A 115,343-nucleotide genomic window follows, 5' to 3' on the forward strand; every position below is an offset into this window, starting at 1 on the left:
GACCATCAGGTGGACCTCCGGGACCTACCGGGCCTGCCGGAGCGACCGGAGCGACCGGACTTACAGTATCTGGTTTATCTCAATATGCTTATATTTATAATACAGCAGCTCAAGTTGTTGCCTTAGAAGCACCTATTCTTTTCAATTCAAACGGTTTAATGACACCTGGTTTTACTCATACTCCTGGAACTTCTCAGATCATGGTTATTAATGCAGGAGATTATAAAATTTCTTTTTCTGTATCAGGAGTTCAGTCTAATCAATTTACGCTCTTTTTAAATAGTGCTCCAGTTACCAACGCAGTTTATGGATCAGGTGCAGGAACTCAACCAAACAACGGGCAAACAATCCTCACTTTAGCCGCAGGTGATATGCTTACCCTTAACAATCATACTTCCGCTGCTGCTGTTACTTTGCAGACTTTGGCAGGTGGAACACAAACAAATATAAATGCTTCGATTGTAATTGAAAAGTTAGATTAATTTTAAATGATGATATTCTCAAAAATAGTTAAATAATTTACTTTTTGAAGCCCCTTCAATAAATAATCTGAAGGGGTTTCTTGTTCAGTCTATATATACATTGATTTTTGTAAGTATTTCTATGACAAATTGAAGTTTTTATACGCTTTTACACACATTTAAAAATAAATTCATATGATATTACGTATTCCTCTCTTTTACAAAAAGGATCTTGGTCAGAAGAGCACTTTTACGAAGTGCTCTTTTCTCATGGAATAAAAACTTGTCACATTTAAACCTGACAAGCATACGTTATTGTATGGAGACTCTCCACTCATAGCAATCTACCTTTCAAAGAGCATACTTATTAGTGTGCTCTTTTCATTTGCTACTAAATAAGGATTTTGTAGTAATTACCACTCATCATGCATACGAATAATTTCTAGTTGTTCCTGCGTTATTTCCATATCAACCGGATCATAGTGTTTCTTAATAAATTCCACATCATTATTAAATGGAAGGCTTGCCATGAACTTATAAAAGTTTTGTACATCCTCTTCAGTTGGCTTTTTAAAATCTGTTTTTATGATGTGAAGAGCATCAGTGATTTCTTGTGTGTCTAAAAACTCATCGCTCCAGTCACCGCAATCCGGGCCATTACATAAGTAACGGTTTTCTTTATTTTTAGCTTTAAATACAATTGTTGGTATTTTCATTCTTCATTCCCCCTTTGTTCATATTTTTGTAACACCTGTACAAGAATTTGTGTGTTAAACTAAGCTCATTCGAAGAAGTCATTCGTTATTGGCCCGAAAATTCTTGATACCCTATCCCCTGCCCTAGCTCCCCTTGCTAGGGCTTTATTATTTTCCATTCAAATAACTATTTTATTAAGATTTTAAGTACCCAACTTCTCTTGCATACTCACGCATCTTTTTCATTTCTTCATCCGACCAACCCCAATGTGTACAATACAATCCACCGTATCCGTTGTTACCGTTCGAATTGTAATCACCATAAATAAAGTCGGTAAAATCTCTAATTAGCGCCCACATTGTTCCACCACTTGAGAAGTATCTTTCTTGCTTCTTGTTTTTATATGAGCTTCTTGTCATACGCATAGGAACATTTGAATAGTGGTCTACAAACCAAAGGTTTCTACCATCATGTTTAAAATGAGCTGTTCTATTTTCATCTTCATAACGGAAGAAATCTTTTTCGTGATCTGCTAAATAACTAATAAGTTTATTTACGATATCGATACGTTTTTGCTTGTCCATTTCCCGTTCCCCTTTACGAATAATCTTTTTTGTATTGCACATACTACCTGCAAGCCGATCTCTCCCCGGCTTCACTCTTTCAAAACGGAAAGCGCTCCTCCGTGTCATGCAGGAACATGGCAGGTAACTTAATCAGTTGCCTGCCGTTTTTACGTATAATCGTAAAAATCCTTGTCTATACTGTTTAGAGAAAACATCTTATGCCATTTGATGCGACCTCCAGCACAGGTTATTTGTACGGCCGTTCCGATAAAAGGAGCGGTCTTATTTATCTCCGTATTACTTTTCAACAAAATAACACTTTTATATAAAATTCGTACACATTTTTGACACATCGAACACCACAATTACTTGAAAATTCGTGATAATATTAATTCGTCGAATACGCCAAATTTCGACATAGTACGACAATAGCCTCTCCCCTCCGAGATCCCTGCCCCCGCAGGGATTTCTCCTTTTATTCATTAATTGTTCACTGAGTCTTCATCCTGAACAAAATTCAAAGTTTATTATTACCCCAATTTCCAACTTGTTTGAAGAAATAAAAGCTAGGCTAAATCAACTCTGATTCTCGTTTTTCAATACGAATTACTTTTTTATTCTTGTATATCAAGGACTGCTCACCATGGCCACTTATCGGCGGCTCTATTTGACGAACTTGTCCATCTTTCACGATATAAACCATATTTTCAGCTAAAGAAATTTCCGCTCTCATTTCTGCGATATCTTCTTTAATAATCGCCACATTCACCACTCCCATGATATAATTACTTTGTCGAAAGTAGTCGGGAGTATTCTCGGCTTTTTTATTTGCTTATAAATACTGCACAACATTCTCCGGAACAAATGATTGTTCCAAGGATAGATGAAGCCGTATTGGAATCGGCTCTTTGCTATCCCTTGCTCGCTTACATATCTCTTCAGCTTCTTCCCAATCAAACTGTTTATTCTCCACTCGCTTATAACGCCAAATCCCAATTGTATAATCTTCAAATAATTCATAACGATCATCTGGCGCTGTCGTTGGTTTTAATTCGTCAATCGCCTTTGCTTGGCGTGGTATTTGTACAACAACGTCAGCAAAACGTAGTTTAGAATTTAACCGATGAACATGAGCCTTCTTAGGATCAAATGACACAACTGGTTCCACATCAAAGATTGTTAGTTGCTTTGGCATCATTAGTTCCCTCCAATACTTGCAAGCTTACGATTAATATTCCCTCTAGCTGCGTTAACGTTAGTTGATCTAATGTTTGTCCGTTAATTTCAGCTAATCCTAATCCCAATAATTTACGAATGATTGCTAGTTTTCTACGTTCTACTTCCTGCCGTAATAACATGATTACGCCTCCTGTTGATGATTGAACTTTCTCTCTAAATTTACAAACTTACTAAACTCTTTAATGAATGCTAGTTCAACAACACCAACTGGACCATTTCTCTGTTTCGCTAAAATAATTTCCGTTATGTTTTTATTTTCTGTTTCACGGTCGTAATAATCTTCGCGATATAAGAAAGCAATCAAGTCCGCATCCTGCTCAATTTGACCATTTTCACGTAGGTCTGAGAGTAATGGCCTTTTATCTTGCCTACTTTCTACAGCACGACTTAACTGCGATAATGCAACCACACATACGTTTAATTCTCTTGCCATAAGTTTTAGCTTACGACTAATCTCACCAATCTCTTGCATACGATTTCCTTTGTGCTTTGGGTCACCTACAATAAGTTGCAAGTAATCAATCGCGATTAAAACCTTTTTATCAGGATACTTACGCTTTAATTTTCTGGCCTTAGCGTAAATCTCTTGCATCGTTACATTTGCTTTATCGTAAATTTCTAATGGTAAATCATTTATCAAGCCCATAGCCTGACTAATCTTTTCCCAATCCTTTAAATTACATAGCTTTTTAGGGTTCTTTAATTTCGTAGCATCTATATTTCCAGTACTTGAGATCATACGCTTAAGCAACTGTTCTTCGCCCATCTCTAGAGAAAAGACCCCTGTTGCTGTATGAGCGCTTGCTGCATGGAAAGCAACGTTTAATACAAATGCTGTTTTCCCCATTGAAGGACGGGCACCGATAATAATTAAATCACCTTCTTGCAATCCTGCGGTCATTCTGTTTAAGTCGTCATAACCAGTTGGTATACCGGTTAAATCACCTACATCAATTTGCATGTTCTTATACAGATTAACTAGGGTTTCCTTTAAATTAAATTCATCTGAATAACCCGTTTCCTCAATGGCGCTTAACTCGTCAATCGATGTACTAATAACGCTCATATCTCTTTCATGCTGAAGACGATTATATAAGTTACCAGCAACCTCCTGAGCATGTCGCATCTTCCACGCCTCAATTACTAAACCTTCATGATACGAAAAGTTTTTTGTTGTGGTAACAACTTCTGTCAGGTTTACAAAGAATCCAATTCCGCCAATTTGATTCATAAAGCTTTCATCGAATTTTCCCATGAGAGCGACAAGATCTATTGGGACCTCAGCATCTTCTAACTCTCTCATCGCTTTAAAAATCGCTTGATGTGTTGGATTAGAGAACTGCTTTGGCTTTAGTTGGCAATCTTTAATTAAATCACCTTCTTGAATAATACTACCTAAAACACTTTGTTCAGCTTCTGCGTTACGAATCATATCGTTACTCATTGAACAGCCCACCCATTTTGTTGATTAAATGCTGCAAGTTCTTCGTCTGTTGGAATGTTTTTCTCCCATGATTGTTGCTGCTGTATTACGTTCTTAGTAGATTCTGATAAGCCTTTTTGTTGATAAGGAGCTTGCATCGGCTGTTGCACCTTTGCTAATCGTTGAGTACGGAATGCTTTATCAGCTGCTTCAACATCTGCTACTGTTTTCAATCCTTTAAGATGCCAATCTCGTAAAATTGTATTTACGTAATTCATGTTTCTCGTATTCTTCTCTAAAGCAATTTCCATAGCTTTCACAACGAGCTCTGCATTTAAATCATCTATCCAAGCGTGAATACCATCTGCGATAAAAGGTGTAATGAATCCGAAGTTTTGCTCGTAAAAAGAAATTGGATTAACCTCAACAACTTCTTCCGCGCCTGCGCGTTCTTCTTGTTGTTGTTCTTTTTCTTTTTCTTCTTCTTTTTCTTCTTCCTTGCTAGGGTCTTGGAAGCCCCTTATAAGCCCCTCCAAACGTGCTGATAAATACTCCTTAATTCTTGGAATCTTAAAGTCTTGTTGCATTTCTAATTCCAAGCAAGTTTCATAGAAATCAACTAAAAAATCCTTATCCTTCACAGATTGAATTTCTTTTAAAACGCACTTTTCAATGTTCACATTTTTAATCGGATTGAATTTCAACCAGTTGATTAAGAACAACTCTTTTGTTTTTTGGTTGTAATTAATTTTCCCGTACTCTGCAAAACGTTCTAATAGCTTCATAACAGTTTCGCGGTTGTACCCTGTATCCGTTTCAATGATACGAAGTGGAAGTTCATAGATTCCTGATTGAGACGTTTTACCGTTTGTCATCAAATATAAGTAGAAATACTTTTCCTCCGGTGTAAGATCTAAAACAAATGAATCCTGCCAAAATGAAACATGTACTGGTCTATAAACTGCCATATTATTCATCCTCCCGTTTACATATCGCAAATCCGTCCTCTACACGTAATAAGCGATAATTCTCGTATCCTGTTTTGAGATATTGTTTTACTAAATAATTTAGGTGTTGATCTGATGTCGCTTGCTGAAGTATCTTAGGATTCAGCAACACTCTATGTAATGATTTGTCTAAAAGCATGCAACACACTCCGTTGTTATACGAATGCTAATTTGATATAATTAATTCAAATATTTTTTCCAAAGCTATTTATCTATCACTCTGCCAAGTGGTAGATTTTTTATTTTCTACGTGTTACTAAAGAGGCGTTAACCCCTCTTGCTCTTAAATCTTTAATCACTACACGATAACTCATCGATGCCTCATGTTCTTCTTTTGTATCACGAAGCATTTTAAATTCTTTCATACATCGTTCCAGTTCTTCTTCCCAATGATTTGATTCTTCGGCTGATTTTGCATAAAACATGTTATGAATACATGCAACCATACAGTTATGAAGTTTATTCGCAAATGAAAAGTCTCCTGGGAGAACTAGATCATGAAGACGATCGTATTTATGTGTCATGAATTACATCTCCTTTCTATTTGAGTTGATGCTGTACGCATCGTTACAACCAGAAAGGAACATTGTAGAGGTATTGGGAGGAACAATCCCTTTCTGGTCATAACGACAAGCACAACGCTTGTCTAATTACTAAAAATATCTAAAAATCTATTATTTTGGTATAATCTCCCATAGAGGGAGGTGTTACATATGAAAGACATTGTATTTACTTTAGAATTTGATGACGACATAGCTAACTCACGTGCCAATGATTATTTAGAACAAGGTTGGACGCTATTGCATGTTGGTACAAAGCTAATCGACATCTATAACGAGCAAGCATACTACAACACCACTTATGTTGTAGGTGCTAACCAAGAGCAATACGACAAGTACAAAAAAGAGTTAGAAGAAGATAACCTCAGTTTAATTTAATGATTTTTCACAAGAACTATTAATAATTCTTTTATAAAGCTCTTCATCTACCACATGAAGAGCTTTATTTACTTCCACATAACTCAAACTACTATTCAAACATGCCGTCTTAATTATCTCCAATAACTCGACCGCTCCTGATTTGAGATCTTCTCTCCTAACACTTGTTGGTTGTCCGTCTGTTAATTGAATCCTTTTCATCTTCACTTTCCTCCCTCATACAGTTTTGACTGATGCTGTACGCATCGTTACAACCAGAAAGACGTATTGTAAGGGGATGGGAGGAACAATCCCCTTCTGGTCATAACGACAAGCACAGTGCTTGTCCAAATGATTTATAAAATGTTATAATTGCTTTACAATATTTTTGTTAGAGCTACTGTTGTCTAGGCGGTAGCTTTTTCTTTTGCCCATTTATGTTTTAAAGTGAATGATGCCTCAATAATTTTGATTCGAATTCCCACTAACTTCTTCTCTTGCTTTAACTCACTGGACTTCTCATTATCACCAAATGTTTTAGCTATTTTTATTTCACCAGTTAACTTTGCATCATAACGAATTAGTTCCTTGTACTCTCCTAAGCTTGGATTCTTGTAATCTACTGTCATTTACACTTCCTCCTTTACAAAACTTTTGTTAAAGTCATCAAACTATCCACCGATTGAATAATAACGTTTTCCGCCATAGCCTTTCGCAACCAACTTCCTTGTATTTGTTCCATAATGCCAAAATGAACTTGCTCAAGAGCTTGTACTACACATTGAGTAGCTTGGATTGTATCGAAGATTTCTTTTGCATGAACTGCGTATTCATGTTTCTTCTTTTCATCAAACTTCCATGACCTTGTTGCAACTTGTAAGTTCATGATTTCCTTCGCTGCTAAAATCCCCTCTTCTGCTTGTTTTATATAGTTCATTAATTGTAGGTTCACATCTTGAGTTAATCGTGGATCTGTAGGCGGTAAACCAACACCATAAATATGTTTAATTGCTTGTTGATTTAACTTTGCTCCTGTTGCATGACACCAATCCATCGCAAGCTCAAATTCTGGTTTAGAAAGTCCAGATTCAATACGAGTTAAGCGTTCATGTGTAATGCCAAGGTACTTAGATAGTCCTTTCTTCGTTTTCAGCTGAACATTGTCACAACATTCTCTAGCATTCTGTAACAATTCCCCTATTGCTGAATTGCAGTATATGCTTGTTCCCATATCTGTTCGCCTCCATATTTAGTTTTCAAATGGTTACAATGAATCTAGTACATACGTAACTTGTCTATTATTCATGTAAAAAGAGAGGAACTAATCCTCAATGTTTTCTTTCACTTGCATTTCTTTGATGATGGCCCAACCAGCCTTGTAATATGCTTGAAGGATTTTATCAATATCCTTTTGCGATTTTGGCTCAGGAGCCACAACATGGACTTTCGTTTTTCCAAATTCATAAGTCGCTGCATATTCTTCTTGTTGGCTCATGGTGTCACCTCTTGAAGTACTTTTTATATGTTTATGCGACAGATCTGTTGGTACTGCCATTTGAGTTGATGACATTTTCACACCTCCTAGAAACGATTTGTTTCCTTTTAATCAAAAAATAGATCATCAATTGTGGTTTTATAGAAATCCGCTATTTTTTTAGCTAATTCTAACGAAGGTGTCCTATCACCCCTTTCAATCGCCCCTAACATCTGAGGTGTAATTATAAGCTTATGCGCAACTTTTATTCTCGATTGACCGTTTCTTAACTCAATCATTTTAATTCTTTGCTTATCCACTATATCCCCCCTTTATGGAAACGTTTCGTTTCCTTACACCTTCAATATATAGAAACATTTCGTTTCTGTCAATGTTTATTAGAAACTTTTCGTTTCCTTTGTGGATTTAGAAACTATACGTTTCTATAATTAAGAAAAAAGCTCCTACTCTTATTTAGAAAGAAGGAAAATTTATGCTTGGAAAAAAGATTGCTGAGCTTAGGAAGAATCAAAAACTAAGCCAATATGATCTTGCTGAGAGGTTGGGTTTTTCAAGAGGAAAATTGGCCAATTATGAGCAAGGTCAACGAGAACCTGACTACGATACTTTAAAAAAAATTGCAGACTACTTTGAAGTATCCACAGATTACCTTCTAGGTAGAGATATTATCAAAACCGAGGCTAACAATCCTTTAGCGGATCCAGAATTAGGTCTTTGGTTTAAGGATATTAAGGACGCGTCTCCTGATAAACAGGAAGAACTAAGACAATTTTGGGAATTTATTAAAAATAAAGAGAAAAATCGTAAGCCTGAGGATAAGCAAAAATAATACAAGTAAATCCATTTTCTGATTAATCTACATTTAAATATTATCTATTATCCAGAGCCCCTTCACGGGCTTTTATTTTTATAGTAAAATAAGAACACAAGTTCGATATTAAGGTAATGGAGTGAAATTATATGCATAAAACACAGACCTACTACACAACACAAATTGAAGACTATATTGAGAACCTTTTGCATTCCTTATCTATTTTTGGTCCAGAACAGCTTGATATGAGATTGATTGCTCAAAAGCTAGACATTTGGCTACATTTTGCTCCGTTTGGAAGTCGTTCTATTTGTAGAAATGATTTACCAAGCATTATTATTGATAATCGAAACACCGCTTTTCAGCAATGGGAGGACTTTAGTCATGAACTTTGTCATGTTCTATTCCATGTAGGAAATCAGCTAAACATGCCGAAATTATTTTTAGACTATCAAGAAGCAAAAGCGAACAAATTCATGTTGCACTTTTGCATTCCGACTTTTATGTTAAGGACACTAGAATTCCCCGAAACTAGAAAAGAATCGATACACCTCATCGCAAAAACTTTCAATGTTTCATTTCAAGTCGCAAATCAACGCTTATTACATTATGAAAATCAATTATTAGCTGCTCATTTACAAACTATTTTTCTGCGAACATGCTTAATTACATAATAAAAAACATACATATCATTTAGCTTGTTTTATGTAAAATACTTCAATATTTTTTTATAATTTATTCAAATTCATTTTTATATAATGGTTATTAATAAGAGGAGGAATTCCTATGAGAACCGCAATCTACCTACGTAAATCCCGTGCCGATCTCGAAGCCGAAGCACGCGGCGAAGGTGAAACTTTAGCAAAGCACCGCTCTACCCTGTTGAAAATTGCCAAGGAAATGAACTTAAATATTTTAGCTGTCCGTGAGGAAATTGTTTCTGGTGAGAGCTTAGTGAAACGCCCTGAAATGTTGGCGCTACTTGAAGAAATTGAAGATAACAAATATGATGCTGTTCTTTGCATGGATATGGACCGTTTAGGTCGTGGTGGTATGAAAGAGCAAGGAATCATTTTAGAGACGTTTAAACGCTCAAATACGAAGATTATGACACCTAGGAAGACTTATGACCTTAATGATGAGTGGGACGAAGAATACAGCGAATTTGAAGCGTTTATGGCACGTAAGGAGTTAAAGATTATTACACGCCGTATGCAACGCGGCCGTATCGCAAGTGTAGAGGCTGGAAATTATCTTGGTACACATCCACCATTCGGATATGATATCCATCGTTTAAATAAGCGAGAACGTACGTTAACGATTAATTCAGAAGAAGCTTCTGTTGTAAGAATGATATTTGATTGGTATGCAAATGAGGATATGGGTGCGAGTGCAATTAGGAATAAGTTAAATGATCTTGGCTACAAGAGTAAGTTAGGGAATGAATGGAATCCTTATAGTATCTTAGATATATTAAAGAACAATGTATACATCGGAAAAGTAACATGGCAAAAGCGAAAAGAAGTAAAACGTCCTGATGCCGTAAAAAGAAGTTGTGCACGTCAAGATAAATCAGATTGGATTGTTGCGGATGGCAAACATGAGCCTATCATACCCAAAAGTTTATTCGAACAAGTGCAAGATAAATTAAATTCAAGGTATCACGTTCCTTACAATACAAACGGAATCAAAAATCCACTGGCTGGTATTATTAAATGCGCTAAATGTGGTTACAGTATGGTCCAACGTTATCCGAAGAACCGAAAAGAAACCATGGATTGTAAACACCGTGGCTGTGAAAACAAATCAAGCTATACTGAATTAATTGAGAAGCGTTTACTCGAGGCTTTAAAAGAATGGTACGTCAATTATAAAGCTGATTTCGAAAAACATAAGCAAGATGACAAGTTAAAAGAAACACAAGTTATTCAAATGAATGAAGCTGCATTACGTAAGCTTGAAAAAGAATTAGTGGATGTCCAAAAACAAAAAAATAATTTACATGATTTATTAGAACGTGGCGTTTATACTGTCGATATGTTTTTAGAACGTTCGAATGTAGTTTCTAATCGCATTACTGAAATTACCTCCACGATGGAAAACTTAAATAAAGAAATTAAAACAGAAATTAAGAAGGAAAAAGTGAAGACAGATACAATACCTCAAGTGGAGCATGTTCTTGATTTGTACTTTAAAACAGATGATCCGAAAAAGAAAAACAGCCTCCTAAAATCAGTTTTAGAAAAGGCTGTTTATAAAAAGGAAAAGTGGCAAAGACTCGATGATTTCGAACTTGTGCTTTACCCTAAGCTCCCTCAAGATGGCGACATATAAGCGTTTGTACTTTGTCGTCACCTTGTTGGTGTAATTAGATTTACCCCATTAAGCCCCAACGCATCATTCGTCGAAACAGCTAACACGACAGGCTTTCCATTTCTAAGCGTCGCTTTTGCTGCCATTAATACTGGAGAATCTGTCATCGCATTCGCAAATTTACTCATCGAATTTCCAGTTAAAGGAGCAATTACCATACAATCTAGTGGGATTTTTGGTCCGAGTGGTTCTGCTCCGACAATTGAATTAATTGCTTTAAACCCTGTTATTTCTTCGATCTTTTTAATCCACTCTTCCCCTTCGCCAAATCTAGTATTTGTTGATTGGACAGTATAAGAAACAACGGGACGTACTTCTGCACCTTCTGCAATTAACTTCTCTAAATGTGGCATAACTTCTTCATACGTACAATGTGAGCCTGTAAATCCGAAACCAATTCGTTTCCCCTTCAAACTCATTTCTCATCCTCCTCCTTTGCGATTGCATCTGCTATTAATAACTGAGAAAGAACATTCGCTAATATTTGTCCTGCTGTTTTCGGTGCAACAATCCCAGGAAGACCAGGTGCTAATAGTGCCTTAACTCCACGCTTCTCCGCATAGCGAAAGTCCGTGCCACCTGGCTTAGAAGCTAAATCAATAACTAACGTGTGAGCTGGCATCCGCGAAATTACACTTGCTGTTACAACGAGATGTGGAATTGTGTTAATAACAATATCGATATTACCTACTTCTTTCTCTATGTCTTGCATATGAAAAGGAGAAAACATCATTTCTGTAATACGAGCAATATGTTCCGAACGTCTCGCTCCAACTTTGACATGTGCTCCTAATGATTGAAAGGCTCTTGCAACACTCATACCAGTTCTACCAAATCCTAAAACCATTACATTCGATCCATGAATTGTGTAATCAGTATGTTGAATAACCATCATTAGTGTACCTTCTACGGTCGGAATGGAGTTATAGATTGCAACATCATCACGATCAAATAATTTTACAAGTTTGCGATTTGTAGTAGATACGAGATTTTCCAAGTAAGGTGTACCAATACCTGAATATATAGTAAAGTTTTCTGGCGTCTTTTCAATTTGTTCTTTCGTTATGGAAACTTTTTCATTTGAAAAAATAGTATCTACTTCTCCTTTGGCATTCGTCCCTGCAACCGGCAAAATAATCGCATCTAAAGAAGTGAAATTTAAATCTTGTATACTTTCTTTTGCTGCCCCTGTGAAGCCATGATCTAACTGTTCAAACCCTATTAATGAAAGTTTCGCGTCCAGTTCGACTAGCTTGCGAATTACTTCTAGCTGCCGTGCATCTCCTCCTATGACAGCAATATGCATCTCAGTCAACATTCTCTAATTCACCTTCTTTTTCTTTCATTTATAAGAAAAATGCCTACTTTTTCTTTTTCCTCCACATCATATGTAATGTACGAGTTTGAGGTGATTGAAAAACAAAAAGCACACATGATTTATCTTCTTTATATAAAGATAAAAAAAGACAACCAAAATGGTCATCTTTCACTCCGATCTTGAATGGTTCGTAAGATCACAAAGTATCATATCATTTCCCATCTTCTTAATTTTGCTCCATTCTACTCTCACTTCTTGCTGTTCTCTTTTAAAACCTCCCCATTTCCCAGTAGGTATAATAAGCGCTTGTATTTGTCCATCTCTCTCATCAATTTCTAAATCTGCATGACCTAAAACTCCCATTTTTTCTGCTCTTTCTAAATCCACAATCTCTTTGCCACTTAATTCACTTAAACGCATTAAATCTCCCCCTATCCTACTTTTCATGAAGGTTATCCTATAATAAGTACCTATTCTGCATGTATAAAAAAAATAACCGTATCTCATATAAAAGAGATACGGTTATTTCCGAAAGCGAATGAATTACACAATCGATTAAAGTTTCATTCCTTTTGGCAGTTTTCCATCTGGACTAATAAGTGCCGCAGAGAATTCATCGGTAAACATATTGCGAATTAACTCGTCTACATTTTGCTTTGTTACAGTGTTTACACTTTCAATAATCTCATCAAGAGAACGATGTTTACGAAGAAGCAATTCGTTTTTACCATTACGGCTCATACGACTATTCGTACTTTCTAAACTTAACATCAAGTTTCCTTTTAATTGTTCTTTACTGTTAACAAGCTCTTTTTCTGTAATACCTGTATTTTTCAACGTATTTAACGTTTCTTGCATTGTTTCATACAGTGTATCTAACTGTTTGCTACCTGTTCCACCGTAAAGTGTTAACATTCCTGTATCTTCATAAGAAGAGTGATAAGAGAATACTGAGTACGCCAATCCACGTTGCTCACGTACTTCTTGGAATAAACGGCTACTCATACTACCGCCTAAAACATTATTTAATACAATTAAGTTATAAATATCTTCGTGTCCCATTTGCAAGCCTTTATATCCTAAACATAAATGAGCTTGTTCTGTTTCTTTCTTACGTGCTACTTTATTGAAATGGAAGATTGGGCTATGTACTTGTTCACGATTTGTTGTTCCTTCGTAATTACCAAAATATTGCTCTACAGTTTGTAAAAATGCTTCATCAATATTTCCTGCAATTGATACAACAACATTTTCAGGTGTGTAATGATCTTTCATATATTGACGTAACGTATCACCTGTAAATGTTTCAAGCGTTTCTTCTGTTCCTAAAATAGGATATCCAAGCGGATGCGTTTCATATGTTGCTTTCGTTAACATATCATGCACAATATCATCTGGCGCATCTTCGTACATTTTTATTTCTTCACATACAACATTCTTCTCTTTTTTCAGTTCTTCCTCATCAAATGTTGAATTAAAGAACATATCTGCTAAAACATCTAACGCGTATTTAGCATGCTCATCTAGCACTTTCGCGTAGTAACATGTATATTCTTTTGAAGTAAAAGCATTTACTTGTCCACCAATGCTATCAAATGATTCTGCAATCTCTCTTGCACTTCGCGTTTCTGTCCCTTTAAAGAACATATGTTCCAAAAAGTGTGAAACCCCATTATTTTTTTCATTTTCATTTCTTGAACCTGCGTGGATCCATATACCAATCGCAACCGAGCGTACAGTTGGTATATTCTCCATAACAATTCTTACACCATTTTTACACGTATATTTTTTAATCAAAAACTTTCCTCCTAATGCCAGTTTCTCTAAATAATTGCTATTATTTAATGATAACAAGTTTAGAGATGAATGTCATGCAAATGTATTTAATCCACACGTTTTTCATCTAGTAATTCTGTAATATTCCCCACTTTATATCCTTGTTCCTTTAAATTTTTAATCATAGTATCTAGCGCTTCTGTTGTAGATGAAGTAGGATGCATTAGCACAATAGCACCTGGATGTATTTTTCGCATTACTCTCTGCAATAACACACCCGGTTCTGGCCGCTTCCAATCAATTGTATCTACAGTCCACATAATCGTCCCCATTTGGAAATCATCCGCTATTTTTACTACCTCATCCCGAAAGCTTCCGCTTGGCGGAGCAAACCATCTCACTTTCTGATTTGTAGCTGCTTCTATCATTCGATTCGTTTTTTGTAATTGATCTCGTATTTCATCTGTAGACAGCGTTTTCATATCAGGGTGTGTGTAAGAATGATTTCCTACTTCTTGATTTGCATCGACAATCATTTTGGCAAATCGTAAGTTTTCTTTCACCCAGCGTCCTTCTAAAAAGAAAGTCGCCTTCACATCATGTTTTTTCAATACCTCTAATATACGTGGCAAATACTCATTACCCCAGGCCACATTAATTGTTAATCCCACCATTTTTTTATTTGGATGTCCTCGATAAATGGGAGCTGGTGGTAAATCTTCTAAGTGAACACTCGGTGATACTTCCTTAAATTCAAGTTGTTTTTGATCAAACTTCTTGATTTTCTTCATATTATTATAGGACGCTTCTATATCCACTTGTTTTCCATTATACCCAGGCGTCGCCTTCCAAATCTTATCAATCATCGCATTTTGCGGCATAATCTCGTACTGTTTTACATGCTTTTGAATTTCTTCATGCAAGTTATCCTGCGCAAAAACGGAATAAGAGCCAAAACCCACATATAAAGAAAATATAAATATGTACGCTAATATACGAGCTTTCATATAAACCCTCCCATTAACTATAAAAAAGAAACCATTTTCTTCTTATCTTTGTTAATTTGAGCGTTATGATGAAAACTATACCTATACTCACATAAAAATCTAAATGAATCACATTTTTTACATAACAAAAAAAGCCAGCTAAACTGGCTTTCACTTATTGTTGCTCTTGTGCGTTTTCTTCTTTAGCCACTTCTTCTTTAGCAGCTTCTTTTTCTTGCTCTTCTTTTAGCAATACTTTTCTAGATAAGTTTACACGACCTTGTTTGTCAATCTCGATAACTTTAACTGAAATCTCATCACCGATTTTCACAACGTCTTCTACCTTACCTACACGCTCAAGTGCAAGTTCAGAGATGTGAACAAGTCCATCTTTACCGCTAAATAATTCAACGAACGCACCGAATTTTTCAACACGTTTAACTTTTCCTAAGTAGATTTCGCCTACTTGTACTTCGCGAACGATATCTTCGATAATTTTCTTCGCTTTTTCATTCATCTCTTGATTAATTGATGAAATGAATACTGTACCATCTTGCTCGATGTCAATTTTAACGCCAGTTTCTTCAATGATTTTATTAATCTGTTTACCACTTGGTCCAATAACATCACGAATTTTATCTGGGTTAATTGCCATTGTAATAATCTTCGGAGCATACGCAGATAACTCAATGCGAGGTTCAGCGATAACAGATAACATGTGATCTAGAATGTGCATACGACCAACTTTCGCTTGTTGTAATGCTTCTTCTAAAATCTCACGAGATAAACCATCGATTTTAATGTCCATTTGTAGTGCAGTTACACCTTTTGCAGTACCTGCTACTTTAAAGTCCATATCACCTAAATGATCTTCCATTCCTTGAATATCTGTTAAAATTGTGTAATGCTCACCAGATTTCACTAGACCCATTGCAATACCAGCAACTGGCGCTTTAAGTGGTACACCCGCATCCATCATCGCTAATGTACTACCGCAAATACTCGCTTGTGAAGTTGAACCATTTGATTCTAATACTTCAGATACAAGACGAACTGTATATGGGAAATCCTTTTCAGATGGAAGTACAGGTTCAAGAGCACGTTCTCCTAGTGCACCGTGACCAATTTCACGACGACCTGGTCCACGCATTGGTCTTGTTTCACCAACACTAAATGAAGGGAAATTATAATGGTGCATAAAGCGTTTTGACTCTTCTACACCTAGACCATCTAAAATTTGCACATCGCCTAATGCACCTAATGTACAAATACTTAATGCTTGCGTTTGTCCACGTGTGAATAGACCAGAACCATGTGTACGAGATAAAATGCCAACCTCTGATGCTAAAGGACGAATTTCGTCACCTTTACGACCATCTGGGCGGATTTTTTCAACTGTAATAAGACGACGTACTTCTTCTTTTACAATTTTATATAAAATCTCACTTACTTGTCCTAATGTATCAGCATCAGCTTCCTCAGCTTCGTAATGCTCAATTACACGCTTTTTCACTACGCTAATTGCATCTTCACGTGCATGTTTTTCGTGCACTTGAATTGCAGAATGCATATCTGTCTCAGCCATTTCACGTACAGCTTGGTTCAAATCAGCATCCACTTCATAAAGTTTCACTGCTGTTTTCTCTTTACCGACAGCTTGTACAATCTCTTCTTGGAATGCAATTAGACGTTTAATTTCATCGTGTCCAAACATAATTGCTTCTAACATTGTTTCTTCAGGTACTTGATCCGCTCCTGCTTCAACCATGTTAATTGCATCTTTCGTACCAGCTACAACAAGGTGCATATCACTTTGTTCTTGCTGTTCTACTGTTGGATTAATAACGAACTCGCCATTAATACGACCAACTGTCGCGCCTGCGATTGGACCTTCAAATGGAATATCTGAAATAGATAATGCTAATGAAGAACCAAGCATAGCTGCCATCTCAGAAGAACAGTCTTGATCAACACTCATTACGATGCTGACAACTTGTACTTCATTACGGAAACCATCTGCGAAAAGTGGACGGATTGGACGGTCAATTAAACGACTTGCTAAAATTGCTTTTTCACTTGGACGGCCTTCGCGCTTAATAAAACCGCCTGGGATTTTTCCGACTGCATATAAACGCTCTTCATAGTTTACTGTAAGCGGGAAGAAATCTACATTTTTTGGCTCTTTTGATGCAGTTGCTGTAGATAGAACTGCTGTGTCGCCATATCTTACTAATACTGCTCCGTTTGCTTGTTTTGCAAGCTGACTTGTTTCAATTGTTAGCTGACGACCAGCTAAATCTATCGAGAAGACTTGCTTTTCCTGACTCATTTAAGTACCCCTCTCAATTTAAAATATTCAATTCTTCTATGTAAATGGATAGTATATCACAATATTCTTTCCTCTAGTATTGCCGAAAATTAAGTAAGCTATAAAGAGTAGAAGATATATTTTTACCTAACAAAAAAGCGGGAATATTCCCGCTTCTTTGACTATCGACGTAAGCCAAGCTTTGTGATTAATTCACGGTAACGTGTGATATCGCTATTACGAAGGTAAGTAAGTAAGTTACGACGTTTACCAACCATCTTTAATAGACCACGACGTGAATGATGATCCTTCTTGTGAGTACGTAAGTGCTCGTTTAGAGTGTTAATTTGCTCCGTTAGGACAGCAATTTGAACCTCTGGAGAACCAGTATCAGTCTCATGAGTTCTAAATTGTGCAATGATTTCATTTTTACGCTCTTGTGTTAAAGCCATCCTATTTCACCTCCTAATAATTAAACCCCCAGTTACCTAGCAAGCATCGGTGAGTCGCAATGCCAAGTAATGGTTGTCATAAAGTACATAACATAGAATACTACTTTTCATTTGAAAAAGCAAGTATATTCTTTACGCTCGCAAAATATTCTTGGGCAACCTTTTTATCTTGAGCGATTTGCGTAACTAACTCATCAATTCCATTAAACTTTTTTTCTTCTCTTATACGCATGTGCCACTCCACTGTAACACTTTGATCGTATATGTCTTTATTAAATTCAAATAGATGCACTTCAATAGATAATTGACGCTCATTCTCTTTGAAAGTTGGTTTATACCCGATATTACATACACCATCATGCCATTCATCATGAACCTTCAACCTTACCGCATATACACCTACAGATGGCAACAGGTATTCATCACTTAAACCTACATTTGCAGTTGGAAAACCAATTTGACGTCCACGCTTATCACCGTGTACAACTGTTCCTTCTACCGTGTAAGCTCTCCCTAAAATAGATGGAATTTGTTCCATTTCACCGTTTCGAATTAACTTTCGTAATGAAGTAGAACTTACTTTTTCTTCTTGATATTCAACTTTTTCGATCACGGTTTGTGTAAACTCCCCTCTTGCATGAAATGGTAAAGTCTCCATCTTCCCTTTTCCTAAACGTCCATATGAATAATCAAAGCCTGCTACTACATGCTTTACATTTAAACCGATAATATACTCATCGACAAACTGTTGTGGCAATAATCCAGCAAATGGCTCATCGAATTTCACCACATATAAGATATCAATTCCTAAACTTGCGATGATTTCTTCTTTAAGACGCATCGGTGTAATATACTCCACATGCGCTTCTTTTTTCCCTAATACAACAGATGGGTGTGGATGGAACGTCATGACAGCACTTTTACATCCTCTTTCATCCGCTATTTTTTTCGCTGTTCGAATCACACGTTGATGTCCTAAATGAATGCCATCAAAATATCCTAATGCCATTACAGTAGGTGGTAATTCTATTTTATTTTGTTCATGTGGATGAGTTAAATGAATAAGTTTCACGCTTGAATTCACCTTTTTCTGTAATAATCCTTCCAATAATTCATTATAGCTTTAGTTCTTGATTATTCACAAGTACTTTCATTGGCTTTAGCATGCCAGGGTGTTTTGGGTGATGCTCATAAATTGCTAAGCAACGATCGTTTTTGTCAAATACTGTAATAAATGGTGCTGTTGTTTCTAATTCATTCTTTAAGAACATACCGTTCTTTATTTTTTCAGCTTGCTTTTCATCTACAACCATTTTTGGAAACTTACTTAGTGCCTCATCAATTGAGATGAAAATAGACTCTACTGTTCCATTTTGCACGTTTTCTTCAATTTCTTCAAATGATATGCAATCTTCTAGTAAAAATTCACCAGATGCTGTTCTTACAAGGTGAGACATATGTGATGGAAATCCAAGTTTTTCACCAATCATTACTGCTAGTGTTCTTACATATGTTCCTTTACTACACGTTACATGGAAACGAAATGAAATGTTTTCTCCTTCAAAAACTTCACGTTCATCAAGTAATACAAATTCATGAATTGTAATTGTACGAACTGGACGTTCAACTTCTTGTCCTGCCCTTGCATATTCGTATAGTTTTTTTCCGTTAACTTTTACAGCTGAGAACATCGGTGGCATTTGTTCAATTGTCCCTGTTAGTTCCGCTAGTACCTCTTCTACTTCTTTACGTGTAATGACACGATTTACATCTTGTTTCTCCACAACTTCACCAGAAGCATCTTCTGTTGTTGTTGAAAACCCTAATGTCACTTCACCTTCGTATGTTTTTGTTTCACTTGTTAAAAATTGCGCAATTTTTGTTGCACGCCCAACGCAAATAGGTAATACTCCTGTTACATCTGGATCCAGTGTCCCTGTATGACCAATTCGTTTCTCACGTAATATCTTTCTTAATTTGAACACACAATCATGTGATGTCATTCCTTTTGGCTTATGTAATAATACTACACCTTCCATATATTCACCTCATCGTTATTCTTTTATAGTAATTGCAATTATGCAAAACTTATTTTACATTGAAAAAATGGATAGACAAATGTCTATCCATTATTCTTCACGTTTACCGTCTTTATTAATTTCATGTAAAAGTGTATCAATTCGATGACCATATCCGATAGACTCATCAAACTCAAAGGTAATTTCTGGTGTTTTACGAAGACGAATACGTTGGCCAATTTCTGAACGAATAAAGCCTTTTGCCTTCGCTAAACCTTTTAATGTATTTTCTTTCTGTTCTTCGTCACCTAAAACAGAAATGTATACTTTAGCAATTTGTAAATCTCCACTTACTTGTACATCTGTTACTGTAACAAATCCAATACGTGGGTCTTTAATTTTACGACTGATAATGTCGCCTAATTCTTTTTTCATTTGCTCGCCCACACGGTTCGCACGTAATTTCATAACTCTTCACCTCATTCAATACCATTCCAAATGTGTTATCGTACGTTCAATTTCAGGAAATGAATCGATATACTCAAGTACACGATTCATTTCTTTTTCACAGACAACACGATTTGAGGATACGGAAACAATTGCAATTTCTGTACGTTGCCATACATCTTGATGCCCAACTTCAGAAACAGCTACATTATAGCGCTGTTTCACACGAGTTAACACACGTTGTAAAATTGCTCGTTTCTCTTTTAAAGAATGCACATCGTAAATCATACACTCGAATGAGAGTGAAGCGATAATCATCGCTTCACTTCTTCCATAACGTATGCTTCAATGATGTCCCCTTCTTTAAGATCATTATATCTCTCAATTGTAATACCACACTCATAGTTTTGTGCAACTTCTTTTACGTCGTCTTTGAAACGTTTTAACGTATCAAGTTTTCCTTCGAAGACTACTACGCCATCACGGATAATACGAACGCCACTATCACGTGTAATTTTACCGTCTATTACGTAACAACCTGCGATTGTTCCAACTTTTGTTACTTTGAATGTTTGACGAACTTCCGCTTGACCGATTACTTTTTCTTCGAATTCTGGATCCAGCATACCTTGCATTGCTGATTCAATTTCTTCGATTACTTTATAGATAATACGGTGTAAACGAACATCAACTTTCTCTAATTCAGCTGTACGCTTCGCATTCACATCAGGGCGTACGTTAAATCCAATTACAATTGCATTAGATGCAGAAGCTAAAATAACATCAGATTCTGTAATCGCACCTACGCCTGTATGAATAATTTTCACTTTTACGCCTTCAACATCAATTTTACGAAGTGATGCTGCCATTGCTTCTACAGAACCTTGTACGTCTGCTTTCACAATTAAGTTAATTTCTTTTACATCGCCCTCTTGGATTTGTTGGAATAAATCTTCTAGGCTGAATTTAGATTTCTCACCACGTTGTGCAACTAACGCTTCTTGTGCACGTGATTCACCGATTTGACGAGCTTTCTTCTCATCAGCGAATGCCATGAAACGATCTCCCGCTTGTGGCACTTCATTTAAACCTGTAATTTCAACAGGAGTTGATGGACCAGCAACTTTTACACGACGACCAATATCACTTACCATTGCACGAACACGACCGAATGATGTTCCAACAACAATTGGATCTCCAACTCGAAGTGTACCGTTTTGAACAAGTAATGTCGCGATAGTTCCTTTACCTTTATCAAGCTGTGCTTCAATTACAGTACCAGCTGCATAGCGATTTGGATTTGCTTTATATTCTTCTACTTCACTCACAAGAAGGATCATTTCTAGTAAGTTGTCAATTCCCTCGCCTTGAATCGCAGAAATTGGTACGAAAATCGTGTCTCCGCCCCAAGCTTCTGGAACTAATTCATATTCTGTTAATTCTTGCATTACACGATCAGGATTTGCCGCTGGTTTATCCATTTTATTCACAGCAACAATAATTGGTACTCCAGCTGCTTTCGCATGGCTAATCGCTTCAACTGTTTGTGGCATAACACCGTCATCAGCTGCAACAACAAGAATTGTAATATCTGTTACTTGTGCACCACGAGCACGCATTGTTGTAAATGCCGCGTGACCTGGTGTATCTAAGAACGTAATTTTCTTATCATTTACATCAACTTGGTATGCACCGATATGCTGAGTAATTCCACCAGCTTCGCCAGCAGTTACTTTTGAATTACGGATAGAGTCAAGCAATGTTGTTTTACCATGGTCAACGTGTCCCATAATTGTAACAACAGCTGGACGTTCTTTTAAGTTTTCTTCATCATCTTGCTCATCGATGAATGTTTCAAATTCAGTTTCACTTACAACTACTTCTTCTTCTACTTCAATACCGTAATCAGTTGCAATTAACTCAATTGTATCTTTATCTAAGTCTTGGTTAATTGTTGCCATAATTCCTAGCATGAAGAGCTTTTTAATAATTTCAGATGGCTCTTTGCTTAACTTTTTAGCAAGGTCACCTACTGTAAGGCTTCCAGAGAAAGTGATTTTATCTGGCGTTTCTACTATTTGTGTTTGTTGTCTTCCAGCAAAGTTATCTTGACGTTTGTCTTCATTTGCTTTGCCTTTTTTCTTATTCTTATTGCTGTTCTTTTTACTGCGAACAACTTTCTCTTCTACTTCAAACTCATCTGCAACAGAAGGTTTTTCCGCTCCAGTGTTATATTGATTATCTAATTTGTTTACTACTTCATCTTCTAACATTGTCATATGATTCGAAACCTCGATATTCATCTCTTTTAGTTTTGTCATAAGATCTTTACTTGAGATATTATTTTTTTTTGCATATTCATGTACTCGAATTTTACTCATACCTTCACCCCCGGTAATTTGTATCGAGCATGCTACGTAGCTTTTTCGCAAAGCCTTCATCTAAAATAGCTACAACGACTCGCTCGTCTCTCCCAATCGCATGCCCTAATTGTTGTCGATTTTCGACTTTTCTCATTGGTATGTTGTAGTACGTGGTTTTATCAATGATGCGTTTTGTAGTGTTCGCTGACGCATCTTCAGAAAGCAATACTAGCTTTGCTTTGCCACTTCGTACTTCTTTTAAAACGAGTTCTTCACCCGAAATAATTTTTCGAGCGCGGTTTGCTAGTCCTAAAAATGATTTCCAATCAGACACTTATTTCGACTCCTTCTCAACAAGCTCAAGAAGCTCTTCGTACAGAGAACTGTCGATTTTCGCTTTTAGATGATGTTCCAAAATGTTTTTCTTTTGGGCTTGAATAATGCTTTCTTTATCTTTTGATAAATATGCACCTCGTCCTGATTTTTTTCCTGATAAATCAATAGACACTTCGCCCTCTTTGGAACGAACAATGCGAACTAGCTCTCGTTTTGATTTCATCTCTTGCGTCGCAATACATTTTCGTAACGGAACTTTTCGATTGCTCATACTCATCACCTCTATTCGATTTCGTCTTCAGCTGAATCGAATCCGAATGCGATTACGTTATCTTCTTCTGTCACAATACCAAGTTGTTTCGCATCAGACTCACTTTTAATATCAATTTTCCAGCCTGTTAATTTAGCTGCAAGACGCGCATTTTGTCCACGCTTACCAATCGCTAATGAAAGCTGGTGATCTGGAACAACAACAGTTGTTGCTTTCTCTGCTTCATCTACAAGTACTTTAACAACCTGTGATGGACTTAAAGCATTTGCAACATATTCAACTGGGTCATTCGACCAGCGAACGATGTCAATCTTTTCACCTTTTAGTTCATCTACAACGCGTTGTACACGTTGTCCTTTCGGTCCTACACAAGAACCTACTGGATCAACATCGATATTCTCTGCATATACAGAAATTTTAGAACGGTCGCCTGCTTCACGTGCTACAGAGCGAATTTCTACAGTTCCATCATAAATTTCTGGAACTTCCATTTCGAATAAACGTTTTAAAAGACCAGGATGTGTACGTGATACGTAAATTTGTGGTCCTTTTGTTGTCTTTTCTACTTTTGTAATAAATACGCGAATACGATCATGTGGTTTATATTGCTCATTTGGCATTTGCTCACTTACAGGTAATAAAGCTTCTACTTTACCTAAGCTTACATAGATGAAACGAGCATCTTGGCGCTGTACAATACCAACCATAATGTCTTCTTCACGATCACTAAATTCCGAATAAATAACACCACGTTCCGCCTCACGAACTCGCTGTGTTACAACTTGTTTTGCAGTTTGCGCTGCAATACGACCAAAATCTTTTGGCGTTACTTCAATTTCTAGTACATCGCCATCTTGGTAGTTTGGATTAATTTGTCTTGCCTCTTCTACAGAGATTTCAAGACGTGGATCAAATACATTATCCACAACGTCCTTACGTGCTAAAACTTGAATTGTTCCCACTTCTGGGTTAAAACTCACACGAACGTTTTGTGCTTGGTTGAAATTGCGTTTATAAGCAGAGATTAATGCTGCTTCAATCGCATCAATAATAATATCTTTACTAATACCTTTTTCTGACTCTAATACGAGCAAAGCATCTAACAACTCAGTGCTCATGAAGATCCCCCTTCTTACTAAAACGTAACAGCAAGTCGCGCATTCGCAACTTTATCCATTGGAATTTGGATTTCTTTTTTACGTGTTTTAATTGTTAATAGTAGTGTAATTGTAGTACCGTCGTAGGAAAGTAGCTTTCCTTCAAACATCTTCTCACCATCAATCGGCTCATATGTTTTAATTGCCACTTGTTTTCCTATCGCTTGCTGGAAGTCTTTCTCTTTCTTTAATGGGCGTTCCGCTCCAGGAGATGATACATCCAAAAAGTAAAGATGAGGAATTGGATCCTCTTTATCTAAAGCTTCGCTTAAACGTTCACTTACCGCACCGCATTCTTCAATGTCGACTCCCTTTTCAGAATCGATGAATACGCGTAAGAACCAGTCTTGTCCTTCTTGCACATACTCTACATCTACAAGTTCAAGATTTAACTCTTCAACGATTGGCTGCGCAAATGCTTCTACAACTTCTGTGACTTTCTTATCCATAAACAGCCTCCTTCCTGCCGCCATGTACCATTTACAAGAAAAGATCCCGTTCATAAAGACGGTCTATCTTATTCTTTCTCGTTAGCTAACAAAAGCCCCTGCCGTTAAGCAGGGAATATCTGTCTTAGTATTACCAAATTTAAGAAGTAAAACTTGTAACAAAATATGTATATACGACAGAAATATCTTTACTATCTACATGAACAAAATGTAGATAGTAACACGAAAGAGTGGGTTTCCCCACTCTCTTTTTCACAAAATATACATGACATGGTTATCTCGATTTACAGTATACCATAGCAAATGTTGATTTGCAAAGACTTTTCCTACCTATTAGAACAGTGACAATTGGTTTTGATCCGGTAAATCTCCTAGACAACCTTGACCATCTAAATACTCAATAATTGTTTTAGAAACCTTACTGCGCTGCTGTAAGTCTTCTTTTGATAAGAAATCACCATTTTTACGAGCTTCAACAATACTGAAAGCTGCGTTTGTACCAAGACCAGGCACTGCATTAAATGGAGGAATTAAAGTATCCCCATCAATTATAAATTCAGTTGCATGCGAGCGGTATAAATCAACCTTTTGGAATGAATAACCACGCTCACACATTTCAAGTGTCATTTCTAGTACCGTTAATAAACTCTTCTCTTTCGGTGCTGCATCCAATCCTTTTTGTGCAATTTCATCAATTTTTACACGTATGGATGCTGAACCTTTCGCCATCGCCTCTACATCAAAGTCATCTGCACGAACTGTAAAATATGCCGCATAGAATAAAAGCGCGAAATGTACTTTAAAGTATGCGATACGTACAGCCATAAGTACGTAAGCAGCCGCATGGGCTTTAGGGAACATGTACTTAATCTTCTTACATGAATCAATATACCAACCTGGTACATTGTTATTTCTCATTTCCTCTTCCCATTCTTCTGGTACACCTTTACCTTTACGCACCGACTCCATGATTTTGAAGGCTAATGATGGATCCAAGCCTTGATAAATTAAATATACCATGATGTCATCACGACAACCGATAACTTCACTCAGTGTACACGTACCGTTATAAATTAATTCATTCGCATTACCTAACCATACATCTGTACCATGGGACAGTCCAGAAATTTGGACAAGCTCTGAAAACGTCGTTGGTTTCGTTTCTTCTAACATTTGTCTTACGAATTTCGTACCAAACTCTGGTATACCAAGTGTACCTGTTTTACAGTTAATTTGTTCTTCCGTTACCCCTAAAGATTCTGGACCAGAGAAAATCTTCATTACTTCTGGATCATCCGTTGGGATTGTTTTCGGGTCAATACCACTTAAATCTTGAAGCATACGAATAACAGTCGGATCATCGTGTCCTAATATATCAAGTTTCAATAAATTATCATGAATTGAGTGGAAGTCAAAGTGCGTTGTTCTCCACTCAGCACCTATTGAATCAGCAGGAAACTGAATTGGTGAAAAGTCAAAAATATCCATGTAATCTGGTACAACGATAATACCACCTGGATGCTGTCCGGTTGTACGCTTTACACCTGTACATCCCGCAACTAAGCGATCAATCTCTGCATTTCGAATTGTTAAGTTATGATCATTAGCATAACCTTTCACATACCCATAAGCGGTTTTTTCCGCAACCGTACCAATTGTTCCTGCGCGGTATACATAATCTTCACCGAACAATACTTTCGTATAGTTATGGGCGCGTGGTTGGTATTCTCCGGAGAAATTCAAATCGATATCGGGTACCTTATCCCCTTTAAATCCAAGGAACGTTTCGAAAGGAATGTCATGTCCATCTTTCACATATGGCACATTACATGTTGGGCATTCTTTATCTGGCAAATCAAAACCAGAACCTACAGAACCGTCATTAAAGAACTCTGATTGTTTACACTCTGGACATACATAGTGCGGTGGTAATGGGTTTACTTCTGTAATTTCCATCATCGTTGCAACAAATGATGAACCTACCGATCCACGCGAACCTACTAAATAACCGTCTACTAACGATTTTTTCACAAGCTTATGTGAAATTAAATAAATAACGGCGAATCCATGTCCAATAATACTTTTCAATTCTTTTTCCAAACGAGCTTCTACAATTTCCGGTAGTTCATCTCCATAGATACTTCGTGCCATTACATAGCTCATATCACGTGTTTCATCATCGGCACCTTCAATTTTCGGTGTATATAAATCATCTTTTACTGGATGAACATCACCAATTAATGATGCAATCTTGTGTGTATTTGTCACAACAATTTCTTTTGCTTTGTCTTCACCTAAAAATGAAAAACAATCTAGCATTTCATTTGTTGTACGGAAATGTACAGGCGGTAATGAATGGCGATTTAACGGATTAGCTCCGCCCTGCGAACTGACTAAAATTTTCCGATATATCGCGTCCTCTGGATCTAAATAATGCACATTCCCAGTAGCAACAACTGGCTTATCTAACGTCTCACCTAGTTTTACTAGGTTAGAAATTATTGTTTTTAACTGTCCTTCATCTCGAACAAGTTCACGTTCTACTAAATGACGTAACACTTCTGGAGGCATGACCTCAATATAATCGTAGAACTGCGCAATTTCTTCTACTTCTTCAGGCGCTTTTTGCATCATAGCTTCAAACACTTCACCTTTGTCACAAGCTGTTCCTACTATAATGCCTTCACGATATTTTTTTAATAGTGATCGTGGTACACGTGGTACACGATAAAAGTAATTCAAGTGAGAATATGAAACAAGTTTATATAAATTTTTCAACCCAACATCTGATGTGGCAAGTAATGTCATATGACTTGGACGCCCACGTTTATATGCATCCCCTTGTCCCATACTATCGTTTAGTTGATCGTGATATTCAAATCCCTTTTCAATCACATCTTTTAACATCTTCACAAGTAAATATCCCGTTGCTTCTGTATCATAAATCGCACGATGATGTTGCGTTAATTCAATATCAAGCTTTTTACACATCGTATTTAATCGATGATTTTTCATTTCTGGGAATAAGAACCGTGCAAGTTCTAACGTATCAATAACTGGATTTTTCGTTTTTTCTATCCCAGCCTTTTTAAAACCTACGTTAATAAAGCCCATATCGAAGCTTGCGTTATGAGCAACAAGCGTATGGTCACCCATCCATTCCTCAAACTTTTTAAACACTTCGTCCACTTCTGGTGCATCAGTTAACATATCATCTGTAATACCTGTTAGTTCAATAATCGTTGCCGATAATGGTTGATGAGGATTTGCGAAAGATTCAAAGCGATCAATAATTTCGCCACCTTTTATCTTTACAGCAGCTAACTCAATGACTGTATCATATACAGCAGATAGCCCTGTTGTCTCAACGTCAAAGACAACATATGTTTCTTCTGCAAGTAGACGATGTGCTTCGTTATACGCTATTGGCACACCATCATTAACTAAATTCGCTTCTACACCATATAGAACTTTAACTCCAGCCTTTTTACCAGCAGAATATGCTTCTGGGAATGACTGTGCAACAGCATGGTCTGTAACTGCAATAGCCTCATGCCCCCATTTTCCTGCTTGGGCAACGAGCTTAGAAACAGAAGTAACAGCATCCATTTGACTCATTGGAGTATGAAGATGAAGTTCTACTCTTTTTTCCCCTTCTTTTGCTTTATCTTTACGAGAAGGCCCCGTTATTTCATTTATATCATTTGCGATCATAACTAAATCACGCACGAATGTATCATTTTGAACTGAACCACGCGCTTTTACCCACGTTCCTTTTTTCAAGGATTGTAACATCGGGATGTCTTCTTTATCACGTGAGAACATCTTAATCATAATAGAGTTCGTATAGTCCGTTATCTTTAAAGTTAATAGCGTACGTCCACTACGAAGTTCTTTCGTCTCTACATGGAAAACATACCCTTGAACGGTTTTTCTTCTTTCTTCATCTTGAATTTCACGCAGCGGCGTAATCTCTTCATCTGGCTTAATAAGATAACCAAGCACAACTGGTCCTTCATGAACAACATCACTTTCTTCAGCTTGCTTTTTAGCCATCTCTTCCATAGCCTGTATAACTCGTTGACGATCTTCTTCCTGTGTTTGCTCACGAAACTTTTGCATTTCTTCTGCATTTTGCTTTATATGTGTGTCTAACTGAAAACGTGGGAATCCAAAAGCTTCGTATTGATCACCTACTGGTTTCGCAACGTTTTTCTTTAAAGCAGTAGATTCCAGCTCATTATTCACATTTACTAGCAACTTCACGCCATTGACCTGCGGAAGTTGCTTCTTTAAGTACGCGAACATAGGTGAAAATGTAATTCGTTCTGTACAAAGCGGCCAATATGCCTTCACTTCTTCTTCTGTAAATTGTTTATTCTCTGTTTCTAATGCAAATGTTGTTCTTGCAATATGAGAAAATGATTGCTTAAGCTTCGTTTCTAGCAACTCATATAATTCTGTCGGCAAAATACGTGGCACTTGTAAGTCAAAATGCCAACTTTTATTCGCTTTATCAATAACTAGCTTTTCAATACCACCGCCATGTAAATATTGATTTATAAGGTCTTCTGGTATTTGCAACTGTTGGAGCAAAATTTGAAATCGCTCTTGTTGTTCATTTGTTAATGACATAAGCACTCTCCTTCCATTTGCTATTATAAATTGAAACGTACTACAAAGAAAGATTTCTCCCTTCTTCTTTTACAAAATACGTTTACAAAGAAAGAGAAGGTACCTCATTACGAGGTACCTCTTCTTATTTTAAAATATTAGCAATATATGTTTGAAGTTCTTCTACTTTCACTTCTTCAGACTCGCCTGTAGCACGTACTTTCACTTCTACAATACCTTCATCTGCTTTTTTACCAACTGTAACACGAACTGGAAGACCGAATAAATCTGCATCTGCAAATTTAACACCTGCACGTTCTGCACGATCATCTAGTAATACTTCGTATCCTTGCTCTTGTAATGAGTTGTAGATATTTTCACCCATTTCACGTTGTGCATCAGATTTCATATTTACTGGAATTACATGCACATGGAACGGTGCAACAGCTTTTGGCCAAACTAAACCGTTCTCATCATTAAACTGCTCTGCAATTGCTGCGACTGTACGAGATACACCGATACCGTAACAACCCATAATAAGTGGTTTTGTTTTTCCGTTTTCATCTAGGAACGTTGCGTTCATTGCTTCACTATAACGAGTTCCTAATTTGAATACATGACCAACTTCAATTCCACGTGCGAAAAGAATTGTTCCATTTTCATCTGGAGATTGGTCTCCTTCTTGGATGAAGCGTAAATCTGTATATTGACTTACTTTAAAGTCACGTTCTGGATTTACATTTACATAATGGAATCCTTCTTCGTTCGCTCCTGAACATCCATTGACAATTGATGCTACAGCATGGTCAGCGATAATTTCGATATCCCCTGTAACACCAATCGGTCCTAAAGAACCCACTTCACAGTTTAATAACTCTTTTATTTCTTCATGTGAAGCAAGCTCAACGACTGAAGCTCCGTATACATTCTTCACTTTTACATCATTGACTTCATGATCGCCACGAACAAGTACTACTACTAATTTCTCATCTACTTTAAACACCATAGATTTAATGCATTTTTCCCCTGCAATATTTAAGAATGCAGATACTTCTTCAATAGCTTTTTGATCTGGAGTTGCTACTTTTTCAAGTGCTTTTTCGGCTTCATCACTCTTCGTATACGTAGCAACAACAGGAGCCATTTCAATATTTGCCGCATAATCAGATGTATCAGAATACGCAATTGTATCTTCACCTACATCAGATAACACCATAAATTCGTGTGTATCTTTTCCGCCCATTGCTCCAGAATCAGCGATAACTGCACGGAAATTCAAACCACAACGAGCAAAGATATTAGAATACGCTTTGTATAAACCGCTATATACTTCATCCAAACTTTCTTGTGTTGCATGGAAAGAATACGCATCTTTCATTAAAAATTCTCTTCCGCGTAATAAACCGAAACGTGGTCTTTGCTCATCACGGAATTTTGTTTGAATTTGATATAATGTTAATGGTAGTTTTTTGTATGATTTAATTTCATCACGTACAAGATCTGTAATTACTTCCTCATGAGTTGCCCCTAACGCAAACTCGCGTGCATTACGATCTTTCATACGCATTAATTCTGATCCGTAAGAATACCAACGGCCTGATTCTTGCCATAATTCAGAAGCTTGCATAGCTGGCATTAATAGTTCTACTGCCCCTGCGCGCTCCATTTCTTCACGAACAATACGTTCTACTTTGTGTAACACTTTTAAACCAAATGGTAGAAAACTATAAATACCAGAAGCATTTTGACGCATAAACCCTGCGCGAAGTAATAATTGATGACTCTTAATTTCAGCATCTGCTGGAACTTCACGTAATGTAGGACTGAATACCATACTTTGTTTCATTTATTCGCACCTCTTCATTTTACTCTTACACGCAATAAAATCCCTCACCTCGAGTTAGGTGAGGGATTTTATTCTACGAGCTCTATTTCATTATAAACTTCTTCTTATTTTACAAGAAAAACTTACGGATGTCATTCCATGTTACAACTAACATAAGCAACATTAATAATGCAAACCCAATAAAGTGAACCATTCCTTCTTTTTGACGATCAATTGGTTTTCCTCGTAACGCTTCAATTAAGAAGAAGAACAAACGTCCACCGTCTAAAGCTGGGACTGGTAATAAATTAAATAAACCAAGGTTAATACTTAAAACTGCCGCTAAACTTAGTACACGCGTAAATCCATAATCTACAACTTGATCTGTTAGATTATAAATTCCTACTGGACCTGACAACTCATTAATAGAAAATTGACCCGTTACTAATTTCACAAGAGAATCAAAAATTAGTTTCGTCCATTCGTATGTTTGTTCAAATCCTGATTTAATAGAACCCATCACTGTTTTCTCTACAGGAGAATAAACACCAATTCTACCAACTTCGTCTTTTCCTTCTTTATCAAGCGTTGGTGTTACTTTCAAATTAAATTGCTCACTATCACGCTTTACATGTAACGTAATTTCTTTATTTGGATTTTCACGTACAATCGTTACAACATCTTTCCATGTACTAGTGTTCTTACCATTGATTGCTTGAATTGTATCGTTTTCTTTTAATCCAGCTTGTTCTGCAGCACTATTCCCCATTACTTTTCCAACCATCGGTTTGTCAACAGGAACTCCTTGTACAAATCCAAGAATCACAAAAATAACAAATGCTAGAATAAAGTTCATTGCAGGACCTGCAAAGATTGTTAGAGCGCGTTGGCCCAATTTTTTAGAGCCAAATTGTCTATTGTACGGAGCGATTTGAATTTCTTCTCCCGCAGAAATGATACGAGCTTTTTCATTCACTCGGAATGTTTGCAGCTCTTCCTCGTACTCTTCATAACCCGAAATTGTAAGATTATGCTCTAAATCAGCTTGTTCGACTTCAATGACACGAACATTTGGATATTTTTCATGTCCGTCAAAAACTAATTTCACAACTTCGTCTTTTTCATTTAATACAAGCCCAACCTTTTTTCCAGGTTTTAACTCAACTGTGTCCGCATCCTCGCCAGCCATTCTTACATAGCCACCAAGGGGCAGTAATCGAATCGTATACACCGTTTCATTCTTTTCAAATGAGAATATTTTCGGACCAAAACCAATCGCAAACTCGCGGCACAAAATACCTGCTCTTTTTGCGAAATATAGATGCCCTAGCTCATGGAAAAATACGAGTGCACCGAAAATTAATATAAAGGCAATCGCTGTATTCAATTCCATAACCACCTTTGCTAAATTTGTTCCATCACAAACCGTCTTGTGGCTGCGTCAATTTCCTGAATTTCCTCTAAGCTCGGACGTGCAATGACAGTGTGATGGTGCATTGCTTTTTCAATGAGGTCTTCCACTGTTAAGAAACCAATTCTCTTTTGTAAAAAAGCTTCAACAGCTACTTCATTTGCCGCATTCATTACAGCCGGCATACTTCCACCTGTCTTTCCAGCTTCATACGCAAAACGTAGACAACGGAAACGCTCTTGATTCATTTTCTCAAAATGCAATGTTCCCATTTCCCATAAATTTAACTGTTTCGTGTCTGAAAGAGGTAATCTATCAGGATATGTAAGCGCGTATTGAATCGGTACTCGCATATCAGGTGAGCCAAGCTGTGCCATTACACTACGATCTTCAAATTCAACCATAGAATGAATAATACTTTCTTTATGTAGAACAACATCGATTTGCTCATAAGGGATACCAAAAAGCCAGTGCGCTTCAATTACTTCTAGCCCCTTATTCATCATTGTAGCAGAATCAATTGTAATTTTCGAACCCATTGACCAGTTTGGATGACGAAGTGCATCTTCTACGGTCACTTGATGCAATTCATCTCTCGTTTTATCACGAAAACTTCCGCCTGAAGCAGTTATAATTAAGCGAGAGATTCTTTTTTCATTTTCACCATTCAAGCATTGAAAAATAGCTGAATGTTCACTGTCTACTGGAAGTAACGATACATTATGTTTTCGTGCTGCTTCCATTACAAGATGCCCTGCAGTTACTAACGTTTCTTTGTTTGCAATTCCAATTGTTTTTTTCGCCTCAATTGCACGGAGTGTCGGTAATAACCCTACGCTACCTACAACAGCATTCACTACAATTTCTGTATCGGGATGTAGCGCTACTTCTAATAAGCCTTCGCTACCATATACGACTTTTGTATTACCAGAAACAGCTTGTAATTTTAAAACATCTTCCTCTCTTTGCACAGAGACAATTTGCGGGGAAAATTCTTGAATTACCTTTACTGCATAATCAACATTTTTCCCTACAGAAAAAGCAACGAGACGGAATTGGTCTGGGTGCGAGCGTAACACATCTAATGTTTGTGTACCGATTGATCCGCTTGCACCTAGTAAACTAATGTTTTTCATGACTCCAACCCCTCGTTCATTTATTAATTGTATTGTAATAAGAAGTATAGAATTGGTAATACAAATAACCAACTATCTGTTCGATCTAAAATACCACCATGTCCAGGTAAGATTGTACCGGAATCCTTTACACCATAATGGCGTTTAAAGGCAGATTGCACTAAATCACCAATTTGTCCAAAAATAGAAATGATAATCGTCAGAACGATTAAAATTCCTACATTCGCTTCTACTGGGAAGAACATGTTATAAACAAGTGCAACAACAATTCCACAAACAATACCGCCTAATGAACCTTCAATCGTTTTATTCGGACTAATTTCTGGCCACAATTTTCTTTTTCCAAATGCTTTTCCTATGAAATAGGCACCTGAATCAGTTGCCCATATGACAAATAGTGCACAGAACACATATTTGATTCCTAATATTCTCGTTTCATTTAAATATAAGAATCCCATTCCAACATATGTCGTTGCCATAAGTAAAAATGAAGCATTGTCAAAAGTAAATGTATTCTTAGAAAGGACTGTATATGATAAAAGTAATAAAACAATCACAAATGTGATTTCTAATTTACCTAATCCAATCCACGTAAACAGTTCTGATGCACTACTCGGAACTAAAATAATCCACAATAATACTGCAGCTAAAACTGTTGGTACCGAAATAAGCGTAAGCTTGTTCATACGAATTAATTCATATAAACCTATAGAAGCAAGTGCATACACTAAAACTGTAAAAGGCACGCCACCGTAAATTACGATGGGAATGAATAGCGCGGCAGCAATCACTCCAGTAATAATTCTCTGTTTCACTACCAAACCCTCTCTTTCTACACGCCTCCGAATCTGCGCCCTCTATGTTGAAAGTCTGTAATCGCATTTAGCAAATGTTCCTCGGTAAAATCTGGCCAATACACATCTGTAAACCAAAATTCCGAATAAGCAATTTGCCATAACATGAAATTACTAATACGTAGCTCTCCGCTTGTACGGATTAACAACTCTGGATCAGGTAAAGAACTCGTCATTAAGTAAGAAGAAATCATTTCTTCACTTATTTCTTCCGAACGAATTTTTCCTTCCTCACTATCTTTCATCATATGTTGCACAGCAGAAACGATTTCATCTCGACTTCCATAGTTTAACGCGAAATTAAGAATTAATCCCTTATTCTCTTTCGTATCTTCCATGGCTTTTTCCATCGCTCTGCGCGTATGCGTAGGAAGACGATCTTTTTGCCCTATTACTCGGACTTGTACGTTTTCTTCAATCAACTCTGGTAAAAATGCACCTAAAAATTCTTCTGGAAGCTTCATCAAATAATCAACTTCTTTTTTCGGTCTTTTCCAGTTCTCAGTCGAAAAAGCATAAAGAGTTAATACTTTCACATCAAGCTTACTTGCAAATTTTGTGATTTTCTTCACAACTTGCATACCTTCATGATGACCAGCAATGCGAGGCATGGCTCTTCTCTTTGCCCATCTTCCATTACCATCCATAATAATAGCAATATGTTCTGGGATATATCCTTTTTTCACTTTTTCAATGAGATGATCAAACGATGTGACCTTTTTACTTTTAAAAAAAGGAAACTTTTTAAACATCATTCATACCCTCCAACAAGCAGACGTATGCCTAAAAGTGTAAAAAGACCCCCTTAAGAAGAGGGTCATATTTGCGAAATTATCGCTATTACACTTCCATAATTTCTTTTTCTTTGTTTTTTGCGATTTCGTCAACTTTTGCAATATATTTATCTGTTTCTTTTTGGATATCTTCAGTATATCCTCTTAAATCATCTTCTGTAATGTCGCCAGCTTTTTCAAGCTTCTTAAGGTCATCATTACTGTCACGACGTACGTTACGAACAGCAACTTTTGCTTCCTCAGCATATTTTTTCACAACTTTTACAAGATCACGACGACGCTCTTCTGTTAATGCAGGGAATGCAATACGAATTACAGTTCCATCATTAGAAGGGTTTAAGCCTAAATCTGCTTTTAAAATTGCTTTTTCAATATCACCGATAGAAGTTTTATCATAAGGTTGAATTACAAGCAAACGTGCTTCTGGAACTGTAATGTTCGCTAATTGCACAACTGGTGTTGGTGCACCATAGTAATCAACTTGTACCTTATCTAATACAGACGAGCTTGCACGACCAGCGCGAACTGTTGCTAATTCACGAGAATAAGCAGCAACTGCTTTTTCCATTTTTTCATTTGAAGACTTCAATACTTGTTGTCCCATAATTTATTTCCCCCTTACAACTGTTCCAATATTTTCGCCTAAAACGGCACGTTTAATGTTACCTTTTTCCATAACCGAGAATACAATTAATGGAATATCATTATCCATACATAAAGAAGAAGCTGTAGAATCCATTACACCTAAACCTGCTTTTAATACATCTAAGTAAGTAAGTGTTTCGTATTTCGTAGCTGTTGGGTCAATAGATGGATCTGCACTATACACGCCATCCACATTATTTTTCGCCATTAAAATAACGTCCGCTTCGATTTCAGCTGCACGTAATGCTGCTGTTGTATCTGTAGAGAAGTATGGGTTACCAGTACCTGCAGCAAAGATAACAACACGTTTTTTCTCTAAGTGACGAATTGCTTTACGACGAATGTAAGGCTCTGCCACTTGACGCATCTCAATTGAAGTTTGTACGCGAGTTTGAATTCCAATATTCTCTAAGCTATCTTGAAGAGCTAATGAATTCATAACTGTTGCCAACATGCCCATGTAATCTGCTCCTGCACGATCCATACCCATTTCGCTTCCAATTTTCCCACGCCAAATGTTACCGCCACCAACAACAACAGCAACCTCTACATCAAGTTCTGCAATTTCTTTCACTTGTTCCGCAACTGACTTAATAACAGCTGGGTTAATTCCAAATCCTTGCTCGCCAGCTAAAGCTTCTCCGCTCAGCTTTAAAACGACACGATTATATTTCGGTTTACTCATAATGAACCTCCAATTGCTTACATCTTTATTTTAAAAAAGGGAACACAATGTGTTCCCTAATCTGTATTAGTTGTTACCTTTTACTTGGTTCATTACTTCTTCAGCAAAGTTGTCTTCGCGTTTTTCGATACCTTCACCAACAGCGTAGCGAACGAATCCTTTTAATGTTCCGCCTTTAGACTCAACGAATTGACGAACTTTCATGTCAGGATTCTTAACGAATGTTTGGTCAAGTAAGCAAATCTCTTCAAAGAATTTGCCAAGACGGCCTTCTACCATTTTCGCAACGATTTTTTCAGGCTTGCCTTCGTTTAAAGCTTGTTGTGTTAATACTTGACGCTCATGCTCAACTTCTTCAGCTGTTACAGCATCGCGGTCGATGTATTTAGGGTTAACTGCTGCAATGTGCATTGCTACATCTTTAGCAGCTGCTTCATCAGTAGAACCTTCAAGAACTGTTAATACACCAATACGTCCACCCATGTGTAGGTAAGCGCCGAATGCATCTGCATCAGTTTTTGATACGATTTCGAAACGACGAAGTGTAAGTTTTTCACCAATTTTAGCGATTGCTTCATTGATGTGCTCTTCTACTGTTTTGCCGCCTTCAATTGTTTGAGCCATAGCTTCTTCAACGTTAGCAGGTTTGTTAGCTAATAAGTGAGCAGCTAGTTCTTTAATTAATGCTTGGAAACCTTCGTTTTTCGCAACGAAATCAGTTTCAGAGTTTAATTCTAAGATTAAACCTTCGTTACCGTTTGTTTCGATGAAAGTTAAACCTTCAGCAGCGATGCGGTCTGCTTTTTTAGCAGCTTTCGCAATACCTTTTTCACGTAAGAAGTCAATTGCTTTCTCCATGTCGCCGTTAGTTTCTGTTAAAGCTTTTTTGCAGTCCATCATACCTGCGCCAGTTTTTTCACGAAGTTCTTTTACCATTTGTGCAGTGATTGCCATGTTTTTCATCCTCCTAAAATATGTATTTATACCTTAAAAAAGGTGATAAAAGGCCGAACCCCTTATCACCTTTCCAAATTTGTTACGCAGTAACAGTTTCTTCACCTTGTTTTGCTTCAAGGATCGCGTCTGCCATTTTAGATGTAAGAAGTTTTACAGCACGAATTGCATCATCGTTTGCTGGGATAACGTGATCGATTTCGTCTGGATCACAGTTTGTATCAACGATACCGATGATTGGAATGTGTAATTTGCGTGCTTCAGCAACTGCAATACGCTCTTTACGAGGGTCTACTACGAATAATGCACTTGGAAGACCTTTCATATCTTTAATACCGCCTAAGAATTTCTCAAGACGCTCTAACTCTTTTTTAAGTTGAACAACTTCTTTCTTAGGAAGTACTTCGAAAGTACCATCTTCTTGCATTCTTTCGATATCTTTAAGACGCTTGATACGCTTTTGGATTGTTTGGAAGTTTGTTAAAGTTCCACCTAACCAACGTTGGTTAACGAAGTACATACCAGCACGAGTTGCTTCTTCTTTAATAGCTTCTTGTGCTTGCTTTTTAGTACCTACGAATAAGATGTCTCCGCCTTCAGCAGCGATGTCACGCATCGTTCTGTAAGCTTCCTCAACTTTTTTCACAGTTTTTTGTAAGTCGATGATGTAGATACCGTTACGCTCTGTGAAAATGTAACGCTTCATTTTTGGGTTCCAACGACGAGTTTGATGTCCGAAATGAACACCAGCTTCAAGCAATTGCTTCATAGAAATTACTGACATAATTTAGTTCCTCCTAAATGGTTTTTTGATATCCTCCGTTTACTTCATCTCTAAGCGAAACTACGAACGTAGCACCAACACTTAAATCAGTAAACGTGTGTACTTTGTACTGACACCACTGCTTACTATATCATACTGAAATATTACAATCAAGTCGAAAATGCGAACAATGTAAAACTTTCTTTTTTTCACGCTCAAATTCTAGTATTACCAACCTTCAATTCCTTTAAGCAAGGAATTGAAGGTTAATTAATAGTTTTCTAATGAACGTTGTCATGACGCCTTACGTAAGCAAAATCATTCTCTTAAAAAAACAAAAAACTCTCCTCAACCGAGGAGAGTTTTTTTATAAATTAGTTTGTTTTTAATTTAGCAAGTTCCTGTAGAAACTTGTCGTTTAGCACTTTAATGTATGTTCCTTTCATACCTAAAGAGCGAGACTCAATAACACCAGCACTTTCTAATTTACGTAGTGCATTTACGATTACAGAACGAGTAATTCCTACGCGATCAGCAATTTTACTTGCAACAAGTAAACCTTCTGTTCCGTTTAATTCTTCGAAGATATGCTCGATTGCTTCTAACTCACTGTAAGATAATGAGCTAATCGCCATTTGAACAACAGCTTTACTACGTGCTTCCTCTTCGATTTCTTCTGCTTTTTCACGTAAGATTTCCATACCTACAACAGTTGAGCTGTATTCAGCAAGAATTAAATCATCGTCTAAGAACTCTTGACCAAGACGAGCTAATACTAGTGTACCTAGACGCTCACCGCCACCAACGATTGGTACGATTGTAGTTAAACCTTGACCGAATAATTCTCTATTTTCTACTGGGAATGCTGTGTAGTCACTATCCACACCTAAATTTGAAGATGTTTCTGTAACATTGAATAAGCTTTGCGTATACTCTTCTGGGAATTGACGCTCTGCAAGCATGTGTTTCATACGTTCGTTCTCGATTTGTTGGTGAATCGCATATCCTAATAATTTACCGCGACGACTTACAACGAACACGTTTGCTTCAATTACTTCACACATTGTGTCAGACATCTCTCTAAAGTTTACAGGCTTTCCTGCTGCGCTCTGTAATAACGCATTTAATTTTCTCGTTTTTGCTAATAATTCCATTTCAAAATTTCCTCCTACATGTTACTTACATATTTTTTCATCACTTGGAAACTAGGGCGAGTCACCTGATGACACTATTACAAAATAAACTGGCTCACATCTTTATTTTTAGCTATTGTCGCTAATTTTTCCTCAACATATTGAGGTGTTATCGTTATTTTCTCTAACGTAATTTCAGATGCCTCAAACGATAAATCTTCAAGGAGCTTCTCCATAACAGTATGAAGTCTTCTCGCTCCAATATTATCTGTATCCTGATTAACTTGATAAGCAATCTCAGCAATCTTACGAATAGCTTCGTCTGAAAATTCAATTTCTATACCTTCAGTCGCTAATAAGGCCATGTACTGTTTAATTAGCGCATTGTCAGGTTCGATTAGTATTTTAACAAAATCATCCGCCGATAATTTTGTTAATTCTACTCGAATCGGAAATCTCCCTTGCAATTCCGGAATTAAATCCGACGGTTTAGACATATGGAACGCTCCAGCTGCAACAAATAAAATATAATCCGTTTTTACTGATCCGTATTTTGTCGCTACATTCGATCCTTCTACAATCGGTAAAATGTCACGTTGCACACCTTCACGCGATACATCTACGCTATTCGACTGCTTACCAGCAATTTTGTCAATTTCATCGATAAAAATAATCCCGAGCTGTTCAGCACGATAAACAGCCTCTTGTGTAACTTCATCCATATCAATTAAGCGCTGTGCCTCTTCATTTGTCAAGAGTTTTCTTGCTTCTTTTACAGAAAGTTTACGTTTTTTCGTTTTTTTCGGCATGATACTTCCTAGTGCATCTTGGAAATTCATTCCCATTTGCTCCATGCCAGTTCCTTGCAACATATCAAACATAGAAGACTGTTGTTCCGTCACTTCGATCGATATCACTTCATCTTCAAGAAGGCCTGCCGCAAGCTTTCTTTCCACATCTTGACGTTTCTTTTCGATTTCATCATCTTCCTCTACATCAGATGTTTGGTTTGAATTTTGATTACCACCAAAAAGCATTTCTAATGGATTTTTAAATCCAGATTGTTTCTCCGGACTCGGCACTAAAATTTCAACAAGACGTTGATTCGCTTGCTCTTCTGCTTTATCTTGAACTTTAACTACCATTTCCTCTTTCACAATGCGAACGGACGTTTCAACAAGATCGCGGACCATCGACTCTACATCTCGACCCACATATCCAACTTCTGTGAATTTCGTCGCTTCAACCTTAATAAAAGGTGCTCCAACGAGTTTCGCCATTCGCCGTGCTACCTCTGTTTTACCAACACCTGTCGGTCCAATCATTAAAATATTTTTAGGTGCAATTTCATCACGTAAATTTTCAACTAATTTACTGCGACGGTATCGATTTCGTAGAGCTACAGCAACCGCTTTCTTTGCATCTTTTTGACCGATGATGTATTGATCTAATTTTTCCACAATTTGACGCGGAGTAAAATGTAAATGCATATAAAATGCCTCCCTTACGATTCTACAATTCTTCAACAATTATGTTATGGTTCGTATAAACACAAATATCGCCTGCAATTTCTAAACTGGCCTTCGCAATTTGTTTCGCTGTTAAATGTTCACTTGCATGTTGCTTTAAAGCACGACCAGCAGCAAGTGCATAATGTCCGCCTGAACCAATTGCTAAAATACCATCATCTGGTTCAATCACTTCTCCTGTACCTGAAACAAGGAGCATCGTTGTTTTATCCATGACAATGAGCATTGCTTCTAGCTGACGTAGCATTTTATCACCACGCCATTGTTTCGCCATCTCAACTGCAGCGCGCTGCAAGTTGCCATTATACTCTTCTAATTTCCCTTCAAACATTTCAAAAAGAGTAAATGCATCAGCAACTGATCCTGCAAAACCAGCTAAAACTTTCCCTTGGAAAAGTTTGCGAACTTTGCGAGCTGTATGTTTCATTACAACAGCATTCCCCATCGTTACCTGACCATCTCCAGCCATTGCACATTCTCCATTATGATGAACTGCAAATATCGTTGTAGCGTGGAAATTTCCCATAGAAAAAACTCCTTTATATGTTTTTATGGCTTTAAAAGCAATTTATGCCCGCGGGTGATGCTTCATGTACACAGAACGCAATCTTTCTTTAGAGACATGCGTATAAATTTGTGTCGTTGACAAATTCTCATGACCTAATAGCTCCTGCACAGTACGTAAATCCGCTCCTTCATCCAACATATGTGTAGCAAATGTATGCCTTAACATATGGGGACTTATCCGCATTGTAAGTGAAGCTTTCTTAATGAGTTCGTTCAAAACATAACGTACACCCTGATCAGTTAACGGCTTACCTTTCGCATTTAAAAATACCATATGAGATTGTTCTTCAGTCTTTTGAGCTAACTGTTTTCTCCCGTTCTCTATATAAGTAATTAAAGCATCTTGTGCATAGCTTCCGAACGGAATATATCTTTGTTTTTTCCCTTTTCCCATCACTAAAATTGTTCCCACTGCAAAGTCAATGTCGGTAAGTTGCAAATTAACGCATTCGCTTACACGAATCCCAGTTGCATACATCAACTCTAATAAAGCTTGATTTCTTTGACCTAATGGCGCCCCTGTATCAGAAACTTCAAACAATTCCTCTAACTCTTCAGCATATAAAAACTTTGGGATTGACAATTCTTTCTTGGGAAGTGACGCAAGTGCAAACGGATTATCTTTTTGATAACCTTCACGCATCAAAAAACGATATAAACTTCGTAAGCTTGATACTTTCCTTGCGACAGATTTACGGGCTAACTTCTGATCGTGCAACGTCGTCAAGTATAAACGAACATCCGCGTATGTAACATCTAAAAAAGAGGATATGCCTTCTCGCTCCATAAATTGCACAAAATGTTCTAAATCATTTTGATAACTTGCAATTGTATATTTTGAATAATTTCTTTCAATTTGTAAATATCCAACGAATAATTGTAACAATTTCTTCACATTCACATCCATATAACTCACCTCAATAAAGGCTACTAAATCGTATCACAACTTAGTAGCCTTTGCAAGAAATTTAATTAAATATTTACAAAATTTTGAATTGTTTCCAAAGCGCGTGTAGCATATGCTTCATTTCGCTCTTGTTTCTTTTTAATTTTCTTCTCTAACGGTGTAAATAAACCGAAGTTTGCATTCATTGGCTGGAAGTTTTTCGCATTTGTCGCAGTAATATAATTTGCCATACTTCCCATTGCAGTTACAGGTGGTAATACAACTGGCTCTTCACCTTGTACAAGTCTAGCAGCGTTAATACCCGCTAATAATCCTGATGCTGCTGATTCAACATAACCCTCTACCCCAGTCATTTGACCAGCGAAGAATAAATCATCACGTTGTTTATATTGATATGTTGGACGAAGCAGATTAGGCGAATTAATAAACGTATTACGATGCATTACACCATAACGTACAATCTCTGCGTTTTCTAGTCCTGGAATTAGCTGTAACACTTCTTTTTGTGGCCCCCACTTTAAATGTGTTTGGAAGCCTACAATATTGTATAATGTTCCTGCTGCATCATCTTGACGTAACTGAACAACCGCATACGGTGTTTTCCCTGTTTTCGGATCTTCTAACCCAACAGGCTTCATCGGTCCAAATACTAACGTCTGTCTTCCTCTACTTGCCATAACTTCTACTGGCATACAACCTTCAAAGAAAATTTCTTTTTCAAATTCTTTTAAAGGCACTGTCTCAGCAGCAATTAAAGCCTCATAAAAGCGATCAAACTCTTCTTCTGTCATTGGACAGTTTAAATATGCCGCTTCACCTTTATCATAACGAGATTTTAAATATACTTTATTCATGTCAATGCTGTCTTTCTCAACGATTGGTGCTGCAGCATCATAGAAATAAAAATAATCTTCACCTGTTAGTTTTTTTAATTGTGCAGAAAGATCCGGAGACGTAAGTGGACCTGTCGCAATAACAGTTGGCCCCTCTGGAATTTCAGTGATTTCCTCATTCATTACAGTTACGTTCGGATGATTTTTCACATATTCAGTCACTTTCGCCGCGAATTCATGACGATCTACAGCTAAAGCACCTCCTGCTGGTACAGAGCACTCATCAGCTGCACGAATAATGACAGAATCCATTAGGCGCATTTCTTCTTTAATAACACCGACAGCATTTGTTAATGTGTTTGCGCGAAGTGAGTTACTACATACTAATTCAGCAAATTTATCTGTATGATGAGCTGGTGTTTGCCTTACTGGTCTCATTTCATATAATTTTACTTGGACACCACGCTTTGCAATTTGGTAAGCTGCTTCGCTTCCTGCAAGACCTGCGCCAATGACGTTTACTACCTGTGTTGTCATATATATCACCTTTCCTTTTCTTCCCGAAAAAAATGTGAGCAGTTACGCTCACATTTGTTGTTCTTCTTCATAATCACACGAAACACATTGTACTTGCACGCCTTTTTTCAACTTTTTCTCTACGAGCATACCTTCACACTTCGGACATTTACGACCAATCGGCTTATCCCAAGATACAAAGTCACATTCTGGATACGTACCGCATCCATAGAAAAGGCGTTTCTTTTTATTACTACGGCGTTCAATAATTTGCCCTTTATCACACTTCGGACAAGTAACACCGATTTCTTTTACAATCGGTTTTGTATTACGACATTCCGGGAAATTCGAACAAGCCATAAACTTCCCATATTTACCCATTTTAAAGACCATCGGGTGACTACATAATTCACAGTCTTCCCCAGCTGGTTCATCTTTAATTTCCACTTCACGCATTTCTTTTTCCGCTTTTTCTAAGCGCGGTTCAAATCCTACGTAGAAATCATCAACAATTTTCACCCAATTTGCATTTCCTTCTTCTACTTCATCAAGGCTTTGCTCCATATTGGCAGTAAATTCAATGTTAATAATTTCTGGGAAAAACTCTAAAATAAGTTCGATTACTATTCCACCAAGCTCAGTCGGAACGAAGCGTTTATTATCTAAAGCAACGTATCCTCGTTTTTGGATTGTTTCAAGTGTCGGTACATAAGTAGACGGTCTCCCAATTCCAAGCTCTTCAAGTGTTCTCACTAGACGAGCCTCTGTATAACGCGGCGGAGGCTGTGTGTAATGTTGCTTCGGTTCTATATCTTTTGAAAATACAGTTTCACCTACTTCTAAAGGTGGCAACATCTTATCCTTTTCTTCCGCACCATCATCTTTCGACTCTACGTACACTTTCATAAATCCTGGGAACTTTACAACTGATCCACTTGCACGGAACTGAACATTGTTATTAATGAGTTTCGCTGTAACAGTATCCATTATAGCAGATGCCATTTGACTTGCAACAAATCGCTCCCAAATCAGTTTATACAAACGGAGTTGATCACGACTTAAGAAACTTTTTAGTTCCTCTGGCTTTCTCATTACCGAAGTAGGACGAATCGCCTCATGCGCATCTTGTGCTTTCGACTTTTTCGTTTCTTTCTTCTTCTCTGTTCCTATGTATTCCGCACCAAACGCCTCAGTAATGTAATCACGAGCCTCTGTTTGAGCTGTTTCTGAGATACGTGTTGAATCAGTTCTCATATACGTAATAAGACCTACAGTCCCTTGTTTTCCAAGATCCATCCCTTCATACAGCTGCTGTGCAAGCATCATTGTTTTCTTTGCTCGCATATTTAACTTACGCGCTGCCTCTTGTTGCAAGGAAGATGTTGTAAACGGTAATGCAGGGTTACGCTTTCGCTCTTTTCGCGTTACATTTTCAACCGAAAACGCATTGTCTTTCATCTTTTCGATTATTTCGTTCACTTGTGCTTCGTTCGTTAATTGAACTTTTTCACCATCTACGCCGTAAAAGCTTGCTTCAAATGTGTCTTTCCCTTTCACAAATTCTGTTTTAATTGTCCAGAATTCTTCAGGTTCAAAACTTTGAATTTCTCTTTCACGTTCGATGATTAAACGAACTGCTACAGATTGTACGCGTCCTGCACTTAATCCTTTTTTTACTTTCTTCCATAATAAAGGACTAATATTGTAGCCAACAAGACGATCGAGTATACGCCTTGCCTGTTGTGCATCTACTAAATCCATATTAATTGCACGAGGATATTTAAATGATTCTTTTATTGCATCTTTTGTAATCTCATTAAATACAACTCGGCAATCTGATTCAACGTCCACATTTAACGTATTTGCTAAATGCCAAGCAATTGCTTCTCCTTCACGATCCGGATCGGCCGCGAGATAGACTTTCTTTGCTTTTTTTGCCGCTGATTTTAAATCTTTTAAAACGGGACCCTTACCACGAATGGTAATATACTTCGGGGTGAAGTTATTCTTTACTTCTATCCCCATTTGGCTTTTAGGTAAATCGCGGACATGTCCCATGGACGCGACGACTTTGTATTTTTTCCCTAAATATTTTTCAATGGTCTTCGCCTTAGAAGGCGACTCCACGATTACGAGGTAATCTGACATGCTAGTGCCTCCTTAAGAGGTGGATTCAAGTCTTCATCAATCTTATTGATTTCTCTTGTTTTTGTCAATCAAGAATGAATATACCATACAGCGACAATCTACCATTTGTCAATAATTGTTTAATAAAAACATAAAAATATATGGTTAATTTAAAATTTCTTCAAGGATATCCTCCGCATTTCTTACTAGCTTTGCGCCTTGTTGAATTAGATGATTCGTTCCCGTTGCACTCTCTATAAATATAGGTCCAGGAAGCGCAAACACCTCTCTATTTTGTTCTAACGCAAGGTCTGCAGTAATAAGGGATCCACTTCTCGTTTTTGCTTCTACAACTAAAACACCTTTACTTATACCGCTAATAATTCGATTTCTTTTTGGGAAATACCATTTTTTCGGCACATAATGCGGTGGATACTCTGTCAATAACAATATATAATCTTTCCACTTGTCATATAAACCGCTATTCTCCTTTGGATACATATAAGATAATCCATGTCCTAATATTGCAATAGTCGGGCAATGCTGCCTTACTGTAACTTCATGAGCAATTGTATCTATCCCTCTTGCAAACCCACTAACAATAAGCCATTCTTTTTCAAGTAAAGGTTGTAAAATAAACTTCACACTCTCCTTTCCATATAAAGACGGTTCTCTCGTTCCAACAATTGCTAATTTATTTATCTTGCCAAGAAAATCTCTCTCTCCTTTTCCGTATAAAACAAAAGGGGGATCTTGTATTTCCTGCAATAGTTGCGGATAATCCTCATCCCATATGGTTATATAAAATATTCGATTTTTTTCTAAATAGGATACATATTGCTTTAGATTTGAAGTCTGAAGGAAATTTACTAGTTCTGAAGATTTTTCCGGGGATATTCCAGCGTAATATTCAAATTGTTTCGGACTAAAAGTGTATACTCCCTTCAGTTCTGGATCAACATATAGTAGTCTCTCCATCGCCTTCCAATGATCCGCCAACATGTAATGAAGGTGCAATAAACGTTCTCTTTTCATCTCAATTCTCCTTACCCATAATTTTTATTATGTAAACAAAAAATGTGTAAAAAGACACCCTCTAATAAGAAGGTGTCTTTCAAAAAGATTAGTAGTTTTTGCAAGTCTCAAATAATCCCTTTTCTTTTAAAACAGAGATTAATGTTTCACCCATAACAGCTGGTGTTTCCGCTACTTTAATACCACAAGCTTCCATTGTTTTAATCTTTTCAGCAGCAGTTCCTTTGCCGCCAGAAATAATCGCCCCAGCATGACCCATACGTTTGCCTTCAGGCGCAGTTTGACCGCCAATGAAGCCTACAACTGGTTTTGTCATATTAGCTTGTACCCACTCAGCTGCCTCTTCTTCTGCCGTACCGCCGATTTCACCAATCATAATTACAGCATGCGTTTCTTCATCTTCATTAAATGCTTTTAACGCATCAATAAAGTCCGTACCATTAACAGGGTCTCCGCCGATACCTACAGCAGTAGATTGGCCAATACCTTCTTGTGTTAACTGATGTACAGCTTCATACGTTAATGTACCAGAGCGAGATACGATACCAACATGACCTTTTTTGTGAATATATCCTGGCATAATACCAATTTTACATTCGTCAGGTGTAATAACACCAGGGCAGTTTGGTCCAAGTAAACGTGTATGTTTACCCGCCATATATCTCTTAACGTTTACCATATCTAATACAGGGATTCCTTCAGTAATACATACTACTAAATCAATCTTTGCATCAACAGCTTCCATAATTGCATCAGCCGCAAAAGCGGGTGGAACGTATACAACTGAAGCGTTTGCGCCTGTTGCTTTCACAGCATCTTCTACTGTATCAAATACTGGTACGCCTTCAATATCAGTGCCACCTTTACCTGGTGTTACACCACCTACAATTTTCGTACCGTATTCAATCATTTGCTTTGTATGAAATAACCCTTGAGAACCTGTAATACCTTGAACAATAACTTTTGTATCTTTATTAACTAATACGCTCATTTTTCTCCCCCGCTTTCTATTAGCCCACTAGTGAAACAATTTTTTGTGCACCGTCTGCCATAGATTCTGCTGCAACAATATTTAAACCAGACTCATTTAAAATTTTCTTTCCTAACTCTACGTTTGTACCTTCAAGACGTACAACTAGAGGCAACTCAAGACCTACCTGCTTCGTTGCTTCAATAACACCTTCTGCGATAACATCACACTTCATAATGCCACCAAAAATGTTAACGAAGATACCTTTTACATTTTTGTCAGAAAGGATAATTTTGAATGCTTCTGTAACTTTTTCAGCTGTTGCGCCGCCACCAACATCTAAGAAGTTAGCTGGGTCACCATGGTAATGTTTAATGATATCCATTGTAGCCATTGCTAAACCTGCACCATTAACCATACAACCGATATTTCCATCTAAAGGAATGTAGTTTAAGTCATATTTAGAAGCTTCAATTTCTTTTGAATCTTCTTCTTCAAGGTCACGAAGTTCTAAAATATCTTTATTGCGATATAACGCATTAGAATCAAAGTTTAATTTTGCATCTAACGCCATAACTTTACCGTCACCTGTTGTAACAAGTGGATTAATCTCAGCGATAGAGCAATCTTTTTCGATAAACGCACTGTATAAGCCCATCATAAACTTCACAGCTTGTCCTACAAGTTCTTTTGGAATATTGATGTTAAACGCGATTCGACGCGCTTGGAAACCTTGTAAACCTACTGCTGGATCAATATATTCTTTAAAGATTTTTTCAGGCGTTTTTTCTGCTACTTCTTCAATTTCTGTTCCACCTTCTTCAGATGCCATTAAAACAACTTGAGAAGTTGCACGATCTAATACAAGACCTACATAATATTCTTTTTTAATATCGCAACCTTCTTCGATAAGTAAGCGTTTTACTTCCTTACCTTCAGGACCTGTTTGATGCGTCACAAGTGTAGTTCCTAAAATGCTTTCTGCATATGTACGAACTTCTTCTAAATTTTTCGCAACTTTTACACCGCCAGCTTTGCCGCGTCCACCAGCGTGAATTTGCGCTTTAACTACACATACTTCCGTTCCTAATTCTTTCGCTGCTTCTACAGCTTCTTCTACTGTAAATGCAACCTTCCCGTTCGGAACGCTAACCCCATAGCTTCTAAGGACTGCCTTACCTTGGTACTCATGGATATTCATGGTCCCATCCTCCCCTGTTTTCCTGTTTTACTCGAAAAGTTTTTTAATGTTTAAAAAACATTACATTGCCATTGTATAAGATGATTGGCACGCTGTCTACAATAAAGTGTCAGAAAACTGAAATCGCTTTATTCTTTTTCGAAAATAATAATGTTTATATACCAAAATAAAAAATAAGCTGTGAATATACAGCTTATTTTTGAATCATATCTTTAATTGGCGCGAATGATTTTCGATGTTCCTCTAATACTCCATGTACTTCAATCGCTTCTAAATGCTGTTTCGTCCCATATCCCATGTGTTGTTCAAATCCATATGCAGGATACTTTCCTCCTAACTCTTTCATCATGCGATCTCTCGTGACTTTCGCAATAATAGACGCAGCTGAAATAGAGACACTTTTCGCATCACCTTTAATGATTGATGTTTGCGGAATTGATGTAGGAAGCTTCATCGCATCGATTAATAGATATTCTGGTGTACATGATAAATTAGCAACGGCATCTAACATCGCTTGCTTCGTCGCTTGATAAATATTTATTTCATCAATAACTTGTGGTGATACAATTCCCACTCCAATCGCAATTGCATGCTCTTTAATTTCATCATAAAAACGCTCACGTTTCGCTTCACTTAATTTTTTCGAGTCATTTAATCCTGGAATATAAAAATCTTCTGGAAGGACGACAGCCGCCGTCACAACAGGTCCTGCTAACGGCCCACGGCCCACTTCATCAATGCCAGCAATGTACGTGAGCCCTTTTTCACGTAACTCATTTTCGTACTTTGACATTTCTAGAAATTTTTCTCTTTCTTTTTGTGCTAACTCTTTTTGTTTATACCACTTCAAAATTAGTTTTTGAACACCTTTTCGCTCATCTTTCACTAACATTTGAAAATGCTCGTCTTCTTCACTCATAATTTCTTGCAGCAAACATTCCGCTTCTTGAATAGTCATTTTTTGCATTCATTTACACTCCTTTTAAACGTAACCAAAAAGAAAAGACGTACAAACGCACGTCTTATACTTCTTCTACTTTTTCCACATCTTCTACCTGCTCTGCAAACTCTTCTGGTGTTTCAAATGTCATTTTCCCAAATCTTCCACCACGAAGCTCACGAAGTATAAGCTCAGATGTTTTATCATAATCAATCATTCCGCCGCCCATTAAGCAACCTCTGTTTTTTCCAATTGCATCAAATAACTCCACAATTTCTTCTGGAATGTCATTTAAATTATATCGCTCTTTTAAACGTTCTGGATAATGTTTTTCCATAAAGCGTAACGCATAAATAGCTACATCCTGTAAATTTAATATAGAATCTTTAATTGCACCCGTCGTCGCTAAACGAAGACCAACTAATTCATCTTCAAATTTAGGCCACAAAATACCTGGTGTATCTAATAATTCCATTTCTTTCCCAACTTTAATCCACTGCTGGGCCGTTGTCACACCAGGACGATCTCCTGTTTTTGCTATATTCTTCTTCGCTAATTTATTAATCAGTGTAGATTTACCAACGTTTGGAATACCTACAATTAAAGCACGAATTGCTCTTGGTCTAATGCCTTTAGCAACCATTTTATCGAATTTTTCTTTGACAAGTACTTTACAAGCTGCTGCAATTTCTTTCATACCTTGTCCAGCTTGTGCATTAATTGAAATTGCCTTTTGACCTCTTTCATCAAAATATGCAATCCACTGCTTTGTAAGACGATCATCCGCCATATCGGCTTTATTTAAAACAACAAGCCTTGGTTTATGCGTAATAATTTCATCAATCATTGGATTACGAGAAGATAAAGGTAATCGAGCATCTACAAGCTCAATTACAACATCAATTAACTTTAATTTTTCTGTTACTTGGCGTCTAGCCTTTGCCATATGTCCAGGGAACCATTGGATTACCATGTTGCCACCTTCTTTTTCTTTTATTTCACAATACGTGCATCTTTTAACGGCCAATATAGCATATTTGCTTTACCAATCACTTGGTCCATTGAAATTGTACCAATCGAACGGCTATCTTTACTAAAACGACGATTATCGCCTAAAACAAATAATTGACCTTCTGGAACAGTTTTCTTTCCTGTCATTTCTTCAAGAGTAAAATCATATGTAAGCGGTCCGTCAGCAAGTTGTTTTTTCTGCTTATCTAAATACGGCTCCTCATAAGGTTTCCCGTTAACATATAGTTTATCATTACGGTATTCGATTTCGTCGCCTGGCAGGCCAATAATACGCTTAATATAATCTTTTTCTTCCGTCGCTCGGAATACAATAATATCAAAGCGTTTCGGATCACCTATGTGATAGCCAATTTTATTAACAATCATTCGATCACGGTCATGTAAAGTCGGCGACATCGATACACCATCTACGAGAATTGGGGCAAAGAAAAACTGTCTAATTACGCCCGCTAATACAACAGCAATCAAAATTGCTTTGATCCATTCCCAAAGTGAGCTCTTCTCTTTCTTCATGCTTTCCCCTCCACAGTTATGTAAGCTGCTCGTATTATACCAAAATTTCATATAGATTGGAAAAAGGGAGCTTGTGTATTTACAAGCTCCCATACATGTCTTATCGAATTTCTTTAATACGTGCTTTTTTACCGCGAAGGTTACGTAAGTAGTATAACTTAGCACGACGTACTTTACCACGGCGAAGTACTTCGATGTTCGCGATTCTTGGCGTGTGAACTGGGAATGTACGCTCAACACCTACACCGTAAGAAATCTTACGAACTGTGAATGTTTCACTGATTCCGCCACCACGACGTTTAATTACAACACCTTCGAAAAGCTGAATTCTTTCACGAGTTCCCTCAACTACTTTTACGTGTACACGTAAAGTGTCTCCAGGACGGAATGAAGGAAGGTCAGTTTTTAATTGGCCTTTTGTGATTTCTGTGATTAATTGTTGCATATTAAATTCTCTCCTTTAAACAGATGCTCTTATAAAGTCTTATTAAATTACAGCGGAACATCGTTAATACGGCTACTGATTTCAGTAGCACAAATGTTATAATAGCATATTGCTAGGACTGTTGCAATAGAAAATATATCAAGCCCTTATCGGTCTTCTTTAATCTGTTCCAGCCATTTCTCTTCTTGCTTGGATAATTCTCGTTCTTCCAGTAAATCCGGTCTACGTGTGTACGTACGACGTAGTGACTCTTTATGGCGCCATTCATCAATGTTTTTATGATTTCCTGACATTAGTACATCCGGTACCTTCATACCACGAAAATCAGCAGGACGTGTATAATGTGGGTGCTCTAACAAACCTGTGCTAAAAGAGTCTTCCACTTGTGACGTTTGATTCCCAAGCACTCCTGGCAAAAGACGTACAACACTGTCAGTGACTACCATAGAAGCCAATTCTCCACCCGTTAATACGTAATCCCCAATAGAAATCTCATCTGTTACAAGATGCTCACGAATTCGTTCATCGTATCCTTCATAATGGCCACATACAAAAATAACATGCTCTTCTCCAGCAAGCTCTTCTGCCTTCTTCTGCGTGAAACGCTCTCCTTGTGGACACATTAAGACGATTCTCGGCTTACGGTCTGTTTCCTTCGTTAACTCTTCTACTGCGTCAAAGATAGGCTGCGGGGTTAATACCATACCAGCGCCCCCACCATACGGATAATCATCTACACTATTATGCTTACTAGTTGTATACTCACGGAAATTGACAACACGAAGCTCTACCGCTTCTTTTTCTTGTGCTTTCTTTAAAATTGAAGACCCAAATACTCCCGTAAACATATCTGGAAACAATGTTAAAATGTCAATTTTCATTATAGTAGCCCTTCCATTACATGAATGGTTACTAATTTATTTTCAATGTTAACTTGAAGTACAACGTCATCAATATAAGGAATTAACAGATCTTGACCCTTTGGACGTTTAATCACCCAAACGTCATTCGCACCAGGAGATAGAATCTCTTTGATTGTCCCTAACGCTTCTCCTTCTTCCGTTACAACGTTGCAACCAATAATTTCATGGTAGTAGTATTCACCTTCAGCTAGTTCGCCTAACTGCTCTTCTGGTACTTTTATTAAAGAACCTTTAAACTTCTCTGCTTCATCTACATTGTTGTATCCTTCAAATGTTAATAAATCAAATGTCTTATGTTGACGATGAGCAGTTACCTTCACTGTAAGATAGTCTGTACCTTTCTCATCCCATATGTATAACGTGTTCCCTACTTTATATCGCTCTTCTGGAAAATCAGTACGAGAAATAACACGAATTTCTCCTTTTACGCCATGAGTATTTACAATTTTTCCTACGTTAAACCATTTTGTCATAAATAGTATGTCACCCCTGGTTTCTATATAAATTAAGCATTTCCATTTCATATATGGAACATGCAATTTCTCTTTAAATGTTAAAAAAGGGAGAGGAAATAACTCCTCGCCCTTTTTACGTTTATTGAATTTCCAGTGTGACGTTCTCATCATTATGATGTCCCACTGAATACAAGAGCATTCGAATCGCTTTCGCAACTTTCCCTTGCTTTCCAATGACTTTTCCAACATCCTCAGGATGTACAGTTAATCGATACTTTATTTCTCCGTTGCAAAGTTCCTGTGTAACTTTTACATCTCCAGGATGATCCACAAGAGGTTTAACAATTGTCTCGACTAACATTTTCATTGTCATTGCCTCAATTACTTACCTTGTTTAGATAAGTGGAATTTCTCCATGATACCTTGGTTAGAGAAAAGGTTACGAACTGTATCAGATGGTTTAGCACCATTTCCTAACCATTTTAATGCTGCTTCTTCGTTGATCTTAACTTCCGCTGGTTGAGCAACCGGATTGTAAGTACCGATTTCCTCAATGAAACGTCCGTCACGAGGAGAACGAGAATCTGCAACAACTACACGATAGAAAGGAGTTTTTTTAGCTCCCATACGTTTTAAACGAATTTTAACTGCCATTTATAAAGCACCTCCGAATTTATTTCACACAGATAATTATATTAGCAAAAAGACTATTGCTTTGTAAAGTGTTTTTTCTTAACAGAGCCATCTTTTTTCCTTACATGAATGGAAACTTCAATCCACCTAGTCCTTTTTTCTTACCTTTTTGCATTCCCGTCATCGTCTTCATCATTTTTTTCATATCATCAAATTGCTTGATTAGACGATTGATTTCTTGTACCGTTGTACCGCTACCTTTGGCAATGCGCTTTTTACGACTAGCATTGATTATTTCCGGTTGTTCTCGTTCTACTTTAGTCATAGAACGAATAATTGCCTCAATATGCCCAATTTGTTTTTCATCAACTTGTGCATTTTTCAGCCCTTTAATTTTATTTGCACCAGGAAGCATTCCTAACAATTCGTCAAGCGGTCCAAGTTGACGCACTTGTCCAAGTTGTTCTAGGAAATCGTCAAGCGTAAACGAAAGCGTACGCATTTTTTGCTCAAGTTCTTTTGCTTTCTCTTCATCAACTGTAGCTTGCGCTTTTTCAATTAATGTTAAGACGTCACCCATCCCTAAAATACGGGATGCCATACGTTCTGGATGGAACGCTTCAATTGCATCTAGTTTTTCACCCATACCAGCAAATTTAATTGGTGTATTTGTTACAGCCTTAATAGATAATGCCGCACCACCGCGCGTATCACCATCTAATTTCGTTAATACAACACCTGTTAAACCTAACTGTTCATGGAAACTTTGTGCTACATTTACCGCGTCTTGTCCTGTCATCGCATCGACAACAAGGAAAATTTCATCCGGTTTCGCAACTTCTTTGACTTTCGCTAATTCATCCATTAGTTCTTCATCAATATGCAGGCGACCCGCTGTATCGATTAAAACATAATCGTGATGATCTTCTTTTGCTTTCGCAATCGCTTGTTTCGCAATTTCAACCGGACTTACTTGATCTCCTAAAGAGAAAACAGGCATGTCCAATTGCTTCCCTAATGTTTCAAGCTGTTTAATCGCTGCTGGACGGTAAATATCCGCTGCAACAAGCATCGGTTTACGATTATGCTTTTTACGAAGCAAATTCGCAAGCTTACCTGTCGTCGTTGTTTTACCCGCACCTTGCAGACCAACCATCATTATAACAGTAGGTGGCTTATTAGCAACAGCAATTTTGCTTTGCTCTCCGCCCATAAGTTCTGTAAGTTCTTCCTGTACGATTTTAATTACTTGTTGTCCAGGTGTCAAACTTTTCATTACATCTTGTCCGACAGCACGCTCAGACACACGCTTTATAAAATCTTTTACTACTTTAAAGTTAACATCCGCTTCTAAAAGAGCTAGACGAACTTCTCTCATCATTTCTTTCACATCGGCTTCAGAAACTTTTCCTTTGCCGCGGATTTTTTGCATTGTCTGTTGAAGTCGGTCGGCTAATCCTTCAAATGCCATATTGCCGCCCTCCTAATCTAATTTTTCGATAGCTTCAACAACTTGTTTCATTTCTTCATTCACATGCTCTTCTTCGCTGATTAGCTGTTTTAGCTTTGCAACAAGTCGCTGTCGCTCTTGAAACTTTTGAAGTAATACTAATTTATCTTCATATTCTTCAAGCATCGCTTCAGTCCGTTTAATGTTATCATACACGGCTTGGCGACTTACATCAAATTCTTCCGCAATTTCACCAAGAGATAAATCATCTAAATAATAAAGCGACATATAACTTCTTTGTTTTTGCGTTAACAACGATTGATAAAAATCAAATAAATAGTTCATTCTCGTTGTTTTCTCGAGCATGTTGGATCATCCTTTGTTAAGTGATTTCCCTTTACATGATTTAGTTTACATGGAGTACAAAAGAGTGTCAAGTTTTTTTCTTAACATCACATATTTTTATAGAAAAAGAAGCGGAAATACCGCTTCTTTCACTTACACTTCTTCTGTTTCTACTAAGTTCGCAAACAAACCATAAACATATTGTTCTGGATCAAACTGCTGCAGATCATCCATTTGCTCTCCTAGCCCAACAAATTTCACCGGAACATCCATTTCGTTACGAATCGCTAAGACGATACCACCTTTAGCAGTTCCATCTAACTTCGTTAAAACAATACCAGTAACATTTGTTGCTTCACGGAATGTTTTCGCTTGGCTTAAACCATTTTGTCCTGTCGTTGCATCAATAACTAGTAATACTTCATGAGGAGCTCCTGGTACTTCACGCTCAATTACGCGCTTCACTTTCTCTAACTCTTTCATTAAGTTTACTTTATTTTGTAAGCGTCCTGCTGTATCACATAGCAATACATCCACTTTACGGGCCTTTGCCGCTTGTACAGCATCATACATAACCGCCGCTGGGTCAGATCCTGATTCTTGTTTAATTACTTCTACACCAACACGATCGCCCCATACTTCTAATTGTTCAATCGCCCCAGCACGGAATGTATCTCCTGCCGCCAATAGGACAGACTTACCTTCTAATTTAAATTTATGTGCAAGCTTACCAATCGTCGTTGTTTTCCCCACACCATTAACACCAACAAATAAAACTACTGTTAATTGATCCTCTTGTATATTAACTTCATTACTAAAGTCGCTGTCACCTTTGTAAATTCCCACTAGCTTTTCAGAAATAACAGCCTGTACTTCTTTCGGATCTTGAATGTTACGACGTTGCACTTCTTCTTTCAACTGATCAATTAGTTCCATCACTGTCGAAACTCCGACATCCGCACTAATTAAAATTTCTTCTAATTCCTCAAAGAAATCTTCGTCTATTTTACGGTAACGGTACACTAAGTCATTTACTTTATCAGCAAATGAATTTCTCGTTTTTTCTAATCCTTGTTTAAACTTCTCTGTTACCGTATCCGTTTGTTTTGAAATTTTTTCTTTTAATTTTTTAAAAAAACTCATACTTCCCATCCTTCCTATCTACTTGCAACAAGTTCTTCGCCATCATCTAAACGAACAGAAACAAGCTTCGATACCCCTGATTCTTGCATTGTGACACCGTACAATACATCAGACTCTTCCATTGTACCTTTTCGGTGTGTAATTACAATAAACTGTGTTTCATCACTAAATTTCTTTAAATACTGCGCAAAACGAGCAACGTTTGCCTCATCAAGAGCTGCTTCTACTTCATCTAACACACAGAATGGAACTGGGCGTACTTTTAAAATACCAAATAAGAGCGCAATTGCTGTTAAAGCACGCTCTCCCCCTGAAAGTAAACCTAAGTTTTGTAGTTTCTTTCCTGGTGGTTGCGCTACAATGTCAATACCAGTATTTAGTAAATCTTCTGGATTTGTCATTACTAAATCCGCTCTACCGCCCCCGAATAATTCAGAGAATACAGATTGAAACTCTGTTCGAATCCCTTCGAACGTAGTAGAAAAGCGTTTTTTCATCTCTTCATCCATTTCCGTAATAAGTTGATGCAATGTCGATTTCGCTTCTTCTAGGTCATCTCTTTGCTCTAATAAGAATGTATGGCGCTCTGCTACACGTTCATATTCATCAATTGCCCCTAAATTTACTGCACCTAACTCTTCGATCGATAGCTTAATTAGTTTCACCCTTTTACGTGCATCTTCTGCAGGCATCATCATTGTATACTTAAGTTTTGCTGCTTCAAATGAAATAGTATATGTTTCACGTAAATGTTGCAATCTATTTTCCAGCTCTACATCAAGTCGGTTAATTTTCACTTCTTGCTCTTTCAGCATCTCAAGAATATATTTATGTTTACCTATTGTTTCTTTCGCACCGCGCTCTAAATGCTCGACTCTTTCTTGCAATGATACGCGTTGTTCACGACGAGAACGAATTAACTCCGAAGTTTGATTACGATCATACGCTTTCTTCTCAATCATATTCGTAATTTGTTCTTCGCCACTTGAATTAGATGTCATCTCTTGCTTTAAGAACGCTAAATCTTCCTTCGTTTTTACAAGCGTCGCATCAGTCTCTTCTTTTTCCTTCGTCAATCGTTCGACTTTTTCTTTTTGATTAGACAAACGTTGTTGTTGTTCAGCAGCTTGTACTTTTAACTCCGTCATTTCCTTCTGAACTTTTTCTTTTGAAGAATGTTGTTCACTTTTTTGTTCCGTTAAAACGACGATTTTGCTATCTAATTCCCCAATCTCCGCTTGAAGAGTCGCTAAAATCTTTTCTAACTCTTCTTTACGCCCTTGCATTTTTACTTGATCTTGTAAAAATCCTTCAATCTCTAAATCGTAAATCGATAAACGATCATTAATACGATGTTCATCTAATTCTAAACGATTAATTTCTTCTCTTAGCTTCTGTTCATCTACACGTTCGGTCTCTACACCTTGGCGTAGCTCTCGTATTTGCACTTCTTTTTCTTGAATCTCTTGCTTTACTGCTTTAACAAAGTTTTCTAGCTTCGTTGTTTTTTCTTCCATGTCAGTTAGTTTTTTAGTCCACTCTTCAAGTTCACGTTGACGTCCCAATAAAGAGGATTTCGCCTGTTTTACAGCTCCACCCGTCATAGAACCACCCGGATTCACTACGTCACCTTCGAGTGTTACAATACGATAGCGGTATTGCAGTTGTTTCGCTAACTCATTTGCTCCGCGTAAATCTTTCGCAACAACAACAGTACCTAATAAACTGGAAACTACATTCTCATATTTATTATTGTACTGCACAAGTTCTGCCGCTACACCGACAAACGATGGATGCTGATTCACAATGCGTAATTGATCAAATGATAGCGATCGGCTTTTAATAACAGCTTGAGGTAAAAACGTTGCACGACCATGTTTATTTTGCTTTAAAAATGCAATTGCATTACGAGCATGTTCTTCTGTTTGTACTACGATATGTTGCATCGCTGCCCCAAGGGCGATTTCCATTGCGATTTCATATTCTTTCGGCACAGTCAGAAGTTCTGCAACAGCTCCCTCAATACCTTGTAGCCTATTTTCTCTAGCCTTTAATACTTCACGTACCCCTTGATAGAAGCCAGAATAGTCCTCTTGCATCTCTTCTAACATTTCTTTCCGAGAGCGCGCCTGTTGCACAAATTGATACGCTTGATACAGTTTCGTTTCATTTTCACTATACTGTGACTTACATTTCCCAAGTGCCGTTTCTGTCTTCTGTATGTTAGAAATAATGCCAGCTATTTTCTCTCTCGCTTGCTCATAACTTTCTACAAGTTTCGCCTTTTTCGCTGTAATTCCCACACGCATCTGTACATACTTTTCATTTTCTTCATCAAGTCGTTCGTTTTTAGAGTTTTGCTGTTTTGATTGTTCTTCAATCATAGATAATTCATTACGAAGACTTGCTTGTTGATTTAAAAGTTCAATATAGTCACCTTTTAAATTCTCAATTTGTTCCTCTAAATTCTCAGCAAAAGTCGCAAGTAATTGCTCGTTATCATGCAATTTCTTCTCCAATTCTTTTACTTGATTCACAAATTGCATTAACGCTTCTGTACTTGTTTCAATTTCGTCATCATAACTTGTAGCTTTCTCTGTTAACTCAACAATTAGCTTTTCAAGCTGCGTACAATGCGTCGTTGCATTTTGCTTTCTTTCCTTTAACAGCTCGCGTTGCCCTTCTAGTTTTTCTAGTTCTTTACTAGACAGAAGGAGAACTTCTTGTAAGGAATTCACAGATTCATCAACGGCTTGTAATTGCCCGCGTAATTCCTCAAGCTCTTCTTCACTTTTTTGTAAGTTCGCCGATATTTTAGCTTCTTCATCTTTATTATGCCCAAATTGATTTCGAAGCGCTTCCCACTTTTCATGTAATTCTTCAATTTCATGTACAATAAGCGCAGCTTCTACTTTCTCTAATTCTTCTTTTTTCTCAAGATAATCTTTCGCAATAGAAGCTTGTCTTTCTAGTGGTTCTACTTGACTACTTAATTCGTGAATAATATCTTGTACACGATTTAAGTTTTCTTGTGTTTCCGCCAATTTCCCTTCAGCTTTCTTTTTACGAAGTTTGTATTTCAGCACACCCGCAGCTTCTTCAAATACACCACGACGTTCTTCTGATTTACTACTCAAAATCTCTTCGACTTTCCCCTGGCTAATAATTGAAAAAGCTTCTCTTCCCATACCAGAGTCCATAAATAAATCAATAATATCTTTCAATCTACAAGATTGTTTATTAATATAAAAATCACTATCACCCGAACGAGATACACGACGCGTTACACATACCTCGTTATACTCAATTGGTAAGCGTTGGTCTTCATTATTTAAAGTTAATGTAACTTCAGCAACATTAACCGCTCTTCTCGTATCACTGCCGGCAAAAATAATATCCTCCATCTTTGCACCGCGTAATGACTTTGCAGATTGTTCACCAAGTACCCAGCGAATTGCATCAGTAATATTACTTTTCCCGCTCCCGTTAGGTCCTACTACAGAAGTTACACCTGGAACAAAATCGACAGATACACGCTCAGCAAAAGATTTAAATCCTGCTATTTCTAATCTTTTTAAAAACACGAAAGGCCTTCCTCCTATTCTCCGTTGTTGTAAACGTTGTCTGTACGAAAACAAGCTACTATACGGATTTCCCACTCCTTTTATTTATAAATAAAAGGAAAGTTTCATTCTATGCATAAGGAATCCCCCTCATTCAAAGGGGGATTCCTTATGATTGTTCTTTTAATTTTTTCAATGCTTCTGCAGCAGCTTGTTGCTCTGCCTCTTTTTTTGACTTACCACTTCCAAGACCTAATGACTCATTATTTAAAGTTACACGGGACACAAATTCTCGGTTGTGGGCCGGTCCTTTTTCTTGCAAAATTTGATACTCAATACTGCCACTACCATCACGCTGAATCAATTCTTGCAATTGACTCTTATAATCCATCACATGAGAAAAAGCACCTTCATTAATTTTTGGATATACAACTTCTTTTAAGTATCCCCAAACTGTTTCTAGCCCTTGATCAAGATAAAGGGCACCAATAAACGCTTCAAAGACATCCGCTAATAAAGCTGGTCGTTCACGTCCACCCGTCATTTCCTCACCTTTTCCTAATAAAACAAGGCTACCAAATGACATTTCGTTTGCAAAACGAACAAGAGATGGCTCACATACAATAGCTGCACGTAGTTTTGTTAACTCTCCTTCGCTCATTGTCGGATATTTTTGAAACAGATACTGTGATACAGTGAGTTCCAATACAGCATCGCCAAGAAATTCAAGACGCTCATTGTCCTCATGCGGTTTTTTTCGATGCTCATTCACATACGATGAATGCGTAAATGCTTGAATCAATAATTTTTCATCTGTAAACGTAATACCTATCTTTTCTTGAAATACTTTAAAAGCTTCACGATATTTTGTTTCGTATTTTTTTTCTCTATGTTTTCGGTACGGCATAGGTCCCTCCAGATATAAGCCGAGAAGCCCCGTTAAAAAACGGGACTTCACTTAAGCATTATAGATGACTCTCTATGTAAGTCACAGCATCGCCAACAGTAGCAATCTTTTCAGCATCTTCATCAGAAATTTCCATTTCGAATTCATCTTCTAATTGCATTACAAGTTCTACTACATCTAGGGAGTCTGCGCCTAAATCTTCTTTGAAGCTTGCAGCTGGTACTACTTCAGTTTCTTCTACTCCTAAACGATCAACGACAATTTTTGTTACACGCTCTAAAACATCTGCCATTTTATTCACCTCCCCTCAAATATTATATAAAATATTGTCCAAAAAAACTAGGTGAAATCGATTCTTTTATTACATTACCATACCGCCGTCAACATTTAACGTTTGACCTGTAACATATTTACTTTGATCAGAAGCAAAAAACGTTACAGTATTTGCGATATCTTGCGCTTCTCCAAACTGAGCCGCAGGAATTAATTTTAACATTTCTGCTTTAATATTTTCATCTAATACATCCGTCATATCAGTCGCAATAAACCCTGGAGCAATTGCATTTACAGTAATATTTCGGCTCGCCAATTCTTTTGCTGATGTTTTTGTTAATCCAATTACACCAGCTTTAGCAGCAACATAATTTGCTTGTCCTGGGTTTCCTGTTACACCAACAACAGAAGCGATATTAATAATACGTCCATGACGTTGACGCATCATATAGCGCGATACTGCTTTCGTACATAAGAAAACACCTTTTAAGTTTGTATTAATAACTGTATCCCATTCTTCTTCTTTCATACGCATTAATAAATTATCTTTTGTTACACCAGCGTTATTTACAAGAATATCAACTTGTCCAAACGTATCTACAGTTTGTTTCACCATTGCAGTAACATCATCAGCATTTGCAACATCTGCTCTTACTGCAATGGCATCTGAACCTAATTTCTTTATTTCATCAACTACTTCATTCGCCTTTTGCTCATTACCAGCATAATTTACTACAACATTTGCCCCTTGTTTCGCTAAATCAATGGCAATCGCACGACCAATCCCACGTGAAGCACCAGTTACTAATGCTACTTTCCCTTTTAACATCAGCTTTCTCCTCTCAAATTTGAAATGGTATCTTTTAATGTCTCTTCATCATATATCGCATATGCTTTCACTGAAGAATCAATCGACTTCATAAGACCAGCAAGTACTTTTCCAGGTCCGATTTCAATAAATGTATCTACCCCTTGATTCACCATATACTCAATAGATGGGTACCATAATACAGGCGAATAGAGCTGTTCAATTAGCTTTTCTTGAATATCTGTACCACGTGTAATAACATCTGCCGTAACATTTGCAATAATAGGAATATTTGTGTCTTGAATTGTAATTTCATTTAAAACACTTTGGAATTTCTCAGCAGCTGGTTTCATAAGAGAGGAATGAAAAGGTCCACTTACTTTGAGCGGAATTGCTCTTTTAGCACCATTTTCTTTCGCTCTTTGAGAAGCAAGTTCTACTCCTTGCTTTGTTCCAGAAATAACAATTTGCTTCGTACTATTCATATTAGCAATTTGTACTGCGTATCCTTCACTTGTTACTTCTTCTGTAACTCGTTTCAGCATATCTGGATCTGCACCTAGAATAGCTGCCATTGCACCTTCCCCGCCTGGAACAGCTTCTTCCATATATTCCCCGCGTTTCCTTACAGCATATACAGCGTCTTCGAATGTTAATGCACCAGCAGCTACAAGAGCGCTATATTCACCTAAACTATGTCCTGCGACAAAATCAGGTGTAATATCATACTCCTTCAAAGCTGTTAAAATTGCAAAGCTCGTTGTTAATAGTGCCGGCTGCGCATTTGTCGTTAATGTCAACTTTTCCTGCGGTCCTTCAAAAATCACTTCTGAAAGAGAATCATGCAAAACCTCATCCGCTTTTGCAAACACTTTCGCAACCTCTTTATTATTCTCCGCTAACTGTCTACCCATTCCAACTGCCTGTGAACCTTGGCCCGGAAAAAGAAATGCTAGTTTTCCCATTTCAAATCCTCCTCTTATTGAAGCGGCTCCTTCTCCATTACACTTGAAATTGTAGGAATTACTTCTTTCGCTACCATTTCTCTCGTTTGACGAATCGCACTAAATATCGATTGGTCATTAGAAGAACCGTGAGCCTTAATGACAGGAGCTTTCAATCCAAACAACGCCGCTCCTCCATACTCCGAATAATCCATTTTATCTTTCAATACCATAAGTTTTGGTTTTAATACCGCTGCTGCTAATTTGCTCGTAAACGAACTCATTAATTGTTCTTTTAACATAGAGAATAACGCAAGCGCTGTTCCTTCTAATGATTTTAGCGCTACATTACCCGTAAAACCATCACATACAACAACGTCTGCTACACCTTGCAATAAATCTCTTGATTCAACGTTTCCAACGAAATTAATTGGTGCATCCTTGAGCATAGCAAAGACCTGTTTTGAAAGCTCGTTTCCTTTACCATCCTCTGTTCCAACGTTTAAAAGTCCAACGCGTGGATTTTTAATTCCTCTTACCTTCTCTGCGTAAACAGAGCCCATTACTGCATATTGATATAAATGAATTGGTTTTGCATCAACGTTGGCTCCAACATCTAACATAACAAAACCTGCTCCATCAACAGTTGGCATTGTAGGTGATAAAGCTGGTCGTTCAATTCCTTCCATACGACCAACAATAAACAATCCAGCTGCCATCAAAGCTCCTGTACTACCTGCTGATATACAAGCATCCGCTACGCCGTCTTTTACTTGCTGCGCCGCTAGTACCATTGAAGCTTGTTTTTTTCGACGAACCGCTCTTACTGGTTCGTCTGTCGATTCAATTTTTTCGTCCGTATGAAGTATAGTAATTCGCTCTTCACTCGTTAAATATTGACGAATTCCCTCTTCTTTCCCTACTAACGTAATATGTAAATCTGAGTATTCCTTAATAGCTTTCATTGCTCCTAATACCACAGCCTTTGGTGCATGATCGCCGCCCATTGCATCTATTGCGATTTTCATAAGTTGTTACCTTCCTCACTATAATTACTAGATCGATACATTTCAAAAGTGCCTGTAAAAACAAGTTCTTCTCCAACAAAGCTACGCACTTTGACAACCGTCCGTCCTTTATCATTCTCTACATCTTCAACACGTGCTTTTGCAACAACACGCTCTCCTAATTTTACAGGACGAATATATCGAATGGTGGACTTTGCAGTTAAAGCTAATTCTTCATCAATAACCGCAACAGCTAGTGAGTTTGCTTGCGCAAACAAATGATGCCCACGAGCAATTTGATTTCTTTTAAATACATGTTCTACCTTTACTTCAAAGATAGAAATCGCATGTCTATCTAATTCTATATCGATAATTTCTCCGACAACCTCTTCTAACGGTAAAGATTTCACGTCTTCTTCATGTTGTTTTGTAGCCACATGCTTAATTCGTTCTCTTAATTCAGGAATAGATAATTCCATACGATCAAGACGAACAGTTTGTATGCTCACTTGAAATTTTTCTGCTAAATCTTCATCCGTTATAAAAGGATTCGTTTCTATTGTTTGTTGTAATAATTCTTGTCTTTCTTTTTTACTTCTTCTTTTTTTCATACCGCACCATCCATTTTTATGACTAGGTACTAAAAGTAGTATATAATCATTAAAAGTAGAATGCAACAAAAACTTTTGCAGACTACTTTTAATCGAGCTTCTCTCCCTGGAACACACCTGTCCCATCAAGATAAGTACGCAGCGAAGCATACTGATCATTATGCCAAAACGCTTCTGAATCAACTAGTATCGCCGCATCTTGTCTCGCTGTTTCTAACGCCCGATAATCATGCACCATATCAGCAACCTTAAATTCTGGTAGACCACTTTGCTTACTTCCAAAGAAATCCCCAGGACCTCGTAACTCTAAATCTTTTTCTGACAATACAAATCCATCATTTGTTTCAGTCATAATACGCATTCTTTCTTTTCCCGTTTCTGATTTTGGGTCCGCAATTAATAAACAATATGATTGTTCACTACCACGCCCAACACGCCCCCTCAGCTGATGGAGCTGTGATAAACCGAAACGTTCCGCATCATAAATAACCATAACAGTCGCATTTGGTACGTTCACACCTACTTCAACAACCGTTGTCGACACAAGAATTTGCACTTTATTTTCACTAAACTGTCCCATTATCTCTTCTTTTTCTTGGGATGATAGTCTCCCATGCATTAATCCAACTTGGCATTTCCCTTGATAATGATGAGTCAGCATACTATGTAAGTCGATAGCATTTTGTACATCAAGCTTCTCAGACTCTTCAATAAGAGGGCAAATAACATATGCCTGTCTTCCTTTTTTTATCTCTTTCTCCACAAAGCCGAGAACACGATCTAACATATCATGTTTTGCCCAATACGTTTCGATTACCTTTCTACCAGCTGGCATTTCATCGATAATAGAAACGTCCATCTCTCCAAATGCAGTAATTGCTAACGTACGCGGAATTGGCGTCGCCGTCATAAATAAAACATCCGGACTTTCACCTTTCTCCCTTAAAACTCGTCGCTGCGCTACACCAAATCGATGTTGTTCATCAGTAATAACGAGACCTAACCTATGAAAGATAACTTCATCTTGAATTAAGGCATGTGTTCCAACAAGGATATCTATTTCTCCTTGTTCTAATTTTGCCAAAATCTCTCGACGCCTTACACCTTTAACAGAACTGGTTAACAATTCAACATTCATACCAAAGTGTGAGAACGTCTCTGCAAGCGATTGATAATGTTGCTCTGCTAAAATTTCTGTAGGAACCATTAAAGCACCTTGATAATGTGCTAACTTCGCTGCATAAAGGCCAATCGCTGCAACGACTGTTTTCCCAGAACCTACATCACCTTGCAACAGACGATTCATCCGATAAGGCGATGTCATATCTTTCATAATTTCATCTACTACCCGACGCTGTGCACCAGTTAATGGAAACGGAAGTGCATCAATAAACTCTTGCAATTCTGCTGAAGGAATTTCTTTTTTCGCCCCTTTCGAATTTTCCCTCTCCATTTTCCGTAATGTTTGCATTTTTAGCTGAAATAAGAAAAACTCCTCATATACAAAACGGCGACGTGCTTGTTTTAAATCTTCCTGTCCTGCTGGAAAATGCAACGCCCGAAGCGCTTCATAACGCGGCAATAATTTATATCGACTTAGCAATCCATCAGGTAACACTTCAACTATAGATTCTCCATACTCTTTGAACGCTTGGGCAATAAAACGGCGCATCTGTTTTACTGTAAGTTTCCCTTTCACTGAGTATACAGGCTCTACTTCTTGTTGACGTACAACTGGTCCAAAATGAAGCTCTGATACCGCAATCGTTTGACGGTGCTGATCCCATTTACCAGTAATCGTTACTGTTTCATTTAAATTTAACTTCTGCTTATAGTACGGCCTATTAAAGCATACAGCTGTAATTAAATAACGACCGACGAGGACACGAACCGTAAGACGCGACTTCTTCTTCCCATAATATTGCAGTAAAGGAGCACTATGAATCTTTCCCTCAACTGTTACACGTTCATCATGCTTTACTTCAGCAAGATCTTTCATCGCATAATCTTCATAACGGTACGGAAAATGTTCTAATAGATGAGAAACTGTATAAATCCCCATCTCGTGTAGTAATTCAGATGTTTCTCCTCCGATTCCCTTTACATCCGTAACAGGAACTTGTACAACTTCATTCAAGATTCTCACGCTCCGTCACATTATTTTCTTTGATTCATTCATACTATTGACATCTCTAATCGCTCTCTTTCACCCTATATATTCTATCATAGGCATTCTTAGAGAAACTACTCAAATCCCTCATAAACAATACGAAAGAAAAGAGCCTCACTATTAGCAGCAAGGCTCTTTTTTATCTTCAATATGCTAGCCTTTTGAATAAAAACTAGTAATAAACTTCATATCACTACTTCTTATCCATTAGCAAGTAAGTAATCCATTTATTTTCAAAACGAATTTTTTCTTATTCTACAGAGAAGATGAACGAATACACCGGTTGGTTTCCAGCATGTACTTCTACTTCTGCATCTTCAAAATTCTCTTCTACAAATGCAACTAACTCAGCTACTTCTTCGTCAGTTGCATCTTCACCTTGTAGAATCGTTACAATTTCAGAATCTTCATCAATAAGTGCTTCTAGTAATTGCTTTGCAGCTCCTACTTTTGCAGCATTTGTTGATACGATTTTTCCATCTGCAATACACATGAAATCATCTTTTTGAATCTCTACACCATCAATTTCCGTATCACGTACAGCATACGTAATTTGACCGGTTTTCACATGAGATAAAGCTTCTTTCATGTTTTCTTCGTTCTCTTCTAACGTTCCAACTGGATTAAATGCTAACATTGCAGCCATACCTTGAGGAACTGTTTTTGAACGAATTACAATCACTTCTTGATCCACAACTGACGCTGCTTGTTCTGCTGCCATCACGATATTTCCGTTGTTCGGTAAAATAATGATTTTTTCAGCATTCGCTTCTTCAATCGCCTTCACAATATCCTCCGTACTTGGATTCATCGTTTGGCCACCTTCGATAACTTTCGTCGCGCCAATGCTCTCAAATAAAGTTTTAATACCAGACCCCATAGCAACAGTTACGATACCGTACGGTTGTTTCTCTTTAGACTGGCTAGTTGGCTCAGGCATCATAGTAGGCTCATCTAATAAAGCAGTATGCTGTTCACGCATATTTTCTACTTTAATCTTAATTAAACTACCATAGCGTTGTCCATAATTCATAGGATCTCCAGGATGTTCCGCATGAATATGAACCTTTACAACCTCATCATCCGATACAACAAGTAGTGAATCTCCGTACACACTAATATCTTCACGGAATTTTTGTTCAGAGAAATTATGTTCCTTCATTTTTTCAGGCTCTAATTTCACCATGAATTCCGTACAATATCCATACTTAATATCTTCTGTACTCAATTGGCTTTGTACACTACGGTGATGTTCTGCGCGTACCATGTCATTCATAGATGGTTGGGCAGGCACATTAGAAGAAATCGTTTCTCCTTTTAAGTCAGCTAAAAATCCTTCATATACAACAACAAGACCTTTACCACCGCTATCTACAACGCCAACTTGTTTTAATACAGGTAATAAATCTGGCGTACGATTTAACGATGCGTTTGCTTCTTTTACAACGTCTTCCATAAACAAAACAAAGTCGCGCTGTTTTTTCGCAACTGTCACTGCATATTTACCCGTTTCTCTTGCAACCGTTAAAATCGTTCCTTCAATTGGTTTCATAACCGCTTTGTAAGCTGCCTCTACTCCAGCTTCTAAAGCTGCAGCAAAATCAACTGTCGTTAACTCTTCTTTTTGTTCAATGGATTTAGAGAAACCACGGAATAACTGAGATAAAATAACCCCAGAGTTACCACGAGCTCCCATTAATAATCCTTTGGCTAAACTTACGCCGACTTTACCAGCATGCTGTGAAGGATTTGCTTTCACTTCACTTGCGCCTGAAGTCATTGATAAGTTCATGTTTGTACCGGTATCGCCATCTGGAACTGGAAATACGTTTAATGCATCAACAAGCTGAACATTATTTGTTAAATTATTGGCTCCTTGAATGATCATTTGTGATAAACGTTTTCCATCAATTTTTTGAATTGACACAGATTTTCCTCCTTAATGCACATTACAAGTTTATTACTTTAACTCCTTGTACGTAGATGTTTACAGAATCTACTGCTAGTCCTACAGTTTGATCTAATGTATATTTCACTTTAGTCTGCACGTTATGTGCTACTTCTGAAATTTTCGTACCATAGCTCACAATAATATACATATCAATATGTACTTCATCTTCATCTTTACGAACAATAACGCCTCTAGTGAAGTTTTCTTTTCGTAAAATGTCTGTTAATCCATCTTTTAACTGATTTTTTGATGCCATACCTACGATACCGTAGCAATCTACTGCGGCACCTCCAGCAATTGTTGCAATTACATCTGTACTAATATCAATTTGACCGTACTTCGTTTTAATTTCAATTGACATCTCGTTTCCCCCTTCATAAATGGTGAAAGTGAGCTAGACTACTTTAGTTACTATCATATAATCTTTTTAAAGAAAATTCCATCGTTCTTTCTTTTCACTCTCATATTTTATGTTTTAAATTACATTTTTTTATGATGAGCAAAATAGTCCATTGTTATTATACAACATGTACCACTATAATATGTCAAGCAATTTTTCTTGATTTCACCTTTTCTTCATTGACATATAGTGTCAAGTATTTTTTCTTGATTTCTTTTTCCTACGGTGTTGCATTCTCTTTTTAGTTGTGTTAAATTATAGTAGTGTTTTTAGCATCGCATAAAAGGCTAACATTGAAAAATTACGTATGTTACGGTAGTTAAGGGAGGGAAATATAAATGGCTCGTGTTTGTGCTATCACTGGAAGAAAAGCTCGTTCTGGTAACTCTCGTTCTCACGCAATGAACGCTACAAAACGTAAATGGGGCGCTAACCTTCAAAAAGTTCGCGTACGCATCGACGGAAAAGTTCAACGTGTTTACGTTTCTGCTAGAGCATTAAAATCTGGCAAAATCGAACGTGTTTAATAATAAAAAAAAGAGCCGCTAGGCTCTTTTTTTATTATACCAATGGAAAAAGCACCGGTAATAGGTGCTTTTTTTAGTCTTTTTTGAAGGTATTTAACATCGCACGAACAATTCCACCAAGAAATTTAGGTAACTTAATTGTATAAAATCTCATGGTTTCCCTCCTAATCCCCATTACTCCACTTGTTCACTATATGATGCAAGGAGCAAAATTGTTTCTTCAATCAGTGCTTCTTATCATCATTAATATGCCAGAAGTAAATGAAAAATTACCTTTTTCCTCAATGAGTTCATTACTAATACAAAGTGTCGATCCCCACTCTATTGTTTTATTAGTAAGAGGGTACTTAAAACCGTGAAGTGTAATACCTTCTACCCTTTCAGTAACTGGTACAAATGATACGTATGGAAAATGTTCGTTTCCTTCAATTATATACATACCAAACTTTTTCACTATTATTTCATTTTTATTGTCCACAATACACATTTCTATGTTTACTTCTAATCCCTTTAAAAGCATCTGAATATTTGCTAAACCATGATCAAGTCTTCCACCAGTAGCACCAAAAATACGAATTAACTTTGGTTTCTGTTCTAAAGCCCAGCTAATTGCAATTTCTAAATCTGTTTGATCTTTTTCTCGCGGGACAATATGTAATTCATTTGTCTGCTGTCCCATCCATGCTAATTCCTCATCAGTAACTGAATCATAATCCCCAAAAGCAACAGCCGGAGTGATTCCTCTTTTCAACAAACGGTACACTCCTCTATCAACGGCCGCCCAAACTACTTCTTCATTTTCATACCGAGAAAAATCTGCGCAGTATTCTGCAGGTCCTCCCGCTAAAATATGAATAATCATTTTTCCTTCCCCTTCTATTGTAAAAAGGCAATCTGCCATTCGGTAGATTGCCTTTCTCCTTATTTGCCACTCTAACATGTATAAATAGTGAAGTCTTAATGCACTAGAAGCTTCACTAGGATAACGGTTCATTCTTTATCCGCGAATTACACGAATTGCTTCACCGCGGTCTTTTTGATTGTATACTGCTGATCCCGCTACAAGAACATTCGCTCCTGCTTCAATACAAAGTCTTGCCGTTTCAGCGTTGACACCACCATCAACTTCAATTTCCACTTGTAGATTTCGCTCTTTAACCATTTCTGCAACTTGTTTGATTTTCGGTAATACAGAATGAATAAATTTCTGTCCGCCAAATCCAGGATTTACTGTCATAAGTAATACCATGTCTATATCTTCTAATACATGCTCAATCGTTGAAACTGGAGTATGTGGATTTAATACAACTCCCGCTTTAATGTCATGAGATTTAATTAACTGAATTGTACGATGTAGATGTGGACAAGCTTCTACATGGACAGTAATAATATCAGCTCCCGCTTTTGCGAAAGTTGGGATATAGTTATCAGGATTTTCAATCATTAAATGTACATCTAACGGTAATGACGTAATCGGACGGATTGCTTCTACAATTAATGGTCCAATCGTAATATTTGGTACGAAATGTCCATCCATTACATCGACGTGAATGTAGTCAGCTCCACCTTTTTCTACATCTTTAATCTCTTCCCCTAATCTTGAAAAATCTGCTGATAAAATCGATGGTGCAATTTTAATCATGACTAATACCTCGGCTTTCTCTCTCTAATTTCTTCTACGAATTGTTTGTAATTCTTATAACGATATTCGGTAATCTTTCCTTCTTCAACCGCAGCTTTCACCGCACATTTCGGTTCAGCAAGGTGTGTACACCCTCTAAATTTACAGTATTGGCTCGCTTCTTTCAACTCTGGAAAACAATATGTAAGATCTTCTACCTCTATATCTATGAAATCAAGCGAACTAAAACCAGGTGTATCCGCAACAAGTCCGCTTCCAACTGTAATTAATTCCACGTGTCTTGTCGTATGCTTTCCACGTCCTAAATGTGAAGAAATATCATTAGTTTTCAATTCTAAATCTGGACGTAATACGTTTAGCATTGAAGATTTCCCAACACCAGATTGGCCTGCAACGACGGAAATACAACCTTCTAAGAATGGTTTCAGAATATCAATACTTTCCGATGTATTTATAGAAGTAAACAACACATCATAACCCATTTCACGATAATCATTTGCATAAGATTCAACAGTTTCTCTCATTTTTTCATCTACTAAATCCATCTTACTAATACAAATAATCGGTTTAATGTTATGATATTCAATCAATACTAAAAATCGATCTAACAGTCCTGGATTAAAATCTGGTTCTACTGCAGAGAAAACAAGAATAGCTTGATCAACATTAGCAATAGGAGGTCTAACAAGTTCATTTTTTCGATCAAATACTTCTAACACATAACCTTCATTCGGATTATCCGCTTGAAAAACAACTTGGTCTCCTACAAGTGGTGTAATTTTATTCTTTCTAAATACACCACGCCCGCGACATTGTGTAATCCCTTCCTCATTCTGCACATAATAAAACCCACTTAGAGCTTTTACAATTTTTCCTTCTGGCATATAATTCTCCTTTATTTTGTATAAAATGAAACTGCAATTAAATATGAATAGACTAGAGTTCTTTAAACAATTATTTCAAAGCCCACCAAATATATATCCAGGTTCATATATTTAATCTACCATCAAATTTGAAATATTATTTACAACAGTATCACTTTTACAGCTTTTTGAATCATATATTTTTGCCTGTTATACAGTCCACGATGTAGACAGCATAACAGGCAAGAGTAATGAATTCCATCTTCTATATAAGGACGATGGAATTCACTATTATTGAGCTGGATATGGTACTTCCTTGTCCATAATTGTTACTCCATCTCGGACAATCTTATAGTGTCCCTTTGCACCTTCTTGAATTACAAATTCTAAAGAAATAATCGCTGACTCAGTAATTGTTCTCGTTTCAACTGGTTTATCCATTTTTTGCTGCATATCTTCTTTATAAATTTCTATTGTTTGCGGCTTTTTATCACCTGTTGCAGAAGCTTCATATGGGATAGAAATGTTATCCACTTTTACCGTTTTCGTCACTTTAGGCTTCGGACCATCCGAGATAACAATCGATACTTTATCTCCTTCTTTTAAAGGTGTCCCAGGCTTTGGTAACTGTGAAATAACAAGGCCTTTATCAACCGTATCTGAATACTCTCTTTTTATATCAGAAACGAGCTTTCTTTCATTTAAATAACCTTTTACACTATTTTCAGTCCATCCTGAAAAATCACCTGGTCTTATTTGATAAGGTCCTTTACTTACCCAAACTTTCAGTTCTTGTTCAGCTTCTATAACCATTTGATCAGGCGTTGGTATTTGCTCTACAATTTCACCTTTCGGCTTATCATTTTCAATATAATTTATTGTAACTTGTTTATATTTTTCTTCTAACTCAGCTCTTATACTCTCGAAATCTTTTCCTGTCAAATCACGCATCTTACTTTTCTTTTTCCCACCTGATTGATAGATAGTAATTTTAGAGTTTTCTTTTACTACTCTTCCTGCTATAGGATCTGTTTTTATCACTTTTCCGGCTTCAACATCATCTGTATATACAAGATTAGGTTCAGTAACTTCAAACCCTTTTTCAACTAATGTATTTACAGCTGTCGTATATTTCATTCCAGCCACATCAGGAACCTTCACATCTTTCGGAATAAAGAAGCCTGGAATAACAGTAAGTGCTAAGGTTATCCCTATTGCTAAAAGTAAAAATGTTGTAATTAAAACTTTCAGCCATTTATTACTTCGTTTTTTCTTCTTACCTGATTCGGTCTCTTCTTTTCTTACTTGTTCATCCACTTTACTTCCTTTTAATACAATCGTTTCATCACTTACATTTTGAAATAGTTGTTCTTGTTGAATAATTGGAATCGCTTTCGTCGCTTCCATATCTTCTGGTATGTAAAATGGTTGTTCATTTATTCGTTCTGGGTATAGTGCTGTTTCAATATCTCGTTTCATCGCGTTAGCAGATTGATATCGATGAAATGGATCTTTCGCAGTCGCCTTTAATATAATATTTTCAACACTTTGTGGAATATTTTCATTCCATCTTTTTGGAGATGGCATTTCATTTTGTAAATGTTTTAACGCAATTGCAACAGCAGATTCACCAGAAAACGGTTGTCTTCCTGTTAACAATTCAAACATAACAATCCCAAGTGAATAAATATCTGATTGTTTATTCGCTATACCGCCGCGCGCTTGTTCTGGTGATAAATAATGCACCGAACCGAGCACCGAATTTGTATGTGTAATCGTTGCTGCACTTGTAGCTGTCGCAATTCCAAAGTCTGTTACTTTTATCACTCCGTCATCTCGAATCAAAATATTGTGCGGTTTAATATCGCGATGTACAATCTCAAAATGATGGGCGTGTGCCATAGCGGACGTTAACTGCTCCATTATATCAAGAGCTTCTCCTATCGGTAACATCCCTCGATCGATTACGTATTGCTTCAATGTTCGTCCAGGTACATATTCCATTACAAGATAATATATACCATCCTCTTCCCCAACATCATACATATTCACAATATTTGGATGCGACAACGTTGTAACAGATTGCGCTTCTCGATGGAAACGTTTAATAAACTCTTCATTATTTGAATAGTCGAGTCTTAATATTTTTACCGCTACATCTCGGCCAAGTATATCATCATGAGCTAAATATACATTGGCCATTCCTCCACCGCCAATCATTTTCAGCAGCTTATAACGGTCATTTAAGCGTTTTCCAATCAGCACGTTGCACTTCACCTACTTTCGTTTGTCGAATCCGCATAATCAATAATAACGAGGGTGATATTATCTTCTCCACCACGATCATTTGCTAATTGAATGAGATGCTCTCCCTTCGCCTCGAGCTGTTCATTCAATTGTAAAATTTGTTGCATATCAACCATAGGGACTTTGTTAGACAATCCATCAGAGCAAAGAAGCAATTGATCGTCTTCTTCGAGCACCAATGTTTTAACATCTAGTCCGACTTTTTCTTCTGTTCCTAACGCTCTTAACAGAACATTCTTTTTCGGGTGATATTCTGCATCTTCTTTTGAAATTTCACCGTGCCTAACAAGTTCATTTACAAGTGAGTGATCTTCCGTTACAAGCGATATTTCTCCCTCTGATACCATATAACAACGACTATCTCCTATATGACCTATTGTTACAAAACTAGGTGTACAAATCGCCACGATAACCGTTGTTCCCATGCCATTACATTCTACATGCTGCTGAGAGTAAGCATATATGCGCTCATTAATAATTCCAACGTTAGTATGTAACCACTTTTCTACCTTTTTAGGCTCATTCATATTATGCGTTTGCTTCCAATAATCATGGAATAATTGAATAGCCATCGAGCTAGCTACATCGCCAGCTCGATGACCTCCCATTCCATCTGCTACTACCGCTAAAATATTTCCATCTAAATTGCGAAAAACTCCTGCACTATCTTCATTATGTTGACGAACTTTCCCTTTATCCGATAGAAACACGGCTTTCATCTCGTCACCTCGTCTCTTCTTTGCGCTCCTTTGCACGCAACTGACCGCAGGCTGCATCAATATCATGACCTTGTTCACGGCGAATTGTTACATTCACTCCACGATCTTTTAGCGTCTTTTCAAATAAGAAAATTTGTTCTCGTGGCGTACGTACATAATCACGTTCTGGCACGTAGTTTACCGGAATTAAGTTTACATGACATTTTACACCTTTTAAGAGCGCAGCAAGTTCTTCAGCGTGCTCAACTTGGTCATTTTCTCCTCCAAATAAGCCATATTCAAATGTAATACGACGCCCTGTTCTATTTACATAGTATTTAACAGCTTCCATTAAATCCGGTAGCTTATAAGCACGGTTAATCGGCATTAATTTTGAACGTATCTCTGTATTTGCAGCATGCAATGAAATCGCAAAATTGATTTGCATATCTTCTTCAGCGAACTTATAAATTTTTGGAACAATTCCACTTGTTGAAACTGTCATATGTCTTGCACCAATATGAATTCCTTTTTCATGATTGACAATGCGTAAGAATGACATTAAGTTATCATAATTATCAAATGGTTCTCCAATTCCCATAACAACAAGAGAACTTACACGTTCTTCTGTTTCATCAAGCGCGCGCTGAACTTCTACTACTTGCGCTACAATTTCTCCAGCCTCTAAGTTTCGTTTTAACCCACCAAGTGTAGATGCACAGAACGTACAGCCAATGCGGCAACCCACCTGTGTTGTTACACAAATGGAATTTCCATACTCATGTCGCATTAGTACAGTTTCAATAGAGTAGCCATCGTATAACTGGAATAGGAATTTAATCGTTCCATCCGAAGACGTTTGTTTTACTAAAGTGTTTAAAGTAGTAATATCAAAGGAATTCGACAATTTATCGCGCAATCCTTTAGCAAGGTTTGACATATCCTCATAATTTTTTACACGTTTTTTATATAGCCAATCAAAAATTTGTCCTGCACGGAACTTAGGTTCCCCTTGTTCCTTTAACCAATCTTGCATTTCATGAAGTTGTAAAGAATAAATTGATGGTTTCTTTGTCTCTAGATTTTTCTTTTGTTTTTTTACAGTCGTTTCCATGATGCTACACCTTCTTTCTTAAACAAGCAATATAAAAGCCATCTGTTGCAAAATAATGCGGTAAAATTCGTACTTGACCTTCATCAATATACGGATTTAACTTTTCTGGCATACGATCTTTTATCGTAGTATCCCATTCAAATTCAGGATGCTCTTGTAAAAATTGCTTTATTACTTGTTCATTTTCTATTTTTTCAATTGTGCACGTACTATAAACAAGGCGACCACCTTGTTTTAACAATGGTGCGATTTTTTCTAGTATCGCAAGTTGAATCGTTGATAACCTTTCACTATCGCCCTTATCTTTACCTAACTTAATATCAGGTTTACGTCTAATAACACCAAATCCAGAACATGGTGCATCTACTAATATTTTGTCAAAAGATTCATTTGCAAAATGCTCTTGAACTTTTCTAGCATCTAAAGCCATCGTTTCTACATTTTCTAAACCAAGTCTCTTCGCCTGTTGTTCAATTAAACGTACTTTATGTGCGTGTAAATCAAGCGACATTACCTTACCAGTTCCGTCCAAACGCTCTGCAATATGAGTTGTTTTTCCGCCAGGAGCAGCACAACTATCTAGAACTGCATCTCCTTTATTCGGTTCTAAAGCACGTGCTACAAGCATTGAGCTTTCATCTTGAATAGAAAGGAAACCTTTTTTGAACGCTTCTGTATGTGCGACATTTCCTCTTTCAATTTGAATTGCATCCTCTGACAATTCGCCACGTTTTGCTTCTATACCCTCATCAGCTAATAACGCAACCGCTTCTTCTACCGTTACTTTATCAACATTTACACGTGCTGTTGGTACAGGTGGCAACATATTTACTTCACACATTTTCTCTGCTGTCTCTAAACCATATTCGGATGCCCATTCTTGTACAAGCCACATTGGATGACTCGTTGCAATTGCAAGACGTTCTACTGGATTTTCGATTTCTTCTAACGAAGGTACACCTTCTCGCTGAATTGAACGCAATACTCCGTTCACCATACCTGAAATCCCTTTATGCCCACGACGCTTTGCAATCTCAACAGCTTCATGAATAGCCGCTCTTTCGGGAACTCGGTCTAAATATAACATTTGATATAAAGATAGGCGAAGCAACACTCTTACCCACGCTTCAACCTTTTTTCTTAAAAATGGTTGTAAATAATAATCTAGTGTGTCACGACGTTGAATTGTTCCATATACCATTTCAGTTAATAAACCAATATCTTTTCTGTCAATTGTATTTTTTTCAATCAGATTATTTAAAAGTAAGTTGCTATATGCACCACTTTTTTCTACTTGAATTAAGCCATCCAGAGCTAACTCACGAACATTTTGTCTCATGCATTTTCTCCTAACTTCGTACCAATTTCAGGTTTTGTTCCACGTAAAAATTGTGAACAACTCATACGCTTTTTACCAGACGGTTGCAATTCAGTGATTTTAACACCTGTCTCATTCCCTGTTGCAACAACAAATCCATCTTCTTCAAGAGCTACTATTGTACCTGGTTCAGCTTTCTCTGTAATAGAGATCTTCTCTCCCCACCATACTTTAATAACCTGTCCTGCCAAAGTCGTATAAGCAACTGGCCATGGATTCAATCCGCGAATGTGATTGTATACTTCTTCACCTGTTTTTGTCCAATCAATTATCTCTTGCTCACGTTTAATATTATATGCAAACGTCACTTCAGCTTCACTTTGTTTAATTGGTTCTAGTTTACCCTGAATTAGTAAAGGAACCGTTTTAGATAAAAGGTGTGCTCCTGCTTCGCTTAACTTATCAAATAATGAACCTGTTGTTTCACGCTCTTCAATTTCTACTTCTACTTGTGTTAATATATCGCCAGCATCTAATTTTTCTACCATATACATAATTGTAATACCTGTTTTCTCTTTACCTTCCATGATCGCATAATGAATTGGTGCACCACCGCGAAGTTCTGGAAGTAATGACGCGTGGACATTAATACATCTATACTTTGGCGCTTCTAAAATTTCATTCGGTACGATTTGTCCAAATGCCGCTGTTACAATTAAGTCTGGCTCTAGTGCTAATACTTTTTCATATTCGTCTTTTTCACGAATTTTTAACGGTTGTAATACTGGAATACCATGTTTCTCCGCTTCTACTTTAACAGGAGTAGGTGTTAAAACCTTTTTTCTCCCAACTGGACGATCAGGTTGCGTTACAACACCAACTACGTCATATCCGTCCTCGATAAGACGACGAAGCACCGGCACAGAAAAGTCCGGTGTCCCCATAAATACTACTTTCATCATTCAAAAACCGCTCCTTTTAAACCTATTCTAATTCGCCTGCTTCATAATATCTTTTCACTTTAGATGTAAATAAAACACCGTGTAAATGATCGATTTCATGCTGAATTGCACGCGCTAAGAAGTCATCCGCTTCTAATAAAAATATTTTACCGCGACGATTTTGCGCACGTACTTTAATGTAATCTGCACGCTCCACTTCACCATAAAGTCCCGGAAAGCTTAAGCAGCCTTCGGGACCTACTTGTTCACCACGTTTTTCTAAAATAACAGGATTAATTAATTCAATTTTACCCGTATCATCACCTATATCAACAACAGCAACTTGTAAGCTTACACCTACTTGTGGCGCAGCTAGACCAACTCCGTCTGCAATTAACATTGTTTCATGCATATCTTTTAACAATTTCACTAACTTTTTATCAAAGTTAATTACTCTTTCGCATGATGTTTCTAACACTTCATTTGGATGCTTTACAATTTCTAAAACTGCCATATTTCCCTCCGCTACATTAACATTGTTGGATTAAAATCAATTGAGATTTGTAGCTCTTTTTGCATTTCTGCTTGATAATGTTCATTTACCATTTTGAGCACGTTCTTTAAGTTTGGTTCCCGTTTGTATTTTATCATGCATTGGTAACGATATCTATCTTTTATCCTTGGAATTGCTGAAGCAACCGGCCCTAACACCATTGTTTGCCTTGAACAATGCGTTCGTAAATGACCGACAATTTTTTCCGTCACTTGGACTGCCTTTAATAATTCCGGATGAGATACAGTTACAAGTACAACGTAGTAATATGGCGGATATTGTCTCATTCGCCTCATTTGCATTTCGTGCTCATAAAATACATCATATTGTTGATTCTTTGCTAATTCTACACTGTAATGTTCCGGCGTATACGTTTGAATTACAACTTCCCCTGGCAATTCATGTCTTCCTGCACGTCCACTCACTTGTGTCAATAGCTGATACGTCTTTTCACTCGCCCGAAAATCAGGTAGATGAAGCATCGTATCCGCCGTTAAAACGCCAACAAGCGTCACCTTCGGAAAATCAAGCCCTTTTGCAATCATTTGTGTTCCAAGTAATATATCTGCTTTCTCTTCACCAAACGCCTTTAATAATTTTTCATGCATTCCTTTACGGCTTGTTGTATCCACATCCATTCGAATGACCCGCGCCTCAGGGAATAGTTTTGTGATTTCTTCTTCAACCTTTTGCGTCCCTGTACCAAAGAAACGAATATACGTACTATTACAAGCAGGACACTCAGTTGGCATATTTTCCTCATGACTACAATAATGACATTTTAAACGATGGTTCATTTTGTGATATGTCAACGAAATATCACAATGCGGACATTGTACGACATACCCACAATCACGGCACATCACAAACGTAGAATGACCCCTTCTATTTAAAAAGAGAACCATTTGTTCTTTCTTTTCTAATCGATCTGCTATTTTTTCATGCAGTGCCTTTGAAAACATTGAGCGATTTCCATCACGAAGCTCTTCACGCATATCAACAATTTCTACAGTCGGCAAAGCTTGTTTGTTCATACGTTTTTCCATTGTAAGCAACCCATAGACACCTTTTTTCGCTCTAGCAAACGATTCAAGTGTCGGCGTTGCACTTCCGAGAACGATTGGACACTTATGATATTGTCCTCTCCACACCGCTACATCTCTCGCATGATACTTCGGGTTATCTTCTTGCTTATAACTCGATTCATGTTCCTCATCAATAATAATGATTCCTAAATTTTCAAAGGGAGCAAAAATAGCTGAACGCGCACCAACTACCACTTTCACTTCTTTTCTTAAAATTTTGCGCCATTCATCATACTTTTCCCCAACAGAAAGCGCACTGTGAAGAACTGCAACTTGCGAACCGAACCTACCTTTAAAGCGATCTACCATCTGGGGCGTTAGCGCAATTTCAGGAACAAGCACAATTGCTTCTTTTCCTTTCTCGAGCACCGCTGCTATAGATTGTAAATACACTTCAGTCTTACCACTTCCTGTAACACCATATAGTAAAAATGGATTGTAAGTTTCATTTGTAATTGATGACAAAATCGGTGTAATTACTTGTTTTTGTTCCTCAGTAAGCGGAAATGGTTTCGTTTGTTCAAAATCATCATCGTCATACGGATTCCGGTATACTTCTACATACTTTTCAGAGATTAGACCCTTTTTAACAAGTGATTTTATTGGAGCATCTGTTATTTGTAATTCTTCTGTTAAATTTTTTAACGGTACACTTTTGTAGTTTTCTACAAAATAATAGAGTACGTCTTGTTGTTTTTTACTTTTCAGTTCAAATGCTGCTAATTCCAATTTATCTGCCGGTAACTCCGGTTGAACTACTCTTTGTTTCTTCTTCTGCACTTTATCCTTTACTTGATAAACCACTTCAGTCGTACCATTTTTAATTTCTTGTTGAATAGTACGATATAGGTGTGGCTGCGTTTCGATAGCTTCCCAATCTATCGTTTCTTTCCCTTGAAATAAAGAAAGAATTTCTGGCGCAACTTCTTCTTGGTTACGAAGTTGCAGACGCTTTTTATATGTTGCTTTTATCGCCGTCGGAAGCATCACCTGAAAAGCTGAAATCATATAACATAACGTTTCACTTGTAAGCCAATACCCAAGCTTTAATAATTCATCATTTAAAACCGGAGTGACATCTAATATTTCATACAACGCTTTTAACTTTTTACTTTCTAGATCAACCGAATCCTTTATGCCAATAATAAAACCTTGCAATTTCCTCGGACCGAATGGGACTACTACACGCATTCCTGTTTGCACAATATCTTCCCATTTTTTAGGGATAATATAATCAAACGGTCGATCTGTTTGACGTGCAGGTACATCAACAATTACACTTGCAAACTTCATACACGATCATCTTCTAACATCATTTCTATTTGCTTTAATATTTCACGAGCTACTTCTTTCTTCGTTAAAAGTGGCAGCTCAATAATTTCTCCATCTTTTCTATACATTGTCACAATATTTGTATCTGTACCAAACCCAGCTCCTTGCGCTTTCACGTCATTCGCAACAATCATATTTGCATTTTTCTCACGTAATTTTCTCGTTGCGTATTCCTCTATGTTTGTCGTTTCAGCTGCAAAACCGATAAGTAACTGTTGGTCCTTCTTCTCACCTAACGTTTTTAAAATATCCACTGTTCTTTCTAATTCAATTACAGCATCGCCATTTTTCTTTTTCATTTTATTATCATGCACATATTTTGGGCGGTAATCTGCAACTGCTGCTGTTTTGATGACAACATCCACATTCTGATAATGTTGAAGGACTGCCTCTAACATATCTTGTGCAGATTCTACTTGTATTGTTGTTACATGTAATGGTGACTCTAATGCTGTCGGTCCTGACACAAGTATGACATCAGCACCTAAGCCTGCTGCAACTTCTGCGATCGCATACCCCATCTTTCCAGAAGAAAAATTCGTCATAAAACGAACCGGATCAATCTTTTCACGTGTCGGTCCAGCTGTTATTAATATTCGCTTTCCTTGCAATGGTTTTTGTTCTGAGAAAGCCTCTTCTAGCCGTCCAATAATCGCTTCAGGTTCTTCCAGTCTTCCTTTTGCTACATAACCACATGCTAAAAAACCTTCCCCAGGCTCAATAAATGTATATCCTAATGTTTTTAACGTCATCATGTTTTTTTGAACAATTTTATTTTCATACATATGCACATTCATAGCCGGTGCAATCCACACTGGAGCTGTAGTAGCTAACAAAGTAGTTGTAATCATATCATCAGCAATACCGCCTGCTAACTTTCCAATGCAATTAGCTGTAGCCGGTGCAACAAGTACAACATCTGCCCAATCCGCTAAATCAATATGAGCGATAACAGCCGAGTCTCTCTCATCAAACGTATCCGTATATACATCATGGCGAGAAAGTGCTTGAAATGTAAGAGGCGTAACAAACTTCATTGCCGACTCACTCATCATTACTTTTACAAGAGCGCCAGCTTGTGTTAATTTACTTGTTAACGCAGCCGCTTTAAAAACTGCAATGCCTCCTGTTACACATAGAAGTATCTTTTTCCCTTTTAGCATATGACTCGTCCTCTTTCTTTTTCAAACTTATTCTACTGAAATAGAATTTTCAGCTCGTCAGTACCAGTATTTCGTTCCGTCTTTTTCGATTCCTTTTCATCCCTATCGTAAAAAAATAACAACCTACTTGTAAATAGGTTGTTACCGTTACATAGAAAATTATAAAGTCTATGTTTTAATTTGTCGAAAAGAATGTCTTAATCGATTATTTTGTCATCGCATGGTACATATTTTAATACTTCTGCATCGATTTCTTCTAATGATTTGCCTACACATTTATGAGAAACAGGCTTTTCAATAACACAATTGTCAGCAATTTGCATTTCACGTGCACGCTTTGCAGCTACTGTTACAAGTGTATATTTAGAATCGATTTTTGTTAATAATGAGTCAATTGATGGATTTAACATAATTATAGACCCTCCGTCATTTCTTTATAGTATTTTGCCACTCTTTCGCGGCGGCAATGTTCACCAACCACAATTGCTTTAATTCGGTCGCAAGCTAATTCAACTTGATCGTTTTCTACAACATAGTCATAAGCGTCCATCATTTCGATTTCTTCTTTCGCTACAGTTAAACGATTTTCAATAACATCTTCAGTTTCTGTACCACGGCCAACAATTCGGTTCTTTAGTTCAGATAAACTTGGAGGTGCTAAGAAAATAAATACACCTTCAGGGAAGGCTTTCTTAACTTGAATTGCTCCTTGCACTTCAATTTCTAAGAACACATCTTTTCCTTCTTGTAACGTTTTTTCAACATAATCAATCGGTGTTCCGTAATAATTACCAACGAACTCAGCCCATTCAAGTAACTTTTCATTACGAATCATTTCTTCAAATTCTTCTCTCTCTTTAAAGAAATAATCCACACCATCTACTTCACCTTCACGCGGTTTACGTGTCGTTACTGAAATAGAGTACTGAAAACGTGTGTCTTCATGGCTAAACAGCTCTTTTCGAACCGTTCCTTTCCCGACACCAGAAGGTCCCGAAAGAACGATGAGCAATCCTCTTCTACTTCTCATAAATATGTAAAACCTACCCTTCCTCACTTAAATCTTCTTTATTATTCAAACGATGTGCAATCGTCTCTGGCTGAATTGGACTTAATACTACATGCCCATCATCCATAACAATAACCGCCCTTGTTTTTCTCCCATACGTAGCATCAAGCAAAGCATTATGTTCACGCGCTTCCTGTACTGTTCGTTTAATAGGAGCTGACTCCGGACTTACAATAGCAATAATTCGATGAGCAGATACAATATTTCCGTATCCAATATTTAAAAACCGCATGGCCATAGTTTGCGCCTCCTAGTAAGTCTATCCGATTTCTCCACCACGTATAACTTTATATATTTTTTGAAAGCTACTCAATATTTTGTACTTGTTCACGAATTTTTTCAAGGTTATTTTTCATTTCTACGACATATTTTGAAATTGTTAAGTCATTTGCCTTAGAACCTATCGTATTTACTTCCCTATGCATCTCTTGCACAATGAAGTCCATTTTCCTTCCAACAGGCTCTGTAATTTGCAGTGCTTCACGAAATTGATCTAAATGACTTTGTAATCGAACTAATTCTTCGTGAATATCTGAACGCTCTGCAAATATTGCTACTTCTGTCAACAATCGTTGTTCATCTAAATCTTGGTTATGTAATTCTTTTAAGCGATTTTCTAATCTTTCACGATATTTTTGTGTAACAATTGGTGCATGTGGAATAATTGCATTTACACAATTATGAATCTCTTGCAAACGATATGCTATATCTTTATGTAATCGTTCTCCTTCACCATCTCTCATCGTTTTCAACATATGAGCAGCTTGGCGAACAGCCTCATATAAACCGGTTTCAAATTGTTCATTTACATTTTCTATTTCTTCAACTGCCGTTACTTCTGGCATTCCCATTAGTTGCCCGAGTGTAATAGAATCTTGTAATTGAAATTTCCCTTTTATATCTTCCATAATGGATTGGTACTGTTCAAGAAGTTCCCAATTCACAGTTAATTTTCTTTCAACAAGCCCTTCACCTGTTATACTAATAGACACTTCAATACGTCCACGGCGAACTTGCTTTGCAATTATTTTACGAATCTTGTCTTCAAACACCATCATTTGCTTCGGAAGCCGAATACTCATTTCTAAAAAACGATGGTTCACCGACTTCATTTCTACTGTTATTTGAAAAGTATCGTTTTCTACCTTCGACCTTCCAAATCCTGTCATACTACAAATCATCTTTATCACATCCAAGCCATGAAATAACTCAATGAAAAAGGTAATAGAGATGCAACTCTACTACCTTCTGTAAATTATATCATATTTTCATATCATTGACTATTTCAAGTTTAATCCCTTCTTATATAACAGTGGCTTTTTCTTTTTCTCCTTTTTTCTTGTTAATAAGGATCCTACTAATAAGAAGGTCGGAATAGATGATAATCCCCCAATTAACAACCAATCTCGTGCTTGTATCGGCATTGTGCTAAAAATCGGCTGTAATGGTGGATAATATATAACTACAAGCATTAACAGTAAAGAAATAATAACCGCCCCTACTAAATATATATTTCCAAACGGGTTGCGATGAAATATAGAATGTTCACTACGACAATCAAATACATGAATAAGCTGAGCAAGTACTAATGTTGCGAAGGCTACCGTTTGTGCATACTTCAATTCATTCGGATGCTGGTTAAATGCAATAATAAACGCTACTAATGTCACTGCTCCGATTAGAAAACCACGACTTATAATTTTCCACGCAAGCCCTCTAGCGAACACCCCTTCTTTCGGATGGCGTGGCGTTCTCTTCATCACATCTCCTTCAGCCTTATCCAAACCTAATGCCATCGCTGGTAAACCGTCAGTAACTAAGTTCACCCATAAAATTTGAATTGGAACCATCGGCAATGGCAGTGCCAGTAACATCGCAAATAACATAACTAAAATTTCACCAACGTTAGATGCTAACAAATACCGAATAAACTTCCGAATATTTTCATATATGTTTCTACCTTCTTTAATCGCCGATTTAATCGTAGCAAAGTTATCATCTAACAACACAAGTGAAGAAGCTTCTTTTGCAACATCTGTCCCTGTAATTCCCATCGCAATCCCTATATCAGCTGTTTTAATAGCTGGAGCATCGTTCACTCCATCACCTGTCATAGCTACTATATGCCCCTTATTTTGCAGCGCCTTAACGATTTTCAATTTATGCTCAGGAGACACACGAGCGAATACATACGTATCTTCTACAATATCTTCTAATGCCTCTACATCCATATTCGCAAGTTCTACACCTTCAACAACGCGTCCACCCGCTGGTAAAACCCCTAACTGTTCCGCAATTGCCATTGCTGTCACTTTATGATCTCCCGTAATCATTACCGTTCTAATACCAGCTTCTTTACACTCTTTCACCGCTTGCGCCACTTCTAGTCTTGGCGGATCTATCATTCCTTGTATTCCAACAAGCATAAAATCCTGCTCGACTTCTCTTTCATGTTCAATTGAATCTGTAGCTTTTAACGGTTTAAATGCCACCGCAATCGTTCGTAAAGCTTGACTTCCTAAACTATGAATCGCTGCCTGCACTTCTTTTCGATACATTTCACTTAAAGGCTGCTGCTTATTTCCCCACAAAATTGTTTGACTCATTTGCAAAAGAACATCTGGTGCTCCTTTTGTAATAACAAATTTTTTGCCTTCACGATCACGAACAATAACACTCATCATTTTTCTAGTTGAATCAAAAGGAAATTCACGAATGATTTCAAACTTTCCTTTAAGAGCTTCACGTGATATTCCCGCCTTCATTGCAGCAGCAACGAGAGCTCCCTCTGTTGGATCCCCATCTAACACATACGTCTTTTTCTTTTGAATAACATTCGCATTATTACATAAACAGCCAAATGTAAGTAGTTGATACAGTGATTTCGTCTTAGTAGGGTCAATTACTTCTTCACCTTTCATAAACGAACCTGCCGGCTCATAGCCTTGACCTGTTACTTTCCATAATTCTCCGCCTGACCACATATGTGTTACCATCATTTTATTTTGTGTCATTGTTCCTGTTTTATCTGAGCAAATAACAGAAGCACAGCCTAACGTTTCTACAGCTGGCAACTTTCGCACAATTGCCCTCTTTTTAATCATACGCTGTACGCCAAGTGATAGCGCAACCGTAACGATAGCTGGCAATCCTTCTGGAATAGCCGCAACAGCAAGCGAAACCCCAGCCAAAAACATGTGATACACTTCATTCCCTTGATATACACCAGCTAGTACAACAAGAGCCGTCAAAATAAGAGCAACAATAATTAAAATTTTTCCAAGCTGTTCTAATCTTCTTTGTAATGGCGTTTCCATTTGCTCAGCATTTTGCAACATATTTGCAATTTGCCCCATAGCTGTATTCATTCCAGTCGCTACGACTACCCCTGTTCCAGCACCTCTCGTTATCATCGTCCCCATAAATGCCATGTTTTTTTGATCACCAATTGAAACATCTTGGCCTTGTAACGCCTCTACCTTCTTTTGTACAGGCAATGATTCTCCTGTAAGAGCCGATTCTTCAATATATAAACTTGAAGATTCCACAAGGCGAACATCCGCGCCAATACGGTCACCACTAGAAAACTTAATAATATCACCTAGTACAAGCGCTTTTGACGGCGCTTTTATCCACTTCCCATTTCTTAGTACAGTAACTTGAGGGGCTGCCAATTCTTTTAAAGCTTCCAACGATTTTTCAGCTTTCCTCTCTTGAAAGAAACCGAGGACACCATTGATAATAACAATTGCAACAATTGCAATCGAATCAATATACTCTCCTAAAAAAGCTGAAATAATTGTAGCACCAAATAAAACAAGTACCATAAAATCTTTAAATTGCGCTAAAAACACCATAAGCGCAGAAGGCCGCTTTGCTTCTTGCAATTCATTTGTACCAAATTTCTTTAATCGGCCCTCTGCTTCTTGCTCTGTAAGACCTACCTCCACATTCGTATTCGTTCTTTCCTCCACTTCATGTGCTCGCATTTCATACCAGTTCATCCTGCCATCGACCTCCTGATTCCAGACATACTCTAATGAAAGCTTATTCAGCCTCGTCCAAAAAAATGCTATAATTAACTTTTAGTTAGAAAGGAGTGTTCATTCATGGCATTCGATGGATTATTTACAAGAGCAATTACACATGAAATTGCAAATTCTCTTCAAACAGGAAGAATTTCAAAAATATATCAACCCTCAAAATATGAAGTTTTATTACATATTCGAGCAAACGGAAAAAACCAAAAGCTGATTCTTTCATCTCACCCTACATATGCGCGTATGCACTTAACAAATCAAAACTACGATTCACCAGCGCAACCGCCGATGTTTTGTATGCTTCTTCGCAAACATTTAGAAGGTGGATTTATTGAAAAAATTGAACAAATTGACTTAGAACGTATTATTCAAATTACAGTCCGCAGTCGCAATGAAATCGGTGACGAATCAGTAAAAACATTAGTAATCGAAATAATGGGACGACACAGTAATATTATCTTAGTAGATACGAAAACAAATGTTATTTTAGATAGCTTAAAACACGTTTCTTTAGCGGTAAACCGACATCGTACTGTATATGCTGGAGCTGAATATGTTGCCCCACCAGCACAACATAAAGTTAATCCGCTTCTTATCGAAACAGAAGATGATTTTATTAAACCGCTAGACTTTTTATCTGGCAACATGGACAAACAACTTGTCGGAGCATTCATGGGAATTTCCCCATTATTTGCAAAAGAAGTTGTAAAAAAAGCAGGTATGGCAAATGAAAAAGCATTATCTGAAGCTTTCTTCAGCTTACAAAAACCATTGCTAACACATCAGTACGTGCCAGCAATGATAACAGCAAATGGAAAAGAGTTCTTTTATCTATTCCCTCTTTCTCACTTACAAGGAAACGAAAAAACATTTTCATCTGTTAGTGAATTGTTAGACCGTTTCTTTTTCGGAAAAGCAGAGCGAGACCGTGTAAAACAACAAGCTCACGATTTAGAACGCTTTATGCAAAACGAAAAAAACAAAAATGAGAAAAAACTTATTAAACTTGAAAAAACATTACAAGATGCTGGAAAAGCAGATAAATATCAACTATTTGGAGAGCTGCTTACAGCCAATATGTACACTTTGAAAAAAGGTGATAAAGATATTGAGGTCATTAATTATTACGATGAAAATGGCGGAACTGTAAAAATCACATTAGATCCTTTAAAAACACCATCTGACAATGCACAACGCTATTTCCAAAAGTACCAAAAAGCAAAAAATTCAGTTGTTATTGTAGAAGAACAAATCGAAAAAACCAATGAAGAAATTCTTTATTTCGATAGCTTACTTCAACAAATGGAAGCTGCTTCTTCAAAAGATATTGAAGAAATTCGTGAGGAGCTAGCTGAAGAAGGATATGTGCGCAATCGTAAGAAGAAAAACGCAAAGAAAAAACCTACAAAACCAGTATTGGATAAATATTTAGCTAGTGACGGTACAGAGATTTTCGTTGGTAAAAACAATAAGCAAAATGATTATTTAACAACGAAATTTGCCCGTCGTGATGAAATTTGGTTACATACGAAAGACATACCTGGCTCTCATGTTGTCATTCGTTCTTTAGAACCTGCTGAAGAAACTTTACTGGAAGCTGCAAAAATCGCCGCTTATTACAGTAAAGCAAAAGAGTCTAGCTCTGTACCTGTTGATTTCACTAAAATACGTCACGTTAAAAAACCGAGTGGTGCAAAACTTGGATTCGTTACGTATGATAACCAACAAACAGTATATGTAACACCAGATGCTGATACAGTAATGAAATTAAAAGCGTAAATACTTAAAAATGCGTTGCTAGCAAGCAACGCATTTTTCTATGTTTTCAGCTTAGTTCATATACCTATTCACTAATTCATAACATCTTTCTTTTGTCATCTTATATTTTTCATCTGCAGCTTTGATATATCTCATCGTTCCATTATTTTCATCTGTAGCAATTGCTTTAACTTTACTTTCCTAACTTCAATATTGTCAAAAAATTTGACAGTGCTATTTCATATTTGTATAAATTTTTTTACAGTGTGTAAAGAAAGTGAATCTTGAGTTGATGTTTTTTCATTCTCCCACTGTTAATTGAAGTAATCTGTATTTCACGAGCAGCCCACCGCCCACAAATAATGGGCTAAATTTCTTATCTTCTCTAAAACATATGTAATTCCCACTATCTTTTTCTCTAAAGATATTTTTTGGCACGCTATTTGCTTTATTCAATACTGTGAAAAGGGGGAATTAACATGACTTTAAGAATTAATAAAATCCAAAATCAACTAAAAAACTATGAAATTGACGGATTACTTATTACAAAAAAAGAAAATCGCCAATATGCAACAGGCTTTACAGGTAGCGCTGGCGTCGTCTTAATCTCTGCGGATAACGCTATTTTTATAACTGATTTCCGCTATGTAGATCAAGCGAAATCACAAATAAAAGACGTTGAAATTATTATGCATAAAGGAAATTTAGAGAAAGAAGTTGCAAATCAAGTATCGAAATTAAACATTCAAAAACTTGGAATTGAAGAAAATAACATGACATTGCAACAATATAAGAACTTACAAAAATATATGAAGGCAGAAATGGTTCAGGTGTGTGAAATCATCGAAGATATTCGTATTATTAAAGACACACCCGAAATAGAAACAATGAAAATTGCCGCTACTATTGCTGACGAAGCTTTCCAACACATTCTCAGCTTTCTAAAACCGGGAATAAGCGAAACTGAAGTCCGAGATGAATTAGAATTTTTCATGCGAAAAAAAGGAGCTACGTCCTCATCGTTTCAAATCATTGTAGCTTCTGGTGTTCGTTCTTCTCTTCCTCATGGCGTTGCATCAAATAAAATCATTGAACGAGGCGATATGATTACATTAGATTTCGGTGCACTTTACAACGGCTATTGTTCCGATATAACACGTACTGTAGCAATCGGCGAACCATCAGAAGAATTCAAAAAAATATATAATGTTGTATTAGAAGCATTGAAGCGTGGAACTGAAGCAATTAAACCTGGAGAAACTGCGAAAAGTATCGATGATATAACGAGAGATTACATTACAGAACATGGATACGGTCAATACTTTGGCCACTCTACCGGGCACGGTCTCGGGTTAGAAATACATGAACCGCTTCGCCTATCCCAAGAAAGTAAGGCAACTTTACAAGAAGGTATGGTTGTTACAGTTGAGCCGGGTATTTACATACCGAACTGGGGCGGTTGTAGAATTGAAGACGATATCGTCATTACAAAAGAAGGCTATGAGGTTATTACAAAGGCAAATCGGGAACTAATTGTCATTCCCTGTTAAAAATCATGAACTTTTAAACAGGAGTTTTTTCTTTACACATAGAATTCCTTCTCTGGAGTAATTGTTTAAAGAGGGGGAATTTTAATTGAACTTTGTAATCGATAAGATAGATGGTTTACATGTAGAATTTTCAAAACTTGTTTCCATGATGAATTACGCTCGCTATACAACAATGCAGGCTGCCGAGGGCTTAACAATTGAAGAACTTGATTATTTGTATGATGATGAAGCAAACTCAATTGGTATGCTTTTGTACCATATGGCTGCTATTGAATTTTACTACCAAATTCATACCTTTGAAGATCGTGAACCAACAGATGCTGAATTAGAACACTGGTTACCTGCTGTTGAGTTAGGAAATCTTGGACGCGAGAAAATAAAAGGCAACTCAATAGAATTTTACATAAATACGTTACAAGAAGTGCGCTCTAAAACGATTGAAACATTTCAATCGTTACCTGATGAATGGCTATTTAAAACGACAGATTTTTGGCATGACAAACCAGCAAATAACTACTTTAAATGGTTTCACGTATTTGAAGATGAAATCAATCATCGCGGACAAATTCGTTTAATTAAAAAGATGCAAAAAGCACATTCAGTTAAGTAAGAAAGTGCCACCTTATTCGGTGGCACTTTCTTCTATTCATTAGCAAATATTATTTTATTTACTTTTTTAGCAGTCACTACTATTGCTATGAGAATGCATATTAAATATAGCAATTTCGCAATAAACAACCACTCTTGAAACATTACAATTCCATCTATTATCTCATTTCCTTTCAATAACAAAAACGGTATCGTGCTAATTATAATGACAAACTCGATGCTGAAAACAATTTTCTTTTTTCGACTATATGCTTTTCATTCACTCCAGCGGTACAAAGGTGCAAAAATCAATACTCCTATACATAATATAACTGGTACCCATTCACTTTTAAGAAATTGCCCTGAAATAACCGATAATAGTAAACAAACGAGCACACCATAATACCCTATTTTCTCTCTCATTCGTCCTCCCCCATTCTACTTTTCCTAGAATTCCATTTTTAGGATTAATTGTATTGTATCATCCATTTTTACTCCTTACCATTACAGTACATGAAATTTCACTTTTTTCTTTTTCCTATACTCACATACTTTCTCTGCTTTCATACAATAAACTACACGAACGCCTAAAGGATGTGGATGTTATGGGAGTTGAATTAACGCTTTTACACGCTCTCTATGTTCTTTGTTTACTCACTATTATTACCTTCTTTATTTTTAGAAAAGATACGACGATTATTTGTAGCGTTTTTATCTTTTTGTTAGCATTAACCGCAACTAGTTCTATCCCTCTTGCCATTAGTGGTATCTTTCAAAGTTTCATTTACGCCATTACCGAACTATTACCAACTATATTAATCATCTCCATTATCGTATCGATGAGCAATCTACTCGTTCATACCGGTATTAATGATACGATGATTTCACCATTTACAAAAATGATTCGTACCCCTACCCTCGCCTACTGGATTATCGGCCTTTTAATGATGACAATTTCTTTCTTCTTTTGGCCTTCTCCAGCTGTCGCTTTAATGGGAGCTATTTTATTACCAGTCGCCGTACGCGTCGGCCTTCCTCCAATTGGAGTCGCAATTGCTATGAACTTATTTGGACACGGCATCGCCTTGTCAGGCGACTTCGTTATTCAGGGCGCTCCGAAATTAACAGCGGATGCTGCTGGTCTCCCTGTTTCCAGCGTCGTATCTGCAAGTGTTCCCCTCGTTATTGTTATGGGCGTTGTTACAACTTCTGTCGCTTTTTTCTTCTTACGGAAAGAATTTCATACAGGATTATCTTTGCAAGACTCTTCTTCATCAACTGAACCATCTAAAACTACTATTTTATTATCTCCTCGCATAAAGAAATGGCTCGCTATATGTATCCCTATCGTATATCTCATTGATATCCTTTGTATGATGCAGTTTAAACTGCAAGGAAGCGATGCTACAGCGCTAATCGGCGGAACGACAGTTATTATGATTATTATCATTTCTCTCATCGCCTACAAAGGAAATAGCCTGAATAAAACGACCGATTATTTTATAGAGGGGCTCCAATTTGGATTTAAAATTTTTGGTCCAGTTATTCCAATTGCTGCACTTTTTTATTTAGGGGATAGTGGCTTTGTAAAAATTATTGGAGACTATTTACCAAAAGGTTCACATGGAATCATTAACGACTTAGGAATCGCCTTATCTCAAACGGTTCCTTTAAATCAATACGTATCCGCTGGTACATTAACTATCGTCGGTGTTATAACAGGATTAGATGGATCTGGTTTTTCAGGTATATCACTTGCTGGTTCAATTGCAAATCTTTTTGGTACAGCACTTGGTCATGGAACAGCTACCCTAACAGCACTCGGACAAATCGCTGCTATATGGACTGGGGGCGGAACCTTAATTCCTTGGGCGCTTATTCCTGCCGCTGCCATTTGTAAAGTAGATCCATTTGAACTTGCACGCCGCAATTTTTTACCAGTTGCGATTGGTTTAATTGTCACCACGATCGTTGCGATGTTTATCCTATAACGTAAGCAAATATTCTCTTGCTTACGTTTTTTTATTGTACAATTCATAATAATGTACTGACTTTCAAAAGGGATTCGTTATTACTTAGCGAAATTATATTAGGAGAGTATTTCTTTCAAAACGTTTACGAAAAACAGATTACTGCAATTAGAAAAGGGGACATAACTATGAATGAATTGATTTTCGTCTTATTAATTTGTCCATTACTTATCTTTATCGTTTCTGTTATTGGAACACGTAGAACGAAAACGTATTACGTAATGCCGATTGTAACGTTTGCTAGTTTTTTAATAATAGGTGTTATCGCCTTCACTCCAAAATTTTTCTTTTGGGTTGGCATGTATAGCATCTTCTCGTTTATTGTTTCTTATATGACGCTATTGTTTGTGAGAGAATATGAAGTTGTAGAAAGCAATAAGTAGTTTTTAATAAGGAGATTTTAATATGTTTTTCTTTAATATTGATGGGACTTCACATAAAATTTTAACAATGATATAAAAAGACGACCGCGTTCCCCCGCAGTCGTCTTTTCTCGTATTACGCTGTAACCCAAGCCTCGTCAGCTGGATTTTTACGCCACTCTTGTAATTTTTTCGTTTCAGCTTGTCCGATCATACCTTTTTCTGCTGCAACTTCAGTTAATGCACTGTAATCACTTAAAGAATATGATGCTACGTTTGCTGCTTCTAGTTTCTCTTTTCCTGACTCAAGCTCGTACGTGAAGATTGATACGATTCCTAATACTTCACAGCCAGCTTCGCGAAGTGCTTCTACACATGTAATTGCACTACCGCCAGTTGAAATTAAGTCTTCTACTACTACTACTTTTTGACCTTTTTCAGCTTTTCCTTCGATTTGGTTCCCTTTACCGTGACCTTTTGCCTTACTACGTACGTAGCACATTGGTAAATCCATACGATCGCTTACCCATGCAGCGTGCGCAATACCAGCAGTTGCTGTTCCTGCAATAACTTCTACAGTTGGGAAGTGCTCTTTAATTAACTCTTCTAATCCAGCTGCAATCGCTTGGCGTACTTTTGGATAAGATAAAGTTAAACGATTATCACAATAAATTGGTGATTTCATACCAGAAGACCAAGTGAATGGATCATTCGGTTGTAAAAATACTGCTCCAATTTCTAATAAATGCGATGCGATTTCTTTTTTCATACTGTTACACCTTCCCACTGTTGTTTTACTATTTTATACGCTTCAAGCGGATTTTCTGCTTTTGTAATACTACGTCCAACTACGATGTAGCTTGAACCAAGTTCCCTCGCACGTTTCGGTGTTGCTACGCGCACCTGGTCATTTACATCATCGCTTGCAAGACGAATCCCCGGTGTTACTGTTACAAATTCATTTCCGCATACTTCACGTAATTTTGGTACTTCAAGTGTTGAACAAACAACGCCATCAAGTCCACTTTCTTTCGTTAATTTTGCATAATGAGCAACCGCTTCTTCTAACGTTTTCTCAATACCAATCTCTTTTTTCATCATAGCTTCCGAAGTGCTTGTTAGTTGTGTAACTGCAATACAAATCGGTCTCTCTTTTCCTTCTTGCTTACCTTCCTCTAATCCCTCAATCGCAGCTTTCATCATACTACTTCCCCCAGCAGCATGAACATTTACCATATCTACATCTAGACTAGCTAGGCTACGCATAGCGCTTTTTACCGTATTCGGAATATCATGAAGTTTTAAATCTAGAAAAATCTTATGTCCTTTTTCTTTTAAGTACGTAATAATTGCAGGACCCTCTTTGTAAAATAACTCCATACCCACTTTGACAAATAACTCTTCCCCTTCAAAGTGATGTAAGAATTGTTCTACCTCTTGTTTCCCTGGAAAATCTAGTGCAACAATTAGCGACTGTGACATACTTACTTCCAGCTCCTTCCTTGACATTCCGAAATGTGATCAAATCCTAATTCATCTAGTAATGCTGGTAATTCTTCAATAATTGTCGGACATACGAACGGATCAATAAAGTTTGCCGTTCCAACTGCAACCGCGCTTGCACCAGCATAGAAGAATTCAATTACATCTTCCGCTGTTTCAATACCACCCATTCCGATAATCGGAATATTAACCGCTTGACTTACTTCATGTACCATACGAATTGCTACTGGCTTAATCGCAGGCCCTGATAGTCCGCCCGTACGGTTTGCTAAAATTGGTTTTGCAGTTTTTAAATCTAGACGCATACCAAGCAATGTATTAATCATCGTTAAACCGTCCGCACCCGCATTTTCAATTGCTTTTGCAATTTCTACAATGTTTGCCACGTTCGGTGACAATTTCACATATACCGGTACTTCAGAAACCTCTTTTACTCGCTTCGTTAAATCAGCAGCAATTTCAGGATTTGTACCAAAAGCGATACCACCCGTTTTTACGTTTGGACAAGAAATATTTAATTCTAGCGCATGAACATTAGGTGCCTTTGAAATTGCCTTCGCAACCGCTACGTAATCCTCAGCTTGTGAACCCGCAACGTTTGCAATAATCGGAAGATCAAATTGCTCGAGAAAAGGTAATTCAGAATTCATTACCTTTTCTAATCCAGGATTTTGAAGCCCGATTGCATTTAGCATTCCGCCTGGTGTTTCAGCAACACGAGGCGTTGGGTTTCCATAACGAGGTTGTTCTGTTGTCGCTTTAATCATAATTGATCCAAGTACACTTAAATCATAGAACTGTGCATACTCACGACCAAATCCGAAGCAACCAGATGCTGGGATGATTGGATTTTTTAATGATAACCCTGGTAATTCAACTTGCAATCTGTTCATAGTACAACCTCCCCGATTGGAAATACTGGTCCGTCACTACACACCTTCTTGTAAGAATGTCCACTCGGATCTGCTTGTAAATGGCATACACACGCGAAACATGCTCCGATGCCACAGCCCATACGTTCTTCTAATGAAATGTAGGCTTTTCTCTCCTTATAGCGTCCTTCTAATGCACGAAGCATCGCTAAAGGTCCACATGAGTAGAGAATGTCAAAGTCAATTCCATAGCTATCAATTACATCTGTTACAAACCCTTTTGTACCATGTGTACCATCAACTGTTGCAACATACGTATCACCAAGCTCTGCGAATTTCGCTTCATAGAAGACAACATCTTTCGTTTGGAAACCTAAGATGTGAATAACGCGTACCCCTTTTGCTACAAGACGCTGTGACAATTCATATAGTGGTGGTACACCAATTCCCCCACCAACTAATAGAGCCGTTTGTCCAGATTCCGCTTCTTCTACAGGAAATCCATGCCCAAGTGGTCCTAACACATCTACAAGTTCACCTTGTTTTCTTTTCGCTAATGTTTTTGTTCCTTGTCCTTCCGCACGATATAGCATTGTAAATTCGTTCTTGTCTTGATCGACATTACAAATACTAATTGGGCGGCGCAGAAGGGGCGTAATGCCCTCTGCTACCTTAATGTGTACAAACTGCCCTGGATTGTTCATTTGCTGCACTAAATCCCCTTGAAGCACTAATTCGTAAATGTTTTTTGCAATTTCTTTTTGGTTAACGACGATCATATTTTGCTTTTGCATCATGCATGTACCACCTCGTGACGCTTCGTTTGCGTAATTTCTTTCATTGAATGAGCTGAGAATGTCATAGATTCTAATACTCTCAAGATTGCTCTCGTTGTATCAAGTGATGTTAAGCAAGCCACACCATTTTCTACTGATTCACGGCGAATGCGGAAACCATCACGCGCTGGTTGTTTTCCTTTTGTTAATGTATTGATTACAAACTGTGCTTTCCCTTGACGGATAATATCAAGTAAGTTGTAGTCTTCAGAATCAATTTTGTTTACAACTTGCACCGGAATGTTTTGTTCTGTTAGCGATTGTGCTGTTCCTGCTGTTGCTAATAAGTTATAGCCGATTTCATGGAAGCGTTTTGCAATTTCCAGCGCTTCTTCTTTATCTTTATCCGCTACAGTGATGATTACTGATCCGTGCGTCGGAATGTTAATTCCTGAAGCAACAAGTCCTTTATATAATGCTTTTTCAAGCGTTAAATCTTTCCCCATTACTTCCCCTGTTGACTTCATTTCAGGTCCTAATGTTGTATCAACTGAGCGTAGTTTCGCAAATGAGAATACCGGTGCTTTTACATACACTTCTTTCTCTTCTGGGTGATAGCCTGTTCCATATCCTTGTTCTACAAGGTTTTGCCCTAAAATAACTTTCGTTGCGACATTCGCCATTGGTACGCCTGTAATTTTACTTAAGAATGGTACTGTACGGCTCGCACGTGGATTTACTTCAATTACATACACTTCATCTTTGAATACTACAAACTGAATGTTTAGTAATCCAACAATGTTTAAACCTTTTCCAAGCGCAATTGTATGTTCAATAATTTGTTCTTTTAGTTTTTCAGATAAGCTCTGTGGTGGATATACTCCAATTGAATCCCCAGAGTGAACTCCAGCGCGTTCGATATGTTCCATAATACCTGGAATGAATACATTCTCACCGTCTGAAATTGCATCTACTTCAATTTCTTTACCAACCATATAACGGTCGATTAATACTGGGTGATCTGCGTGAACTTTAACCGCATTTTTCATGTAGTGCAGTAATTCTTCTTGACGATATACGATTTCCATCGCACGTCCACCTAGTACGTAAGATGGTCTTACTAATACTGGGTAACCAATTTTGTCAGCGATCGCTACTGCTTGCTCTACAGTCGTTGCTGTTTTACCAACTGGCTGCGGGATACCAAGCTTTGTTAAAGCTGCTTCAAACTTATCACGATCTTCTGCACGGTCTAAATCTTCAAGTGATGTTCCTAAGATTTTCACACCGTGTGCTTCTAATTTAGCTGCTAAGTTAATTGCCGTTTGTCCACCGAATTGGACGATAACACCTTCTGGCTTTTCTAAATCGATAATGTGCATTACATCTTCGATTGTTAATGGTTCAAAGTATAATTTGTCAGAAATACTGAAGTCTGTTGAAACTGTTTCTGGGTTGTTATTAACAATGATTGCCTCATATCCAGCTTCTTTTATTGCCCATACAGAGTGAACTGTTGCATAATCAAACTCAACACCTTGACCAATACGGATTGGACCAGATCCTAGTACAACTACACTCTTACGATCTGTTACAATCGATTCATTCTCGTCACCATATGTGCTGTAGTAGTATGGTGTTGCTGATTCAAACTCTGCCGCACAAGTATCTACCATCTTATAAACAGGAGTCATATTGCTTTCTTTACGCATATCGTAAATTTCACGCTCTGTTTTGTTCCAAGCATTGGCGATGTAATGGTCACTGAAGCCCATTTCTTTCGCAGATTGTAACACTTCCATATTTCCTACATTCGCTTTTACTTCGCGTTCCATGTTTACGATATTTTCAACTTTTTGTAAGAAGAAGAAGTCCATTTCACACCATTCGTTGATTTCTTCTTTCGTTACACCTTGACGGATTGCTTCTGCTACAACGAACAGACGCTCGTCATCAGCTTTTATAATACGCTTTTTCATCGTTTCTTTATCAAGCTCTTTTAAGTGGTCTAACTCTAGGTGATAAACGCCAAGCTCTAAAGAACGGATCGCTTTTAATAATGATTGTTCTAAGTTACGTCCGATTGACATAACTTCACCAGTTGCCTTCATTTGTGTACCAAGTGTTCTGTTTGCTGATTCAAACTTATCAAATGGCCAACGTGGAATTTTTGAAACAACATAGTCTAATGCTGGCTCGAAGCAAGCGTATGTTTTTTGTGTTACTGGGTTTACAATTTCATCTAATGTTAAACCGACTGCAATTTTTGCCGCTAGCTTCGCAATTGGATATCCAGTTGCTTTAGATGCTAGTGCAGACGAACGACTCACACGCGGGTTTACTTCGATTACATAGTATTGGAAGCTATGTGGATCAAGTGCAAGCTGAACGTTACATCCACCTTCAATTCCTAATGCACGAATAATTCTTAATGAAGTGTTTCGTAACATTTGATACTCACGGTCACTTAATGTTTGGCTCGGTGCTACAACGATAGAATCACCTGTGTGAACCCCAACCGGATCGATATTTTCCATGTTACATACTACAATCGCGTTATCATTCGAATCGCGCATTACTTCATATTCAATTTCCTTACAACCAGCAATACTCTTTTCTAATAGACATTGTGTTACTGGACTATGTTTTAATCCACCTGATACGATTTCAATTAGTTCTTCTTCATTATTACAGATTCCGCCACCTGTTCCCCCCATTGTAAATGCTGGGCGAACAATAACTGGATAACCAATTTCTTTTACAAATTCATGTGCTTCTTCCAGCGTATGAATAATCGTACTAGATGGAATTGGTTCATTTAATTCCTGCATTAATGTACGGAATAAGTCACGATCCTCGGCTTGCTCGATTGCTGATAATTTTGTTCCTAAAATTTCAACTCCGCACTCTTCAAGTATGCCTGATTTCGCAAGTTCAACAGCCATATTCAGGCCTGTTTGACCACCTAATGTTGGTAAGATTGCATCTGGACGTTCTTTACGAATGATACGGCTTACGAATTCTAGTGTTAATGGTTCTATATATACTTTATCTGCTGTTGCAGTATCTGTCATAATTGTTGCTGGGTTAGAGTTAACAAGGATTACTTTGTAACCTTCTTCTCTAAGAGATTGACAAGCTTGTGTACCAGAGTAATCAAACTCTGCTGCTTGCCCAATTACAATTGGTCCTGATCCGATTACTAAAATTGTGTTAATGTCTAGGCGTTTTGGCATAACTCTTCCCCTTCTTTCTTGAAGTTTTCAATCATTGCTAAGAAATCTTCGAATAAATCATTTGCATCTTCTGGTCCTGCAGAAGCTTCTGGATGGTATTGCACTGTAAATGCTGGGAACTTCGTATGACGAAGACCTTCTACTGTTCCATCATTTAAAGCAACATGTGTAATTTCCAGTTCTGTATTTCCAACTGATTCTTCTTCTACTGCGTAACCATGGTTTTGAGATGTAATTGCTACTTTTCCAGTTGCAAGATTTTTTACTGGATGATTTAAACCACGGTGACCGAATTTTAACTTACTTGTATTCGCACCAGATGCTAGGGCGAACAATTGATGTCCTAGGCAAATCCCGAATAAAGGAACTTTACCAATAATTTCTTTTAACATTTCAATTGCTTCTGGTACATCTTTTGGGTCCCCAGGTCCATTACTTAACATAATTCCATCTGGGCTAAGGCGTAGAATTTCTTCTGCTGTTGTATTGTAAGGTACAACAATTACATCACAATCACGCTTATTTAATTCTCGTAAAATACCATGTTTCATTCCGAAGTCTACAAGTACAACGCGATGACCACGGCCTGGACTTGGATATGGATCTTTTGTTGATACGCGTTTCACATGATCTGTAAAGACAGTTGCTTTCAGTTGACTAACGATGTCCTCTACATCCACATCCATATTGCAAAGACGTCCGCGTAAAGTTCCATATTGACGAATTTTTCTTGTTAATTTTCTCGTATCAATTCCTGCTAATCCTGGAATATTTCTTTCTTTCAAGTAATCATTTAACGAAATTTCATTACGGAAGTTTGATGGATGATCACAAATTTCGTTTACGATTAAACCATTTACAGATGGGTGAATTGATTCAAAATCATCACGGTTAATGCCGTAGTTTCCGATTAATGGATACGTAAATGTTACGATTTGACCGCAGTATGATGGATCAGATAAAGTTTCTTGATATCCAGTCATCCCAGTTGTAAATACAACCTCACCTGACTTTTCGATTTCTCCTCCGAAACCTTTTCCAATTAATACTGTTCCATCTTCTAAGATAAGTTGTCTTTTCATACTAATGCACTCTCCTTTTGCCATGCGATCTTACCACCAACGATTGTCATAACCGGCCAACCTTGGCATTTCCAACCTGCGAATGGTGTATTTTTTCCTTTTGATAAGAATGTTGTTGGATCAATTTCTTCTTCTTGTTCTAAATCGATAATTGTAATATCAGCTGTTCTACCTTCTATTAGGCGCCCTGCTTCTAAACCGAATGTGTCAGCCGGTTTTTCTGTTAAGAATTGAATTAGTTGCTCTAATGTAATGATTCCTTTTTTCACAAGGTTCGTATATAAAAGTGGGAATGCTGTTTCAAACCCAGTAATTCCGAACGGTGCTCTTTCAATCCCTTGCGCTTTCTCTTCTGCAGTATGCGGTGCATGGTCAGTTGCGATCATATCAATTGTTCCATCTAATAGTCCTTCAATTAACGCTGCATGATCTTCTTTTCCTCGAAGCGGCGGGTTCATTTTAAAGTTAGGATCAGCCGATGGGATATCATCTTCACATAATACTAAGTGATGCGGTGTTACTTCTGCTGTCACCTTAATTCCAGCACGTTTCGCATCACGGATTACACGTACAGATCCTTTTGTACTTACGTGACACACGTGATAGTGACAATTTGCAGCTTCCGCAAGTAAGATGTCCCGGGCAATATGTACGGATTCACATACTGATGGGATACCGTTTAATCCGTGTTTCTCAGAAAACTTCCCTTCATGTACACATCCTTTATTAATAAGTGTGTTCTCTTCACAGTGTGCAACAACTGCCATATTTAATTTCGATGCACGCTTCATAGCAGCTAACATCATGCTTGCATCTTGCACGCCTACGCCATCATCAGTGAAAGCAAACGCTCCAAGTTCTTTTAACGTTTCAAAATCAGTCATTTCAGAACCTGCTTGACGTACTGTAATGGCTCCATATGGTAATACATTTACATGTGCTTTTTCTTTAATACGCTTTTGCAGGTCTTCCATATGTTCTTTACAATCTGGTACTGGGCGTGTGTTTGGCATTGCGCAAATTGTAGTAAATCCACCTTTTGCTGCTGCAAGTGTTCCTGTTTCAATTGTTTCTTTATGTTCACCACCTGGTTCACGAAGATGAACGTGTACATCTACTAATCCAGGTGCGATTAACTTTCCATTTACATCGATTACTTCAGCATTATCTGCCGTAATATTTTCTGCTACCTTCGCAATTTTACCGTCTTGTACAAGAAGATCTGTTGCTACAATTGTTCCTTCTTCATTCATATAACGACCGTTTTTAAACAAATAATTCATGTTTCATTCCTCCTAATACATTTGGTAATGCGCGTTTTAGTACAGCCATTCTTACGTAGACCCCGTTTTCCATTTGCTTAAATATGCGTGAGCGTTCACACTCGACAAGTTCACTCGCAATTTCAACATCACGGTTTACAGGGGCTGGATGCATAATAATGCTTCCTTCTTTCATACGTTTTTCTCTTTCAACTGTTAACCCATGTTGCTCGTGATACTCTTTCATAATGTCTGTTTCATAATGGTCATGACGCTCATGTTGTACACGAAGTAACATCAGCACATCCACTTCTGGAACAAGTTCATCTAAACTCTTGTACGTTCCAAATGTGTTCTCTTCATCTTTCCACTCTTCTGGGCTTGCAAAGTAAATTGTCGCGCCCAGTTTCGTTAATGCCTCTGCATTAGAACGTGCTACTCGGCTATGACGAACATCCCCAACTATTGCAATCTTCAAACCTTCAAATCTTCCAAACTCTTGTTTAATTGTTAGAAGATCGAGTAGACATTGCGTTGGATGATTTCCACATCCATCTCCAGCGTTCAAGATTGGGATATTCACCTGATCTTTTAATTCATCGAAGTAACGATCTTGCTCATGGCGGATGACTACCGCTTTTGTTCCGATTGATTCTAGTGTTCTTATCGTATCGTATAAAGTTTCTCCTTTTTGTACGCTAGATGCATCTGCGGAAAAGTCTAATACTTCAAGTCCTAATCTCTTCTCAGCAACTTCAAAGCTAAATCTCGTCCTCGTACTATTCTCAAAGAACAAGTTCGCAACAAATGTTTGCTCTGTCGTTTTTCTCTCTTTTCCATTCGCGAAATTTTCTGCGTCTTTTAGGATTTCTGAAATTTCTTGTTCCGATAATTCACTCATCGTTAACAAATGGCTCATCGTCATCCCTCATCTTTCTGTTTTTTATGATAACATCATTGAATTTATATAACAATAACTGCATAAAAATACCCCAGCCTTTGAGACTAGGGTGCGTTAAAGTAGCCACCCTTTTCTATCTCACAGGACTGAATTAAAAGGTTATTTTTATGAAGCAATCTGCTTAGATTGTTTTGTTTTATTTGTTTGTTTTGTCTCTGGTAGTAGTAGATTTAATAGTACACCTACAATTGCTGCTAGTGCCATTCCTTCTACTTGGAACGATTCACCTACGTGTAGTACCGCCCCGCCAATACCGATTACTAGTATAACTGATGCAATCATTAAGTTTCGTTTGTCACCTAAGTCTGTTTTATCGTCTACCATCATGCGTAAACCACTTGATGCGATTACACCGAAGAGTAAGATTGATACACCACCCATAACCGGTGTTGGAATCGAATGAATCAGTGCTGAAATCTTCCCGATAAATCCAAACATGATTGCGAACACTGCTGAACCGATGAATAAGTATACACTGTATGCTCTCGTAATTGCTAGCACACCGATGTTTTCACCATATGTTGTATTCGGTGGTCCTCCTATTAGTGATGCGATCAATGTTGCTACCCCATCACCGAAGATTGAACGATGTAAACCTGGTTTTTCAATTAAATCTCTTTTAATAACATTTCCAAGTACAATTTGATGTCCGATATGTTCTGAAATTGTTACAAGTGCAACTGGTACCATTAAGAGTACAATTTTCCATGAAAACTCCGGAGTGTATGTTACAAACGGTACTGTGAAATCTGGTATGACAAACCATTTCGCCTCAGCTACTGGCTTTAAATCTACTAGCCCTTGGAAGTAAGCGAATATATACCCGCCGATGATTCCAAGTAGCACTGGTATGATACTGAAAAACCCTCTCCCGAATATGGAGCAAATGATTGTAATTGCTAATGTTACTAATGCTACTGAAAAGTGTGTAATGCTATACTTACCATCCGCACCGTTCATCGCCATGTTCACTGCTGTATGTGCTAAAGATAAACCGATTACCATTACGACTGGTCCAACTACGATTGGCGGAAGTAATTTCATAATCCATTCTGACCCAGATTTCTTAATTCCGAGTGAGATTAAGATGTACACAAGTCCCGCAAGCATTCCACCAAGCATCGCTGCTCCAGGTCCACCTGCTGTTTTCGCTGTAATAATTGGTGCAATAAAGGCGAATGATGATCCTAAATATGCTGGTACTTGACCTTTCGTTATTAGAAGAAACGCTAGCGTTCCTAATCCACTTGATATTAAAGCTACTGATGGATTCAGTCCTGTTAAAAACGGAACAAGCACTGTTGATCCAAACATCGCGAACAAATGTTGTATACTTAATAATAACCATTTTCCCGGTTTCGGTACTTCATGAATGTCTAACACTGGCTTTTGCTCCATTGTTACATCCTCCTTCAGTTTTGATTTTTGCAATAAAAAAACTCTTTGTGCCTGTGCACAAAGAGTCCTACACTTTCGTATGCCAAATTTGACATATGAAAGCCAAGACCCTTTGGCAGCCTCACAGGACTACATTTAAAAGGGCTTTACTTATCGTATATGCTTACTCGATCTTGTTGATCTGTCTCTTGCAAATCAACTTCGATACGCTCTTCACTAGATGTTGGAATGTTCTTTCCTACATAATCAGCGCGAATTGGTAATTCACGATGACCTCTATCAACAAGAACAGCCAATTGGATTTGTGATGGTCTACCTAAATCCATAAGAGCATCCATTGCTGCTCGAACTGTTCTTCCTGTATATAACACATCATCCACAAGGATAACTTTTTTCTTCGTAATATCTACAGGAATATCAGAACCTTTTACAAGTGGTTCTTTATGTTTCGATTGTAGTGTTAAATCATCACGATATAACGTAATATCTAACTCTCCTACTTCCATCTCTTTTCCTTCAATTTGACCAATTCGTTCTGCCAAACGTTGTGCAATAAAAATTCCACGTGTTTTTATTCCGACAAGAACACAATTATCGACACCTTTATTTCGTTCCACGATTTCATGACTAATTCGTGTTAAAGCGCGGCGAATCATTTGGTCATCTAAAACTACAGCTTTCTCTTGCATGCTCTACACCTCCAAGCTTTTTTTCTTGCGTGAGAGTAATGGTATAAAAAAAGTCCTCTCAGCGTGTGCGAGAGGACTTTTGAAAAAAGGGTACAACATACCCTAAGTATTTCAAACCGTTACCTTCTCAACCTCACGGGGCTGTGTTAAAGGATCATTATTTAACTGTTGTCAGTATCTCAGTTTTCTTATGATTTGTCAATACTATTTCCGTAAAATATTTAGCGCTTCTTCAAACACTTCTGGAATCGGTGCCTCAAACTCAATATATTCACCAGTACGAGGGTGATCGAAACCTAAAATCCCTGCATGAAGTGCTTGTCCATTCATATCTAATGTTTTCTTCGGACCATACTTCGGATCCCCTGCAAGTGGATAACCAATATATTTCATATGAACACGAATTTGGTGTGTACGTCCCGTTTCTAAGCGACATTCTACAAGTGTGAAATCCTTAAATCGCTCTAACACTTGGAAATGTGTAACAGCATTCTTACCATTTTCATCAACGGTCATACTTTGACGTTCTTTTTTATCACGACCAATTGGAGCATCAATTGTTCCTTTATCATGTGGAATTACACCATGTACAATCGCTTTGTAGCGTCTTGTTACCGTTTTTGCTACAAGTTGATTTACAAGTGATTCGTGCGCCACATCATTTTTAGCAACCATTAATAATCCAGATGTATCCTTATCAATACGGTGTACTATACCAGGACGCATTACACCGTTAATACCTGATAGGTCTGTACAATGATGCATAAGTCCGTTTACAAGCGTACCTTTCGTATGCCCTGGTGCTGGATGTACTACCATGCCACGCGGCTTATTTACAACTAGTACATCGGCATCTTCATAATAAACTTCTAAATTCATATCTTCCGGTTGAATATCTAACTCTTCTGGCTCGGGAATTGTTACTGTAATTTCATCATTTCCTTTTACTTTATAATTCCCTTTAACTGATTTCCCATTTACTGTCACAACAGCATCTTTAATCCATTGCTGCACTTGTGAACGTGACCATTCACTGTTTATTTCTGCAACGAATTTATCAATTCGCTCGCTTTTTTGTTCTTCTGCAACTGTTACTTGTACTACTTCACTCATTCAATTACTCCTTCGTTTTCTTTCCTTCTAATACTGTTTGAATAATAATTAATACAACTCCAATACATAATGCTGAGTCAGCTATATTGAATACTGGATAGTTGTACGAGAAAATATACACGTGAATGAAATCCACTACTTCTTGTCTAAATACACGATCAATAAAATTGCCAATTGCTCCGCCTAAAATTAGACCTAATGAAATACCTAGAAGCTTGTCCGTTTTCGCATATTTTTTCATATAAAATACGATAAATACTACGAAAATGACTGTAATAATGTAGAAAAACCACATTTTATTTTCTAAAATACCCCAGGCAGCTCCTCTATTTCGATGTGATGTTATGTATAATACATTATCGATAATCGGAATGCTCGTACCCAATTCCATGTTCTTTACAATTAGCCACTTCGATATTTGATCGATGGCAATGACAAATAACGCTATTACATAATATATCATTTTCATTTCCCCCACAAAGACAGTGTACCTCAAAATTTTAGCATAGCTGCTATCTTTTCACAATGAACCTTTACGGAAGAATAAAATAAATTGAAAAAAGGTAACATAATATCGTTGTGCGCACTCATACATTTACCTTTTCATAGAAAAATTCATGAATAGTACGAGCAGTCGGCATTGTTTTCATTTGTTTTGTAGGAATCGCTCTCCCAGTTTCTTCACAAATACCGTACATGTCTATTTCCATTTTAAACAATGCACGTTCTACATCTTTTAAATCCTCTTTTATATCATGTAATAGCAATTTTTTCTTTGTCTCTTCCTTTATTTCGTATCCAAGTTCTTGCCCAAATTCCATATAGTATGTGTGCATTACTTCTTTCGCCAGTCTATCTTGCAACTCTTTTCTCATCAATTGCAATTCTTCTTTTATTTCCATATAAATTTCATTCACGTGTACATTCCTCCCAGCTGCAATGTACAATTAGTGTGTCCGAAATTTCCACGCTTACCTCACACACATTTTTCCTTCATAGGAAAGAGAGTGAAAGTTATTTCGATATATCATCAACAAAAAACTGACTGCTATTATGAGCAGTCAGTTTTTCTATTATTTTACATAATTTTCTTTAACAACCGTTGCACAACGCTCACATAATGTTTCATGTTCCGCATCTTTACCAATTGTTTCTGAAACAACCCAACAACGTTCACATGTGTCACCCGTTGCCTGAGCTACAACAACCGCTGTATGCTCATACTTAGGCGCATCTGCTGGCGCTTCTTCTATCATACCACCAAGTTTATACTCAGAAACGATAAATAGTTGCTTTAAGTCTTCACTAATAGACTCTAACATAGCTTTCATTTCTGCAGTCGGATATAGTGTAATACTTGCATTTAATGACTTACCAATTACTTTTTCATTACGAGCGACTTCTAACGCTTTTAATACGTCATCACGTAACGTCATAAATGCATCCCATTTTGTTTTTAACGCTTCAGCACCATCTACTTCTACAACTTCTGGCATATTAGTTAACTGTACGCTCTCTTCTTCTGCACCAGGAACATAAGGCCATACTTCATCAGCTGTATGAGGTAAGATTGGTGTTACAAGTTTTGTTAATGCAACAAGAACATCATATAATACTGTTTGAATTGCGCGGCGATCTTGGTGATTTGCACCTTCAATATATAAAATGTCTTTCGCAAAGTCTAAATAGAATGAACTTAAATCAATTGTACAGAAGTTATGGATTGCATGATATACTGCTGCAAAGTCATATGCTTCATATGCTTCTTTCACTTTTGTAATTAAGTCATTTAATTTTACTAACATGTAACGGTCCACTTCACGAAGCTCAGCTGCCGCCACTTTATTTTCACCTGGATTAAAGTCATCTAAGTTTCCTAATAAGAAACGGAATGTATTACGGATTTTACGATATACTTCTGCTACTTGTTTTAAAATATCATCTGAAATACGTACATCAGATTGATAGTCAACAGAAGAAACCCATAAGCGTAAAATATCTCCGCCTAATTGATCCATAATTTTCTTCGGTACGACGATGTTTCCAATCGACTTACTCATTTTACGTCCGTCACCATCTAGTACGAAACCGTGGCTTAGAACACCTTTATACGGTGCTTTACCTGTTACAGCAACTGCTGTTGATAATGAAGAGTTAAACCAACCACGATATTGGTCAGATCCTTCTAAATATAAATCTGCTGGACGTTGTAAATCATCACGCTCTTCTAATACCGCTTGGTGAGAAGAACCTGAATCAAACCATACATCCATAATGTCTGTTTCTTTACGGAATTCACCATTTGGGCTACCTGGATGTGTAAATCCTTCTGGTAATAGATCTTTCGCTTCACGCTCGAACCATACGTTAGAACCGTGTTCACCGAATAAATCTGCTACATTGCTAATTGTTTCATCTGTAATAATTGGGTCTCCATTTTCCGCATAAAATACTGGAATTGGTACACCCCATGCACGTTGACGAGAAATACACCAATCACCACGGTCACGAACCATATTATGAAGACGAGTCTCACCCCATGCTGGCACCCATTTCGTTTCTTCAACAGCTTGTAATAATTCTTTACGGAACGCTTCAATAGATGCAAACCACTGTGCTGTTGCACGGAAAATAATTGGTTTTTTCGTTCTCCAATCATGTGGGTATGAATGCGTAATAAATGTTAATTTTAGTAACGCGCCTACCTCTTCTAACTTTTCCGTAATTGGTTTATTAGCTTTATCATAGAATAGACCTTCAAATCCAGGTGCTTCATTTGTTAACACACCTTTGTCATCAACTGGACAAAGAACTTCTAAACCATATTTCTTACCAACAAGGAAATCGTCTTCCCCGTGTCCTGGTGCTGTATGAACACAACCTGTACCAGCATCTGTTGTAACGTGGTCACCTAGCATAACTAAAGAATCACGATCGTAGAATGGGTGTTTTGCAACTGTATACTCAAGTTCGCTACCTTTTACCGTTTTCACAACTTCAGCATTTTCCCACTCTAACGTTTTTTCAACTGTCTCAAATAGTTCAGAAGCAATAATATATTTCTCATCATTTACGTTCACAATAGCATATTCAAGTTCTGGATGAACAGAAATACCTAAGTTTGCAGGTAACGTCCAAGGTGTTGTTGTCCAAATAATGAACTTCTCATCACCTTCTAATACGTTCTTTCCGTCTTTTACAGGGAATGCTACGTAAATAGATGCTGATTTTTTATCTTGGTATTCAATTTCAGCTTCTGCTAAAGCAGATTCACTTGTTGGAGACCAATAAACAGGTTTCTGACCTTTATAGATATAACCTTTTTTCGCCATGTCACCAAACACTTTAATTTGCTGTGCTTCATAAGCAGGCTCTAAAGTAATGTATGGATTATCCCAATCTGCACGTACACCTAAACGCTTAAATTGTTCACGTTGACGTTCTACTTGTTCATATGCATACTCTGCGCATAACTTACGGAACTCAGCAACTGTCATTTCTTTACGCTTTACACCTTTATTCGTTAAAGCTTGTTCAATCGGTAAACCGTGCGTATCCCAACCTGGCACATATGGTGCACAGTATCCTGTCATTGATTTAAAACGAACAATAAAGTCTTTTAACACTTTATTTAGTGCGTGTCCCATATGGATGTCACCATTTGCATATGGAGGTCCATCATGTAGTACAAATAAAGGACGACCTTTCGTATGTTCTTGTACCTTTTCATAAATATTCACTTCAGCCCATTTTTCTTGCATTGCAGGCTCGCGTTTCGGTAAATTCCCACGCATCGGGAATTCTGTTTTTGGCATTAGTAATGTATTTTTGTACTCCATGCTCAATTCCTCCTTAAATATATAAACGACAGACCTTAAAAAAGGGAATAAAAAAGAGACCTCTCATCCCCAAAAAGGGACGAGAAAGTCTCCCGCGGTACCACCCTAGTAGACCATATACAAATGCATAAGGTCCTCTTTATATTCTTAACGCGAATATACGCCTACGCTTACTAAATTTGTTCAGCGCGGAACTCCAGGGTGATATTCCCATTATCTCCTTATCCTGAGCTTACACTATCCTCAGTTCGCTATATAAGGTATGAAAAAGGTACTTATCCCTATCTTCGTTTTTCTTAATAAATATGCTGTTTAAAATTATATGTAATAATGAGAAAAACGTCAAGCTTACACTGTTTCTTCTTTTTTCAACAGTTCGTCCACTTCGTCTTCTAACTCAATTAATTTGTCCCAATCATCGTTGCTTAACATTTCAAGCTGTGTTTCTAACAACATACGGAAACGAGTGCGGAATACTTTCGCTTGTTTCTTTAACTCTTCAATATCAAATGCAACTTTTCTTGATTTTACTAATGCTTCGTTAATGATACGATCTGCATTTTTTTCTGCTTCACGTACAATTAATTTTGCTTCTTTTTGTGCATTACGCTTCACTTCTTCAGCAGCTTCTTGTGCGACAATGATAGATTTGTTCAGTGTATCTTCAATATTAGAAAAATGATCTAACTTTCCTTCTAATTGTGCAACCTTTTCTTCTAAAGCTTTTTTCTCACGAATGACTAATTCATAATCTTTGATGATTTGATCAAGAAACTCATTTACTTGATCTTCATCGTAGCCACGAAATCCGCGACCAAATTCTTTGTTATGAATATCTAATGGTGTTAACGGCACAACGCCACCTCCAAGTAATTATCTAAATTTCCTCTTTCAATTATATCTTTTCTTCGACAAAATAAGAGAATTTCCTTCTAAAAAACCAATCATTTTAGTATACCATACAAAACTCTCCATTTGTCGCGCTTCGTTTTACCTTCTACAGAAAATAATTTACTTCGTCCATACCCTCTAACCGAGAAAACATCCCCCGGAAAACATTCATACGAAGTTTGCTCTACTGTTTTCCAATTGACTTTTACTAGGCCACCTTTTATAAGAGGCTGTACTTTCTGCCTAGATATATGCAGCATTTCAGCTAATAAAACATCTAGACGAAGTGACGAAACTGTTCCAGATTTTTCTCCCCACTTTTCACCTACACGCAAAACTTTCTCTACTTGTATAGGAGAGAGTGTGACTTTCATTTTCCCTATTGATTGTAAGTTCATTTCAATATAGGATACAACCTCTTTCGCAACTGCAATTTGGGCACGATCTTCTTGAAGCAAAATATCACCACATTTTTCCCTTGTTAAACCAAGTGACATGAATGCACCTAATATTTGCCTATGTTCTAGCGTGAAAAACTTGGAAGGATAGTCAATTTCTAATACTTCTACTTGAAATTCCTCTTCATTTAATTCTAGATAATCTGGATAAATTAGTGCTCTTTTTCGTTCGGCTTCAGGCATCGCACCATCAAACCGTACAGCTACATCTCCTTGCCCTATTACCATAGAAACAATTTGTTGCTGTCTTGGATCAAGAAAATCTGTTAACTTGACTTGATGGTACTCAGCAGCCTGTTTCCACTCTATTACTTTATCCACAAAGACCTCTTCATCAGGTCTAAAATGCTCGTAGATGCTCATGTATGTAGCCTTTCGCTAAACAAAATAAAAAAACAAACTTGTCAATCCTCTACTAGCGAGATTCAATGTGAAAATCGCAACAAGTGGAGAAATATCAATCATACCAAGCGGTGGAATAAATTTCCTAAAAGGCTCTAAATAAGGTTCGCAAATGCGTGCAAGAAAATCACCAAATTTTGATTCTCTTGCACCTGGGAACCAAGACAAAAGAATATAAATGATAAGCGCATAGGAATAAATTTGAATAGCAGACTGCAATACTTGTACAACTGTTGTCATGGCGTATTACCACCTCTTTATATTTGTCTCTTCTTCTTCACCGAATAACTCTGAAATCGCACCAACGATATCAACATTTTCAGGTGTACACATAAATGTTTTCGGGCCTATTTTTTGAATATCCCCGCCTATAGCGTATACAGTACCACTTAAAAAGTCAACGATACGTACAGCTTGATCTGTAGACATTCTTTGCAAATTAATTACAACAGCTCGTCTACCTTTTAAGTGATCCGAAATGCCTTGCGCTTCCGAATATGTGCGTGGTTCTAGTAAAACAACTTTTGAAGATTGCTTCGCTGTTTCAATACTCACTACATTTTGCTTCGGTTGCACTTTCGCAAACGGAACATCTTGTTGTTCTGGGGGATCTTGTTGTTTTTTCATGTCTGTTTGCTCCTTTTCATAACTATATTGAGCTGCTTCTTTTTCTTCCGGTGTGTCAAAAAAGAAGTATTTTACTTTTGACCAACTCATAATAACTTTCTCCTTCCTCTTACGCTTTTCCTACTAAAACCGTTCCCAAACGAATATATGTAGCGCCTTCCTCAATTGCAATCGTGTAATCATTTGACATTCCCATTGATAATTCTTTACATGGTGCATGTAATAATTCTAGCTCCTGCACCTCTGTTTGTAGCATGCGTAATTCCTTAAAGCAGCGACGAATCTCTTCCTCTTCTCCTGTAAACGGAGCCATTGTCATTAATCCTACCACTTCAATCTTATCCAATTCTTGCAAACTTTGAATAAAAGAAATTGTTTCTTCTATCGCCAATCCTTGCTTTGATTCTTCAGATGATGTTTTCACTTGAATAAAGCATTTAACTTTCTTATCAGCACGTTTTTGAATTTCTTTTGCAAGCGAAAGACGATCTAATGAATGTAAATAATCAATCTCATTAATGATTTCTTTTACTTTTCTCGTTTGCAATGAGCCAATAAAATGCCAATTCACTTTTGAACCGAAATGCTCGTATTTTTGTAAGAAACCTTCATTTCTATTTTCACCTAAGTCAATAATTCCTGCTTCAATTACTTCGCTTGTTTTTTCAATTCCTACAGTTTTTGTAACTGCAACGAGCTTAATATCTTTCGTCGAACGTCCAGCTCGTGCACAAGATTCTTTAATTGCTTCGTTTACATCTGCTAAATTCCCTTGCACTGTCACTTGCTTCACTCCTCCTTAAAACCTATGAAACTCAACATTCTCCCCGTCTTACCTTGATCACGACGATGAGAGAAAAATAATTGTTCTTCACAGCTTGTACAAAGAGATGACATTACAATATGTTCTTCTTTTATACCTGCTTGTACACATAATATACGATTAACTTCTTTTAAATTAATTGCATACTGACCATCAGAAATTACTTTATAGGGAACAGATCCGTTTACTACTTGCTGTGCTGCTGTTAATACACGATCATCAACAACATAACAACATGATCCGATTGCAGGACCAATTGCGACATGAATTTCATCACTTGAAACACCTTCTGCATTCCACTTTTGAATCATTTCTTTCGCAATCTCTGTTACAGTCCCTTTCCACCCAGCATGCGCAAGTCCTATCATATCATGTGATGGTGCATAAAAATAGAGCGGAACACAATCAGCGTAACAAGATGTTAAGAGAACATCTTTGTTAGTCGTATAAATGCCATCCGTTTTTGGAATACCGTCTTCATATGAATAAACGCCTTTCCCTTTTTCTTGCAGTCCTACTTTCTCAACATGATGGTCATGAACTTGTTCAGAGCAAATCCATTTTTCTAATGGTTTTTGTAACTTATTCGC

Annotated in this window: 116 protein-coding genes, 3 pseudogenes and 1 other annotated feature (1 of these 120 running past the window's edge); of the genes and pseudogenes, 11 read left to right on the forward strand and 108 right to left on the reverse strand. The window is 37.4% G+C overall.

What is annotated here, in order from left to right:
- A partial coding sequence (locus V7038_RS07495) for a BclA C-terminal domain-containing protein (protein WP_438825105.1) occupies positions 1-482 on the forward strand: 482 nt, incomplete at its 5' end.
- Between the two features lie 392 nt (positions 483-874).
- Here the strand turns inward: V7038_RS07495 and V7038_RS07500 are convergent.
- From V7038_RS07500 to V7038_RS07535, 8 genes are all read right to left on the reverse strand, one after another.
- Positions 875-1,177 carry a hypothetical protein gene (locus tag V7038_RS07500; protein ID WP_088099820.1) on the reverse strand — a complete coding sequence of 101 codons (303 nt, stop codon included), beginning with the start codon at positions 1,175-1,177 and terminating at the stop codon, positions 875-877.
- Between the two features lie 174 nt (positions 1,178-1,351).
- Positions 1,352-1,741, reverse strand: a complete 390-nt coding sequence (locus V7038_RS07505; protein WP_335469726.1) for a hypothetical protein — start codon at positions 1,739-1,741, stop codon at positions 1,352-1,354.
- 553 nt (positions 1,742-2,294) lie between these two features.
- The gene (locus tag V7038_RS07510) at positions 2,295-2,486 is read right to left on the reverse strand and encodes a DUF3954 domain-containing protein (protein WP_002192662.1); all 192 of its coding nucleotides are present in this window, start codon (positions 2,484-2,486) and stop codon (positions 2,295-2,297) included.
- Positions 2,487-2,555: 69 nt separating this feature from the next.
- Positions 2,556-2,918 carry a cell division protein SepF gene (locus tag V7038_RS07515; RefSeq protein WP_335469728.1) on the reverse strand — a complete coding sequence of 121 codons (363 nt, stop codon included), beginning with the start codon at positions 2,916-2,918 and terminating at the stop codon, positions 2,556-2,558.
- Positions 2,893-3,081, reverse strand: a complete 189-nt coding sequence (locus V7038_RS07520; RefSeq protein ID WP_335469730.1) for a hypothetical protein — start codon at positions 3,079-3,081, stop codon at positions 2,893-2,895. Before V7038_RS07520 ends, V7038_RS07515 begins: the two co-directional genes overlap by 26 nt.
- 2 nt (positions 3,082-3,083) lie before the next feature.
- Positions 3,084-4,406 carry a replicative DNA helicase gene (dnaB, locus tag V7038_RS07525; RefSeq protein WP_335469733.1) on the reverse strand — a complete coding sequence of 441 codons (1,323 nt, stop codon included), beginning with the start codon at positions 4,404-4,406 and terminating at the stop codon, positions 3,084-3,086.
- Entirely contained in the window at positions 4,403-5,353 is a 951-nt protein-coding gene (locus tag V7038_RS07530) for a DnaD domain-containing protein (protein WP_335469735.1), read from the reverse strand. Before V7038_RS07530 ends, dnaB begins: the two co-directional genes overlap by 4 nt.
- Before the next feature lie 278 nt (positions 5,354-5,631).
- The gene (locus tag V7038_RS07535) at positions 5,632-5,916 is read right to left on the reverse strand and encodes a hypothetical protein (RefSeq protein WP_002088134.1); all 285 of its coding nucleotides are present in this window, start codon (positions 5,914-5,916) and stop codon (positions 5,632-5,634) included.
- A gap of 189 nt (positions 5,917-6,105) precedes the next feature.
- Between V7038_RS07535 and V7038_RS07540 the strand changes: the two genes are divergently transcribed.
- Positions 6,106-6,330 carry a hypothetical protein gene (locus V7038_RS07540; RefSeq protein WP_000652091.1) on the forward strand — a complete coding sequence of 75 codons (225 nt, stop codon included), beginning with the start codon at positions 6,106-6,108 and terminating at the stop codon, positions 6,328-6,330.
- Here the strand turns inward: V7038_RS07540 and V7038_RS07545 are convergent.
- The 5 genes from V7038_RS07545 to V7038_RS07565 form a co-directional block, all read right to left on the reverse strand.
- Positions 6,322-6,531, reverse strand: coding sequence for a hypothetical protein (locus V7038_RS07545; protein WP_335469832.1), 210 nt, complete (start codon positions 6,529-6,531; stop codon positions 6,322-6,324). The two genes, V7038_RS07540 and V7038_RS07545, sit on opposite strands and share 9 nt — an antisense overlap.
- A gap of 185 nt (positions 6,532-6,716) precedes the next feature.
- A complete protein-coding gene (locus V7038_RS07550) occupies positions 6,717-6,938 on the reverse strand; it encodes an RNA polymerase subunit sigma (protein ID WP_335469737.1) in 222 nt (73 codons plus the stop codon).
- Between the two features lie 14 nt (positions 6,939-6,952).
- Complete coding sequence (locus V7038_RS07555) at positions 6,953-7,540, reverse strand: sporulation sigma factor-processing peptidase (protein ID WP_335469739.1); 588 nt, start codon at positions 7,538-7,540, stop codon at positions 6,953-6,955.
- A gap of 90 nt (positions 7,541-7,630) precedes the next feature.
- Positions 7,631-7,879 carry a hypothetical protein gene (locus V7038_RS07560; protein WP_335469741.1) on the reverse strand — a complete coding sequence of 83 codons (249 nt, stop codon included), beginning with the start codon at positions 7,877-7,879 and terminating at the stop codon, positions 7,631-7,633.
- 32 nt (positions 7,880-7,911) lie between these two features.
- Complete coding sequence (locus tag V7038_RS07565) at positions 7,912-8,103, reverse strand: helix-turn-helix transcriptional regulator (RefSeq protein ID WP_335469743.1); 192 nt, start codon at positions 8,101-8,103, stop codon at positions 7,912-7,914.
- Between the two features lie 173 nt (positions 8,104-8,276).
- Here V7038_RS07565 and V7038_RS07570 point away from each other — a divergent pair, with 173 nt between their 5' ends.
- From V7038_RS07570 to V7038_RS07580, 3 genes are all read left to right on the forward strand, one after another.
- Positions 8,277-8,633 carry a helix-turn-helix domain-containing protein gene (locus tag V7038_RS07570; protein WP_199672364.1) on the forward strand — a complete coding sequence of 119 codons (357 nt, stop codon included), beginning with the start codon at positions 8,277-8,279 and terminating at the stop codon, positions 8,631-8,633.
- Positions 8,634-8,764: 131 nt separating this feature from the next.
- Entirely contained in the window at positions 8,765-9,289 is a 525-nt protein-coding gene (locus V7038_RS07575) for an ImmA/IrrE family metallo-endopeptidase (RefSeq protein WP_335469746.1), read from the forward strand.
- 112 nt (positions 9,290-9,401) lie between these two features.
- Entirely contained in the window at positions 9,402-10,949 is a 1,548-nt protein-coding gene (locus tag V7038_RS07580) for a recombinase family protein (protein WP_335469748.1), read from the forward strand.
- A 32-nt stretch (positions 10,950-10,981) separates the two neighbouring features.
- On the opposite strand, the pseudogene dpaB reads toward V7038_RS07580, so the two are convergent.
- The 56 genes and pseudogenes from dpaB to V7038_RS07860 form a co-directional block, all read right to left on the reverse strand.
- A pseudogene (gene dpaB / locus V7038_RS07585) lies at positions 10,982-11,407 on the reverse strand (dipicolinate synthase subunit B); the annotation flags it as partial.
- A complete protein-coding gene (gene dpaA / locus V7038_RS07590; RefSeq protein WP_002111358.1) occupies positions 11,404-12,306 on the reverse strand; it encodes a dipicolinic acid synthetase subunit A in 903 nt (300 codons plus the stop codon). The pseudogene dpaB and the gene dpaA, both read right to left, overlap by 4 nt.
- 168 nt (positions 12,307-12,474) lie before the next feature.
- A complete protein-coding gene (locus V7038_RS07595) occupies positions 12,475-12,726 on the reverse strand; it encodes a YlmC/YmxH family sporulation protein (RefSeq protein WP_002111359.1) in 252 nt (83 codons plus the stop codon).
- 135 nt (positions 12,727-12,861) lie between these two features.
- On the reverse strand, positions 12,862-14,103 hold the full coding sequence (locus V7038_RS07600) for a M16 family metallopeptidase (RefSeq protein WP_002111360.1): 1,242 nt from the start codon (positions 14,101-14,103) through the stop codon (positions 12,862-12,864).
- An 86-nt stretch (positions 14,104-14,189) separates the two neighbouring features.
- Positions 14,190-15,089, reverse strand: a complete 900-nt coding sequence (locus tag V7038_RS07605) for a polysaccharide deacetylase family protein (protein WP_002111361.1) — start codon at positions 15,087-15,089, stop codon at positions 14,190-14,192.
- A 154-nt stretch (positions 15,090-15,243) separates the two neighbouring features.
- On the reverse strand, positions 15,244-17,397 hold the full coding sequence (pnp, locus tag V7038_RS07610) for a polyribonucleotide nucleotidyltransferase (protein ID WP_335469751.1): 2,154 nt from the start codon (positions 17,395-17,397) through the stop codon (positions 15,244-15,246).
- A gap of 161 nt (positions 17,398-17,558) precedes the next feature.
- On the reverse strand, positions 17,559-17,828 hold the full coding sequence (gene rpsO, locus V7038_RS07615; RefSeq protein ID WP_001229392.1) for a 30S ribosomal protein S15: 270 nt from the start codon (positions 17,826-17,828) through the stop codon (positions 17,559-17,561).
- A 100-nt stretch (positions 17,829-17,928) separates the two neighbouring features.
- A complete protein-coding gene (ribF, locus tag V7038_RS07620) occupies positions 17,929-18,900 on the reverse strand; it encodes a bifunctional riboflavin kinase/FAD synthetase (RefSeq protein WP_002111363.1) in 972 nt (323 codons plus the stop codon).
- 43 nt (positions 18,901-18,943) lie between these two features.
- The gene (gene truB, locus V7038_RS07625) at positions 18,944-19,867 is read right to left on the reverse strand and encodes a tRNA pseudouridine(55) synthase TruB (protein WP_335469753.1); all 924 of its coding nucleotides are present in this window, start codon (positions 19,865-19,867) and stop codon (positions 18,944-18,946) included.
- A gap of 90 nt (positions 19,868-19,957) precedes the next feature.
- On the reverse strand, positions 19,958-20,314 hold the full coding sequence (rbfA, locus tag V7038_RS07630) for a 30S ribosome-binding factor RbfA (RefSeq protein ID WP_000776437.1): 357 nt from the start codon (positions 20,312-20,314) through the stop codon (positions 19,958-19,960).
- Positions 20,315-20,329: 15 nt separating this feature from the next.
- A complete protein-coding gene (locus V7038_RS07635; RefSeq protein ID WP_002088157.1) occupies positions 20,330-20,611 on the reverse strand; it encodes a DUF503 domain-containing protein in 282 nt (93 codons plus the stop codon).
- The gene (gene infB, locus V7038_RS07640) at positions 20,608-22,674 is read right to left on the reverse strand and encodes a translation initiation factor IF-2 (protein ID WP_002111364.1); all 2,067 of its coding nucleotides are present in this window, start codon (positions 22,672-22,674) and stop codon (positions 20,608-20,610) included. Before infB ends, V7038_RS07635 begins: the two co-directional genes overlap by 4 nt.
- A gap of 4 nt (positions 22,675-22,678) precedes the next feature.
- On the reverse strand, positions 22,679-22,990 hold the full coding sequence (locus tag V7038_RS07645) for a YlxQ family RNA-binding protein (RefSeq protein WP_002111365.1): 312 nt from the start codon (positions 22,988-22,990) through the stop codon (positions 22,679-22,681).
- Positions 22,991-23,263: an RNase P modulator RnpM gene (gene rnpM / locus V7038_RS07650; RefSeq protein ID WP_002088161.1), complete on the reverse strand. Its 273-nt coding sequence runs from the start codon at positions 23,261-23,263 to the stop codon at positions 22,991-22,993. It lies immediately after the preceding gene.
- An 11-nt stretch (positions 23,264-23,274) separates the two neighbouring features.
- On the reverse strand, positions 23,275-24,381 hold the full coding sequence (gene nusA, locus V7038_RS07655) for a transcription termination factor NusA (protein ID WP_002111366.1): 1,107 nt from the start codon (positions 24,379-24,381) through the stop codon (positions 23,275-23,277).
- A 17-nt stretch (positions 24,382-24,398) separates the two neighbouring features.
- Positions 24,399-24,869, reverse strand: a complete 471-nt coding sequence (gene rimP, locus V7038_RS07660) for a ribosome maturation factor RimP (protein WP_002111367.1) — start codon at positions 24,867-24,869, stop codon at positions 24,399-24,401.
- Between the two features lie 333 nt (positions 24,870-25,202).
- Positions 25,203-29,504, reverse strand: coding sequence for a PolC-type DNA polymerase III (locus tag V7038_RS07665; RefSeq protein WP_002199544.1), 4,302 nt, complete (start codon positions 29,502-29,504; stop codon positions 25,203-25,205).
- 124 nt (positions 29,505-29,628) lie between these two features.
- Positions 29,629-31,329, reverse strand: coding sequence for a proline--tRNA ligase (locus V7038_RS07670; RefSeq protein WP_335469757.1), 1,701 nt, complete (start codon positions 31,327-31,329; stop codon positions 29,629-29,631).
- Positions 31,330-31,438: 109 nt separating this feature from the next.
- Positions 31,439-32,695: an RIP metalloprotease RseP gene (gene rseP / locus V7038_RS07675; RefSeq protein ID WP_335469759.1), complete on the reverse strand. Its 1,257-nt coding sequence runs from the start codon at positions 32,693-32,695 to the stop codon at positions 31,439-31,441.
- Positions 32,696-32,712: 17 nt separating this feature from the next.
- Positions 32,713-33,855, reverse strand: coding sequence for a 1-deoxy-D-xylulose-5-phosphate reductoisomerase (dxr, locus tag V7038_RS07680; RefSeq protein WP_002014547.1), 1,143 nt, complete (start codon positions 33,853-33,855; stop codon positions 32,713-32,715).
- A 23-nt stretch (positions 33,856-33,878) separates the two neighbouring features.
- A complete protein-coding gene (gene cdsA / locus V7038_RS07685; RefSeq protein ID WP_000813576.1) occupies positions 33,879-34,670 on the reverse strand; it encodes a phosphatidate cytidylyltransferase in 792 nt (263 codons plus the stop codon).
- Positions 34,671-34,687: 17 nt separating this feature from the next.
- Positions 34,688-35,464, reverse strand: a complete 777-nt coding sequence (locus V7038_RS07690; protein WP_335469763.1) for an isoprenyl transferase — start codon at positions 35,462-35,464, stop codon at positions 34,688-34,690.
- Between the two features lie 85 nt (positions 35,465-35,549).
- Positions 35,550-36,107, reverse strand: a complete 558-nt coding sequence (frr, locus tag V7038_RS07695; RefSeq protein WP_000531506.1) for a ribosome recycling factor — start codon at positions 36,105-36,107, stop codon at positions 35,550-35,552.
- A gap of 3 nt (positions 36,108-36,110) precedes the next feature.
- Entirely contained in the window at positions 36,111-36,833 is a 723-nt protein-coding gene (gene pyrH / locus V7038_RS07700) for a UMP kinase (RefSeq protein ID WP_002111372.1), read from the reverse strand.
- A 66-nt stretch (positions 36,834-36,899) separates the two neighbouring features.
- Positions 36,900-37,787, reverse strand: a complete 888-nt coding sequence (gene tsf / locus V7038_RS07705) for a translation elongation factor Ts (RefSeq protein WP_002088177.1) — start codon at positions 37,785-37,787, stop codon at positions 36,900-36,902.
- Between the two features lie 82 nt (positions 37,788-37,869).
- A complete protein-coding gene (gene rpsB / locus V7038_RS07710) occupies positions 37,870-38,571 on the reverse strand; it encodes a 30S ribosomal protein S2 (RefSeq protein WP_000111485.1) in 702 nt (233 codons plus the stop codon).
- 353 nt (positions 38,572-38,924) lie between these two features.
- Positions 38,925-39,704 (reverse strand): GTP-sensing pleiotropic transcriptional regulator CodY, encoded by a 780-nt coding sequence (codY, locus tag V7038_RS07715; protein ID WP_002014541.1) that lies wholly within the window; start codon positions 39,702-39,704, stop codon positions 38,925-38,927.
- 77 nt (positions 39,705-39,781) lie between these two features.
- The gene (gene hslU, locus V7038_RS07720; protein WP_002111373.1) at positions 39,782-41,173 is read right to left on the reverse strand and encodes an ATP-dependent protease ATPase subunit HslU; all 1,392 of its coding nucleotides are present in this window, start codon (positions 41,171-41,173) and stop codon (positions 39,782-39,784) included.
- 22 nt (positions 41,174-41,195) lie between these two features.
- A complete protein-coding gene (gene hslV, locus V7038_RS07725) occupies positions 41,196-41,738 on the reverse strand; it encodes an ATP-dependent protease proteolytic subunit HslV (protein ID WP_002014538.1) in 543 nt (180 codons plus the stop codon).
- Positions 41,739-41,780: 42 nt separating this feature from the next.
- Positions 41,781-42,680 (reverse strand): tyrosine recombinase XerC, encoded by a 900-nt coding sequence (xerC, locus tag V7038_RS07730; RefSeq protein WP_078175468.1) that lies wholly within the window; start codon positions 42,678-42,680, stop codon positions 41,781-41,783.
- A gap of 71 nt (positions 42,681-42,751) precedes the next feature.
- Positions 42,752-44,056, reverse strand: coding sequence for an FADH(2)-oxidizing methylenetetrahydrofolate--tRNA-(uracil(54)-C(5))-methyltransferase TrmFO (gene trmFO, locus V7038_RS07735; RefSeq protein WP_002066796.1), 1,305 nt, complete (start codon positions 44,054-44,056; stop codon positions 42,752-42,754).
- Between the two features lie 48 nt (positions 44,057-44,104).
- On the reverse strand, positions 44,105-46,183 hold the full coding sequence (topA, locus tag V7038_RS07740) for a type I DNA topoisomerase (protein WP_002111378.1): 2,079 nt from the start codon (positions 46,181-46,183) through the stop codon (positions 44,105-44,107).
- A gap of 144 nt (positions 46,184-46,327) precedes the next feature.
- Positions 46,328-47,197: a DNA-processing protein DprA gene (dprA, locus tag V7038_RS07745; protein WP_070128967.1), complete on the reverse strand. Its 870-nt coding sequence runs from the start codon at positions 47,195-47,197 to the stop codon at positions 46,328-46,330.
- 88 nt (positions 47,198-47,285) lie between these two features.
- Positions 47,286-48,188, reverse strand: coding sequence for a succinate--CoA ligase subunit alpha (gene sucD / locus V7038_RS07750; RefSeq protein ID WP_000115186.1), 903 nt, complete (start codon positions 48,186-48,188; stop codon positions 47,286-47,288).
- A gap of 19 nt (positions 48,189-48,207) precedes the next feature.
- Positions 48,208-49,368: an ADP-forming succinate--CoA ligase subunit beta gene (gene sucC / locus V7038_RS07755; protein WP_002014529.1), complete on the reverse strand. Its 1,161-nt coding sequence runs from the start codon at positions 49,366-49,368 to the stop codon at positions 48,208-48,210.
- Between the two features lie 193 nt (positions 49,369-49,561).
- Complete coding sequence (locus V7038_RS07760) at positions 49,562-50,335, reverse strand: ribonuclease HII (RefSeq protein ID WP_002146092.1); 774 nt, start codon at positions 50,333-50,335, stop codon at positions 49,562-49,564.
- A gap of 55 nt (positions 50,336-50,390) precedes the next feature.
- Positions 50,391-51,281 (reverse strand): ribosome biogenesis GTPase YlqF, encoded by an 891-nt coding sequence (gene ylqF / locus V7038_RS07765; RefSeq protein WP_002088188.1) that lies wholly within the window; start codon positions 51,279-51,281, stop codon positions 50,391-50,393.
- A 20-nt stretch (positions 51,282-51,301) separates the two neighbouring features.
- Entirely contained in the window at positions 51,302-51,853 is a 552-nt protein-coding gene (gene lepB / locus V7038_RS07770; RefSeq protein WP_002066791.1) for a signal peptidase I, read from the reverse strand.
- Positions 51,854-51,953: 100 nt separating this feature from the next.
- Positions 51,954-52,298 (reverse strand): 50S ribosomal protein L19, encoded by a 345-nt coding sequence (rplS, locus tag V7038_RS07775; protein WP_002014524.1) that lies wholly within the window; start codon positions 52,296-52,298, stop codon positions 51,954-51,956.
- A gap of 146 nt (positions 52,299-52,444) precedes the next feature.
- Entirely contained in the window at positions 52,445-53,179 is a 735-nt protein-coding gene (gene trmD / locus V7038_RS07780; protein WP_002014522.1) for a tRNA (guanosine(37)-N1)-methyltransferase TrmD, read from the reverse strand.
- Positions 53,179-53,694 carry a ribosome maturation factor RimM gene (rimM, locus tag V7038_RS07785; protein ID WP_033710827.1) on the reverse strand — a complete coding sequence of 172 codons (516 nt, stop codon included), beginning with the start codon at positions 53,692-53,694 and terminating at the stop codon, positions 53,179-53,181. The genes trmD and rimM overlap by 1 nt, the downstream gene beginning before the upstream one ends.
- A gap of 121 nt (positions 53,695-53,815) precedes the next feature.
- Entirely contained in the window at positions 53,816-54,043 is a 228-nt protein-coding gene (locus tag V7038_RS07790) for a KH domain-containing protein (RefSeq protein WP_002088196.1), read from the reverse strand.
- A gap of 14 nt (positions 54,044-54,057) precedes the next feature.
- A complete protein-coding gene (gene rpsP, locus V7038_RS07795; protein WP_000268750.1) occupies positions 54,058-54,330 on the reverse strand; it encodes a 30S ribosomal protein S16 in 273 nt (90 codons plus the stop codon).
- 100 nt (positions 54,331-54,430) lie between these two features.
- Positions 54,431-55,780 carry a signal recognition particle protein gene (gene ffh / locus V7038_RS07800; RefSeq protein WP_002111383.1) on the reverse strand — a complete coding sequence of 450 codons (1,350 nt, stop codon included), beginning with the start codon at positions 55,778-55,780 and terminating at the stop codon, positions 54,431-54,433.
- Between the two features lie 12 nt (positions 55,781-55,792).
- Positions 55,793-56,125 (reverse strand): putative DNA-binding protein, encoded by a 333-nt coding sequence (locus V7038_RS07805; protein WP_000891061.1) that lies wholly within the window; start codon positions 56,123-56,125, stop codon positions 55,793-55,795.
- Between the two features lie 132 nt (positions 56,126-56,257).
- A complete protein-coding gene (gene ftsY / locus V7038_RS07810) occupies positions 56,258-57,247 on the reverse strand; it encodes a signal recognition particle-docking protein FtsY (RefSeq protein WP_002111384.1) in 990 nt (329 codons plus the stop codon).
- A gap of 14 nt (positions 57,248-57,261) precedes the next feature.
- Entirely contained in the window at positions 57,262-60,831 is a 3,570-nt protein-coding gene (gene smc / locus V7038_RS07815; RefSeq protein ID WP_002111386.1) for a chromosome segregation protein SMC, read from the reverse strand.
- A gap of 148 nt (positions 60,832-60,979) precedes the next feature.
- Complete coding sequence (gene rncS, locus V7038_RS07820) at positions 60,980-61,717, reverse strand: ribonuclease III (protein ID WP_002111387.1); 738 nt, start codon at positions 61,715-61,717, stop codon at positions 60,980-60,982.
- 58 nt (positions 61,718-61,775) lie between these two features.
- Complete coding sequence (gene acpP, locus V7038_RS07825; protein ID WP_002014515.1) at positions 61,776-62,009, reverse strand: acyl carrier protein; 234 nt, start codon at positions 62,007-62,009, stop codon at positions 61,776-61,778.
- A 69-nt stretch (positions 62,010-62,078) separates the two neighbouring features.
- Positions 62,079-62,819 carry a 3-oxoacyl-[acyl-carrier-protein] reductase gene (gene fabG, locus V7038_RS07830; protein ID WP_002014514.1) on the reverse strand — a complete coding sequence of 247 codons (741 nt, stop codon included), beginning with the start codon at positions 62,817-62,819 and terminating at the stop codon, positions 62,079-62,081.
- Positions 62,819-63,763, reverse strand: a complete 945-nt coding sequence (gene fabD, locus V7038_RS07835; RefSeq protein WP_002111389.1) for an ACP S-malonyltransferase — start codon at positions 63,761-63,763, stop codon at positions 62,819-62,821. Before fabD ends, fabG begins: the two co-directional genes overlap by 1 nt.
- Positions 63,764-63,777: 14 nt before the next feature.
- Positions 63,778-64,770, reverse strand: coding sequence for a phosphate acyltransferase PlsX (gene plsX, locus V7038_RS07840; protein WP_335469771.1), 993 nt, complete (start codon positions 64,768-64,770; stop codon positions 63,778-63,780).
- Positions 64,767-65,360, reverse strand: a complete 594-nt coding sequence (fapR, locus tag V7038_RS07845) for a transcription factor FapR (RefSeq protein WP_000747352.1) — start codon at positions 65,358-65,360, stop codon at positions 64,767-64,769. Before fapR ends, plsX begins: the two co-directional genes overlap by 4 nt.
- A gap of 88 nt (positions 65,361-65,448) precedes the next feature.
- Positions 65,449-67,497 (reverse strand): ATP-dependent DNA helicase RecG, encoded by a 2,049-nt coding sequence (recG, locus tag V7038_RS07850; RefSeq protein WP_335469774.1) that lies wholly within the window; start codon positions 67,495-67,497, stop codon positions 65,449-65,451.
- Positions 67,498-67,780: 283 nt separating this feature from the next.
- Positions 67,781-69,457 carry a DAK2 domain-containing protein gene (locus V7038_RS07855; RefSeq protein WP_002111393.1) on the reverse strand — a complete coding sequence of 559 codons (1,677 nt, stop codon included), beginning with the start codon at positions 69,455-69,457 and terminating at the stop codon, positions 67,781-67,783.
- A 22-nt stretch (positions 69,458-69,479) separates the two neighbouring features.
- Positions 69,480-69,842 carry an Asp23/Gls24 family envelope stress response protein gene (locus V7038_RS07860; RefSeq protein WP_000021109.1) on the reverse strand — a complete coding sequence of 121 codons (363 nt, stop codon included), beginning with the start codon at positions 69,840-69,842 and terminating at the stop codon, positions 69,480-69,482.
- A gap of 377 nt (positions 69,843-70,219) precedes the next feature.
- Between V7038_RS07860 and rpmB the strand changes: the two genes are divergently transcribed.
- The gene (rpmB, locus tag V7038_RS07865; RefSeq protein ID WP_000124776.1) at positions 70,220-70,408 is read left to right on the forward strand and encodes a 50S ribosomal protein L28; all 189 of its coding nucleotides are present in this window, start codon (positions 70,220-70,222) and stop codon (positions 70,406-70,408) included.
- Between the two features lie 73 nt (positions 70,409-70,481).
- On the opposite strand, the gene spoVM is transcribed toward rpmB, so the two are convergent.
- The 17 genes from spoVM to V7038_RS07950 all read right to left on the reverse strand — a co-directional run bounded on the left by spoVM (position 70,482) and on the right by V7038_RS07950 (position 88,497).
- Positions 70,482-70,562: a stage V sporulation protein SpoVM gene (spoVM, locus tag V7038_RS07870; RefSeq protein ID WP_001213599.1), complete on the reverse strand. Its 81-nt coding sequence runs from the start codon at positions 70,560-70,562 to the stop codon at positions 70,482-70,484.
- Positions 70,563-70,628: 66 nt separating this feature from the next.
- Complete coding sequence (locus V7038_RS07875) at positions 70,629-71,309, reverse strand: thiamine diphosphokinase (protein ID WP_335469835.1); 681 nt, start codon at positions 71,307-71,309, stop codon at positions 70,629-70,631.
- 96 nt (positions 71,310-71,405) lie between these two features.
- The gene (gene rpe, locus V7038_RS07880; RefSeq protein WP_002111395.1) at positions 71,406-72,050 is read right to left on the reverse strand and encodes a ribulose-phosphate 3-epimerase; all 645 of its coding nucleotides are present in this window, start codon (positions 72,048-72,050) and stop codon (positions 71,406-71,408) included.
- A 2-nt stretch (positions 72,051-72,052) separates the two neighbouring features.
- A complete protein-coding gene (gene rsgA / locus V7038_RS07885) occupies positions 72,053-72,934 on the reverse strand; it encodes a ribosome small subunit-dependent GTPase A (RefSeq protein ID WP_002014503.1) in 882 nt (293 codons plus the stop codon).
- A gap of 270 nt (positions 72,935-73,204) precedes the next feature.
- The gene (pknB, locus tag V7038_RS07890) at positions 73,205-75,178 is read right to left on the reverse strand and encodes a Stk1 family PASTA domain-containing Ser/Thr kinase (protein WP_335469778.1); all 1,974 of its coding nucleotides are present in this window, start codon (positions 75,176-75,178) and stop codon (positions 73,205-73,207) included.
- 8 nt (positions 75,179-75,186) lie between these two features.
- Positions 75,187-75,939: a Stp1/IreP family PP2C-type Ser/Thr phosphatase gene (locus V7038_RS07895; RefSeq protein ID WP_002111398.1), complete on the reverse strand. Its 753-nt coding sequence runs from the start codon at positions 75,937-75,939 to the stop codon at positions 75,187-75,189.
- Positions 75,940-75,943: 4 nt separating this feature from the next.
- The gene (gene rlmN, locus V7038_RS07900; RefSeq protein WP_002014500.1) at positions 75,944-77,032 is read right to left on the reverse strand and encodes a 23S rRNA (adenine(2503)-C(2))-methyltransferase RlmN; all 1,089 of its coding nucleotides are present in this window, start codon (positions 77,030-77,032) and stop codon (positions 75,944-75,946) included.
- Between the two features lie 4 nt (positions 77,033-77,036).
- On the reverse strand, positions 77,037-78,371 hold the full coding sequence (gene rsmB / locus V7038_RS07905; protein ID WP_002088220.1) for a 16S rRNA (cytosine(967)-C(5))-methyltransferase RsmB: 1,335 nt from the start codon (positions 78,369-78,371) through the stop codon (positions 77,037-77,039).
- Positions 78,368-79,312, reverse strand: coding sequence for a methionyl-tRNA formyltransferase (gene fmt, locus V7038_RS07910; RefSeq protein ID WP_002160723.1), 945 nt, complete (start codon positions 79,310-79,312; stop codon positions 78,368-78,370). Before fmt ends, rsmB begins: the two co-directional genes overlap by 4 nt.
- Positions 79,313-79,334: 22 nt before the next feature.
- Positions 79,335-79,805, reverse strand: coding sequence for a peptide deformylase (gene def, locus V7038_RS07915; protein ID WP_002111400.1), 471 nt, complete (start codon positions 79,803-79,805; stop codon positions 79,335-79,337).
- Positions 79,806-79,816: 11 nt separating this feature from the next.
- Positions 79,817-82,222, reverse strand: a complete 2,406-nt coding sequence (gene priA, locus V7038_RS07920; protein WP_002111401.1) for a primosomal protein N' — start codon at positions 82,220-82,222, stop codon at positions 79,817-79,819.
- Positions 82,219-83,424, reverse strand: a complete 1,206-nt coding sequence (coaBC, locus tag V7038_RS07925) for a bifunctional phosphopantothenoylcysteine decarboxylase/phosphopantothenate--cysteine ligase CoaBC (RefSeq protein WP_002199530.1) — start codon at positions 83,422-83,424, stop codon at positions 82,219-82,221. Before coaBC ends, priA begins: the two co-directional genes overlap by 4 nt.
- A gap of 197 nt (positions 83,425-83,621) precedes the next feature.
- Positions 83,622-83,834, reverse strand: a complete 213-nt coding sequence (rpoZ, locus tag V7038_RS07930) for a DNA-directed RNA polymerase subunit omega (RefSeq protein WP_002111403.1) — start codon at positions 83,832-83,834, stop codon at positions 83,622-83,624.
- Positions 83,835-83,836: 2 nt separating this feature from the next.
- On the reverse strand, positions 83,837-84,454 hold the full coding sequence (gmk, locus tag V7038_RS07935; protein ID WP_001257739.1) for a guanylate kinase: 618 nt from the start codon (positions 84,452-84,454) through the stop codon (positions 83,837-83,839).
- A 13-nt stretch (positions 84,455-84,467) separates the two neighbouring features.
- On the reverse strand, positions 84,468-84,731 hold the full coding sequence (gene remA / locus V7038_RS07940) for an extracellular matrix/biofilm regulator RemA (protein ID WP_001251456.1): 264 nt from the start codon (positions 84,729-84,731) through the stop codon (positions 84,468-84,470).
- A gap of 67 nt (positions 84,732-84,798) precedes the next feature.
- Positions 84,799-85,674 carry a YicC/YloC family endoribonuclease gene (locus V7038_RS07945; protein WP_002111404.1) on the reverse strand — a complete coding sequence of 292 codons (876 nt, stop codon included), beginning with the start codon at positions 85,672-85,674 and terminating at the stop codon, positions 84,799-84,801.
- 99 nt (positions 85,675-85,773) lie between these two features.
- Positions 85,774-88,497, reverse strand: a complete 2,724-nt coding sequence (locus V7038_RS07950; RefSeq protein ID WP_002111405.1) for a calcium-translocating P-type ATPase, SERCA-type — start codon at positions 88,495-88,497, stop codon at positions 85,774-85,776.
- A gap of 105 nt (positions 88,498-88,602) precedes the next feature.
- Between V7038_RS07950 and V7038_RS07955 the strand changes: the two genes are divergently transcribed.
- Positions 88,603-90,312, forward strand: a complete 1,710-nt coding sequence (locus tag V7038_RS07955; protein ID WP_002111406.1) for an Rqc2 family fibronectin-binding protein — start codon at positions 88,603-88,605, stop codon at positions 90,310-90,312.
- Between the two features lie 51 nt (positions 90,313-90,363).
- On the opposite strand, the pseudogene V7038_RS07960 reads toward V7038_RS07955, so the two are convergent.
- Positions 90,364-90,492 (reverse strand): annotated as a pseudogene (locus V7038_RS07960) (lysozyme inhibitor LprI family protein); the annotation flags it as partial.
- A 278-nt stretch (positions 90,493-90,770) separates the two neighbouring features.
- Between V7038_RS07960 and V7038_RS07965 the strand changes: the two are divergent.
- Positions 90,771-91,841 (forward strand): M24 family metallopeptidase, encoded by a 1,071-nt coding sequence (locus V7038_RS07965; RefSeq protein WP_335469782.1) that lies wholly within the window; start codon positions 90,771-90,773, stop codon positions 91,839-91,841.
- Between the two features lie 85 nt (positions 91,842-91,926).
- Positions 91,927-92,451: a DinB family protein gene (locus tag V7038_RS07970; RefSeq protein WP_335469784.1), complete on the forward strand. Its 525-nt coding sequence runs from the start codon at positions 91,927-91,929 to the stop codon at positions 92,449-92,451.
- Between the two features lie 32 nt (positions 92,452-92,483).
- Here the strand turns inward: V7038_RS07970 and V7038_RS07975 are convergent.
- Positions 92,484-92,852 (reverse strand): annotated as a pseudogene (locus tag V7038_RS07975) (YoqO family protein).
- Positions 92,853-93,034: 182 nt separating this feature from the next.
- Between V7038_RS07975 and V7038_RS07980 the strand changes: the two are divergent.
- Both V7038_RS07980 and V7038_RS07985 read left to right on the forward strand, forming a co-directional pair.
- On the forward strand, positions 93,035-94,420 hold the full coding sequence (locus V7038_RS07980) for a hypothetical protein (RefSeq protein WP_335469786.1): 1,386 nt from the start codon (positions 93,035-93,037) through the stop codon (positions 94,418-94,420).
- A gap of 167 nt (positions 94,421-94,587) precedes the next feature.
- Positions 94,588-94,842, forward strand: coding sequence for a YbeF family protein (locus tag V7038_RS07985; RefSeq protein ID WP_335469788.1), 255 nt, complete (start codon positions 94,588-94,590; stop codon positions 94,840-94,842).
- A 115-nt stretch (positions 94,843-94,957) separates the two neighbouring features.
- Here V7038_RS07985 and pyrE read toward each other — a convergent pair whose 3' ends face one another.
- The 20 genes from pyrE to pgeF all read right to left on the reverse strand — a co-directional run.
- Positions 94,958-95,590, reverse strand: a complete 633-nt coding sequence (pyrE, locus tag V7038_RS07990) for an orotate phosphoribosyltransferase (RefSeq protein ID WP_000711455.1) — start codon at positions 95,588-95,590, stop codon at positions 94,958-94,960.
- Positions 95,587-96,303: an orotidine-5'-phosphate decarboxylase gene (gene pyrF / locus V7038_RS07995; protein ID WP_002088237.1), complete on the reverse strand. Its 717-nt coding sequence runs from the start codon at positions 96,301-96,303 to the stop codon at positions 95,587-95,589. The genes pyrE and pyrF overlap by 4 nt, the downstream gene beginning before the upstream one ends.
- A 2-nt stretch (positions 96,304-96,305) precedes the next feature.
- A complete protein-coding gene (gene pyrD / locus V7038_RS08000) occupies positions 96,306-97,217 on the reverse strand; it encodes a dihydroorotate oxidase B catalytic subunit (RefSeq protein WP_002111413.1) in 912 nt (303 codons plus the stop codon).
- Positions 97,214-97,993, reverse strand: coding sequence for a dihydroorotate oxidase B electron transfer subunit (gene pyrK / locus V7038_RS08005; protein WP_002111414.1), 780 nt, complete (start codon positions 97,991-97,993; stop codon positions 97,214-97,216). The genes pyrD and pyrK overlap by 4 nt, the downstream gene beginning before the upstream one ends.
- Complete coding sequence (gene carB / locus V7038_RS08010; RefSeq protein ID WP_002111415.1) at positions 97,990-101,208, reverse strand: carbamoyl-phosphate synthase large subunit; 3,219 nt, start codon at positions 101,206-101,208, stop codon at positions 97,990-97,992. The genes pyrK and carB overlap by 4 nt, the downstream gene beginning before the upstream one ends.
- Positions 101,193-102,290 carry a carbamoyl phosphate synthase small subunit gene (locus V7038_RS08015; RefSeq protein WP_002111416.1) on the reverse strand — a complete coding sequence of 366 codons (1,098 nt, stop codon included), beginning with the start codon at positions 102,288-102,290 and terminating at the stop codon, positions 101,193-101,195. The genes carB and V7038_RS08015 overlap by 16 nt, the downstream gene beginning before the upstream one ends.
- Complete coding sequence (gene pyrC / locus V7038_RS08020; RefSeq protein ID WP_002111417.1) at positions 102,287-103,573, reverse strand: dihydroorotase; 1,287 nt, start codon at positions 103,571-103,573, stop codon at positions 102,287-102,289. Before pyrC ends, V7038_RS08015 begins: the two co-directional genes overlap by 4 nt.
- Complete coding sequence (gene pyrB, locus V7038_RS08025) at positions 103,557-104,471, reverse strand: aspartate carbamoyltransferase (RefSeq protein ID WP_002111418.1); 915 nt, start codon at positions 104,469-104,471, stop codon at positions 103,557-103,559. Before pyrB ends, pyrC begins: the two co-directional genes overlap by 17 nt.
- Positions 104,472-104,618: 147 nt before the next feature.
- A complete protein-coding gene (gene uraA / locus V7038_RS08030; protein ID WP_002111419.1) occupies positions 104,619-105,911 on the reverse strand; it encodes a uracil permease in 1,293 nt (430 codons plus the stop codon).
- A gap of 146 nt (positions 105,912-106,057) precedes the next feature.
- On the reverse strand, positions 106,058-106,600 hold the full coding sequence (gene pyrR / locus V7038_RS08035; RefSeq protein ID WP_001156489.1) for a bifunctional pyrimidine operon transcriptional regulator/uracil phosphoribosyltransferase: 543 nt from the start codon (positions 106,598-106,600) through the stop codon (positions 106,058-106,060).
- 204 nt (positions 106,601-106,804) lie between these two features.
- Positions 106,805-107,713 (reverse strand): RluA family pseudouridine synthase, encoded by a 909-nt coding sequence (locus V7038_RS08040; RefSeq protein ID WP_002111420.1) that lies wholly within the window; start codon positions 107,711-107,713, stop codon positions 106,805-106,807.
- A 4-nt stretch (positions 107,714-107,717) separates the two neighbouring features.
- Entirely contained in the window at positions 107,718-108,176 is a 459-nt protein-coding gene (gene lspA / locus V7038_RS08045) for a lipoprotein signal peptidase LspA (RefSeq protein WP_002111421.1), read from the reverse strand.
- Positions 108,177-108,300: 124 nt separating this feature from the next.
- The gene (locus V7038_RS08050; RefSeq protein ID WP_002111422.1) at positions 108,301-108,630 is read right to left on the reverse strand and encodes a hypothetical protein; all 330 of its coding nucleotides are present in this window, start codon (positions 108,628-108,630) and stop codon (positions 108,301-108,303) included.
- Positions 108,631-108,786: 156 nt separating this feature from the next.
- Positions 108,787-111,552: an isoleucine--tRNA ligase gene (gene ileS2 / locus V7038_RS08055; RefSeq protein WP_335469792.1), complete on the reverse strand. Its 2,766-nt coding sequence runs from the start codon at positions 111,550-111,552 to the stop codon at positions 108,787-108,789.
- Between the two features lie 72 nt (positions 111,553-111,624).
- Positions 111,625-111,849 (reverse strand) — a binding site (T-box leader).
- A 51-nt stretch (positions 111,850-111,900) separates the two neighbouring features.
- Positions 111,901-112,407 carry a septum site-determining protein DivIVA gene (gene divIVA / locus V7038_RS08060; protein ID WP_002088249.1) on the reverse strand — a complete coding sequence of 169 codons (507 nt, stop codon included), beginning with the start codon at positions 112,405-112,407 and terminating at the stop codon, positions 111,901-111,903.
- Between the two features lie 89 nt (positions 112,408-112,496).
- Complete coding sequence (locus V7038_RS08065; RefSeq protein WP_002111424.1) at positions 112,497-113,264, reverse strand: RNA-binding protein; 768 nt, start codon at positions 113,262-113,264, stop codon at positions 112,497-112,499.
- Positions 113,265-113,279: 15 nt separating this feature from the next.
- Positions 113,280-113,543, reverse strand: coding sequence for a YggT family protein (locus V7038_RS08070; RefSeq protein WP_002111425.1), 264 nt, complete (start codon positions 113,541-113,543; stop codon positions 113,280-113,282).
- A gap of 6 nt (positions 113,544-113,549) precedes the next feature.
- On the reverse strand, positions 113,550-114,020 hold the full coding sequence (locus tag V7038_RS08075) for a cell division protein SepF (protein WP_002014721.1): 471 nt from the start codon (positions 114,018-114,020) through the stop codon (positions 113,550-113,552).
- Positions 114,021-114,039: 19 nt separating this feature from the next.
- Positions 114,040-114,714, reverse strand: a complete 675-nt coding sequence (locus V7038_RS08080) for a YggS family pyridoxal phosphate-dependent enzyme (protein WP_002111427.1) — start codon at positions 114,712-114,714, stop codon at positions 114,040-114,042.
- Between the two features lie 5 nt (positions 114,715-114,719).
- Positions 114,720-115,343, reverse strand: partial view of a peptidoglycan editing factor PgeF gene (gene pgeF, locus V7038_RS08085; RefSeq protein WP_002111428.1) — the 3' portion only. It continues 186 nt past the right edge of the window; the window shows 624 of its 810 coding nt (coding positions 187-810); the start codon falls outside the window, past its right edge — the gene reads right to left on this strand; its stop codon occupies positions 114,720-114,722.

The sequence above is a fragment of the Bacillus sp. JJ783 genome (assembly GCF_036963225.1).
In the GTDB taxonomy this organism is placed as follows: domain Bacteria; phylum Bacillota; class Bacilli; order Bacillales; family Bacillaceae_G; genus Bacillus_A; species Bacillus_A cereus_U.

Coding starts and splice junctions, on each gene's coding strand:
- V7038_RS07500 (WP_088099820.1), bottom strand. CDS start 1,177: ATGAAAATACCAACAATTGTATTTAAAGCTAAAAATAAAGAAAACCGT.
- V7038_RS07505 (WP_335469726.1), bottom strand. CDS start 1,741: ATGGACAAGCAAAAACGTATCGATATCGTAAATAAACTTATTAGTTAT.
- V7038_RS07515 (WP_335469728.1), bottom strand. CDS start 2,918: ATGCCAAAGCAACTAACAATCTTTGATGTGGAACCAGTTGTGTCATTT.
- V7038_RS07520 (WP_335469730.1), bottom strand. CDS start 3,081: ATGTTATTACGGCAGGAAGTAGAACGTAGAAAACTAGCAATCATTCGT.
- dnaB (WP_335469733.1), bottom strand. CDS start 4,406: ATGAGTAACGATATGATTCGTAACGCAGAAGCTGAACAAAGTGTTTTA.
- V7038_RS07530 (WP_335469735.1), bottom strand. CDS start 5,353: ATGGCAGTTTATAGACCAGTACATGTTTCATTTTGGCAGGATTCATTT.
- V7038_RS07535 (WP_002088134.1), bottom strand. CDS start 5,916: ATGACACATAAATACGATCGTCTTCATGATCTAGTTCTCCCAGGAGAC.
- V7038_RS07540 (WP_000652091.1), top strand. CDS start 6,106: ATGAAAGACATTGTATTTACTTTAGAATTTGATGACGACATAGCTAAC.
- V7038_RS07545 (WP_335469832.1), bottom strand. CDS start 6,531: ATGAAAAGGATTCAATTAACAGACGGACAACCAACAAGTGTTAGGAGA.
- V7038_RS07550 (WP_335469737.1), bottom strand. CDS start 6,938: ATGACAGTAGATTACAAGAATCCAAGCTTAGGAGAGTACAAGGAACTA.
- V7038_RS07555 (WP_335469739.1), bottom strand. CDS start 7,540: ATGGGAACAAGCATATACTGCAATTCAGCAATAGGGGAATTGTTACAG.
- V7038_RS07560 (WP_335469741.1), bottom strand. CDS start 7,879: ATGTCATCAACTCAAATGGCAGTACCAACAGATCTGTCGCATAAACAT.
- V7038_RS07570 (WP_199672364.1), top strand. CDS start 8,277: ATGCTTGGAAAAAAGATTGCTGAGCTTAGGAAGAATCAAAAACTAAGC.
- V7038_RS07575 (WP_335469746.1), top strand. CDS start 8,765: ATGCATAAAACACAGACCTACTACACAACACAAATTGAAGACTATATT.
- V7038_RS07580 (WP_335469748.1), top strand. CDS start 9,402: ATGAGAACCGCAATCTACCTACGTAAATCCCGTGCCGATCTCGAAGCC.
- dpaA (WP_002111358.1), bottom strand. CDS start 12,306: ATGTTGACTGAGATGCATATTGCTGTCATAGGAGGAGATGCACGGCAG.
- V7038_RS07595 (WP_002111359.1), bottom strand. CDS start 12,726: ATGCGTTTAAGTGAATTAAGTGGCAAAGAGATTGTGGATTTAGAAAGA.
- V7038_RS07605 (WP_002111361.1), bottom strand. CDS start 15,089: ATGAAAGCTCGTATATTAGCGTACATATTTATATTTTCTTTATATGTG.
- pnp (WP_335469751.1), bottom strand. CDS start 17,397: ATGAGTCAGGAAAAGCAAGTCTTCTCGATAGATTTAGCTGGTCGTCAG.
- rpsO (WP_001229392.1), bottom strand. CDS start 17,828: ATGGCTTTAACACAAGAGCGTAAAAATGAAATCATTGCACAATTTAGA.
- truB (WP_335469753.1), bottom strand. CDS start 19,867: ATGGAAGGTGTAGTATTATTACATAAGCCAAAAGGAATGACATCACAT.
- rbfA (WP_000776437.1), bottom strand. CDS start 20,314: ATGAAATTACGTGCGAACCGTGTGGGCGAGCAAATGAAAAAAGAATTA.
- V7038_RS07635 (WP_002088157.1), bottom strand. CDS start 20,611: ATGATTATCGCTTCACTCTCATTCGAGTGTATGATTTACGATGTGCAT.
- infB (WP_002111364.1), bottom strand. CDS start 22,674: ATGAGTAAAATTCGAGTACATGAATATGCAAAAAAAAATAATATCTCA.
- rnpM (WP_002088161.1), bottom strand. CDS start 23,263: ATGAGCAATCGAAAAGTTCCGTTACGAAAATGTATTGCGACGCAAGAG.
- nusA (WP_002111366.1), bottom strand. CDS start 24,381: ATGAGCACTGAGTTGTTAGATGCTTTGCTCGTATTAGAGTCAGAAAAA.
- rimP (WP_002111367.1), bottom strand. CDS start 24,869: ATGGATAAGAAAGTCACAGAAGTTGTAGAAGCATTTGCGCAGCCAATC.
- V7038_RS07665 (WP_002199544.1), bottom strand. CDS start 29,504: ATGTCATTAACAAATGAACAACAAGAGCGATTTCAAATTTTGCTCCAA.
- V7038_RS07670 (WP_335469757.1), bottom strand. CDS start 31,329: ATGAAACAAAGTATGGTATTCAGTCCTACATTACGTGAAGTTCCAGCA.
- dxr (WP_002014547.1), bottom strand. CDS start 33,855: ATGAAAAACATTAGTTTACTAGGTGCAAGCGGATCAATCGGTACACAA.
- V7038_RS07690 (WP_335469763.1), bottom strand. CDS start 35,464: ATGATGTTTAAAAAGTTTCCTTTTTTTAAAAGTAAAAAGGTCACATCG.
- frr (WP_000531506.1), bottom strand. CDS start 36,107: ATGGGACAACAAGTATTGAAGTCTTCAAATGAAAAAATGGAAAAAGCA.
- pyrH (WP_002111372.1), bottom strand. CDS start 36,833: ATGAGTAAACCGAAATATAATCGTGTCGTTTTAAAGCTGAGCGGAGAA.
- tsf (WP_002088177.1), bottom strand. CDS start 37,787: ATGGCAATCACTGCACAAATGGTAAAAGAACTTCGTGAAAAAACTGGC.
- rpsB (WP_000111485.1), bottom strand. CDS start 38,571: ATGTCAGTAATTTCTATGAAGCAATTGCTTGAAGCTGGTGTTCATTTC.
- codY (WP_002014541.1), bottom strand. CDS start 39,704: ATGGAATTATTAGCAAAAACGAGAAAATTAAATGCGTTATTACAGAGC.
- hslU (WP_002111373.1), bottom strand. CDS start 41,173: ATGCATTTACATTTTACTCCGCGTCAAATTGTGGAAAAATTAGATCAA.
- hslV (WP_002014538.1), bottom strand. CDS start 41,738: ATGGGAAATTTCCACGCTACAACGATATTTGCAGTTCATCATAATGGA.
- trmFO (WP_002066796.1), bottom strand. CDS start 44,056: ATGACAACACAGGTAGTAAACGTCATTGGCGCAGGTCTTGCAGGAAGC.
- topA (WP_002111378.1), bottom strand. CDS start 46,183: ATGTCAGATTACCTCGTAATCGTGGAGTCGCCTTCTAAGGCGAAGACC.
- dprA (WP_070128967.1), bottom strand. CDS start 47,197: ATGAAAAGAGAACGTTTATTGCACCTTCATTACATGTTGGCGGATCAT.
- sucD (WP_000115186.1), bottom strand. CDS start 48,188: ATGAGCGTATTAGTTAATAAAGATACAAAAGTTATTGTTCAAGGTATT.
- sucC (WP_002014529.1), bottom strand. CDS start 49,368: ATGAATATCCATGAGTACCAAGGTAAGGCAGTCCTTAGAAGCTATGGG.
- V7038_RS07760 (WP_002146092.1), bottom strand. CDS start 50,335: ATGCAAAAAATGACTATTCAAGAAGCGGAATGTTTGCTGCAAGAAATT.
- ylqF (WP_002088188.1), bottom strand. CDS start 51,281: ATGGTAATCCAATGGTTCCCTGGACATATGGCAAAGGCTAGACGCCAA.
- lepB (WP_002066791.1), bottom strand. CDS start 51,853: ATGAAGAAAGAGAAGAGCTCACTTTGGGAATGGATCAAAGCAATTTTG.
- rplS (WP_002014524.1), bottom strand. CDS start 52,298: ATGCAACAATTAATCACAGAAATCACAAAAGGCCAATTAAAAACTGAC.
- trmD (WP_002014522.1), bottom strand. CDS start 53,179: ATGAAAATTGACATTTTAACATTGTTTCCAGATATGTTTACGGGAGTA.
- rimM (WP_033710827.1), bottom strand. CDS start 53,694: ATGACAAAATGGTTTAACGTAGGAAAAATTGTAAATACTCATGGCGTA.
- V7038_RS07790 (WP_002088196.1), bottom strand. CDS start 54,043: ATGAAAATGTTAGTCGAGACAATTGTTAAACCTCTTGTGGATCATCCT.
- rpsP (WP_000268750.1), bottom strand. CDS start 54,330: ATGGCAGTTAAAATTCGTTTAAAACGTATGGGAGCTAAAAAAACTCCT.
- ffh (WP_002111383.1), bottom strand. CDS start 55,780: ATGGCATTTGAAGGATTAGCCGACCGACTTCAACAGACAATGCAAAAA.
- V7038_RS07805 (WP_000891061.1), bottom strand. CDS start 56,125: ATGCTCGAGAAAACAACGAGAATGAACTATTTATTTGATTTTTATCAA.
- ftsY (WP_002111384.1), bottom strand. CDS start 57,247: ATGAGTTTTTTTAAAAAATTAAAAGAAAAAATTTCAAAACAAACGGAT.
- rncS (WP_002111387.1), bottom strand. CDS start 61,717: ATGCCGTACCGAAAACATAGAGAAAAAAAATACGAAACAAAATATCGT.
- acpP (WP_002014515.1), bottom strand. CDS start 62,009: ATGGCAGATGTTTTAGAGCGTGTAACAAAAATTGTCGTTGATCGTTTA.
- fabG (WP_002014514.1), bottom strand. CDS start 62,819: ATGTTAAAAGGGAAAGTAGCATTAGTAACTGGTGCTTCACGTGGGATT.
- fabD (WP_002111389.1), bottom strand. CDS start 63,763: ATGGGAAAACTAGCATTTCTTTTTCCGGGCCAAGGTTCACAGGCAGTT.
- plsX (WP_335469771.1), bottom strand. CDS start 64,770: ATGAAAATCGCAATAGATGCAATGGGCGGCGATCATGCACCAAAGGCT.
- fapR (WP_000747352.1), bottom strand. CDS start 65,360: ATGAAAAAAAGAAGAAGTAAAAAAGAAAGACAAGAATTATTACAACAA.
- V7038_RS07860 (WP_000021109.1), bottom strand. CDS start 69,842: ATGTCAATTGAAATTAAAACGAAGTACGGTCAAATTGATATTAGTACA.
- rpmB (WP_000124776.1), top strand. CDS start 70,220: ATGGCTCGTGTTTGTGCTATCACTGGAAGAAAAGCTCGTTCTGGTAAC.
- spoVM (WP_001213599.1), bottom strand. CDS start 70,562: ATGAGATTTTATACAATTAAGTTACCTAAATTTCTTGGTGGAATTGTT.
- V7038_RS07875 (WP_335469835.1), bottom strand. CDS start 71,309: ATGGCAGATTGCCTTTTTACAATAGAAGGGGAAGGAAAAATGATTATT.
- rpe (WP_002111395.1), bottom strand. CDS start 72,050: ATGATTAAAATTGCACCATCGATTTTATCAGCAGATTTTTCAAGATTA.
- rsgA (WP_002014503.1), bottom strand. CDS start 72,934: ATGCCAGAAGGAAAAATTGTAAAAGCTCTAAGTGGGTTTTATTATGTG.
- V7038_RS07895 (WP_002111398.1), bottom strand. CDS start 75,939: ATGAAAGCCGTGTTTCTATCGGATAAAGGGAAAGTTCGTCAACATAAT.
- rlmN (WP_002014500.1), bottom strand. CDS start 77,032: ATGGAAACGACTGTAAAAAAACAAAAGAAAAATCTAGAGACAAAGAAA.
- rsmB (WP_002088220.1), bottom strand. CDS start 78,371: ATGAGACAAAATGTTCGTGAGTTAGCTCTGGATGGCTTAATTCAAGTA.
- fmt (WP_002160723.1), bottom strand. CDS start 79,312: ATGATGAAAGTAGTATTTATGGGGACACCGGACTTTTCTGTGCCGGTG.
- def (WP_002111400.1), bottom strand. CDS start 79,805: ATGGCAGTTTTAGAAATTGTAAAGCATCCAAATGAAGTGTTAGAAACA.
- priA (WP_002111401.1), bottom strand. CDS start 82,222: ATGAAGTTTGCAAGTGTAATTGTTGATGTACCTGCACGTCAAACAGAT.
- coaBC (WP_002199530.1), bottom strand. CDS start 83,424: ATGCTAAAAGGGAAAAAGATACTTCTATGTGTAACAGGAGGCATTGCA.
- rpoZ (WP_002111403.1), bottom strand. CDS start 83,834: ATGTTAAATCCATCAATTGACTCATTATTAACAAAAATCGATTCTAAA.
- gmk (WP_001257739.1), bottom strand. CDS start 84,454: ATGAGAAGTAGAAGAGGATTGCTCATCGTTCTTTCGGGACCTTCTGGT.
- remA (WP_001251456.1), bottom strand. CDS start 84,731: ATGGCCATGCGGTTTTTAAATATTGGATACGGAAATATTGTATCTGCT.
- V7038_RS07945 (WP_002111404.1), bottom strand. CDS start 85,674: ATGATTTGTAGTATGACAGGATTTGGAAGGTCGAAGGTAGAAAACGAT.
- V7038_RS07950 (WP_002111405.1), bottom strand. CDS start 88,497: ATGAACTGGTATGAAATGCGAGCACATGAAGTGGAGGAAAGAACGAAT.
- V7038_RS07955 (WP_002111406.1), top strand. CDS start 88,603: ATGGCATTCGATGGATTATTTACAAGAGCAATTACACATGAAATTGCA.
- V7038_RS07965 (WP_335469782.1), top strand. CDS start 90,771: ATGACTTTAAGAATTAATAAAATCCAAAATCAACTAAAAAACTATGAA.
- V7038_RS07980 (WP_335469786.1), top strand. CDS start 93,035: ATGGGAGTTGAATTAACGCTTTTACACGCTCTCTATGTTCTTTGTTTA.
- V7038_RS07985 (WP_335469788.1), top strand. CDS start 94,588: ATGAATGAATTGATTTTCGTCTTATTAATTTGTCCATTACTTATCTTT.
- pyrE (WP_000711455.1), bottom strand. CDS start 95,590: ATGAAAAAAGAAATCGCATCGCATTTATTAGAAATTGGAGCAGTATTT.
- pyrF (WP_002088237.1), bottom strand. CDS start 96,303: ATGTCACAGTCGCTAATTGTTGCACTAGATTTTCCAGGGAAACAAGAG.
- pyrD (WP_002111413.1), bottom strand. CDS start 97,217: ATGAACAGATTGCAAGTTGAATTACCAGGGTTATCATTAAAAAATCCA.
- pyrK (WP_002111414.1), bottom strand. CDS start 97,993: ATGATGCAAAAGCAAAATATGATCGTCGTTAACCAAAAAGAAATTGCA.
- carB (WP_002111415.1), bottom strand. CDS start 101,208: ATGCCAAAACGCCTAGACATTAACACAATTTTAGTAATCGGATCAGGA.
- V7038_RS08015 (WP_002111416.1), bottom strand. CDS start 102,290: ATGAAAAGACAACTTATCTTAGAAGATGGAACAGTATTAATTGGAAAA.
- pyrC (WP_002111417.1), bottom strand. CDS start 103,573: ATGAATTATTTGTTTAAAAACGGTCGTTATATGAATGAAGAAGGAACA.
- pyrB (WP_002111418.1), bottom strand. CDS start 104,471: ATGAGCCATTTGTTAACGATGAGTGAATTATCGGAACAAGAAATTTCA.
- uraA (WP_002111419.1), bottom strand. CDS start 105,911: ATGGAGCAAAAGCCAGTGTTAGACATTCATGAAGTACCGAAACCGGGA.
- pyrR (WP_001156489.1), bottom strand. CDS start 106,600: ATGCAAGAGAAAGCTGTAGTTTTAGATGACCAAATGATTCGCCGCGCT.
- V7038_RS08040 (WP_002111420.1), bottom strand. CDS start 107,713: ATGAGTGAAGTAGTACAAGTAACAGTTGCAGAAGAACAAAAAAGCGAG.
- lspA (WP_002111421.1), bottom strand. CDS start 108,176: ATGATATATTATGTAATAGCGTTATTTGTCATTGCCATCGATCAAATA.
- ileS2 (WP_335469792.1), bottom strand. CDS start 111,552: ATGGAGTACAAAAATACATTACTAATGCCAAAAACAGAATTCCCGATG.
- V7038_RS08065 (WP_002111424.1), bottom strand. CDS start 113,264: ATGAGCATCTACGAGCATTTTAGACCTGATGAAGAGGTCTTTGTGGAT.
- V7038_RS08070 (WP_002111425.1), bottom strand. CDS start 113,543: ATGACAACAGTTGTACAAGTATTGCAGTCTGCTATTCAAATTTATTCC.
- V7038_RS08075 (WP_002014721.1), bottom strand. CDS start 114,020: ATGAGTTGGTCAAAAGTAAAATACTTCTTTTTTGACACACCGGAAGAA.